We start from the raw sequence: 113,909 nt of genomic DNA, 5'->3' as shown, positions 1-113,909 counted from the left end.
CTTCGCATCGCGGACAGCGGAAGTCGCGAACGCCATCAACTCGACGCACCCCGAACTCGCCGCGATCTTGGCGAACTCGTCGAGGGTGCCGATCAACTTGTCGGCGCCCTTTCGGGTGAGTTTTCCGTTGCTGTCGATGGCCTCTGCGAGGCGCAGCGAGGCCTTGGTGGAACTCATGGGCGTCGGATGTCCACCGCGACGGGCGTCCACCACCAACAGGTGGACGGTATTGCTGCCGACATCCAGCACGCCTAATCGCACCCATCCACCCTATTGGGTTTACCGTTGAATGTTGTGAGTGCATCAGCGATGAGCCCTCGGGCGAAGAGCAAATCACCTGGGCCCGGCGAGGTTGAACTCGACTTTGCCCGTGAGTGGGTGGAGTTTTTCGATCCCGACAACCCCGAGCATCTGATCGCAGCCGACATGACGTGGCTGCTGTCGCGGTGGACGTGCGTGTTCGGCACGCCCGCCTGTCAGGGCACTGTGGAGGGCAGGCCCGACGACGGATGCTGCAGCCATGGGGCCTTCATGTCGGACAAGAACGACATCGCCGAACTCGAAGAGGCGGTCAAACTCCTGACCGACGAGGATTGGCAGTTCCGGGAGAAGGGTCTCGGAAAAAAGGGCTACCTCGAAATGGACGAGTACGACGACAAACCCAATCTACGCACCCGGAAGTACAAGGGCGCCTGCATATTTCTGAACCGTCCCGGGTTCCCCGGCGGCATCGGATGCGCGTTGCACTCGAAAGCGCTCAAGATCGGCGTCGAACCGCTGACCCTCAAACCCGAGGTCTGCTGGCAGCTCCCGATCCGCCGCACCCAGGAATGGGTGGAACGACCCGACGGCACCGAGATACTGAAGACGTGGATCACCGAGTACGACCGGCGCGGCTGGGGCGAGGGCGGCGCCGACCTGCACTGGTACTGCACCGGCGATCCGAACGCGCACGTCGGGAAGAAGGCGGTGTGGGAGTCCTACGCCGCAGAACTCACCGAACTGCTCGGCGAGAAGGCCTACGCAGAGCTGGCCGCGATGTGTAAGCGGCGCAGCGCTTTAGGGCTGATCGCCGTACACCCCGCGACCCGCGCGGCCGAATGAGCCTGTTCTTCTTTCGCCTCACTCCGCCACGTGCGGATTTCGCGCAGACGATGACACAAGCCGAACAGCAGGCGATGGCAGCTCATCAGGAGTACTGGCAGCAGCTGGAGGCCGACGGCAGGGTCGTCGTCTACGGTCCGGTCGCCGACCCCGAGGGCGTGTGGGGTCTAGGCGTCCTGCGCGCGGCCGACCGCGCCGAGGTGCTGGCCATCGCGGAGAGCGATCCGTCAGTCACTGCGGGCGTCAACACCTTTGAGGTGTTCGAGATCCTCGGTTCGTAGGGAGGCGTTAGCCCTCCAGTTTGTAGCCCAGGCCGCGGACCGTGACCAGATGGACGGGATTCGCGGGGTCGGACTCGATCTTCGACCGCAGCCGCTTCACATGCACGTCAAGGGTTTTCGTGTCGCCGACGTAGTCGGCACCCCACACTCGGTCGATCAGCTGACCGCGGGTGAGCACACGGCCACTGTTGCGCATCAGGTACTCGAGCAGGTCGAACTCTTTGAGCGGCAACGTGATCGCGTCACCGTTGACCGAAACAACGTGCCGTTCGACGTCCATCCGCACCGGTCCGGCTTCCAACACGCCGTCGCCGATCCCTGCGTCGTCGTTGTCGCTGCCGCGACGCAGCACGGCGCGAATACGCGCAATCAGTTCCCGCGCGGAGTACGGCTTCGTCACGTAGTCGTCGGCCCCGAGTTCGAGTCCTACCACCTTGTCGATTTCACTATCGCGAGCCGTCACCATGATGACGGGAACGCTTGAACGCGAACGCAATTGCTTGCAGACGTCCGTACCGCTCATCCCCGGAAGCATCAGGTCCAACAGGACGATGTCGGCACCGGCCCGCTCGAACTCGGCCAGGGCCGACGGCCCGTCGGCCACTACCGTGGCTTCGAAGCCCTCCTTACGCAGGAGAAAGGCCAGGGGATCGGCCAAGGACTCCTCGTCCTCCACGATCAACACGCTGGTCATTGTCTGGCTAGTCCTCTCGTTCGACGTGCACTTCTGGGTCATCGTCACCCTGCGGATACGCCGGAATCGACAGGGTGAACGTCGATCCCGTTCCTGGTTGACTCCACAGCCGGATGGTTCCGTTGTGGTTGGCGGCGACGTGCTTCACGATCGCCAATCCGAGTCCCGTGCCGCCGGTGGCCCGGGAACGCGCCTTGTCGACGCGGAAGAACCGTTCGAACACCCGCTCCTGATCCGCGCGGGCGATGCCGAAGCCGCGGTCGGTGACGGCGATTTCGATGTTGTCGCCGCGGCGGCGCCTGCTGATCGACACCGCAGAACCGTTAGGCGAGTAGGCAATTGCGTTGGACACCAGGTTCGCGATGGCGGTGACCAACAGCGGCTGGTCGCCCAGTACCCGGAATCCGGTCGGCGCGTCGGTGGTGATCGCGATGTCGGCGTTGTCGGCGGCCACCTTGTACCGCGACAGCGCCTCGGCGACGACGGTGTCGACATCGACGGCTTCCAGGTCGGGCAGCGGTTCTGCGCCCTGCAGCCGCGACAGCTCGATCAGTTCGCCCACCATATTGCCCAGCCGGTTCGCCTCGACCAACATCTTGTCGGCGAACCGGCGCACCGTTTCGGGGTCATCGGCCGACGCCAGCACCGCCTCTGCGAGCACCCCCATCGCACCGACGGGGGTCTTGAGTTCGTGGCTGACGTTGGCGACGAAATCACGGCGGGTCGCCTCCATCCGCGCATGCTCGGACTGGTCGTCGACGTAGACGACGGCGAAGCGGCGATCCTGCTCGGTCAGCAGGCGGACGTGCCCACGGACCGACAATCCCGATCGGCCCGGATGGGCACGCTTGCGTGGCGACAGGTCGACCTCACCGTCCTCACCGGTGGTCAGGGTGCGTTCGGCCGCCAGCCATGCCCGTTCGTCGAGCAGCCGGTCACGCACCAGACCCAGCTCACGGGCCCGGTCGTTGGTGTAGACCACGTCACGGTAGGTGTCGACCACGACGATCCCGACCGGCGATTGCGACACGATGTGGGCGAGCATCTGCGAAACGGTGATCCCCGACTGCGCGGTCGCGCGCCGTTGCCTGCGCTCCATCAGACGGGGCGCCAACCCCGCCCCGAGCGCCACACCGACCACCAGGGCGAGCAGTGCCACGAGCGCCGACAGCAGCAGCGCCGTTACCACACTCACGCGAAAATCGTACGCACCCGGTGAACGTCATCCCAGCAGCGTGCGGCCAAATCGGGACAAGTCACAGAAGTAATCTGGGAAATTCGAACCCTGGCTTTCCCCCGTTAACCCGCCGTTTGCCCGGCGGCACTGTTCAGCGGCCTACTTCGCGCCCTGCGCAGCAACTGCGGCCGCACCCGCCGCCGCGGCCTCGGGGTCCAGGTAGGTGCCGCCGACGACCGTCGGCTTGAGGTCGGAATCGAGGTCGTAGCGAAGAGGAATGCCGGTCGGAATGTTCAGTCCGACCACGTCTTCGTCCGACATTCCGTCCAGATACTTCACCAACGCGCGCAGCGAGTTGCCGTGGGCGGCGATGAGCACGGTCTTGCCGGCACGCAGATCGGGCACGATCGTGCCCTCGAAATAGGGCACGAATCGCTCGACGACGTCCTTGAGGCACTCGGTCAGCGGGCCACCACCGATGTCGGCGTACCGCGGATCGCGGTCCTGGCTGAATGTGCTACCCGCCTCGATCGGCGGTGGCGGGGTGTCGTAGCTGCGCCGCCACTTCATGAATTGATCGTCGCCGTACTTGTCCTTGGTCTCGGCCTTGTTGAGGCCCTGCAGGGCGCCGTAATGCCGCTCGTTGAGCCGCCAGTCGCGGTGCACTGGAATCCAGTGCCGGTCCGCGGCGTCCAGCGCCAGGTTCGCGGTGGTGATCGCCCGGCGCAATAGCGAGGTGTACAGCACGTCGGGCTGACGGTCGAGTTCCTTGATCAGCTCGCCCGCGCGCAACGCCTCGGCCCTGCCCTTGTCGGTGAGGTCGACGTCGACCCAGCCGGTGAACAAGTTCTTCGCGTTCCACTCGCTCTCACCGTGCCGCAGCAGAATCAGCGTGGAGTCTCCCATGGCGAAAGACTATCCCGAGCCGTTCGTGCCGGCTTGGCGGTCCGCCTCGTCTTCGTCGATGAGGTGAGCGAAGGCCTGCAGGTTCTTCAGTGACTCGCCACGCGACACCCGCCACTCCCACTCTTTCTGGATGGACGACCGAAAACCCAACTCCAACAGGGTGTTGAAGTCCGAGTCGACGGCTTCGAGCACTTGACCGAGCACCCGGTCGATCTCATCGGAGGTGACCGACGCCAGCGCCATCCGGCCGACGAGGTAGATGTCGCCGACGTTGTCCAGCGTGTAGGCGACGCCGTAGAGACGGCGGTTGCGCTTCAGCAGAAAGCGGTAGACGCCCTCGTGGTTTTCGTCGGGTTTCCGGCAGACGAACGCTTCCACGCGCACCGAATGTTCACCGATGGACAGGATGGTGTTGGTCGTCAGCCGACGCTCGCCGGGCAGTTCGACGATGATGCCGGGCAACCCGCCGCGGGCGCCTTCATGGCGGGTGCAGGTGAGGCCGTTCTCCTTGCAGGTCTGCTCGATGATGTCCCGCACGCTGGCAGTCACGCGCGCACCCCGCGCCGGATCGTGAAGCGCCGGCCGCTGCGGCGCGCCGCAACGTCCTTGCGCTGGCGGGCGCGATAGTCGGACATCGCGCGTCCGTAGCTGGTGAGCAGCGCATCGACGGTGCGGGCCCATGAGAACGTCGCGGCATGCTCGACGGCGGCCGCACGCATCGTCTCCGGGCCCTTGTCCAACACGGCGCCGATGGCGTTCGCCCAGTCGTCCACGTCGTGGCCGTCGACCAGCGTTCCGGTGACGCCGTCGCGCACTGCGACCGGCAGCCCGCCGACGGCGGCCGCGACAACGGGCGTCCCACAGGCCTGCGCCTCGACGGCGACGAGCCCGAACGATTCCGAATAGCTCGGCACGGCGACCAGATCGGCGGCCCGGTACACGTCGACGAGTTGATCGCGCGACTGCGGCGGCAGGAATGTCACGTGTGCGGTGATACCCAGTTCTTCGGCCAATTGAATCAACGACTCGGGTGCGGCGAGCCCGCTGCCGGACGGTCCGCCGGCCACGAGCACCCGCAGTGCGCCGAACCGGCCGGTCAGCCGGGCCGCGGCGCGCAGCAGCACGTCGGGCGCCTTCAGCGGTTGGATCCGCCCGACGAAGGCCAGCACCTGCTCGTCGGCCCGCAGCCCCAGCGCGGCGCGTGCGGCGGCCCGGTCACCGGGTGTGAAGAGCTCGAGGTCGACGCCGGGGTGGACGACGTCAATGCGGGACGGATCGGCGTGATGCAGCGAAACAAGTTGGCGTGCCTCGGTTTCGGTGTTGACGATCATCCGGTCGGCCTCGTCGACCACCTGCTGCTCGCCGACCGCGCGCAGCGGCGGCTCGGGTGCGTCACCGTCGGCGAGGGCCGCATTCTTGACCGCGGCCAGGGTGTGGGCCGTATGTACGAGCGGCACGGCCCACCGATCCCGCGCCAGCCAGCCCACCTGACCGGACAACCAGTAGTGCGAGTGCACGACGTCGTAGTAGCCGGGCTCGTGGGTGGCCTCGGCCCGCAGGACGCCCGCGGTGAAGGCGCACAGCTGGGTGGGCAGGTCGTACTTGTCCAGACCCTCGAACGGGCCGGCGACGACGTTGCGGACGAGAACCCCCGGCGCGACGTGCACGACGGGCGCATCCGCCGACGACGTCGCCCTGGTGAAGATCTCCACCTCGACGCCGCGGCGGGCCATCTGCAGCGCGCTCTGCAGGACGTAGACGTTCATCCCGCCCGCGTCTCCGGTGCCGGGCTGCGCCAGCGGCGAGGTGTGCACCGACAACACGGCTACTCGTCGCGGTACCGCAAGACCGGTCAGATCCGTGGCTGGGCGCACACACACATGTCTACACCGTGGGCGGACACCGGCCCGCTACGCACTCACCTCGGGGCGCCGGTTCAGCACCCGCTTCATCGCTCCGATGGGGTCGGCGTAAAGCCCGACGAGGGACACCACGCCGGCGCCGGCCTCCTGCACCCGATTACCGAACGCCGTGACCCGGATCTGACGCGGTGGCATGACCGAGCGTTGCGTGTACGCCGCCTCGACCCATTCCATGCCCTCCGGATACTCGGTGAAGGCCTGACCGCCGACCACGAGGTCGTCGGGGTTGAGCATGTCGCGCAGCAATGCGACAGCCTGGCCCAGCACCCTGGCCCGCTCGGCGAGCAGGCCCTGCGCCCGCGCATTGCCCTGCCGGGCGGCCCGCAGCACCGCCTGCATCGTCGAGGCCGGACCGTCGCCGCTGATGATGCGGGCCTTGCGGGCGGCGATCAGCACGGCTTCGTCGCTCACGGTGGACTCCAGCTGGCCGGTGCCGCCCAGCAGCTCCGAGTCCGCGGGCAGTGCGGCGATGGTGCCCGGTCCGCTGCTCGGTGAATGCACCCGTCCGCCGATGGACAGCGCGTAGCCGACGGTCTCGCGGGCGTAGACGTAGAGGCTTGTGCCCGCGCTCTCGGACGCCGGCAGCCGACGACCCCCGAGCAGAAGTTCCGCACCGGCCATCGCGTCGACATGGGAGGCGACCGACACCGGCAGACCGAGCGCTTCGGCGAGCACCGGCCCGACGGGAGCCTCCGACCAGCCCAGCCGCGGATGATCGAGGTACCCCGTCGCACTGTCTACGACGCCACCCGCGGCCACGCCGACCCACAGAGCGCGGCGGCGGTGCCAACGGCTGAGGTAGCGGCGGGCGCTGGCGGCCAACGAGGCCAGGGCGGCGGCCTGCGGGGCGCGCGGCGTCGCCGTCTCGACGACGTCGAGCGTCCGGCCGAACAGATCGGTGGCCACGATGCTGGTGGTGCGCGCACCGATGTGGACGCCCAACGTCAGATAGGGCTCGTGATTGACCTCGACCGGAACTCGCGGCCTGCCGATGGCGCCGGAGACGGCCAGGTCGGCGCGCTCCCTCAGGACTCCCGCATCGAGCAGCGCCGTCACCTGACGGTTGACCGTCGCGATGCTGAGCCCGGTGACCTGCGCGATGACGTCACGCGCGATCGGGCCGCGCAGGCGCGCAGCGCTGAACACGGAGCCCGCGGCCGCCTCGGCTACCCGTAGCGAGGGCGCCACGACGTGGTGACGTGCAAGGAGAGCGCGCTTGGCGTGAGCGGGCGGCTTATGGAGAGTGGGAGATGCGGTGCGCACGGGAGTGTCCTTTGGTGAAGTCGGCCGGGGGGTCGGTGCCACACCCGGGGACTGTCATCAGGACAGCGGAATCAGGAGCGGCGAAGTGCGCAACAACAACAGTGCCGCGTGATGCGGGCAGCCTGACTCCTGGACACGCGACGAATTTAGCACGCCAACTAAAGTTGGGCCCATGACGACACCAGAGACCGACAGGCGGGTCGCGGTGGTGACCGGCGCCAGCGCCGGTATCGGTGCAGCGACCGCGAAAACCCTTGCCGCCCTTGGCTTTCACGTGGTTTGCGCAGCCCGGCGCGCCGAGCCGATACAAGCCCTGGCCGACGAGATCGGTGGAACCGCGATTGTGACCGACGTCACCGATCCCGACGCCGTCAACGCCCTGGCCGACAGCCTGAACAGGGTCGATGTGCTGGTGAACAACGCCGGCGGTGCGCGCGGACTCGAGCCGGTGGCAGAGGCCGACATCGAGCATTGGCGGTGGATGTGGGAGGCCAACGTTCTTGGCACCCTGCGGGTCACCCGGGCGCTGCTGCCCAAGCTGATCGACTCCGGCGACGGGCTGATCGTCACGGTCACCTCGATCGCGGCTGTCGAGATTTACGACAACGGCGGTGGCTACACCTCGGCCAAACACGCCCAGGGCGTCCTGCATCGCACGCTGCGCAGCGAGTTGCTCGGAAAGCCGGTGCGGCTCACCGAAGTTGCGCCGGGCATGGTGAAAACCGACTTTTCACTGCGCCGATTCGACGGCGACGAGGAGCGCGCCGCCAAGGTCTACGAAGGCGTCACACCGCTGGTGGCCGAGGACATCGCCGAGGTGATCGGGTTCGTCGCCAGCCGCCCGTCGCACGTCGACCTGGATCTGATCGTGGTGCGCCCGCGGGACCAGGTCAGCGGGGCGAGTGGATCTCGCTTCAACCGCCAGAGCTAAGGATTTCGGTGCCCAGACAGTCGCTCAGCGATCGTTAGCGCACCGAAATCGCAGCGACCTAGCCGCCGGGGCGGCCTGCGCCGGCGGGCTGCGGTGCACCCGACGGCGTGGCCGGAGCGGTGCTGGGCATCCCCGCGGGTGAAGCCTGGTCCGACAGCGCGGACATTGACGTCCACTCGTCCCACGAGACCGCCCAGTCCCAGATGTCGCCGTCGGCGTAGGACAGCTGGATTCGCGTCCCGGTGACCTCGACCGGATCGCCGTAGATCGCACTGTTGAAGTACTGCTGTGCGTCGGACTCGGACAGGTTGATACAGCCGTTGGTGACGTTCGAGTTGCCCTGCGAACCGAGGCTGGCCGGGTTGGCATGGATGAACTCGCCGTTGTTCGAGATCCGAACGGCGAACCGCTCGCGGACGTTGGCGTATCCGGCTGCGGGGTTGGTCATATAGAAGTCTTCGTACTTCTCGGTGACGACGTGCACGCCGCTGCGCGTCACGTTGCGATCCAGGTCGCCCTCGCCGTAGCTGCACGGGAAGTCCATGATGACCGCTCCGCCGGCGTCGAGCACCTGGATGCGGTGCGACGACGCCTCGGCCTTGACCACCTGACGGCGGCCGATCTCGAACGTCAGCGTCGAATCCGCCGCCCCGAACGCACCGTCGCCGAACGGAACCCCGTAGAGCTTTGCGCCGACGTGGACCTTCGTGCCCGCCGGGTAGTAATCCTTGGTACGCCAGTGCATGCGCGAGCCGCCGACCTCGTCGGGCAGCCATGCCCAGCTGCCCTCGACGGCCGGTTCGGTGGTGACCTTGACCGCCTTCTCGACGGACGCCTTGTCGCTGATCGACGCGTCGAACTGGATGATGATCGGCGCCGCGACGCCGACGACTTGACCGTCGGCGAGCTGGAACCGGCCGCTGACCTGAGAGCTGGGGTTGACGGTGGTGAAGCTGCCTGCGACGGGTTGCGCGTTGCCGTCACGGCCGACCACCGAGCCACTCCACGTGTACTCGACGCCGTAGCCGAGCGGTTCGGTGATGTCGAAGGCGGTGCGATCGCGGTTGAGCGCACCCGCGACGGCCTTGCCGTCGGGATTCGTCAGCGCGACCCGCTGGAACCAGCCGTCACGGACCTCGATCCCGATGGGCGCGGTCGGCACCACGTCAGCGGTGGCGTCGGCGGGTTGGAATTTCAGCGACGGCGCGGGCGGCGCAACCGCCTCGCCGGCTGACGGCAGGGACCCCTTGGAGCAGGCCGCCAGAGCGCCCGGCGCAATGACGCCGACCGCCAGCGCCGTCAAGGCGCGTCGCCTGGATATCGCCGGCATCAAGTGCTCGGCATCGGCTGGGCTCACGTGGACCCAGGGTACCTAGAGAGCGGCGCCGATCAGAATTGGTTCGGGTGTGAGTTCGATCCCGAATGTCGTTCTGACACCGTCGCGTACCGTCCTGGCCAGCGCAATCACATCAGATGACGTCGCTGTGCCCCGATTGGTCACAGCCAGCGCATGCTTGGTCGACAGCCGCGCGACAGCGTCGTTGCCCGGAAAGCCCTTGGCGAAGCCCGCACGCTCGACAAGCCATCCCGCGGCCAGCTTGACGCCGTCGGGGGCCGGATAGTTGGGCACGACTCCGTCGACGCTGCCCCTGAGCCGCTCGAAGACTTCTTGGTCGACGACGGGGTTGGTGAAGAACGAGCCGACGCTCCAGGTGTCGTGATCGGCCTCGTCGAGCACCATGCCCTTGCCGGCCCGCAACGCCAGCACCGCGTCCCGCACACGGGCGGCGTCGATCCGCGAATTCGGTTCTGCACCAAGGGTATTGGCGAGCTCACCGTAACGTATCGGTACGCTGAGCCCGTCGGGCCGCAATTCGAACTCCACCTCGAGCACGATCGAGGCGCCGGAATGCTTGAGGACGCTGGTGCGGTAGCCGAACTGCAGCGTCGACGGTGCGACCCAGGAGTCCTCCCCCGTACGGCGGTCGAGCAGCCGCACCCGACTGATCGTGTCGGCGACCTCGGCACCGTATGCGCCGACGTTCTGAACAGGCGTGGCACCGGCGGAACCGGGGATACCGGACAGGCATTCCAGCCCGCCCAGCCCGTGTGCAAGCGACGTCACGACGACGTCGTCCCACGCCGCTCCGGCCTCTGCGCGCACGACGTTGCCCTCGACGGTGATCTCGGTGTTGGCGAGCAGGACGACGGTGAGGTCGGTGAGGTCGTCGGCCAGCACGACGTTGGATCCGCCCGCGAGCACGAGGGCATCGCTGTCGGGGCCGAGCGCGCGCGTCACGTCGACGACCTTCTGGGTGGTGTCGCAGGTGATCAGCCGTTGCGCAACGGGTCCCACGCGCAGGGTGGTCAGCGGCGCCAACGGCACCGCCTCGGAGACGGACGCGCCGCCGATGAGCGAGGTGACCACGGGCGGTAACGGTAGCGTGGCCAGCTATGCCGCGTTCATTCGACATGGCCACCGAGTACGAGGGCTCGGTCGAACAGGTCCACCGCGCATTCCGTGAAGAGCGGTACTGGATGGCCAGGTTGACGGAGTCCGGTGCGGACGGCTACTCGCTGGACAGGCTGATCCTCGGCGACGACGGCGGTGCCGACATCGTGACCACGCAGAAGATCCTCGCCAGCCGGTTGCCGGGTGTGGTTCAGCAGTTCCATCGCGGGGACCTGACGGTGATTCGCGAAGAGGTGTGGTCGCCGATCCTCGACGGTCAGGCGGCCGCGGCCGTCAAACTCAGAATTCACGATGCACCGGCAAAGCTGAGTGGCAGCGCGACCCTGGTCCCGGCGAATCCCGGCACCGGCTCGCGGCTGGACTTCAGCGCCACCGTCGAGGTGAACATTCCGCTCGTCGGCGGCAAGATCGAGAACTTCATCGGCAGTCAACTCGTCGACCTTCTCATCCACGAGCAGCGCTTCACCACGGTGTGGATCGCCGAGAACACGTAGGTGGCGCCTGCGGCGTGGTGCGGGGCTCGAGGCACCCACCGGCTTAAGCTTGAATTCATGGCTGCCCCGATCGGACAGCTCACGCGCGGCACCACCGGCTATAACCGGCTACGGCGCAGCGATCGCTGGCTGGTGCATTCGCGACGGGTGCGCGCCGCACTGCTGTCCGCGTCCGACCCGTTGGTCATCGACCTCGGCTACGGTGCGCTGCCGGTGACGACTCTCGAACTGGCCGAGCGATTGCGGATGGTGCGCAACGACGTTCGGGTCATCGGCCTCGAAATCCACCCCGAGCGAGTCGCGTCGGCACGAGCCGCCGTCGGCGACACCGTTGAATTCGCCCTCGGCGGTTTCGAATTGGCGGGCCGGCGCCCCGCCCTGGTGCGCGCATTCAACGTGCTGCGTCAATATCCCGTCGACGCGGTGGCCGAGGCGTGGTCGACCATGCAAGCCCAGTTGGCCCCCGGCGGTCTGATCGTCGACGGCACGTGCGATGAACTCGGCAGACTCTGCTGTTGGGTGCTGCTCGACGCCGACGGTCCGCTGAGCCTCACGCTGGCCTGCGATCCGTTCGCCATCGAGCGCCCGTCCGACCTCGCCGTCCGGCTGCCCAAGGTGCTGATCCATCACAACGTCGACGGTCAGCCGATCCATGCTTTGTTCGCGGCGGCCGATCGCGCGTGGGCCAGCGCCGCGGGCCACGGTGTCTTCGGCCCGAGGGTGCGCTGGCGGGCAATGCTGGATCTTCTGCGCAACAGCGGCTTCCAGGTCGACCCGCCGCGACGACGGATGCGCGACGGCGTGCTCACGGTGCCGTGGCAGGCCGTGGCGCCCAACCCCCTCCCCTGAACGTCCTACGCTGGTGACCATGCGCGTGGCCCTGGCACAGATCCGCAGCGGCACCGACCCCGCGGCCAACCTCGCCCTGGTCGAGGACTACACCCGACGCGCAGCCGACGCCGGTGCGCGGCTGGTGTTGTTCCCGGAGGCGACGATGTGCCGGTTCGGCGCTTCGCTGGCCTCGATCGCCGAACCGCTCGACGGCCCATGGGCGACGGGAGTGCGGCAGATCGCCGAGCGCGCAGGCATCGTCGTCGTCGCCGGCATGTTCGTTCCCGCCGACTCACTGGATGGGCGGACGCGGGTGACCAACACCCTGATCGCGACGGGACCGGGAGTCGACGCCCACTACGACAAGATCCATCTGTACGACGCGTTCGGGTTCACCGAGTCGAATACCGTGGCGCCGGGCCGCGAGCCCGTGGTGATCACTGTCGACGGGATCACCGTCGGCCTGACGCTCTGCTACGACGTCCGCTTCCCCGAGCTGTACATCGAATTGGCCCGCCGCGGAGCACAACTCATCACGGTCCACGCATCGTGGGGCACCGGTGCCGGCAAGCTCGACCAGTGGACGCTACTGGCCCGCGCCCGCGCGATCGACACGACGGGTTTCGTCGCCGCAGTCGATCAGGCCTATCCGGGCGACGAAATCGCGGCACTGGGACCCACCGGGGTGGGCGGCAGCGTCGTCGCGTCTCCGGTGGGCGAGGTGGTCGCATCGGCGGGCGACGATCCGGCTCTGCTCGTCACCGATATCGACCTCGATGCGGCCCGGAAGGTCCGCGAAACCATCGCGGTGATGCACAACCGCACGGACCACCTGTGACGTAAGGCAGAATCGCGGAGATGACAGACCCTTGGGACCGCCGCAACCAGCCGCAGGGACCGCCCCAATACCCGCAGGGCCGCCAGGACTACCCGCAACACCCGCCCCAGGGGCCGCCGCCGGGTTACTCCGCGCCGCCACCCCAGGGGCCCGGACCGCAGACGTCGGCGCCGCAGCAGGAGGAGCCCACCCCCGCGAAGCGGTCGAAGGGCTTCCTTCGCGACCCGCTGTCCATCGTTCTGACGCTGGTCATCGTCGTCGCAGTGGTCGCAGCAGCGCTGATCGGCGTCGAGCTGTACGCCCGCAATGAAGGCGAGACCAGGGTCGCCTCCGCCGTCGAATGTCTTGTCGAGGACAAGGCCGAGGTGTCCTTCGCCTTCATGCCGCCCTTCCTGATGCAGCACATGTCCAGGCACTACTCGAGCCTGCACATTGAAACCGCCGGCAATCAGATCGGCAGTTTGCAGGGCATGAAAGCCGACGTGACCGTCGACAACGTCAACCTGAATGAAGACGCCGGCTCCGGTGGCGGCGGCACGATCGGGTCGCTCGTCGCGAAGATCGACTGGACATCGGCCGGCATGTCACAGTCCATTCAGGACGCCATTCCGCTTGTCGGATCGTTGATCTCCGGCGTCACGACCAACCCGTCCGATGGCACGGTCGAGTTGGAGGCGGCGCTCGGCAGCATCGTCACCAAGCCGACCGTCAAGAACGGCGCTCTCACGCTGGAGGTGACGGAGCTGACCGGACTCGGTTTCACGTTGCCGCGGGAGACGATTCAGCCCGCACTCGACACGCTCACCGCCCAGTTGGAGCGGGAGTTGCCGATGGACATCAAGGCCGACTCGGTGAAGGTGACGGACGCGGGCGTCGAGACCCAGTTCTCGACCCGGAACGCGACGATTCCCAGGAGCGAGCAAGACTCCTGCTTCTCGAACATCTGACGGTCAGTCCTTCTGCTCTGTCCACCGAAAACTGTTGACGTACTTGCCCATGTCCATGGCAAGTTGCAGATTGGCCGCGGATGGGTGGCCTGGTCCGTCGTCCCGGGTGAACTCGCGGTACGGTCCGATCGCGGCGGCAGCCAACGCGTAGTCGTTCTTGACCGCGACCATGACGAGGAGCCGCAGCCGGGTATACGAACCGCGGGTGTCCTGCGGATACTCGTCGTAGACGACGCCGTAGCCGGGCTCGTAGCCGACCATGGCGTTCGGGATCTGGTAGTCGACGGTCGCGTTCGGAAAGTGCTCGGCAACAAGGCTTTCCGTAATCTCTTTCGCTGTCCATCCCTCGGCGGGCTGCCCGAACAATTCCATGGTGCCGGTGTCGCCGCCGGTGAATTTCAATTCGACGCCGTCGGGCTGCAGGGTTGCCACGTAAGCGGTTCCCGGCCCGGGGTACTGCACCGAGAACTCGCCGTCCTCGGAGACGTAGCGCGGATACGATTCGATCGGTTCGTAGATCGGCGGACGTCCGCAATCGGGCGGGCATTGGTAGGCGACCACCGGGGGCGTCAACGCCACTGCGGCGGCGATGCCCGCAGCCGCGGCGACGGTTGTGCCGATGGCCAGCGCCGTCATCAGGCGGGCATGGCCCGGACGACGCACCGGCGCGGTCTCGACATCGGCTGCGGTGCGTCGAACATCGCGCGACGACCGCGATGCCGCGTGCGTGGCGACCCCGCAATTGGGGCAGAACGGCGTCTCGGGTTCGACGCGGTGACAGTGAAAGCAGCGCAGATACCCGCTGTGGGCCTCCGGGTCCTTGGTCATCAGAACGAACTGAACGCCGAGCCTGAGCGCGATCACGGCGAACAGCGCGATGAAAAGGTAGAGCAGCAACTCCACGAAAATCGGAATCGTCTCGAGATCCATCAGGCCGAACAGGGCGTACACGCCGAGGATCACCAGCACGCTGATCGCGATGAGGGTCCGACGACCGAACCACATTGCCATCCCGAACAACCCGCCGAGCATCGCCGCCGTCAACGGAACGGCGATGAGCTGGATCCCGGCCTGCACGACCAAGGTGTCGACCGCTCGGTCGCTCGCTCTGATGCCCGTCTCGAACTGAGGACCGAGCAATGTCAGCGTCGCCGCCGAGGTGAAACTGATCGATCCGAGTGCCCCGATGACGTAGCCGTCCAACGACTCCCGCGGTCCCCGTCGGATCAGCCGGATCACCACCGTCGGAATCAGCATCAGCAGGGCGTAAAACACCGGTCTCACGATCACGAGCACCTTGTCCAACAGCGTCTGTGAGGTGTAGTCGCTTCCCAGCGTCAAGACGTAGTCGTCTGGGACGAACGCGTTGACGGCGAAGGCGCAACCGCTACCCAGGACGATTCCCATCGCGGCGGTCAGCGTCAACAAGCCGCGCGGCAGGTCGTCGTCGACGTCGGACTCGCGCAGAAACAGCACGAACAGGATCAGCAGCCCGAGGGCGCCCACCGTGATCAGCGGTGCCTGCCACCGCAGCAACGCGAAACCGATCACCCCGAGGAGCGGCACCGCCAGCCCCACCCGAAAGACAATGTGCGACCGCTGCGACAGCTGAGGAAAAAGCGAGGTGACGAAGTACGGCAGCAGCGTGTGTTCGTTCGGGGCGACCGCGTACGCGCCGAGGCGCAGACGCCCCTGTCCGCCGGCCTGATTCGCGCCGCAACGGCCGCAGAAACCCGCGTCGGGTACTTCGGTTTCGCACGCCCGACAGACCATGGTGGACGAGCCACCTGGGCTGCTCACCGAGGCGCCACCCCCTTCTGGAGTCCGAGGATATTGCGGGCGAGGTTGTCGATGTTCGGGCTACCCAATCCGGTCACCAGGTCGTAGCCGGGGTTCGAGTAGTAGACCGCGTTCCCGCCGCGGCCCACGTTACGGAATCCCGGTAGATAAGAACCGGCGGCCACGCGGTACAGCAGCGGGTTCGCGTTCCCGATCTGATGGCCGCCGTGCTCGACGAGGTACTGGTTCATCAGCGCGGTCATCGCGGCCCAGATCGGCGCCGACTGCGACGTGCCGCCGCCGAGCACCTCGGTCTGCTTGTAGATGAACCTGACCCCGGTGAAGGGATCCCCGACCGCCGCGACATCGGGCACGAGGCGGCGACGCTGGGTGTCCTGCTCGATGCGCAACTGGCGCTGCCATTGCGGGCGCTCGAACAGCACCGACACACCCCCGGTCGAGCCTTGCGACAGCGGTGAATCCACCCATGGGCGTTCGCCCACCCACTCGCCGCGAGGGCTCGTCGACAACGTCGTGCCGCCGACCGTCGTCATCGCCGGTATCGACGAGACCGCGTCCACGCCGATGTCATCGGGACCCGGTGGGGCCGACCATGCGTCGCTCGCTTTGCACTCGAGGCCTGCGTTGTCGCCGCTCGCGTCGAACGCGGTGGTGCCACGACGCTGCGCCCTTTCGAGCGCCGCCGCCACCGGCGCCAGATCCGCCGCGGTCACCAGCTTGTCGCAACCCCATCCGATGGACAGGCTCCACACCGCTCCGGGGAACTGGCGGTCGGCCTCTTCGAACATCTTGCCGATCTTCTCGAAGGCGCCGTCGCCCTGGACCGTGGGCCGAGCGTTGACCACGACGAGCCGGGCATCCGGCGCGATCGCATGTGCCACTTGAAGATCCATCGCCGTTTCGCCGTGCTGTTCCTCGGGTTTGCCGCCGACGACCACCGGGGTGAAGCGGGGTAGGTCGGAGGTGTCGGCGAAGAGGTCCAAGTCCTCCTGGTCGGCGCTGTCGAACGCGAAGAACACGATCGTCTGGCCTTTACCGGTGATGCCCTGCGCTGCCAGCGGGTCGGCGTTGTACACCTGCAGCAGGCCGTCGGGGGTTAGCCCACCCCACCGCACATCAAGGGGCAGGAACCCGGGGCGCTTCATGTTGTGCGGGGTGTAGCTGTTGATCCGGCCCACCCCCGCCACCACGCCACGCAGTGGTGATGGTATCGACGGTTGTTGAGTGGACGCGTAGAACACCTGGCCCTTGCGGCCGCGGTAGTCATGGATGGGTACGTCGAATGCCCGTGCCAACTGAGCGGCTGGACCCTCGACAATGGCCCAGCCGTCACCGGGGCGGGTACGTACCCAAAGGCCTCGATCACCGGCCCATCGGGTAAGTGTCTGCGCCTGCGACGGGTCTGCGAGCGTGACAGTCAGTTGAGTGTCAGCAGAACGCGACGGGCCGAGGTCGGCCGAACTCGCCAGCAGTGCTGCGTAGGGACCCGTGATCAGGTCGGGAGATTGCCGCGCGCAAGCGGCGCTGAAGCTGGTGGCGGTCAGCGCCGCTGCGGCGACGAGTGCCGAGAGCCTGGCCTGAACCCGGAGTCGCCGTTTAGCGATGGCGGCCAGGCGTGGCCTCCGGTGCCGGCGGCGCAACGACGGTCGGCGAGAACGGGTTCGGTCCGCCCGGCTCGAGCCGGGGGGCCTTCTCGGTCGGCTCGACCGGCGCGGCGGATGTCGGGGACGTGGTGGTTGTGGTCGTCGTCGTGGTCTCGGGCGCCTCTTCCTCTTCCTGGGCGCACGATGCGGTGAAGAAGCCCATTGCGGCGATAGCCCCAATGCCCGCAACTGCTGAAACTCGACGAAGCAAACGATTGTCGGTCGTCATCTTTCCATCCTATCGGATTATCACCTGCGGAATAGGTGAGCTTGATCTAGATCTTCGCACACTTTCGGCACACTCGTCGTTCGAACTCAGCAAATATTAGTTGTTTGCGTCAATAACGCGGTCCGCCCCCTTCAAGCCGTCCAGCACCGACCGGGTCCCAGACAGTCCCAGCCGGGTCGCGCCGGCGTCGAGCATCGACACCGCATCGGCCGTCGTACGTATACCGCCACTGGCCTTGACCTGCACGCTAGGGCCGACAGCCTCGCGCATGAGCGCCACCGCGCGCACCGATGCGCCCCCCGCCGGATGGAACCCGGTGGAGGTCTTCACGAAGTCGGTGCCGGCATCCGCGGCGGTCCTGCACGCCGACACCAGCGCATCCTCTCCGGCGATGCTGAGCAACGCCGCCGACTCCACGATCACCTTCAGGATGACGTCGCCACCGATCGCCGACCGGACCGCGGCGACGTCGGCCCCTACGGCGGTGAAGTCGCCGGACACCGCGGCGCCGATGTCGATCACCATGTCGATCTCAGCGGCCCCATCGGATACCGCAACGCGCGCCTCCTCGGCCTTGATTGCCGAAAGATGCTTGCCCGAAGGGAATCCGACGACCGCAGCGATGGGCTTGGCTCCCGCGCCCGCTCGCTCTGCGATGGCGACCATCGAAGGTGACACACAGATCGCGTACACCCCGAGTTCCGTCGCTTCCTCGACCAGTCGCGCAACGTCGTGTTCGGTGGCTTCGGGTTTGAGCAGAGTGTGGTCGATCAGCGCAGCCACGTCATCGCGGCAGTAGTCGCGCACTAAAACGGTTCCTCGGTCCCGCCGGGATTACAGCCCGTCGCGATCAACGTGCCGTCATCGACCTCGGGCCGCCACGGCTCGAGATTCCAACTGGTCTTCCCGGGGCGGCCGAGTTCGGCCAACTCCCAGTGGCAAACGAACTGTTCGTACATTCCGGGCATCGCAGCGTCGGGCGACAGGGCCAGCACCTCCTGCCATGCGGCGGCCTCGGTGTCGACGGTCGCGACCAGCGACGCCTGCCGCCCCGCCGCGGTTGGATAGACCCGCAGACTCGAGAGGTCACCGAACTTCGCCCATTCGACGTGGTCGACGTAGGGCGGCGTTGGCGCCTGATCGGCCGCGGCGGGGGGCGCGAAGGTGAGGGGTACGAGAACCGTCGCGACCGCCGCCGCGACGAAGCGCCGGTTAACGGGACTTCCCTTGAATTTCCAGGATCTTCGGCCGCACGTCGACGAGGTAGATACCGGTCGCGACAGCAGCGATTGCAATCGCGAAAACGGAGACTCCGGCGAGGCTCGTGAGCAGGGCGAAGGCGCCTGCACCGCCGATGATCAGAAGCCAGACAGGCTTGGTGAGCTTGCCCGCGGCGGTGTACGCGTCGGGCCGCTGCATGGCGGCGTGCACGAAGGCATACAGGGTGAAGGCCAGTACGACGACCGCCAACAGTAAGAGGACGTAACCCGCCAAGTTTTGGAGCTGCACGCTCCAAGCGTATGCGGGCTACGTCCCCTGGTCGACTCTTGGTCGCCCAGCTGGGCGACCAGGTGCCGAAATGCTACTTCTGCGTGACCTTCTTGGCCGGAGCCTTCTTGGCCGGAGCCTTCTTGGCGGCGGCCTTCTTGGCGGGGGCCTTGGCCGGCACCTTCTTGGCGGCACTCTTCGCGGGCGCCGCGCCCTTCTGGGCCTTCTTCGGCAGCTCGACACCGACCAGCTTGGCGGCGCGCTCGCCGACCGCACGGGTCTGGGTGGCGACGTTGCCCAACGCTTCCTGGGTCAGCTCGACGGCCTGGTCCGAGTAGCGCTCGACGCGACCGGCGGCCTCTTCGAGAGCCGGCTGGCTGCGCAGCCGCTCGAGGGCGGCTTCGCCGCGCTCGACCAGCTTGTTGTAGGAGGTCTGCGCGGCCTCGGCGTAGGTCTCGGCGAACTTGCGCAGCTCCTCGGAGCTCAGGCGCTCACGCAGATCGCCGACCTGCGAGGGCAGCTCTTCCTGCAGCTTGGTAACCCGGGCGCGAGTCTCTTCCACGCGGGTCCCGGCGTCGGTGCGCGCATCTTCGGCACGCTCGCGCAGGGCCGCGACGATCTCGTTGACGCGCTCGAGGGCCAGATCGGCAGCGCCGACTGCGGCAAGCAGCGGGGCCTTCAGGTCGTCAGCGGTCGGCTGGTTCTTGTTCTTGGCCGGGGTGTTCTTAGCCATGTCGGTGTTTCCTTTCACTTTCTGGAGATTTGATGTTCAAACTTCAAACGGACGGTTCGGTTGGACTAAATCCGGTGCGAATTTCTATTCAGTCGTCTGCTCCTCGTCGGTCTGAACGCGCGCGGCTTCAATCTGCAGGTCCCCGTTCTGGTGGCCCTCGTCGTGCTGGGCCTCGTTCTGCTGGACGAAGGACGTGTAGATCTCGAGCAGCACCTGCTTCTGCCGCTCGGTGATCGCCGAGTCGGTGATGATGACATCGCGGACTTCGTTGTTCTCGCTGGGCTCCAGGATTCCCGCCCTTATGTAGAGAACTTCCGCGGACACCCGCAGCGCCTTAGCGATCTGGTTGAGCACATCGGCGGAGGGTTTCCGCAATCCCCGCTCGATCTGACTGAGGTAGGGATTACTGACGCCGGCCTTCTCAGCCAACTGCCGTACCGATACCTGGGCGGCCTCGCGCTGCGTGCGAATGAAGGTGCCGATGTCCTGTGCAGCGTTGGACACCACTGCGGCGATCTTTTCATCCTGCGGCATGCGTGACCCCCTTCGAACATCGGGTAACCGATAACGACACGTCTAACGGTACGACGGGGTGCTAACTTTTGCAAGCACTAGTTAGCGCAGGTCAGAAGAGTAGCTGGGCTATCGAATAGATGACCAGACCGGCAAGCGAACCCACCACGGTGCCGTTGATGCGGATGAACTGCAGGTCACGACCCACATGCAATTCGATGCGACGACTGGCTTCGTCCGCGTCCCAGCGCTCGATGGTCTCGGTGATGATCGCTGTGATCTCCACCCCATATTCCGACACCAGGTGCTGAGCCGCCCTGATGATCCAGCGGTCGACCTTGTCGCGGAGGTCGGCATCGTCGCGAAGCGCTTCACCGATGTGCACGACCGAGTCGGTGATGCGGGTCCGCAGCGCCGACGACGGGTCGTCGACCGATTCGAGGATGATCCGCTTGGCAGCACTCCATGCCGTCTCCGCCGCCCGCGCGACCTCATCGCGGGCCATCAGTTGTTCCTTGACGTTCTCGGCGCGCTGAATGGTGGCCGCGTCGTGCTGGAGGTCGTCGGCGAACTCGAAAAGGAAGCGAGTCGCCGAGCGCCGCAGTTCGTGGTCGGGATTTCGGCGCACCTTGTCGGTGAAGTCCATGAGCTCGCGGTGGATGCGATCGCCGACGAGGTGGTCCACCCAGCGTGGCGACCAGGTGGGTGAGTCGCGTTCGATGACGCGCTCGATGATCTCGCCGGCGTTGAGCGACCACTGGAAGGCCCGGTCGGCCAGCAGCTGGATCAATGCCTCCTGCCTGCCCTCGGCCAGCAGGGTGGCCAGGACGCGGCCGATCGGCGGGCCCCACGTCGGCTCGGCGATGCGCTTGATGATCATGCGATCCAACACATGCTGGACGTCCTCGTCGCGCAGCATCTCCACCAGAACCCGCAGCACCGTTGAAGTTTCGGCCGCTACCCGCTGAGCGTGCACCGGCTCGGAGAGCCACTTGCCAAGGCGTCCGGCTACCTCCGCGTCGCGCAGTTTGGCCTCCACGACCTCGGGTGACAGGAAGTTCTCCCGAACGAACGTCCCCAGCCCCTCGCCGAGTTGGTCCTTCTTGCGCTTGATGATCGCGGTGTGCGGGATCGGGATTCCCAGCGGATGCTTGAACAGCGCGGTGACAGCGAACCAGTCGGCCAGCGCGCCGATCATGCCCGCTTCGGCCGCCGCGCGGACATACCCGACCCACGGCGCCGCCCCCCGGGACTGAGCCCAGGTGCATACGAGAAAGATCACCGTGGCGCCGAGGAGAAACGACAGCGCGACGATCTTCATCCGCCGCAGGCCACGTTGGCGCTCGGCATCGGCGCCACTGTCGACACCCGCCAGCGACTCGGCGAAGCTACGCGGAGCCGGATTGCCGGCGCTCGGTCTGTGTGCCACACCTACATCATCCGCTACCCGCGGAGTGGCGGTTCCAGCCGACAACGCTCGAACTCAAGATCGCCCGTACTATCAAGGGGAACTAGGGAACGGGATTACGGCGATCGTGGCAGAACAAATCTCGTCCGTCGCGATCAAGACCGATGGACGCAAGAGGCGCTGGCACCAGCACAAGGTGGAACGGCGCAATGAGTTGGTCGACGGCACCCTGGAGGCGATTCGCCGCCGCGGCAGCAACGTCAGCATGGACGAGATCGCAGCCGAGATCGGTGTGTCCAAGACGGTGCTCTACCGCTACTTCGTCGACAAGAACGACCTGACGACCGCCGTGATGATGCGGTTCGCGCAGACCACACTGATCCCGAATATGGCTGCGGCTCTCTCATCCAACCTGGATGGATACGAACTGACGCGCAGAATCATCGGGGTCTACGTTGAAACCGTCGCCGCCGAGCCGGAGCCGTACCAATTCGTGATGGCGAACAACTCGGCCTCCAAGAGCCAAGCCGTCGCGCGCTCGGAGCAGATCATCGCTCGCATGCTCGCGGTGATGCTGCGTCGGCGGATGGCCGAGGCGGGGATGGACACCGGAGGCGTCGAGCCATGGGCCTATCACACCGTTGGCGGCGTGCAGCTGGCCACGCACTCGTGGATGTCGAACCCACGCATGACTTCCGACGAGCTGATCGACTACCTCACGATGCTGTCGTGGAGCGCGCTGTGCGGCATCGTCGAGGTCGGCGGATCGCTGGAGAGATTCAGACAGGACCCTCATCCTTCGCCGGTTTTGCCCCGCCAACTGCTTGACTGAGCTGATGAGCGAGTCACACCTCCCGTCGTTGTGGACCCACGAGCCGCATAACCATCTCGAGTTCCATCACGGTGACAAGGTTGCTGACATCGACACCGGTGCGACACCGGGCTTTCGGGGTAAGAAGGCCGACGCCCCGGCACTGCAGGCCGAACGCAACGAACGATTCGCCGAGCTGCAGGAGATGCTGTACGCCAACAGCCGCTCCGGGGACACACGCTCGATTCTGCTGGTGCTACAGGGCATGGATACCGCGGGTAAGGGCGGAATCGTCAAACATGTTGTGGGGGGCGGTAACCCGCAGGGCATCCAGTACACCAGCTTCGGCAAGCCGACCGAGGAAGAGCTGGCGCACCACTATCTGTGGCGTATTCGCAATGCCCTGCCGACCGCCGGCCACATCGGGGTCTTCGACCGCAGCCACTACGAGGACGTGTTGGTCGTCCGGGTGCACAACCTCGTCGCGCCCGATGTGTGGGGGGCGCGCTATGACGAGATCAACGCCTTCGAGAAGGCGCTCGTCGATGGCGGTATGACGCTGATCAAGGTGGCGATGTTCCTCTCGCTCGACGAACAGAAGGCGCGACTGGCCGAGCGGTTGGAGCGTCCGGACAAGTACTGGAAGTACAACCCCGCCGATGTCGACGAGCGGCTCAAGTGGCCGCTGTACCAGGAGGCGTACCAGGCGCTGCTGGACAAGACGTCGACCGATTACGCACCATGGCACGTGATTCCGTGCGACCGAAAGTGGTACAGCAGGCTGGCGATCACCGAGCTGTTGATCGAGGCGCTCGAGTCGATGAAGTTATCTTGGCCCCCAGCCGATTTCGATGTCGAGGCGGAGAAGAAGCGACTCGCCGAGGCTTGATCTCCTGCGTCGAGAGCACGCTTGTTTACCACCCTTCTCGGCCGTCGCGTATAACAAGTGTGCGCTCGCGCAGTGACTTATCTGCTGCGACTAGGGTCCGACCGCCGAGCGCAGAGCAGTCAGTACGTGTAGAAACCCCGACCTGACTTCTTACCCAGCTGTCCCGCCTCGACCATGCGCAGGAGCAGCGGCGGCGGAGCGTAATTCGCGTCCTTGTACTCGTCGTACATCGAGTCGGCGATGAGCTTCATGGTGTCGAGCCCGATCAGATCCGACAGCCGCAGCGGGCCCATCGGATGTGACAGCCCGGCGACCACGGCGGTATCGATGTCCTCGACGGTCGCGACCCCTGCCTCCGCCATCCTGATGGCTGCCAACAGATACGGCACCAGCAGCGCATTGACGATGAAGCCCGACCGATCCCCGCACCGCACCACCTTCTTACCCAGCACCTCGCTCGCGAACTGCTCGGTGCGCGCGGCGGCTTCGGGCGACGTGACAAGCGTGCTGACGAGCTCGACCAGCGGCAGCACCGGCACCGGGTTGAAGAAGTGCAGACCCAGCACCCGGCTCGGATTCTGCGTTGCCGCAGCAATTTTCATGATCGGGATGCTCGACGTGTTCGACGCGAGTACCGTATCCGGATCGGTGATCACCCTGTCGAGCTCGGCGAAGATCTTGCCCTTGACCGCCTCGTCCTCCACGACCGCCTCGATGACCAACTGACGGTCGGCCAGGTCGGCCAGGTCGGTGGTGAACTTCAGGCGGGCCAGCGCCGCGTCGCGATCGTCCTCGCTGAGCTTGCCCTTTGCGGCTGCGCGTTCCAGCGACTGGGTGAGTCTCTGGTTTCCCGCCGTCACCAATTCGTCGGTCGGCTCGAAGACGAGCACATCCGCGCCTGCCTTGGCCGACACCTCGGCGATTCCCGAACCCATCTGCCCGGCGCCGATGACGCCGACCCGTTCAATGCTCATTGCGGCTCACTTCTATTTCTCCTCACCACAGCGTCAGGCCCCGCCCAGGGTTTCGGGGCGGGGCCTGCGCTGTCAAGCCGACTGCTTATGGCAACGGCAAGCTCAGTGGAACTGACCCTCTTCGGTCGAACCCGCGAGCGCGGTGGTCGAGCTGGTCGGGTCGACGGTGGTGGCGATCCGGTCGAAGTAGCCGGCACCGACCTCACGCTGGTGCTTGGTGGCGGTGTACCCGCGCTCCTCGGCGTCGAACTCGCGCTCCTGCAGCTCGACGTAGGCGCTCATCTGGTTGCGGGCGTAGCCGTAGGCCAGATCGAACATCGAGTAGTTCAGGGCGTGGAAGCCGGCCAGCGTGATGAACTGGAACTTGAAGCCCATCGCGCCGAGCTCCTTCTGGAACTTCGCGATGGTCGCGTCGTCCAGGTGCTTCTTCCAGTTGAACGACGGCGAGCAGTTGTACGCCAGCATTTGGTCGGGGAACTCGCTCTTGACGCCCTCGGCGAACTTCGCGGCCAGCTCGAGGTCCGGGGTGCCGGTCTCCATCCAGATCAGGTCGGAGAACGGCGCGTAGGCCTTGGCGCGCGCGATGCACGGCTCGAGACCATTGCGGACGCGGTAGAAGCCTTCCTTGGTCCGCTCGCCGGTGATGAATGGGCGGTCCCGCTCATCGACATCGGAGGTGATGAGCGTGGCGGCCTCGGCATCGGTGCGTGCGATGACGACGGTCGGCACGTCGGCGACGTCGGCAGCCAGGCGGGCCGAGGTCAGGGTGCGGATGTGCTGCTGAGTGGGGATCAGCACCTTCCCACCGAGGTGGCCGCACTTCTTCTCCGACGCCAGCTGATCTTCCCAGTGCGACCCCGCAACGCCTGCGGCGATCATCGCCTTCTGCAGCTCGTAGACGTTCAGCGCACCGCCGAAGCCGGCCTCACCGTCGGCGACGATCGGGGCGAGCCAGTTCTCCACGGAGGTGTCGCCCTCCACTTTGGCGATCTCGTCGGCGCGCAGTAGCGCGTTGTTGATGCGACGGATCACCTGCGGCACCGAGTTGGCCGGGTAGAGGCTCTGGTCCGGGTAGGTGTGACCGGACAGGTTCGCGTCCCCGGCGACCTGCCAGCCCGACAGGTAGATGGCCTTCAGGCCGGCACGCACCTGCTGGACGGCCATGTTGCCGGTCAGCGCGCCGAGCGAGTTGACGAACTCCATGTCGTGCAGCTGGTTCCACAGCACCTCGGCGCCGCGGCGGGCCAGGGTGGCCTCCTCGACGACGGAACCCTGCAGTGCGACCACGTCGGCCGGGGTGTACGTACGGGTGATGCCCTTCCAGCGCGGGTTGGTATCCCAGTCGTGCTGGATCTGTTCGGGTGACTTCGGCGTGCCCACAGTGGACATGGCTGCTCCTTAGAATCGCTTTGCATAGCCGGCGGAGCTCGGCTTGCTAATACTCAACAAACTTGGCTGTTCCGCTGTTACGAGGATGCATCACGCCATACGTGCAGGTCCACTCGTTTTGATTGCCAATTTTCGCCAAGTCGCCCAGCCATGTTGCAAAGGTTGCGAAGGTAGCAATTCCCTGAAACGGTTCAGAAGCTACTTGCCGGTAACCGATTTGCGCACGTCAGTACGGTCGTACTGTTAGGGAGAGGGCGTCAGAGCGCGAAGATCGATGCGACGGCTTTGGTCTCGTCGCCGACGGCATATGTGAGCGTTGTAACAGTGCGATCCGCCAGTTCGGCGCCGAATTTGTCGGTCGTGCCGGGCCGATGGACGTGGGTGATGATCTCGAGCTTGTCGCCCAGTCCCACCGGGGCGTCGTGCTCGATCGTCACCCGCAAGGGTGCCCGCAAAAGCTCGGGTGCCTTGAACAGATAGTCCTCCACCACCGACCAGTACACCGAGTTGTTCATGTGGTCGAAGATGTCGATGTCGCTGACGCGAACCGGATAGTCGCGGATCTCGTCCGCGTCCTCGCGGCTGCCGGCCTTCAGGTAGGCCTTCCACCGCAGCCGATTGATATCGGTGGTGCGCTGCAGGCCTTCGAGGAAGTCGTCGGAGATGCGGGCCGGCCCCTGCGTCTCCTGGTTGATGTTGATCCAGAACGCCTCCGATTCGATGAGGCCTCCCTTGCGCCCGTCTATGCGGACCCGCATCTCGCACCACCGGTTGGAGGTGCCCGAGCACCAGCGGCGCAGCCGCAACATGTCCTTGAACTCGATGGGCCTGATCAAGTCGACCATCGTGCGACGGACGATCCACAGCGGGTGGGTCTCCTCGTAACCCATCTCGCGCAGCTGATCGGAGCCGATGTCCTGGATGTGCCTGGTGGCGGCGTCGAATTTGAGCCGGCCGGCGCGATCGACGTCGGCGACGCGCAGAGGCCATTCGATGTCGAACACATCGGGGTGCGGATCGGGCACCGGCATCATCACCTTCGCCAGACCGGCAGTCGGCTCGCCTCCCATGACCAACGATCCTGCCATAGCGCGTGAACTGCCAACAATGCGAAGGCACGCTTCGCAGCGTTGTTACGCTGGTTGACGTGGCAAAAACGTTCGTCGGCTCCCGTGTCCGGCAACTCCGCGGAGAACGGGGCTACAGCCAGGCGGCACTGGCCCAGATGCTGGGAATCTCGCCGAGTTATCTCAACCAGATCGAGCACGACGTCCGTCCGCTGACCGTGTCGGTGCTGCTGCGGATCACCGAGGTGTTCGGGGTGGATGCGACGTTCTTCGCCTCCGAGGACGACACCCGGCTGGTCGCCGAGCTGCGCGAGGTGACCCTCGATCGTGACGTGGCGATCGACGTCGACCTTGCCGAGATCTCGGACATGGTCAGCTCGCATCCGGCGCTGGCGCACGCCATGGTGAATCTGCACCGACGCTACCGGTTGACCACCGCGCAGCTGGCCGCCGCAACCGAGGACAGGCACTCCGACAGCAGCGGCTTGAGCTCTGGGTCTGGCGCGATCACGATGCCGCACGAGGAGGTCCGCGACTACTTCTATCAGCGGCAGAACTATTTGCACGAGCTCGACACCGCCGCCGAGGACCTCACGATCCGGATGCGGATGCACCGTGCGGAGCTGACGCGTGAGCTGGCCGACCGGCTGACCAGGGTCCACGGTGTGCACATCAAGCAGCAAATCGACTTGGGCGGCACCGTGTTGCACCGATACGACCCGGTGTCGAAGACCCTGGAGATCAGCGGTCACCTGTCGTCGGGGCAGACGGTCTTCAGGATGGCCGCGGAGCTGGCGTATCTGGAGTTCGGTGGGTTGATCGACAAGCTGGTGGACGAGGGCAACTTCACCAGCGAGGAGTCGACCGTGCTCGCGCGTCTGGGTCTCGCGAATTACTTCGCGGCCGCAACAGTGTTGCCGTACCGGCAGTTTCACGAAGTCGCCGAAAAGTTCCGTTACGACGTCGAACGCCTCTCGGCTTTCTACGCCGTCTCGTTCGAAACGATCGCGCACCGATTGTCCACTCTGCAGCGACCCTCGATGCGGGGGGTTCCCCTCTCATTCGTCCGAGTCGACCGCGCGGGAAACATGTCAAAGCGGCAGTCCGCCACGGGCTTTCACTTCTCGTCGAGCGGTGGAACCTGCCCGCTGTGGAATGTCTACGAGACCTTCGCAAGCCCAGGCAAGATCGGGGTGCAGATCGCGCAGATGCCCGATGGGCGCAACTACATGTGGGTGGCCCGCACCGTCGAGCGCCGTGCCCACCGCTACGGCCAGCCGGGGAAGACCTTCGCGATCGGCCTCGGCTGCGAGTTACGGCACGCGCACCGACTGGTCTACTCGGAGGGCCTGGATCTGTCGGGCGACAACTCGACTCCGATCGGCGCCGGCTGCCGCGTCTGCGAACGGGACAACTGTCCACAGCGGGCCTTCCCGGCGCTCGGACGGGCGCTGGACATCGACGAGCACCGCAGCACTGTGTCGCCCTATCTCGTCAAGCAGTCCTAGTTAGACTCGCTCCGGTGAGCGAAATCGAGCCCGTGCGCATTGCGCCGGGCGGATTCAAGGAACTCGGACCGTTCGGCTGGGCGATCGCCAAGCTCGGCGCCAGGGCGATCCGCGCGCCGAGGTTCAGCCTCTTCAATGTGCTTGGCCAGCACCGGCTTCTGTTCCTGGCCTGGCTGCCCTACAGCGGACTGCTGCTGGGGATGCTGTCCAAGCTGCCGGTGCGCGACGCGGAGACCGTCATCCTGCGGGTCGGTCACCTCCGCAACTGCGAGTACGAACTGCAGCAGCACCGCCGGCTGGCCCGCAGCCGCGGCCTCGGTCCCGAGATCCAGGCCAAAATCTTCGAAGGTCCCGATGCGGACGGGTTGACCGACAGACAGCGCGCACTCATCACCGCCACCGACGAGTTCGTCGTCACCCGTGGCGTGTCACCGGAGACATGGGCGGTGTTGGCCCGGCACCTCACCAAGCCGCAGCTCATCGAGTTCTGCATGCTGGCCGCCCAATACGACGGGCTGGCCGCGACCATCACCACGTTGAACGTGCCGCTGGACTTCCCCGACTAGAGGTACGTCACGCCGAGAACCACCAGCGAGAGCAATACCGGTGCGATCGGCAATCCGCAGAGGAACGCCGCCCATACGTCCGACTTCCGCCGGTATGCGCGCCACCCGAGCGCACCGACGATGCCGCCGATCACGAACGAAACGGCCGCTACCAACAGCACCCACGAGCTGACGGTCGCGGTGGACGTCGCAGCCGTGATCCCGGCCAGCCACAGGACGTGACCGACCACCAACCCGCCGATCCCGGCGACCCAGATCGCCGCCGTCAAAAGTTGATCATGTGGCCGGCCAAGCCGTGGAAGCATTCCTGCAGGGCTTCCGACAGCGTCGGGTGGGTATGCACGTTGCGTGTCAGCTCGTTGACCGTGAGGTCCCACTTCTGCGCCAGGGTCAGCTCCGGCAGTAGTTCCGAGACGTCGTGCCCGATCAGGTGACCGCCGAGCAGCTCGCCGTACTTCCCGTCGGCGATCAGCTTCACGAACCCACTCGGATCACCCAGACCGTGCGCCTTCGCGTTCGCGGTGAGCGGGAACTTGGCGACCTTGACGTCGTAACCCTCGTCGCGGGCCTGCTCCTCGGTGAGTCCGAAGCTGGCGACCTGCGGCTGGCAGAACGTGGCACGCGGCAGCATCCGGTAGTCGCCAAGCGCCAAAGTCTCTGCACCAGCGATGGTTTCGGCCGCAACCACGCCCATGGCCTCGGCGACGTGGGCCAACATCAGTTTCCCGGTGACATCGCCGATGGCGTAGATGTGCGGCACGTTGGTGCGCATGTAGTCGTCGATCCCGATGGCCTTGCGGTCGGTGACCTCCACGCCGGTGACGTCCAGTCCGTAGCCCTCGATGTTGGGCGCAAAACCGATGGCCTGCAACACCTTATCGGCTTTGATCTCCTCGGACTTACCGTCCTTGCTGACGGTGACGGTGACCGCCGATCCATCATCTGCGATGGCCTCGACCTTCGTCCCGGTGCGGATCTTGACACCCAGCTTCTTGAACTGCTTCTCGATCTCCTTGGATACCTCGGCGTCCTCGTTCGGCAGCGCCCGCGGTAAGAACTCGACGATGGTCACGTCGACGCCGAAGTTGTTGAGCACGTAGCCGAATTCCATGCCTATCGCCCCGGCGCCGGCGATGACGACCGAGGACGGCAACTCGCGCGTCATGATCAGCTTTTCGTAGGTGACGACGTTCTCCGAGAGCGACGTACCGGGCACCAATCGGGTGCTGCTGCCGGTGGCGATGATGCAATTGTCGAAAGTGACTTTTTCGCTGCCGCCCTCGTTGAGGTCGACCTCGAGTGTGTTGGCGTCGGAGAACTTCCCGTAGCCGTGGATCTCGGTGATCTTGTTCTTCTTCATCAGGAAGTGCACACCGGCGACACGACCGTCGGCGACCTTGCGACTGCGGTCGAACGCGACGCCGTAGTCCATGCTGGCTTCACCGCTGATGCCGAAGAGCTTGGCTTCCTTAGTGATGATGTGCGAAAGCTCCGCGTTGCGGAGCAGCGACTTGGACGGGATACATCCGACGTTGAGGCACACCCCGCCCCAGTACTTGGGCTCGACGACTGCGGTGTTCAGTCCGAGTTGGGCGGCGCGAATGGCAGCGACGTATCCGCCGGGGCCGGCTCCGAGAACGACGACGTCATAGTGGGTCACACGCTCAACTCTAGTAAGGGATCAGCCCCACGAAACAGCGAGTGGCCCATTCGCAGAAGTAGAGACCGTGCAGCACGGCGGCGCCTGCCGTCGCGGCCAGCGGCGCCGACGTGAATGCGATGGCCACAGCGGACGCGATCGGCCTGTTGGGCACCATCGCGACGAGCAGGCCGACAACGGTGCACAGAATCAGGAACACCAGCACCACGAACTCCGACGCCGTCTTGTCGATCGAGTGGTACCACCAGTAATAGAGTCCCCACCCCGCGGCGGCCGCGACCGCCCACACGCATGCCACGACCAGCACGAAGCGCCAGCGTTTGAGGTACTGGTAGTTGCCCGGCACCACCACCGGAGGGGCCGGTATCGGTAACGGCTCCGAAGGTGCGGCATCGACGACCGCTAGTTCGCCGGTATCCCACGATGGCGTGAACTCTTGGGTGTCTTCGGTTAGCAGGTCGCGGTCCACGTCAAGCACCATTCACCGTCTGTATTGCCACCAGCGCGCCGAACCAGCCCGGCGAGATGGCGATGACAAAGGCGCCGAACGCCGTCAGCCACCGTCGGCGCGACAACAAGATCGTCAGCATGCCGATCACGGCGGGTATGCCAACCACAAGGGCGATCACCACGTCAGGACGAACTTTGGCGGTCACCACCAGGCTCGCGCCGATACCGAGTAGCAGCCCGACCGCCGTGCCGATCAGCAGAGCGCTGGTCAGCAACCGCGGGCGGGGCAGCGGTATCACCCTTTGAGGTTAACGCCGAGAAAACGCTAGGCGTTCGAGGCACGCCCGGGAATTGCGCACGCGTCGACGGCTTCCGCGACGATGTGCGTACCGGCGCGCGGCGGCCTTTTGCCTAGCGCGAAGTCCGCACCGGTCACCAGCTCCTCGGCGTTCAGCACGTCGTTCTCGTCGCTGTTGAACGCGCGCCCGCGGGAAAGGAACCGCATGCCTTCGGGCGCTTCGACGCTGAAGCCCCCTCCCCTGCCGGGGACGACATCGATGACCAATTGCGTGTGCTTCCACGCCTCGAACTGCGGCCCAGAGATCCACACCGGAACCCCTTCGCCGACGTCGAACACGGCGAGCAGCACGTCGCGGTCCCCGACGAGGAACTCACCCTCGGGGTAACACATGGGCGACGACCCGTCGCAGCATCCGCCCGACTGATGGAACATCAGCGCGCCGTGTCGCCCCTGCAGCCGCGCAAGCAGATCCGCGGCCGCCTGGGTGATCAGCGCACGAGGCGGGGTCGGATGGCGATTTGGGTGCGCAGACGATCGCTGAGCGAACGTTTCCGCACCGAAATCACTCATCAGAAGAACCCTTGGGCTTTGTTGGAGTAGGAGACGAGCAGGTTCTTGGTCTGCTGGTAGTGGTCGAGCATCATCTTGTGGTTCTCGCGGCCGATGCCCGACTGCTTGTAGCCGCCGAAGGCCGCATGCGCGGGGTACTGGTGGTAGCAGTTGGTCCATACCCGGCCGGCCTTGATGTCGCGTCCGGCCCGGTACGCGGTGTTCCCGTCCCGGCTCCACACGCCCGCGCCGAGTCCGTACAGGGTGTCGTTGGCGATGCCGATCGCGTCGTCGTAGTCCTTGAACGACGTGACCGCGACGACGGGTCCGAAGATCTCTTCCTGGAAGATGCGCATCTTGTTGTTGCCCTCGAAGATCGTCGGCTGCACGTAGTAGCCGCCGTTGAGATCGCCGCCGAGCTGCGCACGCTCGCCACCGGTCACCACCCGAGCACCCTCGTCTTTGCCAACCTCGATGTAGGACAACACCTTTTCCAGCTGATCGTTGGATGCCTGCGACCCAATCATCGTCTCGGTGTCCAGCGGATCACCCTGCCGGACCGCCTTGGTGCGAATGGCCGCCATCGCGAGGAAGTCGTCGTAGATGTCGGCCTGGATCAGGCTGCGCGACGGGCAGGTGCACACCTCGCCCTGGTTGAGGGCGAACATCGTGAAACCCTCCAGCGCCTTGTCCTGATAGTCGTCGTTGGCGGCCATCACATCGCTGAAGAAGATGTTGGGGCTTTTGCCGCCCAGCTCCAACGTCACCGGAATCAGGTTCTGCGATGCGTACTGCATGATCAGCCGGCCGGTGGTGGTCTCGCCGGTGAACGCGATCTTCGCGATGCGATTCGACGACGCGAGCGGCTTGCCCGCCTCGAAACCGAAGCCGTTGACCACGTTCAAGACGCCGGCGGGCAGCAGGTCACCGATCAGGCTCATCAGGTAGAGGATCGACGCGGGGGTCTGCTCGGCAGGCTTGAGTACCACCGCGTTTCCCGCCGCCAGCGCGGGAGCCAGCTTCCACACCGCCATCAGGATCGGGAAGTTCCACGGGATGATCTGGCCGACGACGCCGAGCGGTTCATGGAAGTGATACGCCACGGTGTCTACGTCGATCTCCGACAGCGAGCCTTCTTGTGCGCGGATGGCGCCCGCGAAATACCGGAAGTGATCGACCGCCAACGGCAGGTCGGCGTTCAGCGTCTCGCGCACCGGCTTGCCGTTGTCCCACGATTCGGCCAGCGCGAGCGATTCGAGATTGGACTCGATGCGGTCGGCGATCCGGTTGAGAATGTTCGCGCGCTCGCCGGCCGCCGTCTTGCCCCACGCGGTCGCCGCACCATGCGCGGCGTCGAGCGCCTTGTCGATGTCCGCCTCGTTCGAGCGCGGGATCTCGCAGAACGGCTGGCCGGTCACGGGCGTCGGATTCTCGAAGTATTCGCCTGACGCGGGCGGCACCCATTCCCCGCCGATGAAATTGCCATACCGCGACTCGTACGACATCAGGGCGTCGGTGGAACCAGGACGGGCATAGACAGTCATCGACGACTCCCTCTAAGCGCGGATGGACGGGTGTAACGAGGCTCACATTACGCCGGGTGGCCACAATGGTGTTGTGGCGCAAGACCCCTATCTGTGGCTCGAGGACATCACCGGCGACGACGCGCTGAACTGGGTGCGCGCGCACAACGAGCCGACCATCGCCAAGTTCGGCGGACCCCGCTTCGAGCAGATGCGTACCGAAGCGCTCGAGGTCCTCGACACCGAGGCGCGGATCCCGTACGTGCGGCGGCGTGGCGATCACCTGTACAACTTCTGGCGCGACGCGGCCAATCCGCGCGGGGTGTGGCGGCGCACCACGCTGGACAGTTACCGCACTTCCGAACCCGACTGGGACGTGATCCTCGACGTCGACGCGCTCTCCGACGCCGAGGATGAGAACTGGGTTTGGGCCGGCGCGGACGTCCTCGAACCCGATCACCGTCTGGCCTTGATCGAGCTGTCCAGGGGCGGCGCCGACGCCACCGTGGTGCGCGAATTCGACATGTCGACAAGGCAATTCGTTGCCAACGGATTCGAACTGCCCGAAGCCAAGTCCGGCGTCGCATGGCAGGACCGGGACACGGTGCTGGTAGGCACCGATTTCGGCCCCGATTCGATGACGGAGTCCGGCTATCCCCGGATCGCCAAACGCTGGCGTCGCGGCGAGCCACTCGATAATGCCCAGACGCTGTTCGAGGGTGTGGCTTCGGACGTGAGCGTCGGCGGTGGCTACGATTCGACGCCGGGCTTCGAACGGCTGTTCATCACACGATCTTTCGACTTCTTCAACCGCGACCGTTTCGAGCTTCGCGGCGACGACTTGATCCGCATCGAGATACCCACCGATGCCGGCATGTCGGTGCACCGCGAATGGCTACTGATCCGCCCGCGAACCGAGTGGACGGTCGACGGCACCACCTATCGTCCTGGCTCACTGCTGGCGGTCCGTTACGACGATTTCCTCTCCGGCACCCGGGAACTGACCGTCGTCTTCGAACCCGACGAGCATTCCAGCCTGGACAACTACGCGTGGACGCGAGACCACCTGGTGCTCGTCACGCTGGTCGACGTGTCGAGCCACGTGGAACTCGTCACCCCCGGCACGTGGGAGCGCTCGGAGATCCCCGGCATCCCGCCGAACACCAACACCGTGCTCGTGGACATCGACGAGCACGGTGACGAGATGTTCTTGGACTCAAGCGGATTCGATACACCGTCGCAGTTGCTGTGGGGACAGGCAGGTAGCGAGGTGGCGACGATCAAGAGCGCGCCCGCCTTCTTCGACGCCGCCGATATCGAAGTCACACAGCATTTCGTGGCGTCGGCCGATGGCACGAAGATTCCGTACTTCGTGGTCGGCCACCGTGGTTCAACCGGTCCTGGACCGACTTTGCTCGGCGGATACGGCGGGTTCGAGGTCGCCAACACCCCGGGCTACGCCGGGGTGCTCGGCCGGCTGTGGCTCGCCCGCGGCGGCACCTACGTGCTGGCGAACATCCGCGGCGGAGGCGAGTACGGCCCGACGTGGCACACCCAGGCGATGCGTGAGAACAGGCATCTGGTGTACGAAGACTTCGCCGCGGTGGCGCGCGACCTCGTCGACCGTGGGGTCACGACCGTCGACCAGCTGGGCGCCCAGGGTGGCAGCAACGGCGGTCTTCTGATGGGCGTCATGCTGACGCGTTATCCCGAACTGTTCGGAGCGCTGGTGTGCAGTGTGCCCCTGCTGGACATGCGCCGCTTCCACCTGCTGCTCGCCGGCGCCTCGTGGATGGCCGAGTACGGCGATCCGGATGACCCCGACGACTGGGCGTTCATCTCCGAATATTCGCCGTACCAGAATATTTCGACGGACCGGCGCTACCCGCCGGTGCTGATCACCACGTCGACCCGCGACGATCGCGTGCACCCGGGCCATGCCAGGAAGATGGCGGCGGCACTGGAACAGCTGGGGCATTCGGTGGACTACTACGAGAACATCGAGGGCGGGCACGCCGGTGCCGCCGACAACGCGCAGACGGCCTTCAAGTCCGCGCTGACCTACGAGTACCTGTGGTCGATGCTCACTTGACCAGTAGATCGCCCAGGAACCGGTCGGGCCCCGTCACGCCAGGCAGGATGAAGAAGAACCCGCCGCCGACCGGCATGATGTACTCCTCCAGCGGCTCACCCTTGAGTCGGCGTTGCACGGTGAGAAAGCCCTTTTCCAGGCTCCGCTGATAGGCGACGAACGCCAGTCCCTGATCCAGTCGACCGGCACCGTCGAAGCCGCGTGAATAGTTGAATCCCCTTCGCAGGATGCGGTTTTCGTCGGTTTCGGGGGTGCGGGGATTGGCCAGGCGGATGTGCGCGTCGAGCGGGATCCGCTTGCCGTCGGGGTCTGACCGATAGTCGGGATCGGTGAACTCACCCGACAGGCCCAGCGGTGCGCCGCTGACCTTTTCCCGCCCGATGAGCTGCTCCTGCTCGATGAGCCGGGTGCGGTCCCAGAATTCGACGAAGTTCCGGATGATGCGAATCGCCTGATACGAACCGCCGACCGCCCAGTCGGGTTCGCCGTCCTCGGCACCCACCCACACGTGACGATCCATCAGGGCTGCGTCGTCGACGTCGAGGTTGGATGTCCCGTCCTTGAATCCCAACAGGTTTCGGGGAGTGGCCGCTTCTGAGACCTGCCCCGCACCGATGCCGCGGGCGTAGCCGTCGATCATCCATCGCAGCACCAGGTCACTTCGCGTCCGCCTCATCAACTGGCGCAACGCGAACTGGACGGTGTCGTTGTGCCCGGCCTCGAAGATGACCGAGATGTCCCCATGCGAGAGCTTGGGGTCGAGCCGGTCGTTGGCCAGGAACGGCATCGTTTCCAGCTCTTTGGGCTTGCGATCGGCGAGCCCGAACCGGTCGTCGAACAGCGAGGCCCCGACACCGACGACGATCGACAGATTGTCGGCGGGCGGCTTTTCGCCGAGGATGCCCGAGTCCACCGGCGGATACGCGGCATCCCGCGGTTCCGGCGGCTTGCCGGCCATCAGCCCGCGGATCTCCTCGGTGAGCTCCTTGAGCGCCGTCGTCAGCCCTGCGCGGTCCTTCGATTGGACATTGAAAGACGCCACCAGCCCCTGCTCGGGTATCGGCAACGCCGTCACGCCGGTCTGATGAACGCCCTCGAACGGAACGAAGGTCTTCTGGCTGGGGGGCCCGAGGTACTCCCGTCGCGTGGAGTCCGACAACGCGTACGTGGCGCCGGCGCCAACAGCGGCGCCCGCTCCCGCGCTCAGGGCGCCCGTGACGAATCCACGCCGCGAGATACCCCGGCGCGACGGCGTCTCGGTCACGACAGCTTCAAGACCCCCGCGACCTGGGACACATTTTCCGACAGGCCGGCCAGCTGCGCCTTGAGCTTGTCGATGGTCGGCGGGTCAACGGTCACGCCGGTGCAGCGAGGCGACGGGTAGGGGTCGTTCTCCGTGCAGTAGAGCACCCAGCCGTCGCCGCGGCGCAGCGGCTGCAGCGTGGCGTTGATGTCGGCGAAGCCGGTCTCGATCTTGCCGAGCAGCTCCGGATCAGCCTTCTCCAGAGCCGGCTTCAACTTGTCGACGGCGGCCTGCGAGCCCTGCAGGTTGGCGTCGAAGTCCCACAGGTCGGTCTTGGAGTAGCGGTCCTCCTCACCGGTGATCTTGCCTTCGGAGACCTCTTCGATCAGCTCGGCCGCACCGGTCGCAACGTCGACCGGCTTCACCTCGACCGAGGGGAACTGCTCCTTGAGGGCCGCGATGTCTGCGTCGAGCTGATCGGCGAAGGGGGCGCCACCCTCGGTCGTGTTCTGCTGGAACAGCAGATATTCGAGGCGGTGCCAGCCGGTGAACTCCGCGTCGTCGACGCCCGCGAAGTCATCGACTCGCGCGTCGACCTTGCCGTCGATCTCCTCGACGAGGCCGGCCAGCGGCTCGATGCGCTCCCAGGGAACGCGGGACGGCGCGTACGCGTCCTGCGCGGCCTGCAGATTGTTCGCGCGAACGGCGTCGGTGAACACCTTGACCACGCCCACGAGTTCGTCGACCTGACCGATGGCGTACGTCTTGTACTCCGCAGCGGCCTGCTCGGCCAGCGGATCGGGAGCGGCAGCGGCGGCACTCGACGAGGTCGTCGTCGCGCTGGCGCTCGACGTCTCTTCGGAACTGCCCGTGTCGCTGGAGCAGCCCGAGAGGATGAGGCTCCAGGCTACGACCGGCACCGACCATGCGAAATAGCGATTCATTTGCACCCTCTAAGTTAGGAAAGCCAAAACATAGCATTCCCGCAGGCCGTAGGGTAGGCACACCTAAATTTCGGGAACGCGGCGAGGCTGCCAGACTTCCCCTATGTCGACGCCGACGTTCGAAACCCTGCTCTACAAGACCGGGTCACATGTCGCGACCATCACCCTGAACCGGCCCGAGCAGCTCAATACCATCGTCCCGCCGATGCCCGACGAAATAGAAAAGGCCATCGGGCTGGCCGAACGCGACCCGTCGATCAAGGTGATCGTGCTCCGCGGCGCCGGTCGCGCGTTCTCCGGCGGATACGACTTCGGTGGCGGGTTCCAGCACTGGGGCGAGGCGATGAACACCGACGGCCGCTGGGATCCGGGCAAGGATTTCGCGATGGTCAGCGCCCGCGAGACCGGACCCACGCAGAAGTTCATGGCGATCTGGCGAGCGTCCAAACCCGTCATCGCCCAAGTCCACGGCTGGTGCGTCGGCGGCGCCAGCGACTACGCCCTGTGCGCGGACATCGTCATCGCCAGCGATGACGCCGTTATCGGCACGCCCTATGCCCGCATGTGGGGCGCGTACCTCACCGGCATGTGGCTGTACCGACTGAGCCTGGCGAAGGTGAAGTGGCACTCGCTGACCGGGGAGCCGTTGACCGGGAAAGAAGCCGCCGCAGTCGAACTCATCAACGAGTCCGTGCCGTTCGAGAAACTCGAGGCCCGGGTGAAAGAGATCGCCGACAAACTCGCCCGGATCCCGGTTTCTCAACTCCAGGCCCAGAAGCTCGTCGTCAACCAGGCCTACGAGAACATGGGGCTGGCCTCGACCCAGACCCTCGGCGCCATCCTCGACGGGTTGATGCGCAACACGCCAGATGCCCTGGCATTCATCGAAACCGCTGGCTCACAAGGTGTTCGGGCCGCCATCGAGGAACGAGACGGACCGTGGGGCGACTACAGCCAGGCGCCGCCGGACCGCAGGCCCGATCCGTCGCACATCATCGAACCCTAGAGACCGGCGCGCAGGTTCAGCAGCGCATCGAGATCGGCGATACTGCGCAGCGTGTCGTTGAGATGCGTACAGGTCGTGGTGCCGACGAACTCGCCGCGGATACGCTCACGCAACTCAGACAACGCCATTCCCCGCACCCGGTGGGCACTTCCGATGGCGCCGGGACACTCCTGCCACGGCAGCACCCGCACGTCGGCCGTGACCGACGTGATGGTGCGCGTCGAGGTGTCCACAGTGCCGGCGACGGTGTACTCGTGCACGATCGTCTCGACACCTTCGCCGTCGAGATGTGAATCCCGGAAGTGCGCCTGGAATCCCGCGGAATCGCCCTCCGCGGGAACAAGATCGAGACGCCGGAACCGGCGCATGCCGTGCGCGCGCAGAGCATCCACGGGGTGCAGACCATCCAGCGGCGGTGCCACCGGGCCGTGGACCGACGGAATGACGTCGTACCGCTTGGCGTAATCGATGAGCGAAGCCTCCGGCGCGAACCCCGCGCAGATGCCCGCCATGCGGTCTGCGGTGCCGGCGGGCAACTTCTCCTCGACGCCGAGAACGATCGCCGCGTGCTGCACCGCGTAGCCGGATACCAGAGCCGCACCGACCCAGTCGTCGAGCAACAGGTGCAGCCTGCTCGCGCGCTGCGCCTCACCGGGGAGCAGCTTGCCCACCGCGGAGCGGAATCCGGGGCCGACGCGGCTGCCCAGCAACCGGTCCAGTCGCCCGTCGCGCGGGGCGGACTCGATGCTCTCGATCACGCCTTGCGATAGGTGGGCCCGAATCCGCGTCTCGCCCAGCACCTCGACGGCGTCCCGCGCCACCACATCGCGCGCCCGCAGGTCCACGTCGGAGTCACCGAACTGAGCCGGATGCGTGTCGATGGTGCTGGTGCGGCGAAAGGAACCCGCGACCAGCGGCGCCGGTGCCTGGACAGGCTCCTGAGGTCCCGCGATGTCCGACACGAATGGCATGGGCAGAACGGTACCCGGGAGGACGGCGACGTCTACTCCCGCCGGCGCAGACCGCCCAGCATCGCCACCGCGACCCCGAACACCACGAGCACACCGCCCGCGGCCAGTGTCAGGTTCAGCCAGTGGTGCGCGCTCAATTCGGCCTGGCCGACCATCACGTCCGCGATCTGCCGGATGTCGCCTGCCGTCTGGTTCAGTGCGTCGTCGACGAAGCGGCGAGACGCTTCCAACGCCGCCCACCCCCCGGCCCCCACCAACAGAGCCGAAATACCAAGCGATACAAGTGCTTTGCCGCGTGATCGGGCTGCCGCCAGCATCAGCAGCGCCGAGATGCCCGCCAATACCGTCGATCCCACACTGACCCACGGACCCCACGTCGACAACAGCCGTAGCTGGCCTGGCCGCAGCTCTGACGATTCGGGCACTGTGATCGGCACCGTCAGCGTCTGCGGAACGTCCAAGTCGAGATCGCCGAGCGTCTCCGTGATCGACGGATCGTTGAGCATCGGCGCGATGTCGATGAGCCAACGGTCGCCCGAGCCGTCCTCCGCCTGGACCGTGTCGGTGAACATCCAGCGGTGCGCAATGCGATTGGCCTGCGCAAACTGGCCGGGGAATCCGTCATTGCCGGTGTAGGCGGTGACGACGTTTCCGACGAGCTCGGTGTTGAGGGTGCCGTACCCGTTGTCGGCGGCGAAGCCGCGGATCTGCGCCGTCAACTCCGACGCCATCGCGCGCTGCAGCTTCGGATCCTGCGCCGCGGCCGCGGACAGCGCGGCGTACCCGTCCTCGCTCACCACGTTGCGCTGCGCCCACATGGTCGGGACGGCCACAGCCAGCAGAACGGTCGTGACCAGCCACAGGAACATCGTCGCGACGAACCGCACGCATCCTCCTTAACGGGACGCGGCGGAAATCAGTCAGCCAGTGCACGTCCCACGATGAGGGGGTCCGCCTCGGCGACCACCTCGCGGTCCTTGTTGTCGTAGTCGAACTTACCGAGGACGTGGCGCATGGCGTTGATGCGAGCACGCTTCTTGTCGTTGCTCTTGACGACCGTCCAAGGCGCGATGTCGGTGTCGGTGAGCTCGAACATGTCCTCCTTGGCCGCGGTGTAGGCGTCCCACTTGTCCAGCGACGCGAGATCCGTCGGCGACAGCTTCCACTGCCGCACCGGGTCGACCTGGCGAATGGTGAAGCGGGTGCGCTGCTCCCCCCGCGTCACCGAGAACCACAGCTTGGTGAGACTGATGCCGTCGTTGACCAGCATCTGCTCGAACAGCGGTGCCTGTCGGATGAACTCCTCGTGCTGGTCAGCCGTGCAGAATCCCATGACGCGCTCCACGCCGGCGCGGTTGTACCAGGACCGGTCGAACAGGACGATCTCGCCCGCGGCGGGCAAATGGGTCACGTAACGCTGGAAGTACCACTGCGTCCGTTCGCGCTCAGTGGGCTTCTCCAGTGCGACGACCCGCGCGCCACGCGGATTGAGGTGTTCCATGAAACGTTTGATGGTGCCGCCTTTGCCCGCCGCGTCACGGCCCTCGAACACGATGACGTGACGCAATCCGTTGGCCTGGCTCCACTTCTGCAGCTTCAGCAGTTCGATCTGCAGCAGCCGCTTCTGCTCCTCGTAGTCATTGCGCGACATGCGCTCGTCATACGGATAGCCCTCGCGCCACGTGTCGATCTCGAATCCGCTGGGATGGTGCACCAGCACGGGGTCGTCATCGTCGTCGTCGCGGACGCTGTAGTACTCGGTTCCCTTGAGCGCGGTCACCGGCAGAAAATATCGACCCCCCCGTAAGCGAGGGTGACGCAAAGATGAACGAAAGGTGGCCGCGGAGGTGTTACTTGGCGGTGCGCTTGGGCCGGATCAACGCGAACTTCGTCATCATCGTGTTCATTCGCTTCAGTGCCCGCAGCGAGTTGTTGTAGTAATTGCCGCCCGCGCCGATGTTGGTGCGCGGGGCGACGACAACCTCCTGGCGGCAGAACTTGCGCAGACCGTCCGCGCCGCCGAAGCGAGCTCCGATGCCCGATGTCTTCCAGCCACCCATCGGCGCCGTGGTGCACATCAAGTTCGAGATCACGTCGTTGATGTTCACGGCCCCGCAATCCAATTCCACCGCAACGTCTTTCGCGCGGTCGATATCCTTCGAGAACACCGACGCGCTCAGGCCGTACGGGCTGTCGTTCGCCAGCCGCACCGCTTCGGCGACAGAGGCGACCTTCATGATGGGCAGCGTCGGGCCGAACGTCTCCTCCGTCATGCAGTCCATCGTGTGGTCGACGTCGACGAGCACCGTCGGCTCATAGAAACTGCCGGGGCCCGTCGCGCGCTTGCCGCCGGTGAGCACCTTGGCGCCCTTGGCGACGGCGTCGGCGACATGACGCTCGGTCACGGCGAGCTGGGAGTCGTCGATCAGGGCGCCGAAGTCGTGTCCCTCGCCCGCGCCCATCTTCAGGTTCTTGACGTCGCGCACGACGGCGGCGACGAACTGGTCGTAAACCGGTTCGAGCACGTACACCCGCTCGACGGACACACACGTCTGGCCGGCGTTGAAGAACGCACCCCAGACCGCAGCGTGCGCGGCCAGGTCGATGTCGGCGTCCTCGAGCACGACCATCGGGTCCTTGCCGCCGAGCTCGAGGCTCACCGGCGTGAGCCGACGCGCCGCACGCTCGGCGACCTTGGCGCCTGTCGCGGATGACCCGGTGAACTGGACGTAGTCGGCGTTGTCGACGACGGCCTCGACGGCCTCCCGCGCGCCCTGGACGATCGCCATGACCTCGGGCGCGCCCGAGTCCGCCCAGCCGCGCAACAACAGCTCAGCGGTGAGCGGGGTGCGCTCGGAAGGTTTGAGCAGGACCGCACAGCCCGCCGCCAGTGCGGCGATGCCGTCCATCAGGAGGTTGGCCACGGGATAGTTCCACGGTGCGACGATGGCGACGATCGGCCGCGGCCGGTAGTGGACCGTCACCTTCTTGATGTTCAGGAAGGGCAGCGACGCGGGCCGGGACTCAGGCGCCAGCGCCTTCTCCATCGTCTTGATGTAGTACGAGGCGATCATGATCAGCAATGGCACCTCTTGAGCGGCGTCGGTCGCCGACTTGCCGGTCTCCTTGATCAGCAGCTGCTCGATCTCGTCGCGGTGCTCGCCCATCCACACGGCGAAGCGGGCCATCACCTTGGCGCGGCCCTTGGGCCCGCGGGCCTCCCATTCGCGTTGCGCCCGGCGCAGGCCCGCAGCGATGCGGGGTACGTCGGCGGGGTCCGTCCACCGCACGGTTCCGGCGACAGCGCCGGTCGCGGGATTAAGGACAGTGCTGGCTTGCGATTCCGGGGGCAGATCAACATCTGGCGTCGCGGTCATGGCTCCATGCTAGCCACCGCGTGTGACGTAGATCGCACCGGGGTTGACACGTGTCAAGTCATGGTGAGCGACGAGCGCCGCTAGGCCCACGACGGAGGTGCCGAGCAGCAGCCCGCCGACAGTGTCGGTGAAGTAATGAAACGTCGAGCCCACGCCGACCATGGCGAGCGCCACGTAGGTGACCGCGGCCAGCATCGCCCACCGGGCACCACCTGCCACCAACACGAAGAGACCCAACACGATCGTCGTCGTCGTGATGTGCCCACTCGGGTACGCCAGGCCCTCCCCGATGTAGCGGCCGAACATCGGCTTGATGAACTGCACAAGCAGATACGTGAGCGGGGGACACACAGTGGCGGCCAGAGCCAGCCGCCAGCACCGCCGATACAGCGCCATGCCCACGACCGTGACGCCGAGGACGACAAGTGACAGCGGCATTGCGAGGTAGGACAGGTCTTGCGCGACACTGCGATTGAGCGTCTGGAACCAGTCGTCGACCGGGGTGGATCCCTTACCGACGGCGAGTCCGAGCACGATCATCGCGGTCACCCCGACCGGTGGCCACCACCGAATCGGACTCACACGATGCCGCGCACGTAGGCCGCCTGGCCCAGGTGCTGCGCACTGTCGTCGACGATGCTCACCAGCCGCACGCCCGCAGTCACCGGCGGGTCCCAGTGATCGTCGACGACGCGGTCCAGTTCCTCGGGCGTGACCGAGGCGATGTACTCGAGCGTCGCCTTGTGCACACCGTGGTAGTAGCCGGCCAGCAGGTCAGCTGATACGCGCACCTTGGCCACCTCGTCGGGGCCGTCGCCGTACCCCATCGCATCGCGCGGCAGGTCAAGATCGAAGCGGTCGACCCAGCCGTCGCGAAACCAGACCTGTTCGGTGCCCGCGATATCCGCCAGCTGAAGGTCGTGCTGACGGGCGCTGTGCCAGATCAGCCACGCGATGCTGTTGGCATTCGCGGTCGGGCGGAAGAACGCGACGTCATCCGTCAGACCGTCGGTGAGCCGTTCGACGTGCTCGATCAACCGGGTGAACGCGTCCCGCAGCAGCGCACGCACCGCGTCCGCATCAGAGCTAGCCATACCTTGACGGTACCCAGTTCAGCCCTGCGGCTGCGCCCCGTGGAAGACCGCCTCGATGTTGTTGCCGTCGGGGTCGCGCACGAATGCCCCGAAGTAGCCGGGGTGATATTCCGGCCATATCCGCGGCGCATGCAGGGATTCGGCGCCGGCCTCGATCGCGGCGTCGTAAAACGCCTGGACGGCGTCGGTGCCGGAGGCCTGAAATGCGAAGTGCACCTCACGGTTGGGCCCGGCCGCCTCGCCCGCATTCATGTCGGCGATCCAGAAATCGGGTTTGCCCTCGGTGCCGTAGCCGATGGCGACCTGATAGTCCATCTGGCGGGTGTATCCGAGCACTCCGAGGACCTTGTCGTAGAAGGCCTTCGACGCATCCCAGTTAGCACAGTTGATTCCGAAGTGGTCAATCACGGCCTCATCCTGGCATGGGGCATCGGCATAGTCGTACATTCACCTCATGGCCTATGACCTGATCATTCGGAACGGCACCATCGTCGACGGCCTCGGCGGTGAACCATTCGTCGGCGACGTCGCGGTCTCTGCCGGTGTGATTGCGGCCGTCGGCACCGTCGACGGCTCCGGCGCCAGGGAAGTCGACGCGACCGGACTGCTGGTCACCCCGGGGTTCGTCGATCTGCACACGCACTACGACGGTCAGGCCATCTGGAGCGACCGCATGATCCCGTCGTCGGCGCACGGCGTGACGACCGCCGTCATGGGCAATTGCGGAGTGGGTTTCGCACCGTGCCGCGCCGAGGACCACGACGTGCTCGTGGACGTGATGGCCGGCGTCGAAGACATCCCCGGTGTCGTGATGGTCGACGGGTTGCCGTGGACCTGGGAGACCTTCCCCGAATTCATGGACGCGCTCGAGGCGCGACACAGGGACATCGACGTGGCCGCCTTCCTTCCGCACTCCCCGCTACGGGTGTACGTGATGGGGCAACGCGGTGTCGACCGCGAACCCGCGACCGACGAAGACCTCTCCCTGATGCGCAAACTCGCGGCCGAAGCGGTGCGGGCCGGAGCACTGGGCTTTGCGTCGTCCCGCCTGACCTTGCACAAAACCATCAAGGGTCAGCCGATTCCGAGCTATGACGTGGACTACGCGGAGATCGAGGCGATTGCGCGTGGCATCGACGACGCCGGCGGTGGACTGCTGCAGTTCGTGCCCGACCTGATGGCGGGTGACTACCAAGCCTCCCTTGGCGCGGTGTTCGACGTCGCGGGTGCAGTCGGTCTGCCGGTGACGTTCACGCTGGCGATCGGCAACGCGGGACCGCCGATCCATCTCGACGCGCTGACGATGGTGGAGAAGGCCAACGCGAACGGAGGAGACGTCACGGGTCAGATCTTCCCGCGCCCAATCGGTCTGATCCTCGGCTTGGACCTGTCGGGTAACCCCTTCGTGATGTATCCGTCCTACCAGGAGATCGCCGGGCTGCCACTCGCGGAACGCGTCGCCGAGATGCGTAAACCCGAAGTGCGCGAACGCATCATGAACGACACGCCGAGCAGCGACGGGCATCCCCTGATGTTCGCCGCGCAGGCGTGGGACTACATGTTCCCGCTCGGCGATCCACCGAATTACGAACCGGCTGCCTCGGATTCGATCGGCGCCCGGGCGCGGGCGCGCGGCGTGAATCCGTTGGAGGAGGCTTACGACCGTCTCCTCGACGACGACGGACACGCCATGCTGCTGGTGACCCTCGCCAATTTCCGCGATAACTCCTTGGACACCGTCGCCGAACTGATCCAGCGCGACGACGTCGTACTCGGCCTCGGCGACGGCGGTGCGCATTACGGAATGATCTGCGACGCAAGCTTTCCCACGTATCTACTGACGCACTGGGTGCGCGACCGTGAGTCTGGACGGCTGTCGATCACGCAGGTGATCAAAGAGCTCACGTCTGTGCCTGCCCGGATCGGCGGACTGAACGACCGCGGCCGCCTCGCCGTCGGGTACAAGGCTGACATCAACATCATCGACGCCGACGCGTTACGTCTGCACCGACCCACCGTCAAGTCCGACTTGCCCGCCGGTGGGCGACGTCTGGACCAAACGGCCGACGGCTACGTGATGACGATGGTGTCCGGCGAGGTCATCTCCGAGAACGGCGAACCCACTGCGGCCCGTCCCGGCAAGCTGATCCGTGGTCGCCAGGCCGCACCGCTCAGCGGGTGACGACGACCTTGCCTGTCATCCGCCCGGTCTCGACATCGCGGTGCGCCTCACGAAGGCCGGCGGCGGTGAATCCCTCGATGGTCTTGGTGACGGTGGTGCGAAGCGTGCCGTCGTCGACGAGGGCCGCGGTGTCGGCCAGCAACCGCTGCTGCTCGATCATGTCGGGTGTCTCGAACATCGAGCGGGTGAACATCAGCTCCCAGTGCCACGCGATGCTCTTCTCCTTCAACTCGAGAAGGTCCAGACCGGGCGGTTCATCGATCGCGGTGATGTGGCCGAACGGTTTGACGATCGCGGCGTAGTCGGAGATGTTGCCCTTCGAGTGCGGCGAGAAGAGATAGTCGACACCGTCGGGCGCCACGGCCAGTGCCTCATCGCGCAGTCGGTGGTGGTTGATGACGGCATCGGCGCCCATCTTCTCGGCCCATCGACGCGACTCCTCACGGCTGGCCGTCGCAATCACCCGGACGCTGGTCAGCGCCTTGGCCAACTGGATCATGATCGAGCCGACGCCGCCCGCCGCGGCCAGTACCAGCAGGTCGCCCGTGGAGTCCTTCGTCAAACCAAAGCGGTCGAACAGCGTCTCCCACGCGGTGATCGTCGTCAGCGGCAGTGCGGCCGCATCGGCGAACGACAGCGACGTCGGCTTGTGCGAGACGACGCGCTCGTCGACCGCCTGGAACTCGGCGTTGCTGCCCGGCCGGGTGAGGTCGCCTGCGTACCAGACTTCGTCACCGACGTGCAACGTTTCCACTTGCGGCCCAACGGCTTCCACGATCCCGGTGGCGTCGTATCCCAGAATCACGGGATCCGACGACGGCTGCAGACCGGCGCGCACCTTGACGTCGGCGGGGTTGACCGAAACCGCGAGGACACGGACCAGCACGTCGCGAGAACGGAGCTCGGGTACGTCGACAGTGACGTCCTGCAGGGATTCGTCGTCATCGACCGACTTCGTGGCGAAAGCCCCGATCGCTGTCATCGTCGTCATGTTTTCGCTCAACGCCCCGACGTGATGGAAATCTTCCCGAGGGCTCGTATTGTCGGCTCTATGAGCGTCAAGGTCGATCTGGACAAACTCGCCGATGCCCTGGCGGACTTCTCGTTCGGATACCTGATCACCGTCGGCGACGACTACCGTGCGCACACCGTCGCCGTCGAGCCGGTGCTCACCGAGGGCGTGTTCGAGGTGGGCCAGATGGGATCGGGCACGCGCCGCAATGCAGATGAGCATCCCGACGTGACCGTCATCTGGCCACCGGCCGACCCCGGCGGATACACGTTGATCGTCGACGGCCGCGCCGTGGTGACCGACGACCGTGTCACGGTCACGCCCACCAAGGCGATCCTGCACCGCAGAGCCACGTCCGAGTCCGCGGCGACGAGCCCCGACGGCCTGCACGACTGCCTGCCGCTCAAGGAGTAGACACAAGCCCCGAGTTATCCACAGCTTGGGAAGGTCCCCTTTCGACCGCCGCAGTTGTGGGATGCGATGAAGCCGTGGCGGAAATCGACCGCATCCTCGCAGCACATGGTGGAGTCGTGTCCGCGGCTCAGTTGCGGACGGCGGGGTGGTCGCAATCGCACATCAGGAAGCTGCCTTCGCAGGGTTGGCGAGTGGTGCGTCGGGGTTGGTACGCCGTTCCGTCCGCCAACCCTCAGGTCGCCTAGGCCGCGTCTGGGCTCCCGATTCCCGACTGCACATCCGGTACTCGACGCGAGCGCGCCAGTCGCGCCAGGGAGTTCGCTCCTGCCATCCGTATCGCCGGGATCCACCCGTCGTCGGTGCGGTCGACGCGATGGACGTTGCCGTCGCGTCCGCGGCCAACTGCTTGGGAGCGGAGGGGCTGGTTGTCGTCCTGGATTCGATGCTGCACAAACGGATGATCGACATGGCCGACGCGAAATCGATTGTGGCAGCGTCGCGTTTTGCACACCTGAACCTTGCGCAGCGATGCGATCCCCGAAGCGAGTCTGGTACGGAGACCATGATCAGGTTGCGACTGCGGGCTGAGGGGATCCAGCTGCGGACCCAAGTGGTGATCCCGGAAGTGGGTCGCGTCGACTTTCTCGTGGGCAATCGCCTCATCATCGAAGCCGACAGCCGTGAACATCATCTGGCGAAGTACCAAGTGGATCGGACGAGGGACAGGGTCGCGACAGGTCTGGGGTATCTGGTGATTCGGCTGACGTATGAGGATGTTGTCGACGGCTGGGGCGTCGTGATCGAGGACATTCGAGCGGTGATTCGCAGGAGAGGACATCGAAGGCCGATCACAACGTCAGCTTGAGAGCGTCTCCATGGATATATACGCGCGACGGCGCTGTCAGCGTGACATTAAGTCAGCGACACACCAAAAAGCCCCGACTCGCGAAGCGAGCCGGGGCTTTTTGGTTGGACAGACTTAGAAGTCCATGCCGCCCATGCCACCGGTCGGGTCGCCCGCAGGTGCGGCCGCCTTCTCCGGCTTGTCGGCGACAACGGCCTCGGTGGTCAGGAACAGCGCCGCGATGGACGCCGCGTTCTGCAGCGCCGAACGCGTCACCTTGACCGGGTCGGCCACGCCGGCCTTGAGCAGGTCCTCGTACTCGCCGGTGGCGGCATTCAAGCCGGTGCCGGCGGGCGAGTTGGTGACCTTCTCGGCGACAACGCCGGGCTCGAGCCCACCGTTGAAGGCGATCTGCTTCAGCGGAGCCGACAGCGCCACGCGGACGATGTTGGCGCCAGTGGCCTCGTCGCCCGTGAGACCGAGGTCGTCGAGCGCCGGAGCCGACTGCAGCAGCGCCACGCCGCCACCGGCGACGATGCCCTCTTCGACGGCGGCCTTCGCGTTGCGAACGGCGTCCTCGATGCGGTGCTTGCGCTCCTTGAGCTCCACCTCGGTGGCAGCGCCGGCCTTGATGACCGCAACACCGCCGGCCAGCTTGGCCAGGCGTTCCTGCAGCTTCTCGCGGTCGTAGTCGGAGTCGCTGTTCTCGATCTCGGCGCGGATCTGGGCCACGCGGCCCGCGATCGCGTCGGAATCGCCGGCACCCTCGATGACCGTGGTCTCGTCCTTGGTCACGACGACCTTGCGGGCCTGACCGAGCAGCGCGACGTCAGCGGTCTCCAGCGAGAGGCCGACCTCCTCGCTGATGACCTGGCCACCGGTGAGGATCGCGATGTCCTGCAGCATGGCCTTGCGGCGGTCGCCGAAGCCCGGGGCCTTGACGGCGACGGACTTGAAGGTGCCACGGATCTTGTTGACCACCAGGGTGGAAAGGGCCTCGCCCTCGACATCCTCGGCGATGATCAGCAGCGGCTTGCCGGACTGGATGACCTTCTCCAGCAGCGGCAGCAGATCCTTGACCGTCGACACCTTCGACGACACGAGCAGGATGTAGGGATCCTCGAGGACCGCTTCCTGACGCTCGGCGTCGGTGACGAAGTAACCCGAGATGTAGCCCTTGTCGAAGCGCATGCCCTCGGTGAGCTCCAGCTGCAGGCCGAAGGTGTTGGACTCCTCGACGGTGATGACACCCTCGTTGCCGACCTTGTCCATGGCCTCGGCGATCAGCTCACCGATCTGGACGTCACCGGCGGAGATGGCGGCGGTGGCAGCGATCTGCTCCTTGGTCTCGACCTCCTTGGCCGACTTCAGCAGCGTCTCGGTGATCTTCTCGACGGCCTTCTCGATGCCGCGCTTCAGGCCGAGCGGGTTGGCGCCTGCGGCCACGTTGCGCAGACCCTCGCGAACGAGTGCCTGAGCCAGGACGGTGGCGGTGGTGGTGCCGTCGCCCGCGACATCGTCGGTCTTCTTGGCGACCTCTTTGACCAGCTCAGCGCCGATCTTCTCGTACGGGTCCTCCAGCTCGATCTCCTTGGCGATGGAAACCCCATCGTTGGTGATCGTGGGGGCGCCCCACTTCTTCTCCAGTACGACGTTGCGACCCTTGGGGCCCAACGTCACCTTTACGGCGTCGGCGAGGCTGTTCAGGCCCCGCTCGAGGCCACGACGGGCCTCTTCGTCATACGCAATTGTCTTGGCCATTGCGAAGTGATTCCTCCGGATTGGGGATGCACGTCTTGCGGTCGGGCGCAGTGCCCGCGACGGACGGCTGGGGATGTGCTCCGCGTGTGCGGCCCCGGCCTCACCGTCCCGACCTAGCACTCACCGGTCGCGAGTGCCAACTGCATTTTTAGCACTCAACCATGGCGAGTGCAAGATCGTTCACCGCGGGCGAAGGCCGTCCAGGACGACGTCGGTCAGCCGCTTCGCCGCCTCGTCGTCGTAGGTTTGCATGGCCTGCAGCCCGACCATGACCGCTTTGACGTCCGGTGCCGAAACATCACGGCGCACCGCACCCGCCTCCTGGGCGGCACGCAGCAGGTCGCCGAGCATGGCGTAGAACTCGCGTTCCGCCTCTGGCATCGCCTTCTCCACGTCGATACCGACGCCCGCGAGCGCCTCGCTGAGACCACGATCGGTCGCCCCCCACTTCAACACCATCGACCGCAGGAATTCGAACAGCGCAGTCGCGGGATCGCCGGCCGTCAGCAGATTGCGGCCTTCGCCGATGATGCCCCGGATCCTGTCCTCCACGACGGCCCGGAACAGGTCCTCCTTGGTCGGAAAGTGTCGGTACACGGTGCCCGCCCCGACGCCCGCCCGCCGGGCGATCTCGTCGATGGGCACCGAGAGCCCCTCGCCCGCGAAGGTCTCGTAGGCAACCTCGAGCACCCGGGCGCGGTTGCGGGCGGCGTCCGCACGCAACGGTCGGGCGGTCTCCGTCAACTTGTCCCCTCGGGAATGGATTAAGCGGGGCGCCCGTTCCGTATAGTTGTGATCAACCGGGGCGTACGCTCCGCTTAACACTCTACCGAGGAGACCCCATGTCCAACTGGAATACCGCCGATATCCCCGACCAGACCGGCCGCACGGCGGTGATCACGGGCGCCAACACCGGCCTGGGATACGAGACCGCCGCGGCGCTCGCCGCCAAAGGCGCGCACGTCGTCCTGGCCGTACGCAATCTCGAGAAGGGCAAGGCCGCGGCGCGCCGCATCGAGCAGGCCACGGCGGGCGCCCGGGTCGAGATCCAGGAACTCGACTTGACCTCGCTGGCGTCCGTTCGCGCCGCGGCCGACGAACTCAAGTCCAAACACGACGGCATCGACCTGCTGATCAACAACGCAGGCGTGATGTTCACCCCGAAGACGACCACCAAGGACGGCTTCGAATTACAGTTCGGCACAAACCATCTGGGCCACTTCGCCTTCACCGGCCTGCTCCTCGACCGGGTGCTCGCGGTGCCGGGCTCCCGCGTGGTGACGGTCAGCAGCACTGGTCATCGCCTCATCGAGGCCATCCGCTTCGACGATCTGCAGTGGGAACGCTCCTACAACCGATTCCGCGCCTACGGGCAGTCCAAGCTGGCGAACCTGCTGTTCACCTACGAATTGCAGCGGCGACTGCAGGGCACCAACACGATCGCAGCAGCGGCGCATCCCGGCGGGTCGAACACCGAGCTGATGCGCAATCTGCCTCGGCTGGTGCAGCCGTTGACAGCACTGGCCCGTCCGCTCTTCCAAGGCGCGGATATGGGTGCGCTGCCCACGCTGCGGGCGGCAACCGATCCGGATGTGCTTGGCGGGCAGTACTTCGGCCCCGACGGATTCGCCGAACAGCGCGGGTACGCCACGCTCGTGTCATCCAATCGCGCCTCGCACGACGCGGACGCGCAGCGCCGGCTCTGGACCGTCTCCGAGGAACTGACGAAGGTCGTCTTCCCCGTCTAGCCGAATGTGGCAGGCTGGCAAGCGATGTCATTCTGGGATCCGCGAAACGTGCCACCGTATCCGCCGGCCCGCTACACGAAGGACAAGCCGGAGGTCAGTGCCCGGTTGAGGCTGGGTACTGATCCGCCGGACTACGAGTCGTTCGGCCTCGTGAAGTATCACTATCTGGCCAACCAAGAGTCCACCGACGGCGATTACGGGCTGTACCGCGTCGATATCGCCCCCCACGGCGGCGGGCCGGGTCCGCACTTTCACCGCACCATGTCGGAGGCCTTCTTCGTCCTCTCGGGGACCGTGAGGCTCTACGATGGCAACGACTGGCTCGACGGCCAACCGAACGACTTTCTCTACGTGCCGCCGGGCGGCATCCACGGCTTCCGCAATGAGGCCGACGCGCCCGTCTCGCTGCTGATGCTGTTTGCTCCCGGCGCACCCAGAGAGGCCTACTTCGAGGGCTTCGCTCACTTGGCCGACCTGTCCGACGAGGAGCGCGTCGAGTGGTTCATCAAGAACGACAACCACTCCGTCGAATGACACGCGGTTGCCGACACGCCGAAACGTGCGTAGGCGTAATCCGTTCCGTTAGGCTGCAGTCCGATCGCGTTCCGATCAGACTAAGGAGCTTTGGGTGCGGGCTTATGCAGCGCCCGACACCCAGGCTTTGCGGGGCTGGCAGCGTCGGGCATTGGTGCGATATCTCACCGCAGCGCCGCGTGATTTCCTGGCCGTCGCCACCCCGGGAGCGGGCAAGACAGCGTTTGCCCTGCGGATCGCCGGCGAACTTCTTTCCGAGCGCGTCGTCGACCAGATCACCGTCGTCGTGCCGACCGAGCACCTCAAAATTCAGTGGGCGATGGCGGCCGCCGGTGTCGGCATCGCGCTCGACCCGAAGTTCTCCAACTCCTCGGCGCAGACGTCGTCGGAGTACCACGGTGTCGTCGTCACCTACGCCCAGGTTGCCAAGCATCCGTCGCGCCATCGCGTACGGACCGAGAACCACCGCACACTCGTCATATTCGACGAGATCCACCACGGCGGTGACGCGAAGAGTTGGGGTGAGGCAATCCGCGAGGCGTTCGGCGACGCCACGCGACGGCTGTCGCTGACCGGCACGCCGTTCCGCAGCGACGACAGCCCGATCCCTTTCATCAACTACGAGCGCGGCGCCGACGGCCTGTTGCGCTCGCAGGCCGACCACACCTACGGCTACAGCGACGCGTTGGCTGACGGAGTGGTCCGGCCGGTGGTGTTCATGGCCTACTCGAGCGAGTCGCGATGGCGCGACAGCGCCGGCGAAGAGCACTCGGCGCGCCTCGGTGAGCCGCTCAACGCGGAGCAGACGGCACGGGCCTGGCGCACCGCACTGAACCCCGCCGGTGAGTGGATGCCCGCGGTGATCGCTGCCGCCGACAAACGCCTGCAGCAGAAGCGTCAGCACGTGCCCGACGCCGGCGGCATGATCATCGCCTCCGACCAAACGGCGGCGCGGGCTTACGCCGAACTCCTGACCCGGCTCACCGGTGAGGTGCCCACCGTCGTGCTGTCGGACGACAAGGGTTCCTCCGACCGCATCTCCGCCTTCGCACAGGGCACCAGCCGCTGGCTGGTCGCGGTGCGGATGGTGTCCGAGGGCGTGGACGTGCCGCGGCTGGCGGTCGGGGTCTATGCGACGAGCGCGTCCACGCCACTGTTCTTCGCGCAGGTGATCGGACGGTTCGTCCGGTCACGTCGGCCCGGCGAGACAGCCAGCGTCTTCCTTCCCTCGGTGCCCAACCTCTTGCTTCTCGCCAGCGAGATGGAGGCGCAGCGCAACCACGTGCTCGGCAAGCCGCACCGCGAATCGGATGGCCTCGACGACGATCTGGTCGCGGACGCCGAGAAGCAGAAGGACGAGTCGACCGACCTGGACAACGGCTTCGAGATGCTCGGCGCCGACGCCGAGCTCGATCAGGTGATCTTCGACGGGTCCTCATTCGGCACGGCGACGCCGGCGGGCAGTGAGGAGGAGGCCGACTTTCTCGGTATCCCCGGCCTGCTCGACGCCGAACAGATGCGCGATCTATTGCGGCGCAGGCAGGATGAGCAGCTCGACCGCCGGAGCCGGGCCGCCGGCGACATCGAATCAAGCACTGCGTCTCCGATGAATTTCCGCCCCTCGAAGCACGGCCAGTTGCGCGAGCTTCGGCGCGAACTCAACGCCTTGGTTTCGATCGCGCACCACCGCACCGGGAAGCCGCACGGATGGATCCACAATGAGTTGCGCAGAATCTGTGGCGGCCCGCCGATCGCGGCGGCGACCACCGACCATCTGCTCGCCCGTATCGAGGCGGTCCGCACTCTCTGACTAGCGAGGCGACAGCTCGAAGCGGAAATCGCTTTCGCCGATGCGTACATGGCACCCGTCACTGAGCGGGGCGCTGCCGCGAATCCGCTTGTGGTCCAGCTCGACACCGTTGGCCGAGCGCGCATCGATGAGCACGAAACTGGTACCGGTGTCGATGATCACGGCGTGGTGGCGACTGACCCTCGGATCGTTGAGCGCGATGTCGTTGTCGGATCGCCGGCCGATCCTGGTGGCCACCCCCTTCACCGGATAGCACTCACCGGTGGCCGCCCGCAGTTGGGCGCGCTCCTTGCCGGTGTTGATCGCCGTCCGGTTCGCGAGGCTGATGAACGTGCCCGCGAGCGTGGTGTCGGGCGGGGGTTTGACGTCCATCGGCTCCTGTCGCAGGATTCGCTCGTGCAGATCGCGCAGCGCCCGGCTCGGGTCGATTCCTAGCTCGTCGGCCAGCACGGTCTTCAGCCGCTGATACGCGTCGAGGGCATCCGACTGTCGCGCCGAGACGTAGTACGCGATCATCAGCTGCTCCCACGCCGGCTCGCGGAAGGGATGCTCGGCGACAAGCCGTTCCAGCTCCCCGGTGATCAGCTTCGCGCGCCCGCACGCGATCTCGGATTCGGCGAGGGCGATGTGGGTGGCGATCTTCTCGTCGGTCATGGCCGTGGCGAAGACCGAGACGAAGTCGAAAGCACGCAGGTCCTCGAGCACGTCACCGCGCCACTGGGCCAACGCGTTCGAGTAATGACTGCTCGCCTTGTCGAACCGGCCGGCCGTCGCGGCCTGGACGCCCGCGTTCCGCTCGCGGATGAACCGCCCCAGGTCGACGCTCAACTCATCGATGTTGAGCCGGTATCCCGGCGAAACCTTCTCGAGCATGCTTCGCCCGTCCACGCCGACCGATCCGAGCAGCCGACGCAGATTGGACACGTAGGCGTGCAGGCTCGCACGCGCTTCGGCTGGGGCATCTTCACCCCAGACGGCGTTGATCAGGGAATCCGCCGCGACCGGCCGATTGCGGTTCATCACCAGCGACGCCAGCACCGCTCGCTGCTTCGGCGTGCCGATCGGCACCACGGTGTCGTCGACCGTCATCTGCAACGGTCCGAGAAGACCAAACACTGGGCCTCTCTGCGGCATCGGCTGTCCTACCCATCAGCGTGAAGTGACGTCAGCTAACGATACGGCGCTCGGCCAGCCCGGCCAGGTTCTTCAGCGAGTTGTCCAGGTGGTCGACGTCGAACGGCGGGAACTCGATGTCGCGCATCTGCGGCGGCACCCCGGACCAGTCATAGGTCAGCGTCACTTGCGTCCGGTCAGGCCCCGCCGGTTCGAGATCGTAGCGCCAGATCCACCCGCCAAATGCGAGCTCGTTGCCGCCCATCAGATATCCGCGCTGGTCGGGGCCCTGCCCGGGCTGCCAGGCGATGGCCCGCGGCGGGTCGATAGCCTCGACCCGGTTGGCCATCTCGTAGTCCTTTTCGGGGTGGTTGTCGTGGTACATCGCCATCCGGAAAATCTGGCCTACGTCGGTCAGACGCTGGGGATCGAGGGCGTCGCGCACCCATCCGGTGCCGTCGATCGCCGGGTGTGTCGACGGGTCGGCCAGCACGTCGAAGACCACTTCGGCGGGCGCATTTACGGTCGTCACGGCATTCACGTGTTCATCGGTCATACCGGTACCGACCGCCACGGCCGGCAAAACTCACCGTCAGAACACACCGCAGCCCGCGACACCGCAGACAAAGGACGTGACCCACAGGAACGGCCAGGCGATGACCATCACCACCAGCGCTGCGATGTCGGAGAAGATCGGGAAGGCACCAGTGAGCGCTTGCTGCAGCTGACCCATCAGCTCGATGTGAAAAATCGTGTAGCCGACGCCGATCACGATGTACATCAACGCGATCCACAACGCGAGCTCCAGGAATGTGTTGATCCCGCGATCGAACAGCATCCGTTCAACACGCACCCAGATCCGCTGCTCCGACACCGCTACAGCCCCAGCAACCGCGGTAGGTCCGCGACCGAGTCGATGACGTGGTTGGGTTGCATCGCGAACTCATCGGCCGCCCACCGATCGAGCGTGTCCTGACGAAACTTGCCGGTGCGCACCAACACTCCGGACATACCCACCACCTGTGCGGGCAGCACGTCGTTGTTGAGGTCGTCGCCGATCATGTACATCTCGTCGGGGTCGACGCCGAGTCGGCTTGCGGCGGCGAGGAATCCCTCCGGCGCAGGCTTTCCGACCGCGGTCGCCTTCCGACCGGACGTCTGCTCCATTCCGATCAGGTACATGCCGGTATCCACGCGCAAACCATCGGTCGTCGTCCACACCGTGCTGCGGTGCATCGCCACCACCGGCACCCCCTGTGCCATCCAGTCGTAGACCCACGACAGCGTCAGGTGGCTGTACTCCGGCCCCGCCCCGCCGAGAATTACCACGTCGGGGCGGTCCGGTGCGGTCGGTCCGCTGAAATCGCTCGAGTACTCGATGTCGATACCGGGCATGTCCTCGGCGATCTGTCCGCTGTTGACGAGGAAACATCGCGCATCGGGGAAGTTGTGGCGGACGTATTCGGCGGTCAGCACGGCGGCGGTGATCACCTCGTCGGCGCGCACCGCCATCCCGGCCTCGTTGAGCAATTCGGCGATTTGCGCCCGCGTTCTGGTGGTGGTGTTGGTCAGATACGAGCAGGCGACCTGATGGTCGGCTAGGGCCCGCAGCGTCTCCGCGGCACCGGCGATCGGCTTCCACGACGTCACCAGGACGCCGTCGATGTCGAACAACACCCCACCGATTGCCATTGCCCGACAGTAAACGGCAGGCGAATCGCCGCAACTCGGGGCTGGGACAATTCGTTCGACCGGTCTGCTAACAAGAGTTGGGAGGTACCCGAATGCCAACGGTACTTGTAACTGGTTTCGGTCCGTATGCCATGTCACCGGTGAACCCCGCGCAACTCACGGCCGAGGCGCTCGACGGCCAAGTGATCGCCGGCGCGAAAGTGGTATCGCGGATCGTGCCCGGCGCGTATTTCACGTCGATTTCCGCCACCGTGCAGTTGGTTGAAGATGAGCAGCCTGAACTGCTGATCATGCTCGGCGAGTTCGGCGGGCGTTCGATGATCACCGTCGAACGATTGGCGCAGAACGTCAGTGATTGCGCACGATATGGAGTGGCCGACACCGCGGGGAAGGTGTTGGGAGGGGAACCGACCGCGCCCGAAGGACCGGTTGCCTACTGGGCGACGACGCCGAACCGCGCCATGGTGTTGGCGATGCGTCGGGCTGGCGTCCCCGCCGACTTGTCCGACGCCGCAGGCACATTTGTCTGTAACCACCTCATGTACGGAATGCTCCACCACATCGCGACCAACGCCTTAACCACCCGAGCCGGCTGGATCCATTTGCCGTTTCTGCCGGAGGTCGCCGCGCTCGATCAGAACCTGGGCGCCCCGAGTATGTCGGTTGAAACGATGACGACCGGTCTGGCGGCCGCCATCGAAGCTGCGTTGACAGAGTCAGCCGACACTACCGAGCCATTCCCGTCGCGGCTGCAAATATAGCTGTCCTACAAGGTTGCGACGGTGCAACGGATCGTTACTCGTGATTCGCGAAATCGCCTCCCTGATTGTGTTATTCAGCAGACTTGCCGCACGTTTTCGGGGGACGATAGCTGATATGCCATACATCGACGCGAAGCCGTTCCCATTCGAATTCGGAATCGATCACACGGCGTTGGTCTGCATCGACATGCAGCGGGATTTCTGCGAACCGGGCGGATTTGCCGACTCGCTCGGCAACAACATCGAGAACATCGCGCCCTGCATCCCTGTCATCGCCAAGCTTCAGGCAGCCTTCCGCAAAGCCGGGCTACCGATCATCCATACCAAGGAATGCCACAAGCCGGACATGTCCGATGTTCCTCTGGCCAAACGCAATCGTGGCAATCCAAAGACAAGGATCGGCGATCAGGGACCGATGGGGCGGATTTTGATCGACGGTGAGCCGGGATCGGATTTCGTCGCCGAGAACGCGCCGATCGAAGGCGAGTTGGTCATCGCCAAGCCCGGAAAAGACACCCTTTACCGGACCAATTTCTACGAATACCTCACGACTCGACTGATCACCCATCTGTTCATCACCGGTGTGACGACCGATGTCTGCGTGCAGACCACCATGCGCTGTGCCAATGATCGCGGCTTCGACTGCGTGTTGGTCGAGGACGGCACCGAAAGCTATTTCCCCGAATTCAAAGAGGTGACGCTGCGGGCGCTCGTCGCCCAGGGCGGCATAGTCGGGTGGACGTGCAAGTCCGAACAGGTAGTGGACTGCCTCTCGGCCCTGTGAGTCGCAGAGGTGGACGGACGACACCGAAGCGGCCGGTGAAGCGACCGGTCGACTACCTCTTCGCACCGTGCGAGCCCGGTGAAACCGTTCGCTACTACCGGTTGGTGCTGAGGGGTTGCTCGCAGCTCTGCTTTCAGAGCAATGAACTCACCGGCCTGTTCTTCCTCGCCGCCGTCCTGGTCGTCTCACCGATCGCCGCGGCATACTTTTTGGTCGCGGCGGTCATGGCGCCGGGCGGACGCATGTTGCTGGGCCAACGGGGTGCGGTGCTGGCCACCGGGCTGCCCGGTCTCAATCCGTGCCTGATCGCGCTGTCTCTGCCCGCGTTTTTTCGCACCGGCTGGACGAACGTAGGTATGTGGATCGTGCTCGTCGCCTGCGTCGCGATCACGGTGCTGTTGGTACGGCTGCTCGTCGCCGTTGTTCCGTTCCCGATCCTGGCATTGCCTTTCGTACTGACGTTTTGGGTCGTCTATGCGCTGGCGCCGCATCTCGGCGTGCTGCAGCCCAGCTCGATCGACGTGTCGGTGGCCACCACCCTTCATCCCCTCACCGCAGTGCTGTCCAGCCTGGGGCAAACGTTGTTTTCGCCGAGTGTGTGGTCGGGGCTGCTGTTTCTTGCCGGACTCCTGGTCAGCAACTGGCGACACGCGGTGATCGCCGTTGTCGGTGCCCTCATCGGCACCGTGGTGTCGTACTACTACCACCAGGGCGATCCGGAGAGCGTGAACCTGGGACTTTACGGATTCAACGGCGTGTTGACCGCTGTCGCGGTGTACGCGCTGTGCGACAGCAAACTAAGACTGGCCATTCTGGGCGCGCTGCTTGCCACGATCACGATGCCGGCGTTCACCAACCTCGGCCTCCAGGCAGTGTCCGCACCCTTCGTATTCGCCACCTGGCTGGTGCTCGCACTGGGCTGGGTCGACAGGAGCTGGCTCGCCCCATCCGATTCCCAAGAATGAAAAAGGAGGGCCGCATGCTCTCACCAACCGATTCCATCGTCTTCTCGAACCTGCTCGAGAAGGCCGTGACACTGCGCAACAGCGACGAATGGGACGAGTTCCGGCCAGGTGTGACCGCGCACTGGCTGTACCACGAAGACGGCGACGGACCGTCGGCGGTCCTGCTCCGTTATCAGCCCGGCGCCCGGGTGACAGAGCATGAGCACGTCGGCTATGAGCACATGTTCGTCCTCGATGGTGACCAGTTCGACGAACACGGCAGTTATCCCGCGGGTAGCTTCGTCGTCAATCCACCCGGCACGTGCCACTCGCCGGGCAGCGTGGGTGGATGTGTGGCGCTGCTCATCTACGAGAGGGCAGTTCGGTTCATCGATGAACCATAGGTTGCCCGGCAACATCAGCCCACTTGCTGCCCGCGACCCAGGGCGACGCCTGTCCTGCGATCGTCCATGCGAGCCCGGCCGGTACGTCGATCACCTGATAGTGCTTGACGCCTGCCGCGGTGGCCGCGATCAGCGTGGCGACACCGGCCCGGCGCTGCATGAAGGTTTGGCGCACCGTCCATCCGATGATGCCGGGCGCCGCGATGCAGTCACGCCTGCGCTGCAGGCTCCCCGTCCGCGCGACCAACCACCCGTCGATCACCAGATGCCCCAGCGACCGCGACCGGTCGAGGGCGAGCAACGCGCAGCACACGGTGAGCGCCGCCCATGTCATCCATACCCACACCGGCACCAGCACCGGCACGACCACCAGGGCGACAGCGATGATCGCCGGACACGCCAGCGCACGGGTCCACCGCCTGCGTGTCGCCGCAGGCCCGTGGCGGCGCAGCGTGCCGGTGACCGCGTCGGGTCGCGCGATCAAATCGGCCAGGACCGTTTGCGCGATCGACTTCGGGCACGGCGGCAACAGCATCGACGCTTCGCCCGCGCCGCCGACGCCCGTCATCACCGCGTCGAGCCGGGCACCGCCGAACAACCTGACCAGCAGGGGTTCCCGCAGCGTTCCGCCCCGTAGCCTGCGCATGTCGAACGTGTGCTCCCGCACCCGCAGCAGCCCGTGCTTGAGGTGCAGAACGTCGCCATCGCGGCGTAGGTCGAGGTTCGCGTAGCTCAGCAGGGACTGCAAGACCGACAGCACGACGGACGCGACGAGCACCACGACCGCCCCGGCGGTGATGGCGGCCGCCACGCCGAAGCGGTCGGCGATCGCCGCGCCCGACTGCTCGATCCGCGAATCCCGCAGCGCCGCAGCTGCTCCCACCTGATATGCGATTCCGACGGCGGCCGCGATCATCGCCAGGCCGGTGAAGCTCAGCGGGCTGTAGCGTAGCCACGACGGGTGCCAACGCGCGAGCACCCTGCCAGGGGTCACCCTATGGTCCTCATCGGCTGCCAACGATCCGGCCAGCAGCACGGCGCGCAGCCTCGGCGCTTCCGCGACTGCGACCGCGTCGAGCGCGAAAGCACTGTCTCCCATCGCCTCCTGCCCGGTGCTGACCCGCACCACGGTCAGGCCGAGCAACCGATGCAGCAATCTGGCGTCGGTGGATACCGAACGAATCCTGTTGCGCGGCAACGAAAGAACTTTGCGCTGCAGAATCCCCTTCCGCAGCTGCACCTCACCGGGGCCGATGCGGTAGCTCGTGGTGAACCAGCGGGCGAGCCCGACACCCACCGTGACCACCAGAACCGCGACCGCATACATCGGATTGCCGGTGGCAGAGCCCAGCACGACCGTCCCGATGATCACCGGGATCTGGCGCAGCACCTCGTGAACGGGATGCACCAGCAGCATGCGGGCACTCAGCCGACTCCACTCGGCGCCGGTCGGGAAATTCACGTCGCGTCCTCGGCCCCGATCGCCGCGATGTCGGTGAGTTGGGCGACGACGCGGTCCGCGACATCGACATCAAGGGCCACGATGCGCACCGCACCGGCCGACGACGCCGTCGTCACCGTCACGTTCGCGAGCCCGAACAACCGATCCAGGGGGCCGCGTTCGGTGTCGACGGTCTGCACCCGCGATATCGGCGCGATGCGGCGCTCCTGCACAAGCCATCCCGAGCGCGTGTACACCGCGTCGGGGGTGACGTCCCAGCGATGAACTCGGAAGCGCCACAACGGAACCACCACAACGAACAGGAGCACGCAAATAGCCGTGGTCACCGCGGCGACTGCATGCACCCACCACGCGCTGGGGTCGACGACGAACCACACCAGCTGGGCGAGTGCCAACAAGGCCCACGGAATGAGCGCACCGAGCGCCCACACCAGCGGCGCCTTACGACTCGGCGCATTCGCGGGATCCCTCATGCTCAACACGTTCACGGGGTCACGCTTTTTTCGAGACTCAGGCACTGGCGTACCCCGAACAGCCGAAGCACTCGTAACGTCCGCCCCGGAACCACCTCCTCGACATCGGCGGTCGCCACGACGGCGGGCCGTTCGACCGGGATGCGCTCGCCACCGGACACGACGGTGGCGGAACCGGCGGCCAGCACATTGCGCAGCCAGTCGGTGCGCGCGCCGTAGGGCAGCGCGATCAGAAGCCGGGTTGTGGTCTCGATGATGTCGACCGGTGTCTCATACGTCGTGCCCGAACGACGTCCGACGTGCTCGATGACCGACGTCTGTGTTCCCGCGCTCCCCGCCGTCCGCATCACCCGCGGATTCGTCAAGGAGCGGTTCATCCGTCGCACCGTGTTCACCACCGGGGAGACCTGCCAGCGCATGCCGGCCACCAGCAGCCCCACCAACACCAAGACCGCACCGAACAGCGTGCCGATGATCACCGCAACCACTCGCATAGAACGAAAGTAACCGGCGACGCAAGACAGCAGGGCTTCAGTATGTTGATCGCATGAGCGCCAAATGGACCGCGGCAGACATCCCCGATCAATCCGGTCGCGTCGCGATCGTCACCGGCGCGAACAGCGGACTCGGATATGACACCGCGGCCCTCCTCGCCGGCAAGGGTGCGCATGTCGTCATGGCGGTGCGCAACCTCGACAAGGGCAACGAGGCCCTGCAGCGCATCCAGGGCACACACCCCAATGCCCAGGTCACCCTGCAGGAACTCGACCTGTCGTCGCTGGACAACACCCGCAAGGCCGCCGAGGAAATGCGGTCGGCTTATCCGCGCATCGACCTGCTCATCAACAACGCGGGCGTGATGTACGTGCCGTCCCGCGAAGCCACCAGCGATGGCTTCGAAATGCAATTCGGCACCAACCACCTCGGCCACTTCGCGCTCACCGGCCTGTTGCTCGACAACCTGATCGGAGTCGACGGTTCTCGCGTGGTGACGGTCAGCAGCGTCGGTCACCGGATCATGGCGAAGATCCGTTTCGACGACCTGAACTGGGAGCGCAGTTACAACCGCGTCAAGGCCTACGGTCAGTCCAAGCTCGCCAACCTGATGTTCACCTACGAGTTGCAGCGTCGGCTCGCGGCCAAGGGCGCCCCAACCGTCGCGCTCGCCGCGCACCCTGGCTTCTCCGACACCGAACTCATGCGGCACCTGCCGGGCTTCATCCCGGATTCGCTGTGGAAGGTCGTGGCCCAACCCGCTGAGATGGGCGCGTTGCCGACCCTTCGCGCCGCCACCGATCCGGGCGCACAGGGCGGCCAGTATTACGGCCCTGACGGCATCGGCGAGGCGAAGGGAAACCCCAAAGTGGTTGCCTCGAGCGCACAATCACACGACGAGGCGATCCAGCGTCGGTTGTGGACGGTGTCCGAGGAACTGACCGGCGTGATTTTCGGAGTCTGATGCGGTCCGTCGAGGAGCATCAGCGTGTCGTCGCCGGTCTGATCCGCCGCCGGACGCCGATCACCGTCGCGCTCGCCGACTCGCTGGGGCTGGTTCTGGCCGATGACGTGGTGGCGCCGCTGTCGCTGCCCGGTTTCGACAACTCCGCAATGGACGGCTATGCCGTTGTGGCCGAGGACATCTCGACCGCCACGGCGGAACGGCCCGTGCTGCTGCCGGTCGCCGAGGACATTCCGGCCGGCCGCACCGACCCGCTCACCCTCACATCGGGGACCGCACACCGGATCATGACCGGCGCACCGCTGCCACAGGGCGCTACCGCTGTGGTGCCGGTCGAGGCCACCAACGCCGCGACCGACACCGTCGAGATCCGCGCGAGTGCCAAACCCGGCCAACACATTCGACGTGCGGGCGAGGACGTCACCTCGGGCACCACCGTGCTGCGGGCAGGGCAGGTCATCACCCCCGCGGCGGTGGGGCTGGCCGCGGCGCTCGGATTGGGTGAGCTGACGGTCATTCCAAGGCAGCGGGTGCTGGTGATGTCGACCGGATCCGAACTCGTACCGCCCGGCACGCCACTGCAGCCTGGACAGATCTACGAATCCAACGCGGTGATGCTGGCCGCGGCGTTGCGCGAGGCCGGGGCCGAGGTGGTCGCGTCACCGACGACCGGAGACGACGTCGCCGCGTTTCGCGACGCGCTGACCCGTCACATGCGCGACGCCGACCTCATCATCACGACGGGCGGGGTGAGCGCCGGCGCCTATGAGGTCGTCAAGGACGCGCTCGGAGCCGGAGGGTCGGCGACATCGGGCCTGGCCGGCGGGGTGGAGTTCGTCAAGGTCGCGATGCAGCCCGGCATGCCACAGGGCTCTGGCGTCGTGGACGGCACGCCGATCATCACGCTGCCGGGCAACCCGGTCAGCGCGCTGGTGTCTTTCGAGGTGTTCCTGCGCGCTCCGGTGCGAAGTGCGATGGGGCTGCCCCATCCCGATCGGCCGCGGCGTACCGCCGTCCTGACCGAGGACCTCACGTCACCGCGGGGGAAGCGGCAATTCCGCCGCGGAGTGTTCGATTCGGCAGCGGGCACGGTCACCAGTTACGGACCGCCCGCGTCACACCACCTGCGCTGGCTCGCGTCGGCGAACTGTCTGTTGGAGATCGATGAGGAAATCGGCGAACTCGCCGGTGGATCCACTGTTCACATCTGGGACCTGGCATAGCTCCATTGGCGGCACGTCGCGCCCGTAGAATCGGCCCACGATGGCCAGACGCCCCGACATTCAATCCGGCCCGGCACGGTTCGCCGCGCTGGTGCGCTCCTCCATACCTCCGATGCACCCGGCGGGCCTACCGTTCGTCGGCGCGAGCCTCGCGGTCGCCGCGCTCGGGTACCGCAGCCGCTGGCTGCGGCGCGCAGGACTCACGTCCGCCGCGGCCAACGCGGCGTTCTTCCGGCACCCGCCGCGGGTGCCACCAACCCGCCCCGGCCTTGTCGTAGCGCCCGCAGACGGGCTGATCTGCCTCATTCAGGAGGCGGTGCCCCCCGCCGAACTCGGCCTGCCCTCAACGCCATTACCGCGGGTCAGCATCTTCTTGTCGATCTTGGACGCCCACGTGCAGCGCGCCCCCATAGGCGGTGAGGTGGTCGCGGTCTCCCACCGGCCAGGGAAGTTTCATTCGGCCGAACTCGAGGCCGCCAGCGAACTCAACGAACGAAACAGCGTCGTCATCCGCAGCCCAGAAGGTGCGCAGGTGGTCGCCGTGCAGATCGCCGGCCTGGTGGCCCGCCGCATCGTGTGTGACACGAAGGTGGGCGACAAACTCGCGATGGGCGACACCTATGGCCTGATCAGATTCGGATCTCGGCTCGACACCTACCTGCCCGCCGGCTCCAACGTCCTGGTCTCCCTCGGCCAGCGCGCCCTCGGCGGTGAAACGATATTGGCCGAGTTGCCAGAGCCTCCCGCGTCTGATGTCGCGGCCGGAGCCGCTACGTGATCAAACCCCGCGTCAAGACGCCGGTCATCAGCCTGCGCATCCTGCCCAGCGCCATGACCGTGACAGCCATCTGCCTGGGCTTGAGTTCGGTGAAGTTCGCACTCGACGGCAGACCGACAGAGTCGATGGCCTTCCTGGCCGTCGCGGCGATACTCGACGCGCTCGACGGCCGCATGGCCCGGATCCTCAAGGCCACATCCCGAATGGGTGAGGAGATCGACTCGCTCGCCGATGCGGTGAATTTCGGTGTCGCACCGGCATTCATCGTCTATGCGACGCTGCTCTCACAGTCGCGCATCGGGTGGATTGTTGTGCTGCTGTATGCGGTGTGCATCGTGTTGCGGTTGGCCCGATTCAACGCGATGCTCGACGTAGCCAAGCCCGCCTACGAGAACAAGTACTTCGTCGGTATGCCCGCACCCGCGGGCGCGATCGGCGCGATCGGTCCGCTGGCGGCGAAGATGCAATTCGGTGAAGGATGGTGGACATCTGAACCCGCGGTGGTGATTTGGATAATCGGCGTCTCGCTGCTGGCGGTCAGCTCACTGCCCATGCGCAAGATCCATACCTTCTCGGTGTCGTCGAACATGGTCCCGCTGCTGCTCGCGCTACTGGCCATCGGCGTCGCCGCGTCGATCCTGTTCCCCTACCTGGTGATCCTGGCAATCATCTTCAGTTACGTCATCCACATCCCGTTCGCGATCCGGACGCGGCGCTTCCTGGCCGCGCATCCGGAGGTGTGGGGGGACAAGCCTCGACAACAACGTCAGGCACGGCGGGCGATTCGTCGCGCGCAGCCGCACCGGCGATCGGTGATGCGACTCGGATTGCGCAGGCCGGGCTCCTGACGTGACCGGTTTCGATTCGGGGAAGTCGGCAAGCGACCGTCCCGCCCTCAAGCAGCAGCTGACGCTGACCGCGCGCCTGAACAACTCGGCGTTGGACACTCGGCGTGGAGTCGTCCGTCTTCATCCGGAAGTCATTGCGGCGCTGGGTATTCGGGAATGGGACGCGGTGTCGCTGACGGGTTCCCGTACCACCGCCGCGGTGGCCGCAGTGGCACCGCCGGGCACGCCCACCGGCACCGCGCTGCTCGACGACGTCACACTGTCCAACGCAGGCGTACGTGAGGACACCACGGTGCTCGTCGCGCCTGTGACGGTTTACGGCGCACGATCGGTGACACTGTCCGGTTCGAACCTCGCGACCCGGTCGATCTCACCGGCGACGCTGCGTCAGGCACTGCTGGGCAAGGTGATGACGGTGGGCGACACGGTGTCGCTGCTCCCCCGCGAACTCGGACCCGACATCCCGACGTCGGCGGCCACGTCGGCGCTGGCGTCGTCGGTCGGCATCACGTGGACGTCGGAACTGCTGACGGTGACTGGTGTCGATCCCGTGGGACCTGTGAGCGTCCAGCCCAATTCGCTCGTCAGCTGGGGCGACGGGGTGACTCCGTCCATACCCGCATCGTCGGGGCAACCGACCGTCACCGCTGCCAAGGAGTCGACGGCGAGCACCGTCAGTTTCGACGACCTCAAGGGCGCACACGCCCAGGCGTCGCGGCTGATCGAGTGGCTCAAGCTCGCCCTCGACCAACCGCAGCTCCTCGAAACACTGGGCGCGACAGCCAATCTCGGCGTGCTCGTCTCCGGGCCGGCGGGCGTCGGAAAGGCGACCATGGTGCGGACGGTCTGCACCGACCGGCGTCTCGTCGAGCTGGACGGACCCGAGGTCGGGGCACTACGCGCCGAGGACCGGCTCACCCGTGTTGCGGCTGCGGTATCGACCGTCCGTGACGGCGGCGGCGTCCTGCTCATCACCGACATCGACGCGCTGCTCCCCTCACCCGCCGAACCCGTTGCGACACTGATCCTCACCGAGTTGCGCAACGCCGTCGCCACCCGCGGCGTGGCATTCGTGGCCACGTCCGCGCTACCCGACAACGTCGATCCACGCCTGCGTGCACCCGACCTCTGCGACCGCGAGCTCGGCTTGAGCCTGCCCGACGGCGCCATCCGCAAGCAGCTGCTGGAGGTGCTACTGCGGGACGTGCCCGCCGGTGATCTCGCCCTGACCGAAATAGCCGACCGTACGCCGGGTTTCGTCGTCGCCGACCTGTGCGCGCTGGTGCGCGAGGCCGCACTCCGGGCCGCGGCCAGGGCCAGCACCGACGGTGAACCGCCCGCGTTGACCCAGGACGACCTGACCGGCGCGCTGAGCGTGATCCGGCCCCTGTCGCGGTCGGCGTCCGAAGAGGTGTCGGTCGGTTCGGTGACGCTCGAGGACGTCGGCGACATGGCCGAGACCAAACAGGCACTCACCGAGGCCGTGCTCTGGCCACTGCAGCATCCGGAGACGTTCGAGCGCCTCGGCGTCGAGCCTCCGCGCGGCGTCCTGCTCTACGGCCCGCCCGGCTGCGGCAAGACCTTCGTGGTGCGGGCGCTGGCCAGCTCGGGTCGCCTGAGCGTGCATGCCGTGAAGGGCGCCGAGCTGATGGACAAGTGGGTCGGCGCGTCGGAGAAGGCGGTCCGCGACCTGTTCCGACGCGCGCGCGACTCGGCGCCGTCGCTGATCTTCCTCGACGAACTCGATGCGCTGGCGCCGCGGCGCGGCCAGAGTTTCGACTCCGGTGTGACCGATCGGGTCGTGGCGTCGCTACTCACCGAACTCGACGGCATCGAACCACTGCGCAACGTGGTGGTGCTCGGTGCGACGAACCGGCCCGACCTGATCGACCCGGCGTTGTTGCGGCCCGGCCGGCTAGAAAAGCTTGTCTTCGTCGAACCGCCCGACGCAGAAGCGCGTCGCGAGATCCTGCGCACCGCAGGCAAATCCGTGCCACTGGCCGATGACGTCGACCTCGACGCGCTGGCCGCCGGGCTGGAGGGCTACAGTGCCGCCGACTGTGTGGCGTTGCTGCGGGAGTCCGCACTGACGGCGATGCGGCGCTCCATCGACGCCGCCGCGGTCACCGCCGACGACGTGGCCAAGGCCCGCGAAACCGTGCGGCCGTCGCTCGACCCCGTCCAGGTCGAGTCGCTGCGGGCGTTCTCTGCCGCGCGCTGACCTACGGCCGGGCCTCGAGCACGAGGTTGAACGGAGTCTCGATCGCCCGGCGGAAACGGGTGAACCCGCCACCGTCGACCACGACTTCGCGTAGCCGCGCTTCACCTGCCTGGGCACCCAGCGCCGGACCTTTGCGTGCCAGGGAAACCGGCACGCAGATCTGGGTGGACGCGCCGTACATGACGCGACCCACCGGATTCAGATTGTCGGCCACCCGGTCATTCGCGAACGGCTCGACGAGCATCACGGTGCCGTCGTCGTTGATCGCCTCGCGCGCGTGGCGCGACACGCCGACCGGATCGGCCATGTCGTGGAGGCAGTCGAAGAACGCGATGAGATCGAAGCCCTTGTCCTGGTAGCCGACGGCATCGGCGACTTCGAAGCGCGCGTTCGTAACGCCTGCGGCAGCGGCCTTTTCGGCGGCGACCGTGATCGACTCGGCGTGATAGTCGTAGCCGACGAACTCCGTTTCGGGGAAGGACTTCGCCATCAGGATGGTGCTGGCACCGTGGCCGCATCCGACATCGGCGACCTTGGCCCCGCTCTCGAGTTTTCCGACGACGCCGTCGAGCGCCGGCAGCCACGAGCCGATCAGGTTCGAGTTGTAGCCCGCGCGAAAAAAGCGCTCCGTTCCCTCGAACAGGCAGGGGTGATGATCTCCCCACTCCATACCGCGGCCAGACCTGAAGTTCTCGAGCGTGTGCTCGAGGGCGTGGAAGGTCGCCTCGACGATGTTGTACGCGCCGGGCATGTCGACCGGCCCGTTCGGGTCGGTCAGGCACAGCGCCTGCTCTGGACTCAGCGACCACTCGTCGGATGCGGGGTCGTACTCCACATATCCGCCTGCGCCCTGATTCCCGAGCCATTCTCGGATGTAGCGCTCGTCGGTTCCGGTGCGTTCCGCCAGCTGGGACGACGTCACGGCGCCTTTCGCCAGCTCGCGATACAGCCCGAGTCGATCGCCGACGAGAATCAGCGTCGCACTCATCGCGGCCCCGAGGTCGCCCACCGCCTTGCCGAGAAATTCGTTCAACTTCGCTTCGTCGACAGCCATGGCCGCCTTCTTTCACTGATCGGAAGTGAGGTGTCCATAGTGGGCGCGATGAGCGGCCCGCGTCGGACATTCACCTCTCCCATCCGGACGTCTGTGCCCAGGCAAATAGATCTTGACAGTGGCTAGTTCGGAGGGCATAGTCGAGGCCAGAACTAGACACTGTCAAGATGAGCTTCGGGAGGCCACGATGACCGCGCCATTGACCGTTCGAGCCGGCGATCGCGAGCGTGAACAGACTTCCAACCTGCTGGGCCAAGCCCTCGCGCAGGGTTATTTCGCACTGGACGAGTACGAGACGCGCCTGCAGGCCACATTCGCCGCTCACACCACCGCCGAACTGCACGAACTCGTCGCAGACCTGCCGCTGGACCGCATCCGGCGCCACGACCCGGCGCGTAGGCAGGCGCGCCGCAGAGCGGCCTGGCGCGGCGTGCAGATCCACTTCGCGGCCTACGTCGCGATGGTCGTCATCGTGCTGACGGTGTGGCTGGCAGTCGGTCTCACAGCGGGCGCCTGGTACTTCTGGCCGGTGTGGCCGATCCTCGGCGCCGGTATCGGCGTCATCGGACACGCGGTGCCGATCCGGTTCGCCTAGCGCGTCGGGGCCAACAACGTCGCGTTACGTCTGAGTCGTCCAGTTATCCACCGCTGCAACAAGTTCCGCGGCACTCGGCACCTGCTCGTCGGCCCAGGCCACGTAGCTGTCGGGCCGCACCAGAACGGCGGAGGGAAGCTCTGGATGCCTGCCGACGACGTGCACGATGTCTGAGGAGCCGATGTTCACCGGCGTCGCCGTGATCAACACGAACTTCCCCGCGCGCAACAGTTCGTAGACACGCTCGCCGCCGCAGTCGACGTCGGGCATCCGGCGGCCCACCAACCGGTGGTCGCCGCGCTTGCGCGGGTAGGCGATTCCGATACCGCTGAGGAACTCGCGCATCAGTCGCCTGGTCTTGGGCACCCGGGTCAGCGTTCCGATGACGATAGTGCGTGCGATGCGTTGCACTTTCGAGCGTCCGAGCACCACCTGGTTGAAGGCGTCGGTGGTGCGAAGCACCGCCGCGCCGACCGGATGCCGCTCGGCTTCATACGTATCCAACAACCACGTCGGCGCCGATCCACTGACCGCGGCCGCCAGCTTCCAGCCCAGGTTCATCGCGTCCCCGATGCCGGTGTTCATGCCCTGGCCGCCGAGCGGCGAATGCACATGCGCGGCGTCACCTGCGATGAACACCCGGCCCGACCGGTAATGCCGCGCCTGTCTCCGTTCGGACAGGAACCGCGAACTCCACCTCATCTCGGTCATGCCGTAGTCCTCACCGGCGATGCGGACGAACGAATCGCGGATCTCGTCCAGCGTCACCGATTCGGTCAGCGGCGCCTGTTCGCGCAACCGATCCCATGCGATGGCGCGGAACCAGCCATCGCCGAACGGGATCATCAGCACGACACCACGCTCGTTGGTCACCCCGGTCAGGGTGTCGGAGGGTGCGCGCGTCAACGCAACGTCGGCCAGCAGGATGTGCGTCTCGTATTGCTTGCCCGCGAAGTCGATGCCGACCTGGCCGCGGACGGTGCTGTGGGCACCGTCGCAGCCGACCACGTACTTCGCGCGGATCGTCACCCCGTCGGCACACGCGACTGTGACACCACCGTCGTCCTGGGTCAGCCCGACCACTTCGGCCCCGCGCACGACGGGAACACCGAGTTCGCCGACGCGGGTCTCGAGCACCTCTTCGGTGCCGCTCTGCGGGACGATCAACAGCATCGCGTACCTGCCGGGCAGCTCCCGTAGGTCGACCGTCGTACCGCCGGGCGGAGCGAGCTCGAAGACCTGCACCCCGCGTGGCACCAGAGCCTCGGCCATCCCGCGCGCGTCGAGCAGTTCCAGCGTACGAGCGTGCACGGCGAAGGCCCTGGTGATGTTCGGTGCCGAGGCACGTTCCTCGAGAACCCGGACGGCCACGCCCGCGAGGGCGAGTTCGCAGGCCAGCATCAGACCGGTGGGTCCGGCCCCGACCACCACCACATCCACGGTGTCCATCAGCCGGATGGTAGCTGCATCGGCCCACGTAGACTGGCCGTTAAGCCCGAGCCCTAACCCGGCTGACACCCCGCTATCCGGAGTGCCTTTGCTCGCCATCCTCATCGCCCACGCGGTCGCTACTGCGCTGGCACCCCTACTCGTGCACCGCTGGGGACGGATGGCCTTCTACCCGCTGTCGCTGGTGCCGCTGGGTTCGCTGATCTGGGTCGTGACCAACTGGCCCGCGCCCGGTGAAGCCGCGACGGTCGACGTGCCGTGGGTGCCCGAGCTGTCGATGAACATCGCGCTGCGGTTCGATTCGCTGGCGGCGATCATGAGCGTGCTCGTGCTGGCGATCGGCGCCCTGGTGCTCTTTTATTGCGCCGATTACTTCGAGCACCACGACGGGCACACCGAGAAGCGGCTGCCCAGCTTCGCGGCCGAGCTGGTCGCGTTCTCCGGCGCCATGTTCGGCCTGGTGACCAGCGACAACATGCTGCTGCTCTACGTGTTCTGGGAACTGACCACGGTGTTGTCGTTTCTGCTCGTCGGCCACTACGCCGAGCGCGCCACCAGCCGCCGCGCCGCCACGCAGGCGTTGCTGGTGACGACGTTCGGCGGGCTCGCGATGCTCGTCGGCATCATCGTGCTCGGGAACCTGGCAGGCACCTATCTGCTCTCGGAGTTGGTCGCCTCGCCACCGACGGGCGTCGCGGCTTCGGTTGCCGTCGTGCTCATCCTGATCGGCGCGCTGTCCAAATCGGCGATCGTCCCCATGCACTTCTGGCTACCGGGTGCGATGGCCGCCCCGACCCCGGTCAGCGCGTATCTGCACGCAGCGGCCATGGTCAAGGCCGGCGTCTACCTACTGGCCCGCATGACACCGGGCTTCGCGGATTCCCCGCCGTGGCGTCCCATCGTCCTCACTCTCGGCATCCTCACGATGCTGTTGGCCGGCTGGCGGGCGGTGCGGGAGTACGACCTCAAGCTCATCCTCGCGTTCGGCACGGTCAGCCAGCTCGGCCTGATCACCGTCATGGTGGGTTCCGGCGGCAGCGACATGATGCTGGCCGGGTTGGCGATGCTGTGCGCACACGCAATGTTCAAGGCGTCGCTGTTCATGGTCGTCGGGGTCATCGACCACGCCACGGGCACCCGCGACATCCGCAGACTCGCCTGGCTGGGCGACCGCAGCAGAGGACTGCTCATCATCGCGGTCGCCGCCACCGCGAGCATGGCGGCCCTGCCACCGTTCCTCGGCTTCGTGGCCAAGGAGGCCGACTTCGAAACCGTGCTGCACAGTCCGGTGCTCGGCTCGGCCGCACCGTTCGTCCTTGCGGGCATCGTCCTTGGCTCAGTGTTCACCACCATCTACAGCCTGCGCTTCCTGTTCGGCGCGTTCGGTCGTAAGGGTCGACCGGAGCCCAGCACCCGCGTTTCCGAAATGCACAGTCCTGAAATCACTTTCATGATTCCGCCCGCACTGCTGGCCGCGGCTGGACTGCTGTTCGGGGTGTGGCCGACGGAGCTGGACTCCGTGTTGGACAGTTACGCGGACACGGTGCCCGGCGGCGCGGACTACGACCTCGCGCTGTGGCACGGGCTCGGCGTGCCGCTGCTGTTGTCCGTGCTCGTCCTCGGGGTCGGCGCCGCGGTGTTCTTCGGCCGGTCCCGGCTGCGCCGCATCCGTACCGTGCGGGAGCCCCTGGGCAACGCCGACAAGATCTACGACGCGTTCGTCCGCGGCTTGGACATCCTGTCGATCCGGCTCACCGCGGTCACCCAGCGCGGTTCGATCCCGGCGACACAGTCGGTGATCCTGTCCACCCTGGTACTCGTGCCCATCGTCGTGCTGGCGCTGGGCGCGCGCGATCGCCCGGACCTCGCGTTCAGAGGCTCACCCGTTCAGATCGTGGTGGGGGTCATCGTGCTCGCGGCCGCACTCGGGGCGACAGTCATGCGTAACCGCTTGGCGGCGGTCCTGCTGGTCGGGGTGACCGGCTATGGATGCGGCGCCATCTTCGCGTTCCACGGCGCGCCCGATCTGGCGTTGACGCAATTCCTGGTCGAGACGCTGATGCTGGTCATCTTCGTGCTGGTGCTGCGCGCGCTGCCCGCCGAGGCCGACCGCACTCACATCAACCGGTTCCGGTGGGCCCGGGCGGCGCTCGCGATCGCGGTCGGCGGGACGGTCACCACCCTGGCGGTCTACGCGATGGCCGCCCGCACGGGCACACCGATCGCCGAATTACTGCCCGATGCGGCATATTTCCGCGGTCACGGCGCCAACACCGTCAACGTGTTGCTCGTCGACATCCGGGCGTGGGACACGATGGCCGAGATCATGGTGCTGTTGGTCGCCGCCACCGGTGTGGCGTCGATGGTGTTCCGGCATCAGCGTTTCGGCGCCGCGCCGCGGGTTGCCGACGCCGGGCAGCCCGACATCGGATGGCTGCCGGTGACGACGCACAGCCCGGCGGTCGGCGACGTCACGTGGCTACGCGGCAGCGAGCTTCGCGACCCCAGACACCGATCACTCGTGCTGGAGGTGGCGACGCGCATCATCTTCCCCCTCATCATGGTGCTGTCGGCGTACTTCTTCTTCGCCGGGCACAACACGCCCGGTGGCGGTTTCGCGGGTGGACTGACCGCCGGCCTCGCCCTGGTGCTGCGCTATCTCGCGGGCGGCCGCTACGAGCTGGGCGAGACGCTGCCACTGGATGCGGGCAAGATCCTAGGCGCCGGGCTGCTGCTGTCCGCGGGCACCGCAACCGCCTCGCTGCTGCTGGGCGCGCCGGTGCTCTCCTCAGCCCTGATAGAGGTCGACGTGCCGGTGCTCGGAACGGTCAAGTTCGTCACGGCATTGTTCTTCGATGCCGGCGTCTACCTGATCGTCGTCGGACTCGTGCTCGATGTGCTGCGCAGCCTCGGCGCCCGCATCGACGTCGAGATGGGCAAGCAGCGTGAGGTGGTGAAGACGCCATGACCACCTATCTCGTGCCACTCATCATGATCGGTGGACTGACCAGCACTGGGGTCTATCTGTTGCTCGAACGGAACCTGACGCGAATGTTGCTGGGGCTGCTGCTGATCAGCAACGCCATCAACCTGCTGATCCTGACCGTCGGTGGCCCCTCCGGGAACCCCCCGATCCGCGGACGCACCAGCGAGGGCCAGACCAACACCGCGGATCCCTTGGCGCAAGGCATGATCCTCACGGCGATCGTCATCACCATGGGCATCGCCGCGTTCGTGCTGGCGATGACGTACCGGACGTACCGGCTGACCACCGACGAGGAAGTCGGTGACGATCCCGAAGACGCCAAGGTCTCGGAGATCGCCGCCAAAGACGCGGTGGCCATCGACGAGGACCGTCCCCAACCCGATCGGGCCCGCGACACCGACGCGCCCGACGAGTTGGATGCCCTTCCCGGACATGAGGGTTCGCGATGAGCCTCTCCGCGGTGCTGACACCGCTGCCCGTACTGATCCCGACTCTCGGCGCCGCCGCGTCGCTGTTCGCCGGCCGCAAACCGCGACTGCAGCGGCTCATCGCGCTCGGCGCACTGTCGGTCGTCGTGGTCGTATGCGCGGTCCTGCTGTACCTCGCTGACCGCGACGGCACCCTCGCGTTGCAGGTCGGCGGCTGGGGACCGACGGAAGCCGGGCTGGGACCGCTCGGCATCACCCTCGTCGTCGACCGGTTGTCGGCGCTGATGCTGCTGGTGTCGGCGATTGTGCTGCTTGCCGTCGTGTTCTACGCCATCGGACAGGGCATCCGCGACGGCGACGAACGCCAGCCGGTGTCGATCTTCCTGCCCACCTACCTCGTGCTGTCGGCGGGCGTGTGCACCGCGTTTCTGGCCGGCGACCTGTTCAACCTGTTCGTCGGGTTCGAAGTGCTGCTCGCCGCGAGCTTCGTGCTGTTGACGATCGGAGCTAGCAAGGACCGTGTTCGCGCAGGCATCTCGTACGTGATGGTGTCGATGGTCTCGTCGCTGGTGTTCCTGTTCGGCATCGCGCTCATCTACGCCACCACCGGAACGCTGAACCTGGCCGAGTTGGCCGTGCGACTCGAACACGTACCGTCGGGCACCCGCACCGCGCTGTTCGCGGTCCTGCTCGTGGCGTTCGGGATCAAGGCGGCCGTCTTTCCGCTGTCGGCGTGGCTGCCGGACTCCTACCCGACCGCACCCGCACCCGTCACGGCGGTGTTCGCCGGTCTGCTGACGAAAGTCGGTGTGTACGCGATCATCCGCGCACATTCGCTGCTGTTTCCCGGCGGCGGGCTCGATCCAATGCTGCTCGTGGCGGCGCTGCTGACCATGATCGTCGGTATCCTCGGCGCGATCGCGCAGAGCGACATCAAGCGGTTGTTGTCGTTCACGTTGGTCAGCCACATCGGCTACATGGTGTTCGGTATCGCGCTGTCGAGCGAACTCGGCATGGCCGGAGCGATCTATTACGTGGCCCACCACATCGTGGTGCAGACGACACTGTTCCTCGTCGTCGGTCTGATCGAACGCCAGGCCGGTGCGTCGACACTGCAGCGCCTCGGCGGACTCGCTGCCGCCAGCCCGATCCTGGCTTTCGTATTTGTGGTGCCCGCCCTGAACCTCGGTGGCATACCGCCGTTTTCGGGGTTCATCGGCAAGGTGGCACTGCTGGAGGCCGGCGCGCAGAACGGGTCCGCGCTGGCCTGGATTCTCGTCGGCGGCGGCGTGGTCACCAGCCTGCTCACGCTCTACGTCATCGTGCGGGTGTGGACAAAGGCCTTCTGGCGGTCCCGGGTGGACGCACCGGAAGGACATCTGGCGGCGGCCGCGCCCGCCGCACTGCTCGACGACTCCGAGGACGTCGAGTTCATCAACCGCGACGATGTCGGAAGGATGCCGGTGGGCATGCTGGTGCCGACAGGTGCGCTGATCGCGGTCGGGTTGTCGATGACACTGCTCGCCGGGCCGTTCTTTGCCTATTGCGAGCGGGCCGCCGAAGAGGTCCTCGACCCCGGCCAGTACATCTCGGCGGTGTTGGGCAAATGAGAAACGTCCTGCTCCGCGTCTGGGTGGTGTGCTGGCTGATCCTGGTGTGGATTCTGTTGTGGGGCACGTTCTCTGCGGCCAATGTCCTCTCGGGCCTGCTCGTCGCGCTGGTCATCACGCTGCTGCTGCCGCTGCCCGCGGTGCCCGTCGAGGGCAGGGTGCACCCGCTGTCCCTTGTGCGGCTGATCCTCACCGTCGGCTACTACCTGGTGCTGTCGTCGCTGCAGATCGCGTTCCTGGCCATCAGGCCCGGGCCGCCGCCGCTGTCGGCGGTCCTGCGTGCCCACCTCGCGGTGAAGTCCGATCTCGTGCTTGCGTTGGCCGTCAACATCTTCAACTTGATTCCGGGTTCGATCGTGCTGGAGATCGACCAGAGCAGGCGCATGCTCTACATGCACGTGATCGACGTCGGCAACGAGCGGTCGCTGGCCCGGTTCTATCGCCAGGTCAGCAAGGTCGAGCGGCTGCTGGTGCGGGCATTCGAGCGCGAAAACGACTGGCGGCCTGCACCGAGCAAGGAGAGCACATGAATTACGTCTGGATCGCCGCAGCGGTGATGCTGACGGCCGCGGCAGGCGTCACGATGATCCGGTTGCTCGCAGGCCCGAGCACACTCGATCGGCTGGTGGCGCTGGACACCCTTGTCGCCGTGACGATGTGCGGCATCGGCACCTGGGCTGCGTTCAGCCTCGACACGACGGTGACGTACGGCATGGCAGCGTTGGCGTTGATCACCTTCGTCGGCTCGGTGAGCGTCGCCAGATTCCGGGTGCCGGACATCGACAACTCGGGCATCACAAGGGGAGAACGATGAACGTGGTCGACATCGCGGTCGCGGTGCTCATCCTCGGCGGCTCCGCGCTGGCCCTGACCGCGGCCATGGGTGTCGTCCGCTTCCCGGACACGTTGACTCGCATGCACGCGGCGTCCAAACCGCAGGTGCTCGGACTGCTGTTGGTGCTCTCCGGCGCTGCGATCCGGTTGAGCGGCAACATCGACGTCGGCATGCTCGTCCTCACCGGCTTGTTCACCGTGATCACCGCACCGGTGGTGGCCAACCGGGTTGGCCAGCTGGCCTACCGGGAACAGAACGTTCGCGACGACCTGCTGACCAAGGACGAGCTGTACGAGTTCGCCGAACCCGAGAATGGTGGCAATGGCAAGAACTGACGACGACAGCTGGGACATCACCGACAGTGTCGGCGCCACCGCGCTCGGTGTGGCATGGGCCCGGGCGCAGGAAGCCTCCACCAGTTGTCCGCTGTTCACCGACTCGTATGCCCAGCGCCTCGTCGATGCCGCGATGGCTCGCGGCTGGCAGCTGCCGCCGTCGCACATGGTCGAACGGATCCGGGCGATCTCGAACTACGCCGCCTCGCGCACCAAGTGGTTCGACGACTTCTTCATCGCCGCCAATGCGCACGGCGTCGTGCAGGCCGTCATCCTCGCGGCCGGGCTCGATGCCAGGGCATGGCGGCTGCCGTGGGCGGACGACAGCGTCGTCTTCGAGATCGATCAGCCGAAGGTGCTCGCCTTCAAGGCCGAGACGCTGATTGACGATCGCCCGGCCGCGCGCTACGTCCCCGTGCCGATCGATTTGCGCCAGGACTGGCCGAAAGCCCTGCGCGACGCGGGTTTCGACCCGCAGGAACCGACGGCGTGGATTGCCGAGGGCCTGCTGCCCGACCTGCCCGCCGAAGGTCAGGACCTGTTGTTCGAGCGCATTCACGAACTCAGCGCGCCGGGCAGCCGGATCGGCGTCGAGGACCGCGCCGACGTCGCCGACTGGCTGATGGATCACGGCTGGCGGGTGTCGTCGGAGGAAGCCGACGCGCTGATGCTGCGTTACCGCCGCCCGCCCACCGAGGACATCACACCCCGAACCACGTTCGTCGAGGGCGTGCGGGGCTAGCCGAAACCTACTCGGAGAGCTGGAATTCGACCATGGCGGTAACGGTGTCCACGGCTTCGCTGAGCGCGGCTACCCGCGCGGCGGCAGTGGGCGCGGCCAGCACGGCGTAGCGGTCGGCCTGTCCCATGGGTAGACGGGATGCCAACGCGTACATCCACATTGCGGCATCCCCGGACGCGTCCGCGCCGGCGACGATGTCCCGCGCCACCACCTGTGCTCCACGCGCCTGGGCGATCCGCTCGAACAGCGCGACCATGCGGTCCTCGATGTCCCTGATCGCGTCCACGTCGACGGCCTCACCCGGTTCGTCGGGCCACTCCTCCACCGCCGCGCGCGGATACGGGTTGTCGGGTTGCCACTCGACCACCCGGATCCGCTCGGCCATCACACAGCGCAAGCGATAGCGGCCGTCGCCGAGGTCGGCGGCCTCCGTGATGCGTGCCATGGCACCGACGTCGCTGCGCATGTCACCGCCGCCTACCTCTCGGCCCGCCGAGATCAACACGACGCCGAACGCCGGATCATCCGTCGTCAGGCAGTCCGAAACCAGTGCTGCGTAACGAGGTTCAAAAATCCGCAACGGCAGTTCCTCGCCGGGCAGCATCGCCACCTGCAGCGGGAACATGGGCGTGACGAGCATCCTCAGATGTCCAGTTCGGCGACGAGCGCGTCGACCACCGCACGCAGGTCGCCGTCATGCTCCTCGGCGACCCGCCGTTGCCGTTGATAAGACCCGCCCGAGGTGCAGATGTCGGAGACCAGCCGGAGTTCGTCGGCGCAGTTCAACGAGGCCGCGACCGGCTCGAGTCGATTCAGCAGGTCGTCGAGATCGTCGGTCACCAGCCGCTCGTTGCTGTCTTCGTCGAGGATGATCACCGCGTCCAGGCCGTAACGGGCTGCGCGCCACTTGTTTTCCTGTACGTGCCACGGCGGCATCGTGGGCAGCCGTTCGCCCGCGTCCAGACGATGGTCGAGGTCGACGACAAGACAGTGAGTCAATGCCACCAGCGCGCTCAACTCACGGATGTTGGAGACGCCGTCGAACACCCGCACCTCCACCGTTCCGATGTGCGGCGACGGCCGAATGTCCCAACGGATCTCGTTCATGTGGTCGATGATGCCGGTCTTCTTCTGATCGTGAACGAAGCCTTCCCACTCCCGCCACGTCTGGAAGTGGAATGGCAGCCCGGCCGTCGGCAACTGCTGGAACATCATCGCGCGGTTGGAGGCGTAGCCGGTGTCCTCACCATCCCAGAACGGCGACGATGCGGACAGCGCCAGCAGATGCGGGTAGTGGTTGAGCAGCGAGGTGTTGATCGCCATCACCTTGTGCGCCGACGAGATGCCCACGTGCACATGGACGCCCCAGATCAGCATCTGCCGACCCCACCATTGCGTGCGCTTGATCAGCTCCGCGTAGCGGGGCGCATCGGTCAGGCTCTCCGAGGTCCATTGGGCGAACGGATGCGTACCCGCGCAGAACAACTCCATGTTGCGATCGCGGACGATCTTGCGTGCGGTCCGTAGCGTCGACCGGAGGTCGTCCATCGCCTCGGGGACGGAATCGCAGACACCGGTAACGACCTCGACGGTGTTGCGCAGCAGTTCTTTGTGGACCCGAGGGTTGTTCTCCCCGAGCTCCTCGATCACCTCGGTCGCGACGTTGCTCACGTCCCGGGTTTCGGCGTCGACGAGTGCGAACTCCCACTCCACTCCCAGCGTCGGCCGGGGTGAGGCGACGAAATCTATGTGTCGGTTAGCTGGCGCCGATGACACCGCAGGCCACGCGCTTTCCGGCATCGCCGGTTGCCAGGGTGGTCTCGTCCGGCGGAGGCGCCCCGTTGACCTGCTGGTAGCGCTCCGGCGGGATGTTGGCGAAGTTGTCGGCCTTCTCGTGAATGATGATCGCGGTCTTGGCCTCACCCGTGAGGTCCTCCGCGGTGAACGCGTCGGTGGTCGTCACCAACATCGCCGAGCCGTCCTCGCGAACCTGCAGCGACGTCAGGTCACCGCTGGCGGGATGGCCGCTGTGGCCGGGCACCTGCAAATGTCCACCGGCCGAATTGAAGTCGCCGGGGGCACCGCCGGTGGGTGCGACCGAGTTGGCCTCGCACTTGCCGACCGAGTGGATGTGCAGTCCGTGGAAGCCGGGCGCGAGTTCACCGGCCTCAGTGGTCTCGACCGTGACGGTCGCATAGTTGCCCGAGAAAGCGATCTCGGCCGTGGCGACCGTCGTCCCGTTCGGGAGTTTCAGTTCGGTCGTCAGCGTCTCGCCGCTGGCGGCCTCACCCGCGCCCCCTCCGTGGCCACCGCCCTGCTCACCGGGCGCCGCAGACGGTGCCGGCGAACCGGTCCACACCGACGGCGTGGTGCCCGGCGAGGTCGCGGGTTGTTCGGGGGCGCTGCATGCGCTCAACACGAGGGCGGGAATTGCGAAGCCTGCTGCAACGGCGACGTTCTTGAGCATGTGCAAGAGCCTAGCCGGTCACCACCACGAGCACGCCCGGCGGCTGCTCGGCCAACTCAGGCAGTCGCGGTTCGACCGGCGCATCCAACAACCTGCCGACTTCCTCGGCGGCCTCCCGCTCCCCTGGGGCGTCGGTGAAATACACGGTGTTGGTTGTCACGTCGGGCAGCTCGAGGTTGCCGGTCTCTGCGACGGTCCAGCCGCCTTCACGCAACCGGTTGGCGGTGCCCTCCGCAGCGCCCTGCACCGTCGAGATGTTGAACACCCGCACCTCGGGCTTGGCCGGTTCGGGGGACTCTGTCGGACTGGCGGTGGTGACGGTCGGCGTGCTAGTCGCGATGGGCGACTGTTCGCCGTCGTCGTCCCCTGAACCCATCGCCTGGAATCCCACCAGGAGAAATACGACGCCGAGGAACAGCAGCACCATCACCATGGCACGCAGGGGTAGGCCAGAGGAGTTCTGCTGATTCATTGCGTTCACTGTATCCAGCCGGACAAGCGGGTCGAAGAATGCCCTTACGCCCTCAGGTGACGTCGAAGCCCAGCCGGCGCGCCGCCCGAGCCTTCTGCCGGCTCGCACGCAACCTTCGCAGCCGCTTGACCAGCATCGGATCCGCTGCGAGCGCCTCGGGGCGGTCTACCAGCGCGTTGAGCACCTGGTAGTAGCGGGTGGCCGACATGGAGAAAAGTTCTTTGATCGCGTCTTCCTTGGAACCCGCGTATTTCCACCACTGACGTTCGAACGCCAGGATGTCGTGTTCGCGCCGGGTCAGCCCATCGGCCAGCGCAGGGTCGTTTCCGGATTGCTCAGTCCGCGCGATTGCGCCGTCCATCTCGCTCCTGGACCCTTCCAACATTCGAAATGACATCGCTGTGGTTCGGCGCTCATTCAACCACGGGTTTGCAGCCTGAGGCGTCCGACATGCCCGCGAGTCGGGCGATAAGGATTGCCGACTTAAGCTGTTCCGCGTGGCCGTTGTACCGATACGCATCGTAGGAGATCCCGTCCTGCACACCGCGACCGAGCCCATACCCGTCGGTGAGGACGGTTCGCTGCCTGCCGATCTCGCGGACCTGATCGCCGATCTGTACGACACGATGGCGGCAGCCAACGGTGTCGGGCTCGCCGCGAATCAGATCGGCGTGGCCAAGCGCGTGTTCGTCTACGACTGCGCCGATGAACGCGGCAGGGTCACGCGGCGCAAAGGTGTGGTCGTCAATCCCGTACTCGAGACGTCCGAGGTTCCGGAGACGATGCCGGACCCGGACAACGACGACGAGGGCTGCCTGTCGGTGCCCGGCGAATCGTTTCCGACCGGGCGCGCGGACTGGGCGCGGGTGACGGGCCTGGACGCCGACGGCACGCCGATCACGCTCGAGGGCACCGGTCTGTTCGCGCGGATGCTGCAGCACGAGACGGGCCACCTCGACGGTTTCCTGTATCTGGACCGCCTGGTCGGCAGGCACGCGCGCAGCGCCAAACGCTCGGTGAAGTCGCACGGCTGGGGCGTGCCAGGGCTGACGTGGACGCCCGGCAAGGATCCCGACCCCTTCGGTCACTGATGCAGATCCCCCCGGTAGGTACGCGGGTGATGATTCGTCACCGTCTGCCCGCCGGGTCGGTGCCACCGCTGACGGACGTGATCGGTCACCTGGTGCAGACGGGGCCGGCGCTGCACGTGCGCACGAAGCGCGGAGACGTCGTGGCCGTGGCGGTCGACGACGTGATCGCGATCAGGGCGCTGGCCGGCGCGCCGGTACGCACGGTCGACATTCGCAACCTCGAGCACGCAGCCGCGCTGGCCTGGCCCGGCGTCGAACAGCAGTGGGTGGACGGATGGTTCTGCCGCTACGGGAACGGCAGCACGAGGCGCGCCAATTCAGCTGTCCCACTAAAGCTTTCAGTGTCGCCCGACCTGGGGGCGATCGCCGATTGGTATGCGGCGCGATCTATGGCGCCGTTGGTGAGCGTGCCGGACCGACTTTTTCGTGTACCGCCGCAGGCGTCAACCGAGGCCGCGAACCTCGTTATGGTCTGCGATATCGAGCCGGGCGAAGGCCCTGGCGCGGTAGGGCTGGCGCCACAACCGGATGACGAGTGGATGCGCATCTACGGCCGCGACGTACCCATCGACGTCCTTACCGCGGTGATCGGCGGCTCGGTGATCTTCGCGACGGTTGCCGGTGCAGCGGTGGCGCGGGCGGCGGTGACCGAGGCGCCCGACGGTACTCGCTGGCTGGGCTTGTCGGCATTGCAGGTGGCGCCGGATCAACGCAGGCACGGCCACGCGCGGGCCCTGTGTAGCGCGCTGCTCGCCTGGGGTGCGGACCATGGCGCCACCCGCGCGTACACCCAGGTTCTCGACGATAATGTCTCCGCGATAGCGCTTTTCGAGTCACTACGGTTCACGCTGCACCACCGCTCGCGCTATTGGCGAATCGACAAGGGCTAGCACGCCGCACCGACATTTGGCTGGAGTTATTCCCAATCGCAGGTTGATCCACAGGTTGGGGGTTGTGGGGTTCGGCGCGGGTGGTTGTGGCGGTGGGTGTCGTTAGCGTTGTGGTATGGGCGAATTCGTCACCGGAGTGGCGGCACGTGAGCGGTTTCGCGTGCTGCTGGATCAGGTCGACGATGCCTATACCCAGATGCGCGAGCTGTCCTCTGACGAGGTGGGCAACGCGTTTCGGGTGGAGATGGCCGAACGCCTCGAAACTCAGGAACGCACCAACCGGGGGTTGATGTATCGGGTGTTCGGGCAGATCGCCGATCCGCCCGATGAAGTCGGCTTGGTGGGTGGTGTGGTCGACAGTCTGTGGGCGCGGCTGCGGATCCCCGTTGACGAGATCAAGCGACGCATGAAGCTGGCCGCTCGAATTTCCCCGCGCCGCCAACTCGCCGGACCCGCGCTGCCGCCGCACCTGCCGCTGCTGGCCGCGGCCGTCGAGTCCGGCGTCATCGGCGAGGACCACCTGCGGGTGATCAGGAAGGCCATGGACCGGTTGCCGTCGTGTGTGTCGGCAGCTGACCGCGTGGAGGTCGAACGCAGCCTGGTCCGCGAGGCGGTCAAGAACGACGCGCAGATCGTCAGGGCCGCCGGTCGTCGCATCGATGAGATCTTCAACCCGGACGGCGATTTCGATGAGGCCGACCGGCAGCGTCGGCGCGCCATGGTGCTGGGTCCGCAGGGCCCCGACGGGATGTCACGGCTGTCGGGGTGGATCGACCCCGAAACCCGCTGCTATGTCGAAGCCGCCACTGCCGCGGTGCGTCCTGGCCGGCATCTGCCCGACGGCACCCCGGTCGAGAATCGCGATGACCGCAGCGCCGCACAGCGGTGTCACGACGGCATCAAACTCGGACTGAAGCTGGGCATCGCCTCCGGCGAGATGGGTTCCCATCGCGGCCATGCCGTCACGGTCATCGCCCGCACCACACTGGCCGAACTCAACCAGGCCGCCCATGCCGTGCACGATCCCGACATCCCGATGCCCTCGCCGGCGCACACCGGAGGGGACACCGCCCTGCCGATGCGGGACCTGATCCGGATGGCCACCGACGGGATCCACTACCTGGCGGTGTTCGAGGACCACAGTGAACGCCCCTCTACCTGGGCCGCCAGAAGCGCGTGGCCACCACCGACCAACGCATCATCTGCTACTCACGCGACGGCGGCTGCACCCGCCCGAATTGCACTGAACCCGGCTATCACAGTGAGGTCCACCACGGCGTTGACTGGGCCGCAGGCGGCGACACCGACGCCGACATGCTGTTCTTCGCCTGCGGGCCCGACCACGCAGCAGTCAGCAAGGGGCGATGGCAGACCACGATCACCGACACCGGACGACTGGCCTGGACCGACGGAACCCGACCCCCTGAGGTCAATCATGCCCACCACCCCGAGGAACTCCTCCGCAGCGACCCCGACCCACCCGGCGCGGAGAACTAGCACGCTGCATCGGCACCTCCGTAGGCTCGATCCATGCGCCTGGCCACGTGGAACGTCAACTCGATCCGCGCCCGTGTCGATCGGGTGGCGGACTGGTTGGAGCGTGCCGACGTCGACGTCCTCGCGATGCAGGAGACCAAGTGCTCCGACGAGCAGTTCCCCACCATGCCATTCCTGGCCGCCGGCTACGACGTGGTGCACTGCGGGTTCAACCAGTGGAACGGCGTCGCCATCGCATCCCGGGTCGGTATCGATGACGTCCAGGTCGGCTTCGACGGACAGCCGACGTGGAGCGACACGCCGGAGGTGGAGGCGGCGGCGGAGGCGCGTGCGCTGGGCGCGACGTGCAACGGAGTGCGGCTGTGGAGCTTGTACGTGCCCAACGGACGCTTCGTCGGCTCGCCGCACTATGTCTACAAGCTGGAATGGCTCGCCGCGCTGCGCAATACGGCACAGAAGTGGCTCCTCGACGATCCGACGGCACAGATCGCCATGGTGGGCGATTGGAACATCGCGCCGACCGATGAGGACGTGTGGAGCGTCGAGGCCTACGCGGGCAGCACCCACGTCACCGAGCCGGAGCGAGCGGCTTTCGACGCGATCCTCGACGCTCAATTCAGCGACGTGGTCCGGCCTTTCACCCCCGGCCCCGCCGTATACACCTACTGGGACTACACCCAGCTGCGGTTCCCGAAGAACCGCGGTATGCGCATCGATTTCATTCTCGGATCACCGGCGTTGGCGCAGCGTGTGACCCACGCCGAGATCGTCCGCGAGGAGCGAAAAGGGAAGTCCCCCAGCGATCATGCGCCGGTGCTTGTCGAGCTGGCCTCAACCGGTGAAGCCTCGCCATCGGCGTCGGCGTAACGGCCCGGGTTGAACAGCGACGCCACCATACCGACGACCATCATCGCCGCGGCCGCCACGAACACCACAACCAGGCCGGCATGGAACGGCTCGATGATCAGGTGCGGGAAGAACGTCTGCCCGGTCAACACGTCGGCATTCACACCCGGCTGCTGTAGCGCGTGGTAGGGCTCGAGCAGTTCGGCCATCGGGTTGTAGCCGAGGAATGCCGCGAACAGGCTGCCGACCGGCGGCAGATTCGCCACCTCGTGCGCCACATTTGCCGAGACGCCCTGCTCCTGCAGACCTGTGCTCAGCGCACCCGGAAGTGTGTTGGCCAGTCCGATAATCATGAGCGAGAAGAAGATTCCGATCGACAGCGACGACCCGGCATTGAAGAAGGTGGCCCGCACTCCCGAAGCGGCTCCACGCTCAGCCGCGGGCACGCTGGACATGATGGCAGCGGTATTGGGCGCGGTGAAGATGCCACCACCGAGGCCGTTGACGAAAACGAGCAGCGCGAAAACCCAGTAGTCGAAGTCGACCGGGATCATCACCAGGGCGATGAACGAAACCGCCATCAGCGCCATTCCGCCGACCGTGAACAACCTGGAGCCATAGCGGTCCGCCAGCATTCCGGCGAGCGGAGCCGCGACCAGGAAGCCGAACGTCGCAGGCAACAGGTAGATGCCGGCCCACAACGGTGTCGACTCGAAGCTGTAGCCGTGCAACGGAAGCCAGATCCCTTGCAGCCAGATGATGAGCATGAACTGCAGGCCACCGCGACCGACGGACGACATCAGGCCCGCAAGGTTGCCCATACCGAACGATGTCGAACGGAACAGCCGAAGATTCACCATCGGCTGCTCGAGCCGTAGCTCGATGAAGCAGAAGGCAACGAGCAACAACACCCCGAAGAGAATCGAACCGAGGACCCACGGGTTGGTCCACCCCGTCGTCGAATCTCCGTAGGGCTGAATGCCATAGGTGATCCCGACGAGAAGGGCGGTCAGTCCGATACCGAAGGTGAACGTGCCCGCCCAGTCCAGCCGGCCCGGGGTTCGCACGCCGAGCTCGCGCAGCGAGCGATAGCTCCAGACGGTACCGAACAACCCGATCGGCACGCCTACCCAGAAGATCGCCTGCCAGTGGAACTCGGAGAGCACCCCTCCGATGAGCAGGCCGAGGAACGAACCTGCAACGGCGGCAACCATGTTCACGCCGAGTGCCATACCGCGCTGGTTGGACGGAAACGCATCGGTGAGGATCGCCGCCGACGACGCCATCAGCATGGCGCCGCCGACGCCCTGGACCACGCGCCACGCGATCAGCCACACGGCGCCACCGCCGAGATGAAAGGGATCGAACGACAACGCAATCGCCGCGACGGTGAAGACCGCGAAACCGAGGTTGTAGATGCGGACGCGGCCGTACATGTCGCCTAACCGTCCGAAGAACACCACGAGCACCGCGGTCACCACCAGATAACCCATCAGCATCCAGAGCAGGTAACCGACGTTGGCGGGAGCCAAGGGGTTCAATCCGATGCCGCGGAAGATAGCGGGTAGTGAGATGAGCACGATCGACGCGTTGATCGCTGCAAGCAGCATGCCCAGCGTGGTGTTGGACAGCACGATCCACTTGTAGAACGGATGGTCGTGGTCCATGCGCTGACGTCGTAGCGCGGTCATCTCGAAATCGGTCGTCATCAATCTTCGCTTTACGTATCCACAGCTATCGGCAGAAAACACATATATTAGCTATATAAAGCAATGGGCAGCAATTCCTATTCCCACGCACGCATCGCCTGCGCTAGCGTGGCAAGAGTCCACACACGGGAGCGCACACCCAGTGCGCTGAGAGGACGGGTAGGCCCGTCGACCGTACGAACCTGACCGGGTAATGCCGGCGTAGGGAGATGCTGAAAGTGCTGCATTCCGACGTTTCCACCCCGATCCCAGCGGTGACCAGCGGCCCAATCGCGGGCAGCGCCAAGGTCTACCGGGACCTCGACGGGATGCGAGTGCCGTTCCGCCGCGTGAACCTGACAAACGGCGAGCACTTCGACCTGTATGACACCTCGGGCCCATACACCGACGCCGACGCGGCGCTCGACCTGCACCGTGGACTGCCGCCGCGCCCCGGTGTGGTGTCAGACCGCGGCACCCAGCTGCAACGGGCCCGCGCCGGCGAGGTCACCGCCGAGATGGCGTTCATCGCCGCCCGCGAGGGCCTGGCACCCGAGTTGGTTCGTGCCGAAGTTGCACAGGGGCGTGCAGTGATCCCCGCCAACCACAACCATCCCGAGGCCGAACCGATGATCATCGGCAAGGCATTCGCGGTGAAAGTCAATGCGAACATCGGCAATTCGGCCGTCAGCAGCTCGATCGCCGACGAGGTCGACAAGATGGTGTGGGCCACCCGGTGGGGCGCCGACACGATCATGGACCTGTCCACCGGTCGCGACATCCACCTGACGCGGGAATGGATCCTGCGCAATTCGCCGGTCCCCGTCGGCACGGTGCCGATCTACCAAGCGCTGGAGAAGGTCAATGGCGATCCGGTGGCGCTGACGTGGGAGTGCTACCGCGACACCGTGATCGAACAGTGCGAGCAGGGTGTGGACTACATGACCGTGCACGCAGGCGTCCTGCTGCGTTACGTGCCGCTGACCGCCAACCGCGTGACGGGAATCGTCAGCCGAGGTGGCTCCATCATGGCCGCCTGGTGTCTTGCCCACCATCAGGAGTCGTTCCTCTACACGCACTTCGCCGAACTGTGCGAGATCCTGCAGCGCTACGACGTCACGTTCTCACTCGGCGACGGATTACGGCCAGGCTCGATCGCCGACGCGAACGACGCCGCCCAGTTCGCCGAACTGCGCACGCTCGGGGAACTGACCAAGATCGCGAAATCCCATGGTGTGCAGGTGATGATCGAGGGTCCGGGTCACGTCCCGATGCACAAGATCGTCGAGAACGTGCGACTCGAAGAAGAGCTCTGCGACGAAGCTCCGTTCTACACGCTCGGCCCGCTGACGACCGACATCGCTCCGGCCTATGACCACATCACGTCGGCGATCGGCGCCGCGATGATCGCCCAGGCGGGCACCGCGATGCTCTGCTACGTGACGCCGAAGGAGCACCTGGGACTACCGGACCGCAAGGACGTCAAGGACGGCGTGATCGCCTACAAGATCGCAGCGCACGCCGCGGATCTGGCCAAGGGACACCCCCGTGCGCAGGAAAGGGACGACGCGCTGTCGCGTGCTCGGTTCGAGTTCCGATGGCACGACCAGTTCGCTCTCTCGCTGGATCCGGACACGGCCCGCGAGTTTCACGACGAGACCCTTCCCGCTAAACCGGCGAAAACGGCGCACTTCTGTTCGATGTGCGGTCCGAAATTCTGCTCTATGCGCATCACCCAGGACATCCGCGATGCCATGGCCGAAAAGTCCAAGGAGTTCGCCGAACACGGCAACCAGGTCTATCTTCCACTTGCATGAGGGGTGATGAGCGCTTGCGCGAAGAACAGACGATCGGGCTTCCGCTCACGCCGCCGGGCCAGACCCCACTTCGGGTCATGACGATCGCCGGGTCCGACTCCGGCGGCGGTGCGGGCATCCAGGCCGATATGCGGACGTTCGCGATGCTCGGCATGCACGGACTCGTCGCCGTGACCGCGGTGACCGTGCAGAATTCTCTGGGGGTCAAAGGGTTTCACGAAATCCCACTGGATGTCATCGCCGGCCAGATCGAAGCCGTGGCGTCCGACATCGGTGTTCAGGCCGCCAAGACCGGCATGCTGGCGTCCTCGGCGATCATCGACACCGTCGCTGACACCTGGCGCGGACAGGGCCTGGCCGGCACCGTCCCGTTCGTCGTCGACCCGGTGTGCGCGTCGATGCATGGCGATCCGCTGCTTCATCCCAGCGCCCTGGACTCCCTCAAGGGCCAGCTGTTCCCGCTGGCCACGCTGGTGACACCCAACCTCGACGAGGTGCGCCTGCTCGTCGACGTCGACGTCGTCGATGACGCGTCCCAGCGGGCGGCCGCGCATGCCCTGCACGCGCTCGGACCGCAGTGGGTGTTGGTGAAGGGTGGACACCTGAGGGCGTCGTCGCAGAGCCCTGATCTGCTGTTCGACGGAACCGACTTCTTCGAGTTCGACACCGCCCGCATCGACACCGGACACGACCACGGGGCCGGTGACACGTTGGCCGCAGCCATTGCGAGCGCGCTGGCCCACGGCTACACCGTGCCGGATGCGGTGGCGTTCGGAAAGCGTTGGGTCACCGAATGTCTGCGCGCGGCGTACCCGCTGGGCCACGGCCACGGACCGGTGTCCGCGCTCTTCAGGCTCCACCGGTGAACCTCGAGGATATCGCGGGCATCGCCCACGAACCGCCGGGCCAAGTCGTCCCCGTTGGCACAGTGATGCTGACCCACGGCGCCGGCGGTAGTCGGGATTCCCCACTGCTGCAGAAGATCTGCGATGAGTGGGCCACACGCGGCTGGCTGGCGGTACGTTTCAACCTGCCGTATCGGCGGAGACGTCCGAAGGGGCCGCCGTCGAACTCAGCTGCGACCGACCAGGCCGGAATCGTCGAGGCCGTCGAGCTGGCCCGCACCCTCACCGAAGGACCGGTCGTCGCGGGCGGGCACTCGTACGGCGGCCGGATGACATCGATGGTCGTCGCCGACGACGCCGCGAAAGTCGATGCGCTTACCCTGTTTTCGTATCCGCTGCATCCCCCCGGCAAGCCGGAACGGGCACGCACCGAACATCTCCCGCGGATATCCGTGCCTACGGTCTTCACCCACGGCACCGCCGACCCGTTCGGGTCGATCGACGAGCTACGCACCGCGGCGGCGCTGATCTCCGGCAGCACCGAGGTCGTCGAGATCAACGGCGCCCGACATGATCTCGGCTCGAAGACGCTGAATGTCCCGGCGCTGGCGGTCGACGCGGCATTACGTTTGCTGGGTGCTGCGTCCTAAGGGTGGTCATCGATCCGCGCTTGACGCTAATGTCACGGGGTGACCACGCCGCCGGGCAATCCCCCGCCATATGGCCAGCAGCCGCCTCCATACGGTGAGCAACCTCCGTACGGACCCGGCCCGTACCCACCTCCGCCTCCGCCGCCGCCGTACTCCCAACAGCCGCCGTACTCCCAGCAGCCGCCGTACTCCCAGCAGCCGCCCGGCTATTTCCCGCCGCCACAGAAGTCGAACTCCAAGAAGATCGTCTTCATCGTCCTCGGTGTCATCGCGGCCCTGCTCGTGCTCGTCGTCGGCGGCGGCATCGCGTTGTATCTGGCATTCGGCCAGGGCACCGTCACCGCGACCGACGTCGAGATGGGCGACTGCCTTTCAGAGATCCCCGGCGACACCCGAGTGTTGACCGTCAAGACCATCGATTGCGCCGAACCGCATGCAGGGGAGGTGTTCGCGGTGCTGCAGATGCCTGGGGGCGACTTTCCCGGTCAGGCGGCCATCGACGCGTACGCCGACAAGTGCAGCCCGGAGCTTGCGACCTATTCGCCCTCGTCGATGACCGACGACAGCGTCCAACTCTACGTGCTGTACCCCACAGCCGAAACGTGGGAACAGGGCGACAGGGCTGTGACCTGCGTCGCGACGCTCGACCCACCGCGGGCCGGCTCCATAAGAGGCTGAGTCCTTCGCGGGAATTGAGCAGTACCTGAGGTACCGTTCTTCCATGACTTCGGAACAATTCGACGCCGTGATCGTGGGCGCCGGTTTCGGGGGGATCGGTGCTGCCATCCAGCTCAAGCGGATGGGCTACGAGAACTTCGTCATTCTTGACCGGGAGGACGACCTCGGCGGGACCTGGCACATCAACCGCTACCCCGGCCTGGCCGTCGACGTCCCGACGACCACCTACTCCTACTTCTTCGAGCCGAACCCCAACTGGTCGCGACTCTTCTCCACCGGTGCGGAGATCAAGCAGTACGCCAACGATGTCGCCGACAAGTACGACGTGCGCGCACACATGAGGTTCAACACCAGCGTGGAGAGCGCCCGCTGGGACGAGGAGACCAAGGTCTGGTGCATCGCGCTGGCCGGCGGTGAGACCCTCACCGCGCGCTACCTGATCACCGCCACCGGCTTTCTGTCCCAGCCGAAGACACCGGACATCCCGGGCATCACGCAATTCGCGGGCAAGATCATCCACACCACCGAATGGGACGACAGCTACGACCTCGAGGGTAAGCGCATCGCCATCATCGGCACCGGCGCCACCGCGGTTCAGCTCATCCCCGAGCTGGCCAAGAAGGCGGCCGACCTCACCGTCTACCAGCGCACCGCCATCTGGGTGGTACCCAAGCTCGATTTCCGTTTCTCCGCGCGGGCAAAGCGCCTCTTCGCGCGAGTGCCCTTGGCGCAGCGGGCCATCCGTGCGATCACCGACGCGCTGTACGAGTTCTTCATTTTCGTCGAACTCCACCAGAACAACCTTTTCCTTCGGCGGCTCAACGTCGCGGCGGGCGACCTGTCCAAGACCCACCGCATCTTGTCCGTTCGGGATCGGAGAGTGCGTGAGCAGTTGACGCCCGACTACGACTTCGGTTGTAAGCGGCCGACGTTCTCGAACGATTACTACCGCATCTTCAACAAGCGCCACGTACACCTGCAAGCCAGCGGGATCGAGCACATCGAGCCGGATGCCATCGTCTCCAGCGACGGCACCAGGACGCCGATCGACGCACTCGTACTCGCGACCGGGTTCGACCTGTGGGAGGCCAACTTCCCGGCCATCGAGATCGTCGGCCGTGCAGGCCGTAACCTCGGAAAGTGGTGGCGCGACACCAGGTTCCAGGCATATCAGGGATTGACGGTTCCGTACTTCCCCAACTACCTGAGCATGGCCAGCCCGTACGCGTTCCTCGGGTTGAACTTCTTCAACACGGTGGAATACCAGATGCGACATATGGACCGGCTGTTGGGCGAGGTGAAGCGCCGCGGTGCCACAACGTTCGAAGTCACCGAGGAAGCCAACACCCGCTATCTCGACCGGATGTCGGAGCTGATCGGGAATTCGGTGTTCATGCGCGGGAATTGCGCGACGTCGCGGTCGTACTACTTCGACCCGAAGGGCGAGGCCAACCTGCTGCGCCCCCTTTCGACGCGCGCGGCGTTGAAGGAAGCCTCCGATTACCCGCTGAGCGACTATCAGATTGACTGATCAGAGAGGATCGGTAGCAGTGCCCTCAGAACAGAAGAATTCGCGTGGCGCGACGATAGCGGGCCTGGCCCTCGCAGGGACGGGCCTGGCCCACTTCGCCCGCCCTCAGCTCTTCGAATCGATCACCGCGCCGGCTTTTCCGCGCAACACCCAACAGAACATCTACATCAACGGCGGCATCGAGACGGCTCTGGGCCTCGGCCTCGTCGCACCGAAGACCCGCCGCCTGGCCGTCGTCGGAATGCTCGCGTACGGCGCCTACTTGGCGGGCAATGTCGCTCGTAACCGGTAGCGGCCCAACAACGTCAGGTCGAGCAGCCGCTCCATCGTCTCGAAGCTGTGCACCGATCGCTCGTAGTGCATCAGGCGGCCGAGATCGACCACCAGTGACATCGCCGCGTGCACGGCGAACCGCGCCTGTCCCGGTGTCCACTCCGGACGGACCGCCACGACCAGTTCGACCCATGCCTCCACCGTGGAGCGTTGCATGTTGCGCAGGACCTTCTGGTCGGCCGCGGTCATGTTGAGCCGCTCGCTGTAGTAGACGTAATCGAGTTCCGGCCGGTCGAACGACCGAGCGACGTACGCATCGATGACCGCGGTCAGCGCCTCCTGCGGATCAGCGATCGTGGCCGTGATGGTCGAGGTATCCGCCGAGAGCCGATCGGCCGCCCTGCGGAACGCCGCCGCGAGGATGTCGCTCTTGCCGGAGAAGTACCGGTAGATCCCCGACGCCGGCATGCCGACCGCCGCCGCGATGTCTTCCATCCCCGTGTCGCGATATCCGTTGAGATTGAACAACCGCATCGATTCGTCAAGCAGCGCTTCGTATCTCGACGACTCCGTGCCCGTCGACACGTTCGGGTCTATGGCATCCTGATCGTCGGCGGGATCGGGGAGTTCGGCGGCCAGAACGGCATCCGCGAGCTCGGCCAGCAACGCCCGCACCTGAATCGCGGGCAGCTTGGCCCGGTGATCGACGATGCTGCCGAGCACCGAAAGGACCGCCGTCGACAACGTCCAGCGTTGCCGACCGGTGAGCTCGGGGCGGATGACGCATAGGGGTCGCTGGATCCGGTGGTGCACGGTGCGCATCTGCGCTATCAGCGTGGCCTGGTCGTCGCCGCGCAGATAGCGGCCTTCCCATCGATAGAGCCCGCCGGATTCGCGATTGGCCATCGCGGTGTCGATGAGCGCGGCGACCAGTCGGCGCAGCACGACTTGCGGGTCCTCCGTCGCGGCGTCCTCGGCGAACTCTGTGCAGTCCACCAGTTGCTGGCCGAGGCTGAGCACCGCATCACGGAAGAGCTCGTACTTGCCGGTGTAGTGCCGGTACAGCGCCGCGGCCGAGATGCCCACGCGAGACGCGATGGCTTCCATGCTCACACCGTGAAAGCCCAGCGTGCTGAACGCTTCGGCCGAAGCACGAGCGATCTGGGCCTTGCGATCCTTGGGGCGGCGCCGAATCGATTCGCCGCTTGCTGGCCGGTGGCGCGCCATGGCACACACCATAACCGAAGTTACCCAAACATCGCTCGCGAGCAGGTCGAAAACCCGCCAAAAGCAGTGACGATGGGAAGAACGGTCATTAACATAGAGCCTCCGCGACACGAACGGGGGCCGTATGCATCACTATCATCATCGCGCGTTCTACTTCGGCGTCGGGTGCGTCGTCGTGATCGCCGCGGGGCTGCTGGCCCTCAAATATCCGGTCTTCCTCGACGCCTTCGACCAATACGGGTTCCAGATCAAGTGCGGGACGGGATTCGCCACCGATCTGAGCCAGGCCGCGGCCGCCGCCGGTGAGCACTCCTACGTCGACCAATGTGAGACTGCTGTTCTCACACGCCGGCTGTGGACGATCCCACCCGTGGTGATCGCGTCGATTGCGCTCGCCGTACTCGCTGCGGTGACAGCGCTCGTCTGGGGCAGCGAATCGGCATTCGGGAAAGACCCCGTCGCCTGAAATAGCATCAACGTGTGAGCACGCCGGACGGCCCTGCGCTTTCCCGGCGCCTTAACACTTTCGACGCCGTCATCATCGGCCTGGGGTCGATGGTCGGCGCGGGCATATTCGTCGCGCTGGCCCCTGCGGCGGCCGCCGCCGGGTCCGGTCTGCTCGTGGGCCTGGGCATCGCCGCGGTCGTCGCGTACTGCAATGCCACCTCCTCGGCCCGGTTGGCGGCCCGGTATCCGCAATCCGGCGGCACCTACGTATACGGCAGGGAACGACTCGGAGATTTCTGGGGCTATACCGCGGGGTGGAGCTTCGTCGTCGGCAAGACGGCCTCCTGCGCGGCCATGGCACTCACCGTCGGCTACTACGTGTGGCCGGCCTGGGCGCATGCGGTTGCGGTCGCAGCGGTGGTGGCACTGACGGCGTTGAACTACACCGGCATTCAAAAGTCGGCGCTGCTGACCCGCGCCATCGTCGCCGTGGTGCTCGCGGTGCTCGCGGCGGTGGTGGTCCTCATCCTCGGCTTCGGCGACGCGGAAGTGTCGCGGATCGGCCTGCATTCGGACCTCTCCGTTGCGGGCGTGCTGCAGGCCGCGGGCTTGCTGTTCTTCGCATTCGCCGGCTACGCGCGCATCGCGACCCTCGGCGAGGAGGTGCGCGATCCGGCCCGCACGATCCCACGCGCCATCCCGATCGCGCTGACGATTGCGTTGGTGGTGTACGGCGTGGTGGCCGTCGCGGTGCTGGCCGAATCAGGCAGTGACACACTCGCTTCCACGACGGCGCCGCTCGCCGACGCGGTCACCGCGGCGGGCTTTCCCGTGCTGGAACCCATCGTCCGCGTCGGGGCCGCCGTCGCCGCGCTCGGTTCACTGCTCGCTCTTGTTCTCGGGGTGTCGCGCACCACCTTGGCGATGGCGCGCGACCGCCACCTCCCGCACGCCCTGTCCGCCGTGCACCCTCGGTTCGGCAGCCCACATCGCGCTGAGGTGGCCGTCGGCATCGTGGTGGCGGTAGCCGCGGCGCTCGTCGACGTCCGAGACGCGATCGGCTTCTCGTCGTTCGCCGTCCTGCTGTACTACGCGATCGCCAACGCGTCGGCGTGGACGCTGGAGCCGGAAGGCCGGCGACTGGGGGCTTGGGCCGCGCGGATCGGTCCGGGCTTGGGCCTGGCGGGCTGCCTGTTGCTCGCGTTCACCCTGCCCCTGTCGTCGGTGATCGTTGGCAGTTGCGTGGTGCTCGCAGGGACGGTTGCCTACGGTCTTAGAGCATGGCTCTCCTGACATGGACGAAGGTCGATGCAAGTGCCGACGACGACTTCGTCGTCGCGCCTGACGAACGGCTCGACTGGTTCCGCACGATCGGCATCGGCGCACAACACGTCGTGGCGATGTTCGGCGCGACCTTCCTGGTGCCGGTACTCACCGGATTTCCGCCGGCGACCACCCTGCTGTTCTCCGGTATCGGCACGGTGCTGTTCCTGCTGATCACCGGCAACCGGCTGCCGAGTTATCTCGGTTCGAGCTTCTCGGTGATCGCTCCGGTCACCGCGGCCGTCGCGTCGAACGGGACGGGCAGCGCCCTTGGCGGCCTGGTGGCGGTCGGTGTCGCACTGATCGTCATCGGCGCCGTCGTGCATCTGGTCGGCACGCACTGGATCGATGTGACCCTGCCTCCGGTGGTCACCGGCGCGATCGTCGCGCTGATCGGCTTCAACCTCGCGCCCGCAGCGAAGACGAACTTCGAGCAGGGCCCGCTCGTGGGCATCGTCACGCTGGTGCTGTTGCTGGCGACGCTGGCGTTGTTCCGCGGCATCATCGGACGACTCGCGATCTTCATCGCCGTGTTCGCGGGGTACCTGCTGGCGCTGATCCTGGGCGAGGTCGACACCTCGGGTATCAAGGCCGCACCCTGGGTGGGGCTTCCCGAGTTCCAGACCCCGACCTTCACGTTGGCGGTGTTGCCGATGTTCCTGCCCGCCGTCATCGCCCTGGTGGCCGAGAACATCGGGCACGTCAAGTCGGTCGGCCAGATGACCGGCACCGACGTCGATCCGGTGACGGGCCGCGCGCTGGCCGCCGACGGCGTGGCGACGACGCTGGCGGGCTTCGGCGGCGGTTCGGCGACCACCACGTACGCGGAGAACATCGGCGTCATGGCCGCCACCCGCGTCTATTCGACGGCGGCGTACTGGGTTGCCGCGGCGGTCGCCATCGCGCTATCGCTGTGCCCGAAGGTTGGCGCCGCCATCTCGGCCATCCCAGCAGGAGTGCTCGGCGGGGCTACGGTTGTCCTGTACGGATTGGTCGGCATTCTCGGCGTGCGGATATGGCTGACGAATGGAGTCGACTTCTCCAAGCCGATCAACCAGATGACCGCGGCCATCCCCCTTGTCATCGGCATCGCCGACTTCACCTGGCAGGCAGGCAATTTGACGTTCACCGGTATCGCGCTAGGGTCGATCGCCGCCCTGGCCGTGTATCACGGCATGCGGCTGCTGGGTTTCAGACGGGCTAGCGACCGCTCCGATGTCGCTGATCCCGCACCGGAACTCCATTGACACCCTCGAGCGATTGCGCGTACGTGCCGACCGTAAAGGCCGCCGCCGCTCCCATGACCGCCAGCGCATCGCGGTCGATGTTGTCGATCGTGTCGCGCGGAGTCCGGTAGTTGGGGTCATACGGCACGCCGGCGCGGCCGCCCCAAAGCCGTGCCTGTACTTCGGTTTTCCGCTGCGATGCACCCGTCGTCAGTCCGCCGACAGGTACGCCTGCGGTCAGGAATGCGTTGTAGTCGGTGTAGCGGGTCAGCGGCATGTCGGCGGGCCGCGCGCCCGCACTGTTGAGGTAGGACGCCAGCGTTCGCTCGATGCCGGCTGAACCCACCGGAATGGTATCCAGCGGGATTTCGGGATTCGGCTGGCCCGACTGGTCGCCGTCGTAGGTGAAGTAGCCGGCGTTGGGTGAACCGATCATCTCGAGGTCGAGATACAGCGCGATCTCGTCGAGTTGTCCGGCCTCGAGTCCGCGGATGTACTTCGTCGCCCCCTGCAGCGCATTCTCCTCCGAACCCCACAGGGCGAACCGCACGGCGTTCTTTATCTGCGGTGCCGAACCAAGCGCCGCAGCGGTCTCCAGCACCGCTGCGACCCCTGAGCCGTCGTCGTTGATGCCGGGGCTACGGGCAGAGCTGTCGAGGTGCGCACCGACCATCACCACATTGCTGGTGTCACCCGATTTGGTCTGCGCCAGCACATTTCGGGCTTTCCTCATCACCGGTTTGTTGTCCAGAATCAGCTTCACGGGTGCGGTGGTGCGCCGCAGCGCCGCGTTCGCGTCGTTGCCGATCACACCGACCGGGACGGTGAGTTGCTGGTAGTAGCCCGGTGTGAAGAGGCCGGGTGGGCTGCCTGCGCCCGGCGCGGGAGCGCTGACGACGAGCATGCCCACCGCACCCCGGTCGACGGCGGCGTTCTGCTTGTCGACGACCGAGCAGCCGGCGTCGTCGACGACGGCGATCGCGCCCTTCATCGACACCGTGCCATAGTCGGCGGAGCGGCATCCCGTGGATGTCCTCTGCGGTCGCAGCGTCACCCCGCTCAACCCGGCGCGCGGTGTGGTGATCAGCAGTGACGCCTGCTCGACGTTGTAGTTGCGGCCGGCGATCGTGAGTTTCGGGTCTCCGCCCTCCGAGCGGGCGAGCAATTCGAACTCCGGAGTCTGAACATCGAATCCTCTGTCCTGCAGGAACTTTGCAACATAGTCCACGCTGGCGTCATAGCCGGGGGTGCCGTTGGCCCTGGTGCCGTCGTTCGCTTCGGCGATCTTCTGCAGTTCGTTCAGGTGCGCATACATTCCGTCCGCGCCGACCTTGCCCGCCAGTTCGGCCGCTAGATCCGGTGAAGGGCCTGCGGAGTCCGACGAGGAGCACGACGTCAGCACCGCAGTGACCGCAAGGACTGCCGCCCATCGCTTCATGATTCGAGCACGTGACGTGTGCGGTCCTCGCGGATCGGCACACCGTTGCGTCCGGACTGATCCTGCGCGTACAGCGCGACGGCGTATGCCGCACCGCGACCGTTGATTTCGAACGCCGTACGGTCGATGTTGTCGATGTTGTCGCCTGATTTGTGGTAATTCGGGTCGAACGGCTGACCCGCCTCGCCACCCCACCGCTCGGCCTGTTCGGGCGTCATCTTCTCCTCGGCGCCGGTGAAAAGACCACCGGCGGCAACCCCGGCGAGCGTGAAACTGCTGAAATCCGAACGACCTTCGAATTGGACGTCCTCGGGGTTCTTCCCCGCGCTCTTGAGGTAGGCCACGAGCGTGCGCTCGATCCCCGCCGACCCCTCCGGTATGCGTGGCGCCTGCTGACTGGGATCCGGCGGCGCGGACTGATCGCCGTCGATCGTGAAGTAGCCCGGATTGGGCGAGGCCACCATGTCGAAGTTCAGATAGAGGGCGAGATCCATCAACGCGTCGCGATCCAGCGATGCCACATAGTCCTTGGAACCGAGCAGACCGAGTTCCTCCGCTCCCCAGAACCCGAACCGCACCGCGTATTTCACCTCCGGCGAGCTCCCCAGCTGCAGCGCCGTTTCCAGCACCGCAGCCACCCCTGAGCCGTTGTCGTTGATCCCGGGCCCTTCGGCGACGCTGTCCAGGTGTGCACCCATCATCACGACGTCGGACGTGGACCCCGTCTTGGTCTGGGCGACCACGTTGCGGGTGCGCTCCACGCGTACGCCGGCGTTGAGCTTGACAGTGGCGGGGCCGGGATCCGCCCGCAGTCGCGCGCCGGTGGCCTTCGTGACGCCGATGACCGGAATCTTCACATCCGTGTCGGGACCGAGCGTGCCGCCCATCTCGTCGCCGTCGACGTTGTTGGCGACGACCAACGCGACCGCGCCGCGCTCGGCGGCGGCGGCCTGTTTGTCGCCGAATTGGCACTTCCCGCGATCGACGAGCACGATCGCACCGTTGACCGGCAGACCGTCGTAATCGGATGCCGTGCATCCCGGTGAGTCCTCGACGCGGGCGGGCACCAGCTCACCGGCGACCCCGTCACCCTTCGTGCCGATGGTGAACTCCAGCGGAAACGCCTCGACTTTGTCGCCCGAAACGGTCAGCGCGGGCTCGTCGGAATAGGGCAGGCGCACCTCGAACTCAGGGGTTTGCACGTCGAACCCCTTGTTGCGCAGGGTGTTCGCCACATAGTCGACGCTGGCATCATATCCAGGGGTGCCGAGCGCCCTGTTGCCCCCGTGCTCGTCGGCGATCTCCTGCAGCTTGGTGACGTGCGCCATCAGCGCGTCACCTGTCACCGCCTCCGAGATCTTCTGCGCGAAGACCGTGGCCGCCGTGGTTGGCCCCGCCGGGGTGGGCGGAGGCTGCGACGGCTGGGGGCGCATCTCGCGTCCGCACCCGGCCAGCACCAGGACGGCGGCCAGCCACAGGGCGGCCAATCTCCACCACGTTTTGTGCGCCATCACCACCACGTTATCCCGACTCGGCGGTACCGGGACCGGACAACTGCGCGACGACCAGATCGGCGACTGCACGCATGCCCGCCGCGTTGGGGTGCAGGGGCGCGGGGCGACAGGGCACGGGCAGACCGAAGCCGGTCGTCCATGGGTCGTCGGACCACGCGTGGTGATCGACGCTGTGCTCGGCGACCCGGACAAGCCCGCAGCCGGTGTCGGCGGCGGCCTGCGCGGTGGCCCTGGCCAATTCGCCGGCCACATGCCGTCCCACGGCGGCATCGTCGTCGGACAGTGGCGGGGCGGGGGTTCCGGGCGGCGGCAGCAGCGTCAGGTAGTCGACGAACAACACCCGCGCCTCGGGTGAGCGCTGGCGCAGCGTGCGACCGACGGTCCTGAGCGACTCGGCGACCTCGACCAGGGCCCGCTCACGCTTGCCGAGCAAAGCACGCACGAGCCTCGGCAACCCGGCCGCGAACAGCAGCGGTACGTAGCCGACGTCGTTGCCTCCGATCGTCACGGTGATCAGGTCCTCGGTTCCGTCGAGCGCCTCGATCTGCGGCGCCGCGCCGGGCTGCCGCTCGGCCAGCACGTTGGCGGTGGTCGCGCCGGAGTACGTCACATCGACGAGCTCGAGACCAAGCCGCTCAGCGACCAGGTGCGGATAGTTGCGGGCCGAACGGCCCGCCAAGAACGGCGCACCCTTGGCTCGGGGCCGGATACCCGGCCCGGCGGCCATCGAGCTGCCAAGCGCCACATATCGTTTCATATGGAGGGGCTGGACGCCTGCGCCCAGAATCGCTTCGGAATCCGGCCGGCCCGCCGGGCCAGATATCCGGCGGTGACGGCCGACGCCATCGCTGCGGCCATCATCGCCGGATCAGCGGCACGGGTGACCGCCGTCGCGAGAAGCACGGCGTCGCAACCCAACTCCATCGCCAGCGCGGCGTCGCTGGCGGTGCCGATACCGGCGTCGAGCACGACCGGCACCGATGCGTGTTCGACGATCATCTCGATGTTGTGCGGGTTGGCGATGCCGAGTCCCGTTCCGATCGGCGAGCCCAGCGGCATGACGGCCGCGCAGCCGGTGTCCTCCAGCCGACGTGCAAGCACCGGATCGTCGTTGGTGTAGGGCAGCACGACGAATCCGTCGTCGACCAACTGCTCTGCGGCCCTGATCAATTCGACGGCGTCCGGCAGCAGCGTGCGCTCGTCGGCGATGACTTCGAGCTTGACCCAGTCGGTCTGCAGCGCTTCGCGGGCGAGCTGGGCGGTCAGCACTGCTTCGGCGGCGCCGCGGCAGCCCGCCGTGTTCGGCAACGGGGTGATACCGAGACGGCTCAACAGGTCCAGCACACCGGTGCCGCCCTCGCTGTCGACGCGACGCATCGCCACCGTGGTCAGCTCGGTGCCCGAGGCCACCAGCGCCTCTTCGAGAACCGTCAGGTTCGCAGCACCGCCCGTACCGAGGATGAGCCGTGATCCGAACTCGCGACCGGCGATCGTCAGCTTCGCGTCAACCACCCTGCACCGCCGTGACCACCTCGACGCGCGCGCCGTCGGCAAGCGTCGTCTGCCATTCCGACCGGGGCAGCACCGACCAGTCCACGGCCACCGCGATGCCCTTCTCGCCGAATCCCAGCCGTTTTACCAACGCGGCCACGGTCGTGCCGTCCTCGACCTCGACGGCTTCGTCGTTGACCGAGATTTTCATCGCACCCTCACCGCACCTCCGACCAGATCAGCTTCGGGCAGCGGAACGCCGTTCAGCTCCCCCAGTATCGCCTCGGCCGTCCACGGCGCCAGCAGGAAGCCGTTGCGTCCGTGTCCACCGGCGATCAGGGTGCGTTCGTCGAGCCGGCCGACGAGGGGCAGTCCGTCGGGCGTCATCGGGCGCAGCCCGGCCGCGCACTCGGCGAACTCGTACTCCGCGAGCGCGGGCATCACGGCACACGCGTCGTCGAGTAGTTCGCGCACCCCGCTGACGGCGGGCGCGGTGTCGCGGCCGTGCTCGTACTGGGTGGCGCCGACGACCACGCCGTCGTGCCGCGGAACGAGGTACACCTGGCGGCCGTGCACTCGTGCGCGGATCACCCGCTGCGGTACCGGCATGCACCCCCGGCGCCAGCGCAGCCGAAGCACTTCCCCCTTCACCGGGCGGATCGGCAGGCCGGGCCACAACGACGGCGCGTCGATACCGTTCGCGATCACCACGGCGTCCGCCTCAGTGTCGGGCAACTCAGCGACCGGCGGCGCCCACCGCACTCCGAGACGTTCGCAGTGTCCGGCGAGGGCGTCGACCATCGCCCGATTGTCCACGGCCAGTTCGGTTTCGGCACGGAAGCCGTGCCGGATGCCCTGCGCGAGCAGCGGTTCGATCTCGCGGGCGGCGGTCGTGGGCTCGACCGGATGGCCCTGAGCCGCCAACCACTCGCCGACGGTCTTCAGGTCAGCGGCGTCGGCCCGATCGACGGCGACGACCAGCGACTCGCGCGCGGTGACCACGCTGTCGGGAAGGCCGTCCAGGAACCCGCTGTGCCACAGCCTCAGCGACGCGAGCCCCAGCCGCAGCAGCCGCTCCTCGCCGGGCCAGCCCTCGCTGTGCGGGGCGAGCATGCCGCCTGCCACCCAGGAGGAGCCGGTCTCGCCGCTGCGGTGCACGTGCACGACCCAGCCATCGAGTGCGGCACGTCGTGCGACCGACAGCCCGATGACCCCGCCGCCGATCACTGCGAGTGATCCCTTTGCCATTCCCCTCCCTTCGCCGGCATGACCCGGATCAGGTGCTTGACGGTAAGGCAGGTCGTGCCACTCTCAGTCCCCGGTCCCGAGACTCCCGCGTGTCGACTCCTCAGCGTACTAGGAAGGGGCCAGCACCCCCGCTTGCTGGACAGATGTCGAACGCAGGCGGGGGGTGATCGCTCGCAGGAAGATGCCTGGACGTAGCAGGTTCGCCGGGGAATCCATCAGTCCGACCACCCTGAGGAACTGTGCGGCGACGCGGGGGTCGTGTTCTCCAGCGGCCTGCACACGGTCTGCATAGGTATTCGTCAGCCGCATGGCCAGCGACCGGTGACCCTCGACCTCCGGCAAATTCAGATCTGCGCCCGCCGCGAACTGCCAGGCGACGCCGATCGGTTTGGCCGCGGTCCGGAAGTACCGTCTGGCGAGGTCGGACTGTCCGTGCTGCAAACACCGGCGCAGCGCCTCGGCCTGCAGCACCGCCACCGTCATGCCCTGTCCGTAGATCGGGTTGAAGCTGCACACCGCGTCGCCAAGTGCCAACAGGCCACCGGGGAAGCAGCGTAGCTTGTCGAAACGGCGCCAACGGCTTTCGGGGTAGCCGAACCGGCATGGCGTGCCGAGCGCCTCACCTGCCCGCAGCGCGTCGATCGTGTGCGGAGGCGCGAGGGCCGCGGCGGAATCGAGCATGTGGTCGATCGTCTCCGGCGGTCTGCACCCGGCCATGCCGAAGACGGTCAGCATCCACGTGTCGTCTTCGTAGCCCATCAGCGCCATCCCGGTCGGCCTGCCGGGAACGGGACTCACCAGGACGATCTTCTCCTGGATACTGCCGGGCGATAGACGGAACAACTGGCTCGAGTACGTCACCCGGACCTTGATGCTCTGCTCGGGCGGACGGCCGTATCCCAGCGCTTCCAGCAGAGCCGGTGTCCGCGCGGCCCGGCCGGTCGCATCGACCACGAGGTCGGCGTCGCAGAGCTGTGACCGGTCCATGCCATGGGCTTTGATCTGTACGCCGGTGACGCGCTCCATGCCCGCGTCCGGAACCAGCGTCACGACGTCATGGTCATCAAGGATGATCACATTCCCGATGGTCCGAAGACGCTGTCGAACAACGCTTTCCAATAATGGTCGACTCGGAATGAAGACGGGCGGGACATCGTCGAGGACTCCGGTGCGTGGGATGAGATGGCCTCCGAAACTCAAGTACGCCTCGGACAGGTCACGGTAGTCGAGCACCGGGACACCGGCGTCGACGAGGTCATCGGCGAATCCCGGAAACAGGTCGGAGAGCGTCGCCAAGCCTCTCCCCAGAAGCGCATGCCCGTGCCTGCCCTGCGGTACACCCCGCCGGTTGGCCGGACCGCTCGGGAGCGCGTCCCGCTCGACAACGGTCACTGATTCAAAGTGTTCGGCCAGCACCCGCGCGGCCGCCAGGCCGCCCATGCTTGCCCCCAGCACCACTGCATGTTCGCCGATCTTGGTCATATCTCGACCATTCCCGGAGCGCACCTGCGGCCGTAGCGTAGTGGGCTACCCCAGTTCCACATCAGGTCGCTAACGTCGCGGTGTGCACAAACCCTCCGATCGCCTCGCCGACGCGCAGCTGTACCTGTGCACCGACGCCCGGCGTGAACGGGGCGATCTCGCGGCGTTCACCGACGCGGCGCTGGCAGGTGGCGTCGACATCATCCAGTTGCGGGACAAGGGCTCGCCGGGCGAGCAGCGGTTCGGACCACTCGAAGCGCGTCAGGAACTCGAGGCGCTCGCCATCCTCGCCGATGCCGCACGTCGTCACGGCGCCCTGCTTGCGGTCAACGACCGGGCCGACATCGCCTTGGCCGCAGGCGCGGACGTGCTGCACCTCGGCCAGGACGACCTGCCGCTTCCGATCGCCCGCCGCATCATCGGCGACGGCCCGCTGATCGGCCGGTCCACCCACGACGAGGCGCAGGTGGCCGCGGCGACGTCAGAGGACGTCGACTATTTCTGCGTCGGGCCGTGCTGGCCGACGCCGACCAAACCCGGCCGCGTGGCACCGGGCCTGGACCTGGTGCGCGCTGCCGCGCGGTCCGGGACGCGAAAACCGTGGTTCGCCATCGGGGGGATCGACGCTGCGCGGCTGCCGGAGGTCATTGCCGCCGGCGCACGCCGGGTCGTGGTGGTGCGCGCGATCACCGCGGCCGACGATCCGTCCGCGGCGGCGCGACAGTTGAAGGAACGGCTCAGAGCTGCTTGTTGACCAGCAGCGGGATCGACGCCGACTCGGTGCGCAGCCGCTCCCAGCTGGCGGCGAAGCCAGGATGCAGGGGCAGCTCCGCGACGTCGTCTTCGGCGACCCAGCGGAGTTCCGCACTCTCCCGATTGGGTGTGGTCGCCAGCTGTTCGGGGGCGTCGGCGATGACGGTCGTGTAGCTCCAGTAGGTGTCGTCCTCGCCGAACACCTCTTTGGTGATGACCGTCGTGCGCACCGTGAGTTGATCCTCGGACAGCCCGGCTTCCTCGTGTGCCTCCCGGATCGCGGCCTGTTCGACGGTTTCGTGACTGTCGCGCGCACCGCCCGGCAGACCCCACGTGCCACCCTGATGACTCCAGGCCGCCCGATGCTGCAGCAGCACCGCGGCCGAACCGTCGTGGTGCGGCGCCCGCAGCAACAGACCCGCGGCACCATGCCTACCCCAGAACCACGAGCCGGTGTTGGACACCACCCAGCCGTCGCCATCGCCGCGCACGCGTCAAGAATACGGACGCGCGTCTTCGATGAAGCTCTTAGGATTTTTTTATAGAGTGGAACGGTCGAGAAACGATAGCCGGAAAGCAGGTCCGCGCGCGTGACTGTGGAGTTGGCGCATCCGTCGACCGAGCCACTCGCGTCGCGGTCGCCCACAACGCCAGCGCACCCACGCTGGTGGTTCCTCTGGACCACCCCTGGCCGGATTCTGAGCATCGGCGTCGTGCTGTCCGCGTTGGTGATCGCGAGCGCCTTTGCCACGTCGACGACGATCAACGACCGCCAGGCGGCGTTGACCACCGTTCTCAACCACACCGAGCCGTTGGCGTTCGCCGCGGGGCAGCTGTACACGACGCTGTCGGTGGCCGACGCGGCGGCGGCCACGGCGTTCATCGCCGGCGCCGAGCCGCGCGACGTCCGGCAGCGCTACGAGCAGGCCATCACCGACGCGTCAGTCGCGGTCACCAGGGCATCCAGTGGGCTCACCGACGAACCGATGGTGCAGTTGCTCGGCCGGGTGAATGCCGAGCTGGCGGTGTACACCGGGCTGGTCGAGACGGCGCGCACCAACAACCGGGCCGGAAATCCGGTCGGCTCCTCCTATCTGTCCGAGGCGTCGGCGTTGATGCAGACGCGCATCCTGCCCGACGCGCAGCGTCTCTACGAGGAGACCTCGGCACGGGTGGACGCGGAGACCACGGCCTCGACACGCATTCCGGGCCCGGTGATCCTCGTCGTGCTCGCGACGTTGTTGTTCGGTGTCTTCGCCAACCGCTGGCTGGCCCGCCGAACCCGGCGCCGCATCAACATCGGTTTCATCGCCGGCGGGCTGGCGGTGCTGATCATGCTGGTGTGGGTCGGAACCGCGCTGATCATCTCGACCGCGGACAGCCGCAGCGCCAAGGGCACCGCCGCCGAGTCGCTCAAGACCGTGACCACCCTGGCGATCACCGCACAGCAGGCCCGCGCCGACGAGACCCTTTCACTGATTCGCCGCGGCGACGAGGACGTGCGCAAGCAGTCGTACTACCAGCGCATCGACGTGATGCAGCAGCAGCTTTCGGACTACCTCGCCCGCGACGACGTCATAGACAAGACCGACCTGGCCGACGCGGAACAACTGCTCAAGAAATGGCGGGCGGCCGACGACCGGATCAACGCCTACATTGCAGTCGGCAACTATCAGGCCGCCACCCAGGTGGCGCTGGGCACCGGCGAAGACGACTCCACTCCGGCGTTCAACAAGCTCGACGACGCGCTCGGCAAGGGCATCGAGGAGAGCCGCAATCAGCTGCGCAGCGACATCGTCAACGCCCACCGCGTGCTGTCCGGCGCTACCGTCGGGGCAGCGGTGCTGTCGGTCGTCGCGGCGTTGGCGGTGGCACTGGGTTTGTGGCCGAGGTTGAGTGAGTACAGATGAAGTTGCGAAAGCTCACCGCCATCCTCGCCGCGACAGCGGTGGTGGCGGGGTGCGCGCAGGCGTCGTCAGTGATTCAGACGCCCGGCGTCACGCTTCCTCCCCCGACACCCGCGGGCATGGAGGAAGTGCCGCCCGAGGTGGTCCGCATTCCGACCGAAGCCGAAGACGAGTGTGACCGCACCGCGAGCCTGCGGCCGTTCAACAATCGGTCCGACGCCGATGCGGCGGTCGAGAACATCCGCACCCGAGGACGGCTCATCGTCGGACTCGACATCGGCAGCAATCTGTTCTCCTTCCGCGATCCGATCACCGGTGAGATCACCGGCTTCGACGTCGACATCGCCGGCGAGATCGCTCGCGACATCTTCGGCACCCCGTCACAGGTCGAATACCGCATCCTCTCGTCGGCCGACCGGATCGCCGGATTGCAGAACAACCAGGTGGACGTCGTCGTCAAGACGATGACGATCACCTGCGAACGCAAGAAGCTCGTCAACTTCTCCACCGTGTACTTCAATGCCAACCAGCGCATCCTGGCGCCACGCGACTCGACGATCTCGGAGCCGTCGGACCTGTCGGGTAGGCGGGTGTGTGTCGCCAAGGGCACGACGTCACTGCAGCGCATCCAGGAGATCACGCCGCCGCCGATCATCGTCGGTGTCGTCGCGTGGGCCGACTGCCTGGTGGCACTGCAACAGCGGCAGGCCGACGCGGTCAGCACCGACGACTCGATCCTGGCCGGGTTGGTCGCCCAGGATCCCTATCTGCACATCGTCGGACCCAGCCTCAACGAGGAGCCTTACGGCATCGGCATCAACCTGCAGAACACCGGGCTGGTGCGATTCGTCAACGGCACGCTGGAGCGCATCCGCCGCGACGGCACGTGGAACACGTTGTACCGCAAGTGGTTGACGGTGCTGGGGCCTGCCCCGGCACCACCGGTGGCGAGGTATTCGGGCTGATGGCAGCGGTACAGTCCGACGAATCCGATCCGGGCACCCAACCGGCCAGCCTCGACGACCTGGAATTCGACAGCGCCGCCACGATGCGGCCGATGGCCACCCAGGCGGTGTTCCGTCCGCACTTCGACGACGACTCCGAGGGGATGTCCGTCGGCACCGGCGAGACCGAACCGCAGGACCACACGACGGCGACGCGGGCGCTGTCTCCGATGCGCCGCCTCGGCGGTGGTCTCGTCGAGATTCCCCGGGTGCGCGCCAAGGACCCGCTCGAAGCGTTGATGACCAACCCGGTGGTCGCCGAGGGAAAGCGGTTCTGCTGGAACTGCGGCCGCCCGGTCGGCCGGTCCACGGATGACGGCGAGGCGCTGTCGGAGGGCTGGTGCCCCCACTGCGGCAGCGCGTATTCCTTTCTGCCACAGCTGAGTCCGGGCGACATGATCAACGACCAGTACGAGATCAAGGGCTGCATCGCCCACGGCGGTCTCGGCTGGGTGTACCTGGCCTTCGACCACAACGTCAACGAACGGCCGGTCGTCCTCAAGGGCCTGGTGCATTCGGGTGACGCCGAGGCGCAGAAGATCGCCATGCTCGAGCGTCAGTTCCTCGCCGAGGTCACCCATCCCGGCATCGTGAAGATCTACAACTTCGTCGAGCACGACGACAAGCACGGCAATCCGGTCGGCTACATCGTGATGGAGTACGTCGGCGGTACGTCGCTGAAGCAGGCCAAGGGCGAGAAGGTGCCGGTCGCCCAGGCCATCGGCTACATGCTGGAAATCCTTCCCGCGCTTGGCTATCTGCACTCGATCGGCCTGGCCTACAACGACCTCAAGCCCGAAAACATCATGATCACCGAGGAGCAGCTCAAGCTGATCGACCTCGGCGCCGTGTCGACCATCAACTCGTTCGGATATCTCTACGGCACACCGGGTTACCAGGCGCCGGAGATCGTGCGGACCGGGCCGACGGTCGCCACCGACATCTACACCGTCGGCCGCACGCTGGCCGCGCTGACGCTGAACATGCGCACCCGCAAGGGCCGTTACGTCGACGGCCTGCCCGAGGACGATCCGGTGCTCACCGAGTACGACTCGTTCGCCCGGCTGTTGCGGCGCGCGATCGATCCGGATCCGCGACGGCGATTCGCCAGCGCCGAGGAGATGACGAGCCAGTTGCTCGGCGTCCTGCGCGAGGTGGTGGCCCGCGACACCGGTGTGCCGCGCCCCGGCCTGTCCACGGTGTTCTCCGCCTCGCGTTCGACGTTCGGGGTGGATCTGCTGGTGGCCCACACCGACGTCTACCTCGATGGGCAAGTGCATTCGGAGCGACTCACCGCGCAGGACATCGTCAAGGCGCTGCAGGTACCCCTTGTCGATCCGGCCGATGTCGGCGCGACCGTGTTGTCGGCGAGCGTCCTCACGCAACCCGTGCAGACACTCGACTCGTTGCGCGCCGCCCGCCACGGTGCGCTCGATTCTGAGGGCATCGATCTGTCGGAGTCGGTCGAACTGCCGCTGATGGAGGTGCGCGCGCTGCTCGACCTCGGTGACGTGGCCAAGGCCACCCGGAAGCTCGAGGATCTTGCCGAGCGGGTCGGCTGGCGGTGGCGGCTGGTGTGGTTCCGGGCCGTGTCGGCGATGTTGACAGCCGACTACGATTCCGCCACAAAGTATTTCACGGAGGTGCTCGACACCCTGCCCGGCGAGCTGGCGCCCAAGATCGCCCTGGCGGCCACCGCGGAGTTGGCGGGCGCGCAGGTCGACGAGGCACCGCAGCGCAAGTTCTACGACACGGTGTGGTCGACCGACAACGGCGTCATCTCGGCGGGCTTCGGGCTGGCGCGTTCGCAGTCGGCGGCGGGAGACCGCGACGCCGCCGTGCGGACGCTGGACCAGGTGCCCGTCATGTCGCGGCACTTCACGACCGCCCGCCTGACGAGCGCCGTGACGCTGCTGTCCGGACGGTCGACGAATGAGATCACCGAGCAACACATCCGCGATGCGGCGCGGCGCGTCGAGGCGCTGCCGGACACCGAGCCGCGCGTGCTGCAGATCCGGGCACTGGTCCTCGGCACCGCGATGGACTGGCTGGCGGACAACACCGCGAGCACCAACCACATCCTCGGCTTTCCCTTTACCGAACACGGACTGCAGCTCGGTGTCGAGGCCTCGCTACGTGCCCTCGCGCGGGTCGCACCCACCCAGGGCCACCGTTATGCCCTGGTCGATCTTGCGAACAACGTGCGGCCCACGTCGACGTTCTGACGATCAGCAACGAAATCCGTAGCATCTGGCCGCGGTCGCAGGCGTAACGAGCAACAATTCCCACATCAACCTGTCATAGTTATCCGACGGAATTCGTAGTAGCGTTTCTCTCAGGTTGAGATGAGAGCCAACCGGTGACGTCACAGCGGCTTTGAGAAGTAGGGCCTGATCCCCTGACGGCATCCCAGTTCGACTGAGGAGGCCCACAGTGACCATCAGTACTTCTCGCGTATTCAGACCCGATCCCGAATCCATCGGCAGGCGGGAGGTGCACCACCGCGCGGTGTTCAGCGCGCACCGCGATGCGCCTTCGACGGTCACCGTCACCGTCGAGGGTGAGATCGACGCGGCGAACAGCCGTGAACTCGCCGGCTACGTCCAGCGTCACATCGCGGGTTCGACGCACGTGGTCATCGACCTACGGCTGGTGGATTTCCTCGGTACCGCGGGCTTCGCGGCACTGCACAACATCAACGTGATCTGTTGCGGATGCGAAGCCACCTGGGTGCTGCAGGCCGGCAGGCAGGTCCGTCGCCTTCTCGCGATCTGCGATCCCGAGGGTGCGCTGCCGCTGGAGAAGGCACCGCCGCTGCTCACCCCTGTCCAGTAACCACGGAGACGCAGGCCCTGGCGATCGCCAGCTCCTCGTCGGTGGGAACCACGAGCACGGTCGTTCTCGAGCTCTCCGCCGAGATCCGGCGTGCGACCTTGCTTGCCTCGGCGTTGAGTTCCTCGTCGAGCTCGACACCCAGCGCCGACATTCCGCTCAGCGCGTCGCGACGGACAGCGGCGTCGTTCTCGCCGACCCCGGCGGTGAAGGTGATGACGTCGGCCGAACCGAGCACCGCCAGGTAGGCGCCAATGTATTTGCGTAACCGGTGGATGTAGACGTCGTAGGCCAATTGTGCTGCCGAGTCACCGGATTCGATGCGCTGGTGGACGACGCGGAAGTCGATCTCACCTCCGAGGCCCAGCATGCCGGAGCGACGGTTGAGCATCGACTCGATGTCCTCGACTCTCATCTCGGCGGTGCGCGACAGATAGGTGATGATCCCGGGGTCGATATCGCCGGAGCGGGTGCCCATCACCAGGCCCTCCATCGGTGTCAATCCCATGGAGGTATCGACGGGACGACCGCCGACTATCGCCGACGCCGACGCGCCGTTGCCGAGGTGCAACACGATCTGGCGCAGCGAATCCAGTGGTACGCCGAGGAATTCGGCGACCTGCTCGCTGACGAACTGGTGCGACGTGCCGTGGAATCCATACCGTCGGATCTTCCACTGCGCCGCGATGTCGCGGTCGATGGCGTAGGTGGCCGCGGCGGGCGGCAGGTCGTGAAAGAAGGCGGTGTCGAACACGGCGACATGCGGAAAATCGGGCAGCGCTTTGCGAGCCACTTCGATACCCAGCAGCGCGGGCGGATTGTGCAGCGGCGCAAGCGGAGACAGCTCCTCCAGCTTGGTGATCAAGGCGTCGTCGACCAGCGTGGGCTGATAGAGGTCCGGACCCCCGTGCACCACCCGATGACCAACGGCCACCAGTCCGGCCAGATCGTCCGCCAGTTCGTCGAACACCACCTGTAACGCTGCGGCGTGGTCGGGGACGCCGTCGTCGTCGCCGATTCTCTCGACTATGCCGTCGGCGATCATTTCGCCCGAATCTGACTCCACTACTGCGTATTTCAGCGATGACGAGCCCGAGTTCACGACCAGGACGCGACTCACAGCGTTTGCGCCTGAATGGCCGTGATCGCGACGGTGTTGACGATGTCCGCCACCAGTGCACCCCTCGACAGATCGTTGACCGGTTTCTTCAGGCCCTGTAGCACGGGGCCGATCGCGATGGCGCCGGCGCTTCGCTGGACCGCCTTGTAGGTGTTGTTGCCGGTGTTGAGGTCGGGGAAGATCAGCACGGTGGCGTGCCCGGCGACGTTAGAGTCGGGCATCTTCGTCTTCGCGACCGAAGGTTCGACCGCCGCGTCGTACTGAATGGGCCCGTCGACCAGCAACTCCGGCTCCCGCTGGCGTACGAGTTCCGTTGCGGCCCTGACCTTGTCGACGTCAACCCCGGTGCCACTGGTACCGGTCGAATACGACAGCATCGCCACTCGCGGTTCGATACCGAACCTCGCGGCGGTACGGGCCGACGATATGGCTATGTCGGCGAGTTGTTCCGATGTCGGATCGGGCACGATCGCGCAGTCGCCATAGGCGAGCACTCGGTCGGCGAGGCACATCAGGAAGATGCTCGACACCGTCGACACGTCGGGCAGCGTCTTGATGATCTCGAACGACGGGCGCACAGTGTGGGCGGTGGTGTGGCGAGCGCCCGACACCATGCCGTCGACCATGTCGTTGTGCACGAGCATGGTGCCGAAATACGAGACGTCGTGAATGATCTCGCGGGCATGCTCGACGGTCACGCCCTTGTGCTTGCGCAACTCGGCGTACTGTTCGGCGAATTTGTCGCACAGTTCGCTGGTCTTCGGGTCGAGCACCGCTGCCGCCGAAAGGTCGAGACCCAGTTCAGCCGCCCGCGCGCGGATCTGGGCTTCCTCTCCGAGGATCGTCAGGTCAGCGACGCCGCGCTTCAGCAGCCGGCCCGCCGCGGTGAGGATGCGATCGTCGTCACCCTCGGGCAGCACAATGTGTTTGCGATCCGAGCGCGCCCAGTCCAGCAGCTGGTAGGTGAACATCTGCGGGGTGACGACCGAGGGCATCTCGATCGTCAACTGTGCGAGCAGGTCGGCGACGTCGACGTGCGCGTCCATCAGCGCGAGTGCAGTGTCGATCTTGCGCACCGAAGTGGCGGTGACCCTGCCGCGCGCCGACGCCACCCGGCTGGCCGTCTCGAACGTGCCGAACCGGGTCGCGAGGATCGGCAAGCGCAGACCCAGCCCTGACACCAGCGAGGCGATCGACGGGTGCAGTTCGAGACCACCGTTGAGGATCAGGCAGGACAGCGACGGAAAGCCCTCGGCGGCGTGCGCACTCACGACGGCGAGCACGACATCGGACCGGTCGCCCGCCGTGATGACGGCAACGCCTTCGTTCAGCCGCTCCAGCACGTGTTCGGCGGTCATACCCGCCACCAGCACGTCCATCGCCTCGCGTGAAAGCAGTGCGGAATCGCCTCCGATCACCGTCCCCTCGACGGCGGCCTGCAACTCGGCGACCGACGGCGCCACCAGCAGCGGCTCCTCGGGCAGCACGTAGCACTTGGGACCGAAAGGTTCGAGCGCTGCGGCCAGGGCGCCCATCCCATCGGGGTCGCAGCGGTTGGCCAC

Annotated in this window: 118 protein-coding genes, 1 pseudogene and 1 riboswitch (2 of these 120 cut by a window edge); of the genes and pseudogenes, 54 read left to right on the top strand and 65 right to left on the bottom strand. The window is 66.2% G+C overall.

All coding sequences use genetic code 11. The features are described from left to right. On the bottom strand, positions 1-261 hold the start of the coding sequence (locus G6N36_RS24490) for a Ppx/GppA family phosphatase (protein WP_163689351.1). Its footprint begins 705 nt before the window's first position; the window shows 261 of its 966 coding nt (coding positions 1-261); its start codon is at positions 259-261; its stop codon lies off the left edge, out of view. A gap of 48 nt (positions 262-309) precedes the next feature. On the opposite strand from G6N36_RS24490, the gene G6N36_RS24485 reads away from it, so the two are divergent. Together G6N36_RS24485 and G6N36_RS24480 are read left to right on the top strand one after the other, a co-directional pair. Further along, positions 310-1,104, top strand: coding sequence for a DUF3109 family protein (locus G6N36_RS24485; RefSeq protein ID WP_163690877.1), 795 nt, complete (start codon positions 310-312; stop codon positions 1,102-1,104). Further along, on the top strand, positions 1,101-1,385 hold the full coding sequence (locus G6N36_RS24480; RefSeq protein ID WP_179964860.1) for a YciI family protein: 285 nt from the start codon (positions 1,101-1,103) through the stop codon (positions 1,383-1,385). The genes G6N36_RS24485 and G6N36_RS24480 overlap by 4 nt, the downstream gene beginning before the upstream one ends. 7 nt (positions 1,386-1,392) lie before the next feature. Here the strand turns inward: G6N36_RS24480 and regX are convergent, their stop codons facing one another. From regX to G6N36_RS24450, 6 genes are all read right to left on the bottom strand, one after another. Then, complete coding sequence (gene regX / locus G6N36_RS24475; RefSeq protein WP_083124190.1) at positions 1,393-2,079, bottom strand: two-component sensory transduction protein RegX; 687 nt, start codon at positions 2,077-2,079, stop codon at positions 1,393-1,395. Between the two features lie 7 nt (positions 2,080-2,086). Further along, entirely contained in the window at positions 2,087-3,274 is a 1,188-nt protein-coding gene (locus G6N36_RS24470; protein WP_163689350.1) for a sensor histidine kinase, read from the bottom strand. Between the two features lie 141 nt (positions 3,275-3,415). Next, the gene (locus tag G6N36_RS24465; protein WP_163689349.1) at positions 3,416-4,162 is read right to left on the bottom strand and encodes a phosphoglyceromutase; all 747 of its coding nucleotides are present in this window, start codon (positions 4,160-4,162) and stop codon (positions 3,416-3,418) included. Between the two features lie 9 nt (positions 4,163-4,171). After that, positions 4,172-4,711 (bottom strand): type III secretion system chaperone family protein, encoded by a 540-nt coding sequence (locus tag G6N36_RS24460; RefSeq protein WP_163689348.1) that lies wholly within the window; start codon positions 4,709-4,711, stop codon positions 4,172-4,174. After that, positions 4,708-6,036: a D-inositol-3-phosphate glycosyltransferase gene (mshA, locus tag G6N36_RS24455; protein WP_163689347.1), complete on the bottom strand. Its 1,329-nt coding sequence runs from the start codon at positions 6,034-6,036 to the stop codon at positions 4,708-4,710. The genes G6N36_RS24460 and mshA overlap by 4 nt, the downstream gene beginning before the upstream one ends. 36 nt (positions 6,037-6,072) lie before the next feature. Next, complete coding sequence (locus G6N36_RS24450) at positions 6,073-7,347, bottom strand: ROK family protein (RefSeq protein WP_163689346.1); 1,275 nt, start codon at positions 7,345-7,347, stop codon at positions 6,073-6,075. Positions 7,348-7,519: 172 nt separating this feature from the next. Here G6N36_RS24450 and G6N36_RS24445 point away from each other — a divergent pair, with 172 nt between their 5' ends. After that, a complete protein-coding gene (locus G6N36_RS24445; RefSeq protein ID WP_163689345.1) occupies positions 7,520-8,278 on the top strand; it encodes an SDR family oxidoreductase in 759 nt (252 codons plus the stop codon). Between the two features lie 58 nt (positions 8,279-8,336). Here G6N36_RS24445 and G6N36_RS24440 read toward each other — a convergent pair whose 3' ends face one another. Both G6N36_RS24440 and G6N36_RS24435 read right to left on the bottom strand, forming a co-directional pair. After that, positions 8,337-9,635, bottom strand: a complete 1,299-nt coding sequence (locus G6N36_RS24440) for a L,D-transpeptidase (protein WP_308205921.1) — start codon at positions 9,633-9,635, stop codon at positions 8,337-8,339. Positions 9,636-9,650: 15 nt separating this feature from the next. Then, positions 9,651-10,706, bottom strand: coding sequence for a UDP-N-acetylmuramate dehydrogenase (locus G6N36_RS24435; RefSeq protein ID WP_163689344.1), 1,056 nt, complete (start codon positions 10,704-10,706; stop codon positions 9,651-9,653). 26 nt (positions 10,707-10,732) lie between these two features. On the opposite strand from G6N36_RS24435, the gene G6N36_RS24430 reads away from it, so the two are divergent. Genes G6N36_RS24430 through G6N36_RS24415 form a run of 4 tightly spaced genes read left to right on the top strand, consistent with a single transcriptional unit; the run spans position 10,733 to position 13,861 of the window. Further along, positions 10,733-11,245: a DUF2505 domain-containing protein gene (locus tag G6N36_RS24430; RefSeq protein ID WP_163689343.1), complete on the top strand. Its 513-nt coding sequence runs from the start codon at positions 10,733-10,735 to the stop codon at positions 11,243-11,245. A gap of 57 nt (positions 11,246-11,302) precedes the next feature. Next, complete coding sequence (locus G6N36_RS24425) at positions 11,303-12,094, top strand: class I SAM-dependent methyltransferase (protein ID WP_163689342.1); 792 nt, start codon at positions 11,303-11,305, stop codon at positions 12,092-12,094. Between the two features lie 19 nt (positions 12,095-12,113). Beyond that, complete coding sequence (locus tag G6N36_RS24420; protein ID WP_163689341.1) at positions 12,114-12,914, top strand: carbon-nitrogen hydrolase family protein; 801 nt, start codon at positions 12,114-12,116, stop codon at positions 12,912-12,914. A 20-nt stretch (positions 12,915-12,934) separates the two neighbouring features. Continuing rightward, positions 12,935-13,861 (top strand): LmeA family phospholipid-binding protein, encoded by a 927-nt coding sequence (locus tag G6N36_RS24415; protein ID WP_163689340.1) that lies wholly within the window; start codon positions 12,935-12,937, stop codon positions 13,859-13,861. 3 nt (positions 13,862-13,864) lie between these two features. Here G6N36_RS24415 and G6N36_RS24410 read toward each other — a convergent pair whose 3' ends face one another. The 9 genes from G6N36_RS24410 to G6N36_RS24370 form a co-directional block, all read right to left on the bottom strand. Further along, entirely contained in the window at positions 13,865-15,661 is a 1,797-nt protein-coding gene (locus G6N36_RS24410) for an NOB1 family endonuclease (protein ID WP_235690157.1), read from the bottom strand. Further along, positions 15,658-17,265, bottom strand: a complete 1,608-nt coding sequence (locus G6N36_RS24405; RefSeq protein WP_163690873.1) for a S53 family peptidase — start codon at positions 17,263-17,265, stop codon at positions 15,658-15,660. The genes G6N36_RS24410 and G6N36_RS24405 overlap by 4 nt, the downstream gene beginning before the upstream one ends. Next, positions 17,258-17,533 (bottom strand): hypothetical protein, encoded by a 276-nt coding sequence (locus tag G6N36_RS24400; RefSeq protein ID WP_163689339.1) that lies wholly within the window; start codon positions 17,531-17,533, stop codon positions 17,258-17,260. The genes G6N36_RS24405 and G6N36_RS24400 overlap by 8 nt, the downstream gene beginning before the upstream one ends. 96 nt (positions 17,534-17,629) lie before the next feature. Continuing rightward, positions 17,630-18,340, bottom strand: a complete 711-nt coding sequence (gene deoC, locus G6N36_RS24395; protein WP_163689338.1) for a deoxyribose-phosphate aldolase — start codon at positions 18,338-18,340, stop codon at positions 17,630-17,632. Continuing rightward, complete coding sequence (locus G6N36_RS24390; RefSeq protein ID WP_235690156.1) at positions 18,340-18,828, bottom strand: DUF2599 domain-containing protein; 489 nt, start codon at positions 18,826-18,828, stop codon at positions 18,340-18,342. The genes deoC and G6N36_RS24390 overlap by 1 nt, the downstream gene beginning before the upstream one ends. Continuing rightward, positions 18,746-19,042, bottom strand: coding sequence for a DUF2516 family protein (locus G6N36_RS24385; protein WP_083124174.1), 297 nt, complete (start codon positions 19,040-19,042; stop codon positions 18,746-18,748). Before G6N36_RS24385 ends, G6N36_RS24390 begins: the two co-directional genes overlap by 83 nt. Positions 19,043-19,115: 73 nt before the next feature. Next, the gene (locus G6N36_RS24380; RefSeq protein WP_163689337.1) at positions 19,116-19,754 is read right to left on the bottom strand and encodes a heparin-binding hemagglutinin; all 639 of its coding nucleotides are present in this window, start codon (positions 19,752-19,754) and stop codon (positions 19,116-19,118) included. 84 nt (positions 19,755-19,838) lie between these two features. Then, entirely contained in the window at positions 19,839-20,288 is a 450-nt protein-coding gene (locus tag G6N36_RS24375; protein WP_163689336.1) for a helix-turn-helix domain-containing protein, read from the bottom strand. A 91-nt stretch (positions 20,289-20,379) separates the two neighbouring features. Beyond that, complete coding sequence (locus G6N36_RS24370; protein ID WP_163689335.1) at positions 20,380-21,696, bottom strand: DUF445 domain-containing protein; 1,317 nt, start codon at positions 21,694-21,696, stop codon at positions 20,380-20,382. Between the two features lie 106 nt (positions 21,697-21,802). Between G6N36_RS24370 and G6N36_RS24365 the strand changes: the two genes are divergently transcribed. Then, positions 21,803-22,507, top strand: coding sequence for a TetR/AcrR family transcriptional regulator (locus G6N36_RS24365; protein ID WP_163689334.1), 705 nt, complete (start codon positions 21,803-21,805; stop codon positions 22,505-22,507). A gap of 4 nt (positions 22,508-22,511) precedes the next feature. Beyond that, on the top strand, positions 22,512-23,375 hold the full coding sequence (locus G6N36_RS24360) for a polyphosphate kinase 2 family protein (protein WP_163689333.1): 864 nt from the start codon (positions 22,512-22,514) through the stop codon (positions 23,373-23,375). 119 nt (positions 23,376-23,494) lie between these two features. On the opposite strand, the gene G6N36_RS24355 is transcribed toward G6N36_RS24360, so the two are convergent. The 3 genes from G6N36_RS24355 to G6N36_RS24345 form a co-directional block, all read right to left on the bottom strand. After that, positions 23,495-24,349 (bottom strand): 3-hydroxybutyryl-CoA dehydrogenase, encoded by an 855-nt coding sequence (locus tag G6N36_RS24355; protein ID WP_163689332.1) that lies wholly within the window; start codon positions 24,347-24,349, stop codon positions 23,495-23,497. A 102-nt stretch (positions 24,350-24,451) separates the two neighbouring features. Beyond that, a complete protein-coding gene (gene aceA / locus G6N36_RS24350) occupies positions 24,452-25,738 on the bottom strand; it encodes an isocitrate lyase (RefSeq protein WP_083124169.1) in 1,287 nt (428 codons plus the stop codon). Between the two features lie 257 nt (positions 25,739-25,995). Then, entirely contained in the window at positions 25,996-26,808 is an 813-nt protein-coding gene (locus G6N36_RS24345; protein WP_163689331.1) for an acyl-[acyl-carrier-protein] thioesterase, read from the bottom strand. A 77-nt stretch (positions 26,809-26,885) separates the two neighbouring features. On the opposite strand from G6N36_RS24345, the gene ramB reads away from it, so the two are divergent. Together ramB and G6N36_RS24335 are read left to right on the top strand one after the other, a co-directional pair. Then, entirely contained in the window at positions 26,886-28,313 is a 1,428-nt protein-coding gene (gene ramB / locus G6N36_RS24340; protein ID WP_083124168.1) for an acetate metabolism transcriptional regulator RamB, read from the top strand. 14 nt (positions 28,314-28,327) lie between these two features. Further along, complete coding sequence (locus G6N36_RS24335) at positions 28,328-28,879, top strand: carboxymuconolactone decarboxylase family protein (RefSeq protein ID WP_163689330.1); 552 nt, start codon at positions 28,328-28,330, stop codon at positions 28,877-28,879. On the opposite strand, the gene G6N36_RS24330 is transcribed toward G6N36_RS24335, so the two are convergent. The 6 genes from G6N36_RS24330 to adh are packed head-to-tail and all read right to left on the bottom strand — an operon-like array spanning position 28,876 to position 33,383. Beyond that, the gene (locus G6N36_RS24330; protein WP_407938934.1) at positions 28,876-29,184 is read right to left on the bottom strand and encodes a hypothetical protein; all 309 of its coding nucleotides are present in this window, start codon (positions 29,182-29,184) and stop codon (positions 28,876-28,878) included. The genes G6N36_RS24335 and G6N36_RS24330 overlap by 4 nt on opposite strands. After that, the gene (gene lpdA / locus G6N36_RS24325) at positions 29,145-30,539 is read right to left on the bottom strand and encodes a dihydrolipoyl dehydrogenase (protein WP_163689328.1); all 1,395 of its coding nucleotides are present in this window, start codon (positions 30,537-30,539) and stop codon (positions 29,145-29,147) included. The genes G6N36_RS24330 and lpdA overlap by 40 nt, the downstream gene beginning before the upstream one ends. Before the next feature lie 10 nt (positions 30,540-30,549). Next, positions 30,550-31,008 (bottom strand): hypothetical protein, encoded by a 459-nt coding sequence (locus G6N36_RS24320; protein WP_163690871.1) that lies wholly within the window; start codon positions 31,006-31,008, stop codon positions 30,550-30,552. A 1-nt stretch (position 31,009) separates the two neighbouring features. Further along, positions 31,010-31,288 carry a putative holin gene (locus G6N36_RS24315; RefSeq protein WP_163689327.1) on the bottom strand — a complete coding sequence of 93 codons (279 nt, stop codon included), beginning with the start codon at positions 31,286-31,288 and terminating at the stop codon, positions 31,010-31,012. 26 nt (positions 31,289-31,314) lie between these two features. After that, complete coding sequence (locus G6N36_RS24310; RefSeq protein WP_163689326.1) at positions 31,315-31,860, bottom strand: DUF779 domain-containing protein; 546 nt, start codon at positions 31,858-31,860, stop codon at positions 31,315-31,317. Beyond that, complete coding sequence (adh, locus tag G6N36_RS24305) at positions 31,860-33,383, bottom strand: aldehyde dehydrogenase (RefSeq protein WP_163689325.1); 1,524 nt, start codon at positions 33,381-33,383, stop codon at positions 31,860-31,862. The genes G6N36_RS24310 and adh overlap by 1 nt, the downstream gene beginning before the upstream one ends. A 22-nt stretch (positions 33,384-33,405) precedes the next feature. Between adh and G6N36_RS24300 the strand changes: the two genes are divergently transcribed. Beyond that, positions 33,406-35,454 carry a prolyl oligopeptidase family serine peptidase gene (locus G6N36_RS24300; RefSeq protein ID WP_163689324.1) on the top strand — a complete coding sequence of 683 codons (2,049 nt, stop codon included), beginning with the start codon at positions 33,406-33,408 and terminating at the stop codon, positions 35,452-35,454. On the opposite strand, the gene G6N36_RS24295 is transcribed toward G6N36_RS24300, so the two are convergent. After that, positions 35,447-36,718, bottom strand: coding sequence for a Dyp-type peroxidase (locus G6N36_RS24295; RefSeq protein WP_163689323.1), 1,272 nt, complete (start codon positions 36,716-36,718; stop codon positions 35,447-35,449). The genes G6N36_RS24300 and G6N36_RS24295 overlap by 8 nt on opposite strands. Further along, positions 36,715-37,641 carry an EfeM/EfeO family lipoprotein gene (locus G6N36_RS24290; RefSeq protein ID WP_163689322.1) on the bottom strand — a complete coding sequence of 309 codons (927 nt, stop codon included), beginning with the start codon at positions 37,639-37,641 and terminating at the stop codon, positions 36,715-36,717. The genes G6N36_RS24295 and G6N36_RS24290 overlap by 4 nt, the downstream gene beginning before the upstream one ends. 103 nt (positions 37,642-37,744) lie before the next feature. On the opposite strand from G6N36_RS24290, the gene G6N36_RS24285 reads away from it, so the two are divergent. Beyond that, entirely contained in the window at positions 37,745-38,647 is a 903-nt protein-coding gene (locus tag G6N36_RS24285; RefSeq protein ID WP_163689321.1) for a crotonase/enoyl-CoA hydratase family protein, read from the top strand. On the opposite strand, the gene G6N36_RS24280 is transcribed toward G6N36_RS24285, so the two are convergent. From G6N36_RS24280 to G6N36_RS24250, 7 genes are all read right to left on the bottom strand, one after another. Beyond that, positions 38,644-39,618 (bottom strand): DUF2889 domain-containing protein, encoded by a 975-nt coding sequence (locus G6N36_RS24280; RefSeq protein WP_163689320.1) that lies wholly within the window; start codon positions 39,616-39,618, stop codon positions 38,644-38,646. The genes G6N36_RS24285 and G6N36_RS24280 overlap by 4 nt on opposite strands. A 32-nt stretch (positions 39,619-39,650) precedes the next feature. Continuing rightward, positions 39,651-40,505 carry a hypothetical protein gene (locus G6N36_RS24275; protein WP_163689319.1) on the bottom strand — a complete coding sequence of 285 codons (855 nt, stop codon included), beginning with the start codon at positions 40,503-40,505 and terminating at the stop codon, positions 39,651-39,653. 29 nt (positions 40,506-40,534) lie between these two features. Then, positions 40,535-41,398, bottom strand: a complete 864-nt coding sequence (ppk2, locus tag G6N36_RS24270; RefSeq protein WP_163689318.1) for a polyphosphate kinase 2 — start codon at positions 41,396-41,398, stop codon at positions 40,535-40,537. Between the two features lie 70 nt (positions 41,399-41,468). After that, positions 41,469-42,995, bottom strand: coding sequence for an aldehyde dehydrogenase family protein (locus G6N36_RS24265; RefSeq protein ID WP_163689317.1), 1,527 nt, complete (start codon positions 42,993-42,995; stop codon positions 41,469-41,471). A 9-nt stretch (positions 42,996-43,004) separates the two neighbouring features. After that, positions 43,005-43,577 (bottom strand): phosphatase PAP2 family protein, encoded by a 573-nt coding sequence (locus G6N36_RS24260; RefSeq protein WP_179964859.1) that lies wholly within the window; start codon positions 43,575-43,577, stop codon positions 43,005-43,007. After that, positions 43,574-44,089, bottom strand: a complete 516-nt coding sequence (locus G6N36_RS24255; protein WP_163689316.1) for a mycothiol transferase — start codon at positions 44,087-44,089, stop codon at positions 43,574-43,576. Before G6N36_RS24255 ends, G6N36_RS24260 begins: the two co-directional genes overlap by 4 nt. Before the next feature lie 18 nt (positions 44,090-44,107). Next, a complete protein-coding gene (locus G6N36_RS24250) occupies positions 44,108-44,497 on the bottom strand; it encodes a VOC family protein (RefSeq protein WP_163689315.1) in 390 nt (129 codons plus the stop codon). Positions 44,498-44,543: 46 nt separating this feature from the next. Between G6N36_RS24250 and G6N36_RS24245 the strand changes: the two genes are divergently transcribed. Beyond that, on the top strand, positions 44,544-46,271 hold the full coding sequence (locus G6N36_RS24245) for an N-acyl-D-amino-acid deacylase family protein (protein ID WP_163689314.1): 1,728 nt from the start codon (positions 44,544-44,546) through the stop codon (positions 46,269-46,271). Here G6N36_RS24245 and G6N36_RS24240 read toward each other — a convergent pair. Beyond that, entirely contained in the window at positions 46,261-47,262 is a 1,002-nt protein-coding gene (locus G6N36_RS24240) for a zinc-binding alcohol dehydrogenase family protein (protein ID WP_163689313.1), read from the bottom strand. The genes G6N36_RS24245 and G6N36_RS24240 overlap by 11 nt on opposite strands. Positions 47,263-47,322: 60 nt before the next feature. Between G6N36_RS24240 and G6N36_RS24235 the strand changes: the two genes are divergently transcribed. Both G6N36_RS24235 and G6N36_RS29970 read left to right on the top strand, forming a co-directional pair. Further along, a complete protein-coding gene (locus G6N36_RS24235) occupies positions 47,323-47,697 on the top strand; it encodes a pyridoxamine 5'-phosphate oxidase family protein (RefSeq protein WP_163689312.1) in 375 nt (124 codons plus the stop codon). A gap of 373 nt (positions 47,698-48,070) precedes the next feature. After that, entirely contained in the window at positions 48,071-48,562 is a 492-nt protein-coding gene (locus G6N36_RS29970; RefSeq protein WP_235690154.1) for an endonuclease domain-containing protein, read from the top strand. A 114-nt stretch (positions 48,563-48,676) separates the two neighbouring features. On the opposite strand, the gene groL is transcribed toward G6N36_RS29970, so the two are convergent. Both groL and G6N36_RS24220 read right to left on the bottom strand, forming a co-directional pair. Next, a complete protein-coding gene (gene groL / locus G6N36_RS24225; RefSeq protein WP_083124148.1) occupies positions 48,677-50,302 on the bottom strand; it encodes a chaperonin GroEL in 1,626 nt (541 codons plus the stop codon). 180 nt (positions 50,303-50,482) lie between these two features. Further along, positions 50,483-51,046 carry a TetR/AcrR family transcriptional regulator gene (locus G6N36_RS24220; protein WP_163689311.1) on the bottom strand — a complete coding sequence of 188 codons (564 nt, stop codon included), beginning with the start codon at positions 51,044-51,046 and terminating at the stop codon, positions 50,483-50,485. Between the two features lie 98 nt (positions 51,047-51,144). Here G6N36_RS24220 and G6N36_RS24215 point away from each other — a divergent pair, with 98 nt between their 5' ends. The 3 genes from G6N36_RS24215 (at position 51,145) to G6N36_RS24205 (ending at position 54,394) form a co-directional block, all read left to right on the top strand. After that, positions 51,145-52,050 carry an SDR family NAD(P)-dependent oxidoreductase gene (locus G6N36_RS24215; protein WP_163689310.1) on the top strand — a complete coding sequence of 302 codons (906 nt, stop codon included), beginning with the start codon at positions 51,145-51,147 and terminating at the stop codon, positions 52,048-52,050. A gap of 24 nt (positions 52,051-52,074) precedes the next feature. Further along, a complete protein-coding gene (locus tag G6N36_RS24210) occupies positions 52,075-52,584 on the top strand; it encodes a cupin domain-containing protein (protein ID WP_163689309.1) in 510 nt (169 codons plus the stop codon). Positions 52,585-52,678: 94 nt separating this feature from the next. Further along, positions 52,679-54,394: a DEAD/DEAH box helicase gene (locus G6N36_RS24205; RefSeq protein ID WP_163689308.1), complete on the top strand. Its 1,716-nt coding sequence runs from the start codon at positions 52,679-52,681 to the stop codon at positions 54,392-54,394. On the opposite strand, the gene G6N36_RS24200 is transcribed toward G6N36_RS24205, so the two are convergent. Genes G6N36_RS24200 through G6N36_RS24185 form a run of 4 tightly spaced genes read right to left on the bottom strand, consistent with a single transcriptional unit; the run spans position 54,395 to position 57,199 of the window. Continuing rightward, on the bottom strand, positions 54,395-55,528 hold the full coding sequence (locus tag G6N36_RS24200; protein WP_163689307.1) for a BTAD domain-containing putative transcriptional regulator: 1,134 nt from the start codon (positions 55,526-55,528) through the stop codon (positions 54,395-54,397). Positions 55,529-55,559: 31 nt separating this feature from the next. Further along, positions 55,560-56,063 (bottom strand): SRPBCC family protein, encoded by a 504-nt coding sequence (locus G6N36_RS24195; protein ID WP_163689306.1) that lies wholly within the window; start codon positions 56,061-56,063, stop codon positions 55,560-55,562. 36 nt (positions 56,064-56,099) lie between these two features. Further along, a complete protein-coding gene (locus G6N36_RS24190) occupies positions 56,100-56,381 on the bottom strand; it encodes an addiction module protein (RefSeq protein WP_235690153.1) in 282 nt (93 codons plus the stop codon). Between the two features lie 2 nt (positions 56,382-56,383). Next, entirely contained in the window at positions 56,384-57,199 is an 816-nt protein-coding gene (locus G6N36_RS24185) for an HAD-IIA family hydrolase (protein ID WP_163689305.1), read from the bottom strand. A gap of 92 nt (positions 57,200-57,291) precedes the next feature. Here G6N36_RS24185 and pcp point away from each other — a divergent pair, with 92 nt between their 5' ends. The 4 genes from pcp to G6N36_RS29965 all read left to right on the top strand — a co-directional run bounded on the left by pcp (position 57,292) and on the right by G6N36_RS29965 (position 60,092). Beyond that, a complete protein-coding gene (gene pcp, locus G6N36_RS24180) occupies positions 57,292-57,960 on the top strand; it encodes a pyroglutamyl-peptidase I (protein ID WP_163689304.1) in 669 nt (222 codons plus the stop codon). A 115-nt stretch (positions 57,961-58,075) separates the two neighbouring features. Further along, complete coding sequence (locus G6N36_RS24175) at positions 58,076-58,744, top strand: cysteine hydrolase family protein (RefSeq protein ID WP_163690868.1); 669 nt, start codon at positions 58,076-58,078, stop codon at positions 58,742-58,744. Between the two features lie 35 nt (positions 58,745-58,779). Beyond that, positions 58,780-59,709, top strand: a complete 930-nt coding sequence (locus G6N36_RS24170) for an urea transporter (RefSeq protein ID WP_235690152.1) — start codon at positions 58,780-58,782, stop codon at positions 59,707-59,709. 14 nt (positions 59,710-59,723) lie between these two features. After that, positions 59,724-60,092 carry a cupin domain-containing protein gene (locus G6N36_RS29965; protein ID WP_235690151.1) on the top strand — a complete coding sequence of 123 codons (369 nt, stop codon included), beginning with the start codon at positions 59,724-59,726 and terminating at the stop codon, positions 60,090-60,092. On the opposite strand, the gene G6N36_RS24165 is transcribed toward G6N36_RS29965, so the two are convergent. Genes G6N36_RS24165 through G6N36_RS24155 form a run of 3 tightly spaced genes read right to left on the bottom strand, consistent with a single transcriptional unit; the run spans position 60,076 to position 62,521 of the window. Continuing rightward, on the bottom strand, positions 60,076-61,509 hold the full coding sequence (locus G6N36_RS24165) for a PH domain-containing protein (RefSeq protein WP_163690867.1): 1,434 nt from the start codon (positions 61,507-61,509) through the stop codon (positions 60,076-60,078). The two genes, G6N36_RS29965 and G6N36_RS24165, sit on opposite strands and share 17 nt — an antisense overlap. Positions 61,510-61,550: 41 nt before the next feature. After that, complete coding sequence (locus G6N36_RS24160) at positions 61,551-62,027, bottom strand: PH domain-containing protein (RefSeq protein ID WP_179964858.1); 477 nt, start codon at positions 62,025-62,027, stop codon at positions 61,551-61,553. 11 nt (positions 62,028-62,038) lie between these two features. After that, positions 62,039-62,521 carry a nitroreductase family deazaflavin-dependent oxidoreductase gene (locus G6N36_RS24155; protein WP_163689303.1) on the bottom strand — a complete coding sequence of 161 codons (483 nt, stop codon included), beginning with the start codon at positions 62,519-62,521 and terminating at the stop codon, positions 62,039-62,041. 53 nt (positions 62,522-62,574) lie between these two features. On the opposite strand from G6N36_RS24155, the gene G6N36_RS24150 reads away from it, so the two are divergent. From G6N36_RS24150 to G6N36_RS24130, 5 genes are read left to right on the top strand one after another with little or no spacing between them, the layout of a single operon-like run. Continuing rightward, the gene (locus G6N36_RS24150) at positions 62,575-63,486 is read left to right on the top strand and encodes an SDR family NAD(P)-dependent oxidoreductase (RefSeq protein ID WP_163689302.1); all 912 of its coding nucleotides are present in this window, start codon (positions 62,575-62,577) and stop codon (positions 63,484-63,486) included. Next, the gene (gene moeA / locus G6N36_RS24145) at positions 63,486-64,709 is read left to right on the top strand and encodes a molybdopterin molybdotransferase MoeA (protein WP_163689301.1); all 1,224 of its coding nucleotides are present in this window, start codon (positions 63,486-63,488) and stop codon (positions 64,707-64,709) included. The genes G6N36_RS24150 and moeA overlap by 1 nt, the downstream gene beginning before the upstream one ends. A gap of 40 nt (positions 64,710-64,749) precedes the next feature. Then, the gene (locus tag G6N36_RS24140) at positions 64,750-65,487 is read left to right on the top strand and encodes a phosphatidylserine decarboxylase (RefSeq protein ID WP_163689300.1); all 738 of its coding nucleotides are present in this window, start codon (positions 64,750-64,752) and stop codon (positions 65,485-65,487) included. Further along, on the top strand, positions 65,484-66,335 hold the full coding sequence (locus G6N36_RS24135) for a CDP-alcohol phosphatidyltransferase family protein (protein WP_179964857.1): 852 nt from the start codon (positions 65,484-65,486) through the stop codon (positions 66,333-66,335). The genes G6N36_RS24140 and G6N36_RS24135 overlap by 4 nt, the downstream gene beginning before the upstream one ends. Position 66,336: 1 nt before the next feature. Beyond that, positions 66,337-68,556 (top strand): AAA family ATPase, encoded by a 2,220-nt coding sequence (locus G6N36_RS24130; RefSeq protein WP_372512401.1) that lies wholly within the window; start codon positions 66,337-66,339, stop codon positions 68,554-68,556. A 1-nt stretch (position 68,557) separates the two neighbouring features. On the opposite strand, the gene G6N36_RS24125 is transcribed toward G6N36_RS24130, so the two are convergent. Continuing rightward, the gene (locus G6N36_RS24125; RefSeq protein WP_163689299.1) at positions 68,558-69,610 is read right to left on the bottom strand and encodes a class I SAM-dependent methyltransferase; all 1,053 of its coding nucleotides are present in this window, start codon (positions 69,608-69,610) and stop codon (positions 68,558-68,560) included. A gap of 187 nt (positions 69,611-69,797) precedes the next feature. Between G6N36_RS24125 and G6N36_RS24120 the strand changes: the two genes are divergently transcribed. Further along, on the top strand, positions 69,798-70,205 hold the full coding sequence (locus tag G6N36_RS24120; protein ID WP_163689298.1) for a DUF1707 domain-containing protein: 408 nt from the start codon (positions 69,798-69,800) through the stop codon (positions 70,203-70,205). 24 nt (positions 70,206-70,229) lie between these two features. Here G6N36_RS24120 and G6N36_RS24115 read toward each other — a convergent pair whose 3' ends face one another. Then, positions 70,230-71,654, bottom strand: a complete 1,425-nt coding sequence (locus tag G6N36_RS24115) for an FAD-dependent monooxygenase (protein ID WP_163689297.1) — start codon at positions 71,652-71,654, stop codon at positions 70,230-70,232. Between the two features lie 88 nt (positions 71,655-71,742). Here G6N36_RS24115 and G6N36_RS24110 point away from each other — a divergent pair, with 88 nt between their 5' ends. From G6N36_RS24110 to G6N36_RS24080, 7 genes are read left to right on the top strand one after another with little or no spacing between them, the layout of a single operon-like run. Continuing rightward, the gene (locus tag G6N36_RS24110; protein WP_163690863.1) at positions 71,743-74,622 is read left to right on the top strand and encodes a Na+/H+ antiporter subunit A; all 2,880 of its coding nucleotides are present in this window, start codon (positions 71,743-71,745) and stop codon (positions 74,620-74,622) included. Beyond that, complete coding sequence (locus G6N36_RS24105; protein WP_163689296.1) at positions 74,619-75,089, top strand: Na(+)/H(+) antiporter subunit C; 471 nt, start codon at positions 74,619-74,621, stop codon at positions 75,087-75,089. The genes G6N36_RS24110 and G6N36_RS24105 overlap by 4 nt, the downstream gene beginning before the upstream one ends. Continuing rightward, on the top strand, positions 75,086-76,678 hold the full coding sequence (locus G6N36_RS24100; protein ID WP_163689295.1) for a Na+/H+ antiporter subunit D: 1,593 nt from the start codon (positions 75,086-75,088) through the stop codon (positions 76,676-76,678). The genes G6N36_RS24105 and G6N36_RS24100 overlap by 4 nt, the downstream gene beginning before the upstream one ends. Beyond that, positions 76,675-77,208 (top strand): Na+/H+ antiporter subunit E, encoded by a 534-nt coding sequence (locus G6N36_RS24095; protein ID WP_163689294.1) that lies wholly within the window; start codon positions 76,675-76,677, stop codon positions 77,206-77,208. Before G6N36_RS24100 ends, G6N36_RS24095 begins: the two co-directional genes overlap by 4 nt. After that, on the top strand, positions 77,205-77,492 hold the full coding sequence (locus tag G6N36_RS24090; RefSeq protein ID WP_163689293.1) for a monovalent cation/H+ antiporter complex subunit F: 288 nt from the start codon (positions 77,205-77,207) through the stop codon (positions 77,490-77,492). The genes G6N36_RS24095 and G6N36_RS24090 overlap by 4 nt, the downstream gene beginning before the upstream one ends. Continuing rightward, entirely contained in the window at positions 77,489-77,848 is a 360-nt protein-coding gene (mnhG, locus tag G6N36_RS24085) for a monovalent cation/H(+) antiporter subunit G (RefSeq protein WP_163689292.1), read from the top strand. The genes G6N36_RS24090 and mnhG overlap by 4 nt, the downstream gene beginning before the upstream one ends. Continuing rightward, a complete protein-coding gene (locus tag G6N36_RS24080) occupies positions 77,835-78,590 on the top strand; it encodes an SAM-dependent methyltransferase (protein ID WP_163689291.1) in 756 nt (251 codons plus the stop codon). Before mnhG ends, G6N36_RS24080 begins: the two co-directional genes overlap by 14 nt. Before the next feature lie 7 nt (positions 78,591-78,597). Here G6N36_RS24080 and G6N36_RS24075 read toward each other — a convergent pair whose 3' ends face one another. The 5 genes from G6N36_RS24075 to G6N36_RS24055 are packed head-to-tail and all read right to left on the bottom strand — an operon-like array spanning position 78,598 to position 81,890. Then, positions 78,598-79,230 carry an LON peptidase substrate-binding domain-containing protein gene (locus G6N36_RS24075; protein WP_163689290.1) on the bottom strand — a complete coding sequence of 211 codons (633 nt, stop codon included), beginning with the start codon at positions 79,228-79,230 and terminating at the stop codon, positions 78,598-78,600. 2 nt (positions 79,231-79,232) lie between these two features. Further along, positions 79,233-80,366 carry a glutamate--cysteine ligase gene (locus tag G6N36_RS24070; protein WP_163690862.1) on the bottom strand — a complete coding sequence of 378 codons (1,134 nt, stop codon included), beginning with the start codon at positions 80,364-80,366 and terminating at the stop codon, positions 79,233-79,235. Further along, entirely contained in the window at positions 80,347-81,057 is a 711-nt protein-coding gene (gene sodC / locus G6N36_RS24065) for a superoxide dismutase[Cu-Zn] (protein WP_163689289.1), read from the bottom strand. Before sodC ends, G6N36_RS24070 begins: the two co-directional genes overlap by 20 nt. Positions 81,058-81,067: 10 nt before the next feature. Next, on the bottom strand, positions 81,068-81,529 hold the full coding sequence (locus tag G6N36_RS24060) for a LytR C-terminal domain-containing protein (protein WP_107528854.1): 462 nt from the start codon (positions 81,527-81,529) through the stop codon (positions 81,068-81,070). A 52-nt stretch (positions 81,530-81,581) separates the two neighbouring features. Then, the gene (locus tag G6N36_RS24055) at positions 81,582-81,890 is read right to left on the bottom strand and encodes a nucleoid-associated protein NapA (protein WP_083124120.1); all 309 of its coding nucleotides are present in this window, start codon (positions 81,888-81,890) and stop codon (positions 81,582-81,584) included. A 136-nt stretch (positions 81,891-82,026) separates the two neighbouring features. Between G6N36_RS24055 and G6N36_RS24050 the strand changes: the two genes are divergently transcribed. The 4 genes and pseudogenes from G6N36_RS24050 (at position 82,027) to G6N36_RS24035 (ending at position 85,874) form a co-directional block, all read left to right on the top strand. Further along, positions 82,027-82,620 (top strand): peptide deformylase, encoded by a 594-nt coding sequence (locus G6N36_RS24050; RefSeq protein WP_083124119.1) that lies wholly within the window; start codon positions 82,027-82,029, stop codon positions 82,618-82,620. Continuing rightward, the gene (locus G6N36_RS24045) at positions 82,620-83,510 is read left to right on the top strand and encodes an N-acetylglutamate synthase, CG3035 family (RefSeq protein WP_163689288.1); all 891 of its coding nucleotides are present in this window, start codon (positions 82,620-82,622) and stop codon (positions 83,508-83,510) included. Before G6N36_RS24050 ends, G6N36_RS24045 begins: the two co-directional genes overlap by 1 nt. 115 nt (positions 83,511-83,625) lie before the next feature. Further along, positions 83,626-85,007: pseudogene (locus G6N36_RS24040) on the top strand (DUF222 domain-containing protein). A gap of 33 nt (positions 85,008-85,040) precedes the next feature. After that, positions 85,041-85,874, top strand: coding sequence for an exodeoxyribonuclease III (locus G6N36_RS24035; protein ID WP_163689287.1), 834 nt, complete (start codon positions 85,041-85,043; stop codon positions 85,872-85,874). Here the strand turns inward: G6N36_RS24035 and G6N36_RS24030 are convergent. Then, positions 85,811-87,562: an MFS transporter gene (locus G6N36_RS24030; protein ID WP_163689286.1), complete on the bottom strand. Its 1,752-nt coding sequence runs from the start codon at positions 87,560-87,562 to the stop codon at positions 85,811-85,813. The two genes, G6N36_RS24035 and G6N36_RS24030, sit on opposite strands and share 64 nt — an antisense overlap. 115 nt (positions 87,563-87,677) lie before the next feature. After that, positions 87,678-87,788: riboswitch (TPP riboswitch) on the top strand. Between G6N36_RS24030 and thiC the strand changes: the two genes are divergently transcribed. The 6 genes from thiC (at position 87,772) to G6N36_RS24000 (ending at position 93,354) form a co-directional block, all read left to right on the top strand. Further along, complete coding sequence (thiC, locus tag G6N36_RS24025) at positions 87,772-89,358, top strand: phosphomethylpyrimidine synthase ThiC (protein WP_163689285.1); 1,587 nt, start codon at positions 87,772-87,774, stop codon at positions 89,356-89,358. Its footprint overlaps the riboswitch before it by 17 nt. Next, positions 89,355-90,224 (top strand): bifunctional hydroxymethylpyrimidine kinase/phosphomethylpyrimidine kinase, encoded by an 870-nt coding sequence (thiD, locus tag G6N36_RS24020; RefSeq protein ID WP_163689284.1) that lies wholly within the window; start codon positions 89,355-89,357, stop codon positions 90,222-90,224. The genes thiC and thiD overlap by 4 nt, the downstream gene beginning before the upstream one ends. Next, the gene (locus tag G6N36_RS24015; RefSeq protein ID WP_163689283.1) at positions 90,221-90,853 is read left to right on the top strand and encodes an alpha/beta hydrolase family protein; all 633 of its coding nucleotides are present in this window, start codon (positions 90,221-90,223) and stop codon (positions 90,851-90,853) included. Before thiD ends, G6N36_RS24015 begins: the two co-directional genes overlap by 4 nt. 39 nt (positions 90,854-90,892) lie before the next feature. Next, on the top strand, positions 90,893-91,531 hold the full coding sequence (locus G6N36_RS24010; RefSeq protein WP_163689282.1) for a septum formation family protein: 639 nt from the start codon (positions 90,893-90,895) through the stop codon (positions 91,529-91,531). 43 nt (positions 91,532-91,574) lie between these two features. Beyond that, positions 91,575-93,062 (top strand): flavin-containing monooxygenase, encoded by a 1,488-nt coding sequence (locus tag G6N36_RS24005; protein WP_163689281.1) that lies wholly within the window; start codon positions 91,575-91,577, stop codon positions 93,060-93,062. A 19-nt stretch (positions 93,063-93,081) separates the two neighbouring features. Next, positions 93,082-93,354, top strand: a complete 273-nt coding sequence (locus tag G6N36_RS24000; protein ID WP_163689280.1) for a DoxX-related protein — start codon at positions 93,082-93,084, stop codon at positions 93,352-93,354. Here G6N36_RS24000 and G6N36_RS23995 read toward each other — a convergent pair. Further along, positions 93,321-94,562, bottom strand: coding sequence for a TetR/AcrR family transcriptional regulator (locus tag G6N36_RS23995; RefSeq protein ID WP_163689279.1), 1,242 nt, complete (start codon positions 94,560-94,562; stop codon positions 93,321-93,323). The genes G6N36_RS24000 and G6N36_RS23995 overlap by 34 nt on opposite strands. Positions 94,563-94,686: 124 nt before the next feature. Here G6N36_RS23995 and G6N36_RS23990 point away from each other — a divergent pair, with 124 nt between their 5' ends. From G6N36_RS23990 to G6N36_RS23980, 3 genes are read left to right on the top strand one after another with little or no spacing between them, the layout of a single operon-like run. Further along, the gene (locus G6N36_RS23990; protein ID WP_163689278.1) at positions 94,687-95,028 is read left to right on the top strand and encodes a hypothetical protein; all 342 of its coding nucleotides are present in this window, start codon (positions 94,687-94,689) and stop codon (positions 95,026-95,028) included. Positions 95,029-95,042: 14 nt separating this feature from the next. Then, complete coding sequence (locus G6N36_RS23985; protein WP_163689277.1) at positions 95,043-96,302, top strand: APC family permease; 1,260 nt, start codon at positions 95,043-95,045, stop codon at positions 96,300-96,302. Then, positions 96,290-97,579: a uracil-xanthine permease family protein gene (locus G6N36_RS23980; RefSeq protein ID WP_163689276.1), complete on the top strand. Its 1,290-nt coding sequence runs from the start codon at positions 96,290-96,292 to the stop codon at positions 97,577-97,579. The genes G6N36_RS23985 and G6N36_RS23980 overlap by 13 nt, the downstream gene beginning before the upstream one ends. On the opposite strand, the gene G6N36_RS23975 is transcribed toward G6N36_RS23980, so the two are convergent. The 7 genes from G6N36_RS23975 to G6N36_RS23945 all read right to left on the bottom strand — a co-directional run bounded on the left by G6N36_RS23975 (position 97,533) and on the right by G6N36_RS23945 (position 104,731). After that, entirely contained in the window at positions 97,533-98,996 is a 1,464-nt protein-coding gene (locus G6N36_RS23975; protein WP_163689275.1) for a M28 family peptidase, read from the bottom strand. The two genes, G6N36_RS23980 and G6N36_RS23975, sit on opposite strands and share 47 nt — an antisense overlap. Further along, positions 98,993-100,507: a M28 family metallopeptidase gene (locus G6N36_RS23970; RefSeq protein ID WP_163689274.1), complete on the bottom strand. Its 1,515-nt coding sequence runs from the start codon at positions 100,505-100,507 to the stop codon at positions 98,993-98,995. Before G6N36_RS23970 ends, G6N36_RS23975 begins: the two co-directional genes overlap by 4 nt. Positions 100,508-100,517: 10 nt before the next feature. Continuing rightward, on the bottom strand, positions 100,518-101,267 hold the full coding sequence (locus tag G6N36_RS23965) for an SGNH/GDSL hydrolase family protein (RefSeq protein ID WP_179964856.1): 750 nt from the start codon (positions 101,265-101,267) through the stop codon (positions 100,518-100,520). Continuing rightward, positions 101,264-102,022, bottom strand: coding sequence for a thiazole synthase (gene thiG / locus G6N36_RS23960; protein ID WP_163689273.1), 759 nt, complete (start codon positions 102,020-102,022; stop codon positions 101,264-101,266). Before thiG ends, G6N36_RS23965 begins: the two co-directional genes overlap by 4 nt. After that, entirely contained in the window at positions 102,015-102,212 is a 198-nt protein-coding gene (gene thiS / locus G6N36_RS23955) for a sulfur carrier protein ThiS (protein WP_163689272.1), read from the bottom strand. The genes thiG and thiS overlap by 8 nt, the downstream gene beginning before the upstream one ends. Next, positions 102,209-103,249, bottom strand: a complete 1,041-nt coding sequence (gene thiO / locus G6N36_RS23950; RefSeq protein ID WP_163689271.1) for a glycine oxidase ThiO — start codon at positions 103,247-103,249, stop codon at positions 102,209-102,211. The genes thiS and thiO overlap by 4 nt, the downstream gene beginning before the upstream one ends. A gap of 108 nt (positions 103,250-103,357) precedes the next feature. Continuing rightward, on the bottom strand, positions 103,358-104,731 hold the full coding sequence (locus G6N36_RS23945; RefSeq protein WP_163689270.1) for an FAD-dependent oxidoreductase: 1,374 nt from the start codon (positions 104,729-104,731) through the stop codon (positions 103,358-103,360). 82 nt (positions 104,732-104,813) lie between these two features. Here G6N36_RS23945 and thiE point away from each other — a divergent pair, with 82 nt between their 5' ends. Continuing rightward, on the top strand, positions 104,814-105,485 hold the full coding sequence (gene thiE, locus G6N36_RS23940; RefSeq protein WP_163689269.1) for a thiamine phosphate synthase: 672 nt from the start codon (positions 104,814-104,816) through the stop codon (positions 105,483-105,485). Here thiE and G6N36_RS23935 read toward each other — a convergent pair. Then, positions 105,469-105,975, bottom strand: coding sequence for an NUDIX hydrolase (locus tag G6N36_RS23935; protein WP_163689268.1), 507 nt, complete (start codon positions 105,973-105,975; stop codon positions 105,469-105,471). The two genes, thiE and G6N36_RS23935, sit on opposite strands and share 17 nt — an antisense overlap. A gap of 99 nt (positions 105,976-106,074) precedes the next feature. Between G6N36_RS23935 and glnX the strand changes: the two genes are divergently transcribed. The 4 genes from glnX to G6N36_RS23915 all read left to right on the top strand — a co-directional run bounded on the left by glnX (position 106,075) and on the right by G6N36_RS23915 (position 111,230). After that, positions 106,075-107,394, top strand: a complete 1,320-nt coding sequence (glnX, locus tag G6N36_RS23930) for a protein kinase G-activating protein GlnX (RefSeq protein ID WP_163689267.1) — start codon at positions 106,075-106,077, stop codon at positions 107,392-107,394. Then, complete coding sequence (locus tag G6N36_RS23925) at positions 107,391-108,356, top strand: glutamate ABC transporter substrate-binding protein (protein WP_163689266.1); 966 nt, start codon at positions 107,391-107,393, stop codon at positions 108,354-108,356. Before glnX ends, G6N36_RS23925 begins: the two co-directional genes overlap by 4 nt. Next, positions 108,356-110,620 carry a serine/threonine-protein kinase PknG gene (locus G6N36_RS23920; protein ID WP_163689265.1) on the top strand — a complete coding sequence of 755 codons (2,265 nt, stop codon included), beginning with the start codon at positions 108,356-108,358 and terminating at the stop codon, positions 110,618-110,620. Before G6N36_RS23925 ends, G6N36_RS23920 begins: the two co-directional genes overlap by 1 nt. 208 nt (positions 110,621-110,828) lie before the next feature. Then, a complete protein-coding gene (locus G6N36_RS23915; protein ID WP_163689264.1) occupies positions 110,829-111,230 on the top strand; it encodes an STAS domain-containing protein in 402 nt (133 codons plus the stop codon). Here the strand turns inward: G6N36_RS23915 and G6N36_RS23910 are convergent. Continuing rightward, a complete protein-coding gene (locus G6N36_RS23910) occupies positions 111,214-112,347 on the bottom strand; it encodes an acetate kinase (protein ID WP_163689263.1) in 1,134 nt (377 codons plus the stop codon). The genes G6N36_RS23915 and G6N36_RS23910 overlap by 17 nt on opposite strands. Next, positions 112,344-113,909 carry the 3' portion of a phosphate acetyltransferase gene (pta, locus tag G6N36_RS23905; protein WP_163689262.1) on the bottom strand. Its footprint extends 507 nt past the window's final position, so only the last 1,566 of its 2,073 coding nucleotides appear in the window; its start codon lies beyond the right edge, outside the window — the gene reads right to left on this strand; its stop codon occupies positions 112,344-112,346. Before pta ends, G6N36_RS23910 begins: the two co-directional genes overlap by 4 nt.

The organism is Mycolicibacterium gadium, assembly GCF_010728925.1.
Classification (GTDB): domain Bacteria; phylum Actinomycetota; class Actinomycetes; order Mycobacteriales; family Mycobacteriaceae; genus Mycobacterium; species Mycobacterium gadium.
This window is presented reverse-complemented; position numbering and strand designations above follow the sequence as displayed.

Coding starts and splice junctions, on each gene's coding strand:
- G6N36_RS24485 (WP_163690877.1), top strand. CDS start 310: ATGAGCCCTCGGGCGAAGAGCAAATCACCTGGGCCCGGCGAGGTTGAA.
- G6N36_RS24480 (WP_179964860.1), top strand. CDS start 1,101: ATGAGCCTGTTCTTCTTTCGCCTCACTCCGCCACGTGCGGATTTCGCG.
- regX (WP_083124190.1), bottom strand. CDS start 2,079: ATGACCAGCGTGTTGATCGTGGAGGACGAGGAGTCCTTGGCCGATCCC.
- G6N36_RS24465 (WP_163689349.1), bottom strand. CDS start 4,162: ATGGGAGACTCCACGCTGATTCTGCTGCGGCACGGTGAGAGCGAGTGG.
- G6N36_RS24445 (WP_163689345.1), top strand. CDS start 7,520: ATGACGACACCAGAGACCGACAGGCGGGTCGCGGTGGTGACCGGCGCC.
- G6N36_RS24430 (WP_163689343.1), top strand. CDS start 10,733: ATGCCGCGTTCATTCGACATGGCCACCGAGTACGAGGGCTCGGTCGAA.
- G6N36_RS24425 (WP_163689342.1), top strand. CDS start 11,303: ATGGCTGCCCCGATCGGACAGCTCACGCGCGGCACCACCGGCTATAAC.
- G6N36_RS24420 (WP_163689341.1), top strand. CDS start 12,114: ATGCGCGTGGCCCTGGCACAGATCCGCAGCGGCACCGACCCCGCGGCC.
- G6N36_RS24415 (WP_163689340.1), top strand. CDS start 12,935: ATGACAGACCCTTGGGACCGCCGCAACCAGCCGCAGGGACCGCCCCAA.
- G6N36_RS24400 (WP_163689339.1), bottom strand. CDS start 17,533: ATGACGACCGACAATCGTTTGCTTCGTCGAGTTTCAGCAGTTGCGGGC.
- G6N36_RS24380 (WP_163689337.1), bottom strand. CDS start 19,754: ATGGCTAAGAACACCCCGGCCAAGAACAAGAACCAGCCGACCGCTGAC.
- G6N36_RS24375 (WP_163689336.1), bottom strand. CDS start 20,288: ATGCCGCAGGATGAAAAGATCGCCGCAGTGGTGTCCAACGCTGCACAG.
- G6N36_RS24360 (WP_163689333.1), top strand. CDS start 22,512: ATGAGCGAGTCACACCTCCCGTCGTTGTGGACCCACGAGCCGCATAAC.
- G6N36_RS24355 (WP_163689332.1), bottom strand. CDS start 24,349: ATGAGCATTGAACGGGTCGGCGTCATCGGCGCCGGGCAGATGGGTTCG.
- aceA (WP_083124169.1), bottom strand. CDS start 25,738: ATGTCCACTGTGGGCACGCCGAAGTCACCCGAACAGATCCAGCACGAC.
- G6N36_RS24345 (WP_163689331.1), bottom strand. CDS start 26,808: ATGGGAGGCGAGCCGACTGCCGGTCTGGCGAAGGTGATGATGCCGGTG.
- G6N36_RS24330 (WP_407938934.1), bottom strand. CDS start 29,184: ATGCTTCCACGGCTTGGCCGGCCACATGATCAACTTTTGACGGCGGCG.
- G6N36_RS24310 (WP_163689326.1), bottom strand. CDS start 31,860: ATGAGTGATTTCGGTGCGGAAACGTTCGCTCAGCGATCGTCTGCGCAC.
- adh (WP_163689325.1), bottom strand. CDS start 33,383: ATGACTGTCTATGCCCGTCCTGGTTCCACCGACGCCCTGATGTCGTAC.
- G6N36_RS24300 (WP_163689324.1), top strand. CDS start 33,406: ATGGACGGGTGTAACGAGGCTCACATTACGCCGGGTGGCCACAATGGT.
- G6N36_RS24290 (WP_163689322.1), bottom strand. CDS start 37,641: ATGAATCGCTATTTCGCATGGTCGGTGCCGGTCGTAGCCTGGAGCCTC.
- G6N36_RS24285 (WP_163689321.1), top strand. CDS start 37,745: ATGTCGACGCCGACGTTCGAAACCCTGCTCTACAAGACCGGGTCACAT.
- G6N36_RS24280 (WP_163689320.1), bottom strand. CDS start 39,618: ATGCCATTCGTGTCGGACATCGCGGGACCTCAGGAGCCTGTCCAGGCA.
- G6N36_RS24265 (WP_163689317.1), bottom strand. CDS start 42,995: ATGACCGCGACGCCAGATGTTGATCTGCCCCCGGAATCGCAAGCCAGC.
- G6N36_RS24255 (WP_163689316.1), bottom strand. CDS start 44,089: ATGGCTAGCTCTGATGCGGACGCGGTGCGTGCGCTGCTGCGGGACGCG.
- G6N36_RS24245 (WP_163689314.1), top strand. CDS start 44,544: ATGGCCTATGACCTGATCATTCGGAACGGCACCATCGTCGACGGCCTC.
- G6N36_RS24240 (WP_163689313.1), bottom strand. CDS start 47,262: ATGACGACGATGACAGCGATCGGGGCTTTCGCCACGAAGTCGGTCGAT.
- G6N36_RS24235 (WP_163689312.1), top strand. CDS start 47,323: ATGAGCGTCAAGGTCGATCTGGACAAACTCGCCGATGCCCTGGCGGAC.
- G6N36_RS29970 (WP_235690154.1), top strand. CDS start 48,071: ATGGACGTTGCCGTCGCGTCCGCGGCCAACTGCTTGGGAGCGGAGGGG.
- groL (WP_083124148.1), bottom strand. CDS start 50,302: ATGGCCAAGACAATTGCGTATGACGAAGAGGCCCGTCGTGGCCTCGAG.
- G6N36_RS24215 (WP_163689310.1), top strand. CDS start 51,145: ATGTCCAACTGGAATACCGCCGATATCCCCGACCAGACCGGCCGCACG.
- G6N36_RS24210 (WP_163689309.1), top strand. CDS start 52,075: ATGTCATTCTGGGATCCGCGAAACGTGCCACCGTATCCGCCGGCCCGC.
- G6N36_RS24200 (WP_163689307.1), bottom strand. CDS start 55,528: ATGCCGCAGAGAGGCCCAGTGTTTGGTCTTCTCGGACCGTTGCAGATG.
- G6N36_RS24195 (WP_163689306.1), bottom strand. CDS start 56,063: ATGACCGATGAACACGTGAATGCCGTGACGACCGTAAATGCGCCCGCC.
- G6N36_RS24185 (WP_163689305.1), bottom strand. CDS start 57,199: ATGGCAATCGGTGGGGTGTTGTTCGACATCGACGGCGTCCTGGTGACG.
- pcp (WP_163689304.1), top strand. CDS start 57,292: ATGCCAACGGTACTTGTAACTGGTTTCGGTCCGTATGCCATGTCACCG.
- G6N36_RS24175 (WP_163690868.1), top strand. CDS start 58,076: ATGCCATACATCGACGCGAAGCCGTTCCCATTCGAATTCGGAATCGAT.
- G6N36_RS29965 (WP_235690151.1), top strand. CDS start 59,724: ATGCTCTCACCAACCGATTCCATCGTCTTCTCGAACCTGCTCGAGAAG.
- G6N36_RS24165 (WP_163690867.1), bottom strand. CDS start 61,509: ATGCTGCTGGTGCATCCCGTTCACGAGGTGCTGCGCCAGATCCCGGTG.
- G6N36_RS24160 (WP_179964858.1), bottom strand. CDS start 62,027: ATGAGGGATCCCGCGAATGCGCCGAGTCGTAAGGCGCCGCTGGTGTGG.
- G6N36_RS24155 (WP_163689303.1), bottom strand. CDS start 62,521: ATGCGAGTGGTTGCGGTGATCATCGGCACGCTGTTCGGTGCGGTCTTG.
- G6N36_RS24150 (WP_163689302.1), top strand. CDS start 62,575: ATGAGCGCCAAATGGACCGCGGCAGACATCCCCGATCAATCCGGTCGC.
- moeA (WP_163689301.1), top strand. CDS start 63,486: ATGCGGTCCGTCGAGGAGCATCAGCGTGTCGTCGCCGGTCTGATCCGC.
- G6N36_RS24140 (WP_163689300.1), top strand. CDS start 64,750: ATGGCCAGACGCCCCGACATTCAATCCGGCCCGGCACGGTTCGCCGCG.
- G6N36_RS24125 (WP_163689299.1), bottom strand. CDS start 69,610: ATGGCTGTCGACGAAGCGAAGTTGAACGAATTTCTCGGCAAGGCGGTG.
- G6N36_RS24120 (WP_163689298.1), top strand. CDS start 69,798: ATGACCGCGCCATTGACCGTTCGAGCCGGCGATCGCGAGCGTGAACAG.
- G6N36_RS24115 (WP_163689297.1), bottom strand. CDS start 71,654: ATGGACACCGTGGATGTGGTGGTGGTCGGGGCCGGACCCACCGGTCTG.
- G6N36_RS24105 (WP_163689296.1), top strand. CDS start 74,619: ATGACCACCTATCTCGTGCCACTCATCATGATCGGTGGACTGACCAGC.
- G6N36_RS24100 (WP_163689295.1), top strand. CDS start 75,086: ATGAGCCTCTCCGCGGTGCTGACACCGCTGCCCGTACTGATCCCGACT.
- G6N36_RS24095 (WP_163689294.1), top strand. CDS start 76,675: ATGAGAAACGTCCTGCTCCGCGTCTGGGTGGTGTGCTGGCTGATCCTG.
- G6N36_RS24090 (WP_163689293.1), top strand. CDS start 77,205: ATGAATTACGTCTGGATCGCCGCAGCGGTGATGCTGACGGCCGCGGCA.
- mnhG (WP_163689292.1), top strand. CDS start 77,489: ATGAACGTGGTCGACATCGCGGTCGCGGTGCTCATCCTCGGCGGCTCC.
- G6N36_RS24080 (WP_163689291.1), top strand. CDS start 77,835: ATGGCAAGAACTGACGACGACAGCTGGGACATCACCGACAGTGTCGGC.
- G6N36_RS24075 (WP_163689290.1), bottom strand. CDS start 79,230: ATGCTCGTCACGCCCATGTTCCCGCTGCAGGTGGCGATGCTGCCCGGC.
- sodC (WP_163689289.1), bottom strand. CDS start 81,057: ATGCTCAAGAACGTCGCCGTTGCAGCAGGCTTCGCAATTCCCGCCCTC.
- G6N36_RS24060 (WP_107528854.1), bottom strand. CDS start 81,529: ATGAATCAGCAGAACTCCTCTGGCCTACCCCTGCGTGCCATGGTGATG.
- G6N36_RS24055 (WP_083124120.1), bottom strand. CDS start 81,890: ATGGACGGCGCAATCGCGCGGACTGAGCAATCCGGAAACGACCCTGCG.
- G6N36_RS24045 (WP_163689288.1), top strand. CDS start 82,620: ATGCAGATCCCCCCGGTAGGTACGCGGGTGATGATTCGTCACCGTCTG.
- G6N36_RS24035 (WP_163689287.1), top strand. CDS start 85,041: ATGCGCCTGGCCACGTGGAACGTCAACTCGATCCGCGCCCGTGTCGAT.
- G6N36_RS24030 (WP_163689286.1), bottom strand. CDS start 87,562: ATGACGACCGATTTCGAGATGACCGCGCTACGACGTCAGCGCATGGAC.
- thiC (WP_163689285.1), top strand. CDS start 87,772: ATGCTGAAAGTGCTGCATTCCGACGTTTCCACCCCGATCCCAGCGGTG.
- thiD (WP_163689284.1), top strand. CDS start 89,355: ATGAGGGGTGATGAGCGCTTGCGCGAAGAACAGACGATCGGGCTTCCG.
- G6N36_RS24005 (WP_163689281.1), top strand. CDS start 91,575: ATGACTTCGGAACAATTCGACGCCGTGATCGTGGGCGCCGGTTTCGGG.
- G6N36_RS23995 (WP_163689279.1), bottom strand. CDS start 94,562: ATGGCGCGCCACCGGCCAGCAAGCGGCGAATCGATTCGGCGCCGCCCC.
- G6N36_RS23990 (WP_163689278.1), top strand. CDS start 94,687: ATGCATCACTATCATCATCGCGCGTTCTACTTCGGCGTCGGGTGCGTC.
- G6N36_RS23980 (WP_163689276.1), top strand. CDS start 96,290: ATGGCTCTCCTGACATGGACGAAGGTCGATGCAAGTGCCGACGACGAC.
- G6N36_RS23975 (WP_163689275.1), bottom strand. CDS start 98,996: ATGAAGCGATGGGCGGCAGTCCTTGCGGTCACTGCGGTGCTGACGTCG.
- G6N36_RS23970 (WP_163689274.1), bottom strand. CDS start 100,507: ATGGCGCACAAAACGTGGTGGAGATTGGCCGCCCTGTGGCTGGCCGCC.
- G6N36_RS23965 (WP_179964856.1), bottom strand. CDS start 101,267: ATGAAACGATATGTGGCGCTTGGCAGCTCGATGGCCGCCGGGCCGGGT.
- thiS (WP_163689272.1), bottom strand. CDS start 102,212: ATGAAAATCTCGGTCAACGACGAAGCCGTCGAGGTCGAGGACGGCACG.
- thiO (WP_163689271.1), bottom strand. CDS start 103,249: ATGGCAAAGGGATCACTCGCAGTGATCGGCGGCGGGGTCATCGGGCTG.
- G6N36_RS23945 (WP_163689270.1), bottom strand. CDS start 104,731: ATGACCAAGATCGGCGAACATGCAGTGGTGCTGGGGGCAAGCATGGGC.
- G6N36_RS23925 (WP_163689266.1), top strand. CDS start 107,391: ATGAAGTTGCGAAAGCTCACCGCCATCCTCGCCGCGACAGCGGTGGTG.
- G6N36_RS23920 (WP_163689265.1), top strand. CDS start 108,356: ATGGCAGCGGTACAGTCCGACGAATCCGATCCGGGCACCCAACCGGCC.